The sequence below is a fragment of the Pedobacter lithocola genome (genome assembly GCF_042650845.1).
Classification (GTDB): Bacteria; Bacteroidota; Bacteroidia; order Sphingobacteriales; family Sphingobacteriaceae; genus Pedobacter; species Pedobacter lithocola.
On the sequence record NZ_JBHSBW010000007.1, the window covers coordinates 346,029 to 461,371 of the forward strand.

The 115,343-nt window shown below is 34.0% G+C and carries 107 protein-coding genes, 1 tRNA gene and 1 pseudogene (2 of these 109 cut by a window edge); 60 read left to right on the forward strand and 49 right to left on the reverse strand.

The features are described 5' to 3' along the window. Nucleotides 1-232, forward strand: partial view of a glycoside hydrolase family 97 protein gene (locus ACFOWA_RS03765; protein WP_378981930.1) — the 3' end only. Its footprint begins 1,727 nt before the window's first position; 232 of the gene's 1,959 nt are visible here — the last part of the coding sequence; its start codon lies off the left edge, out of view; its stop codon occupies nt 230-232. A gap of 12 nt (nt 233-244) precedes the next feature. Here ACFOWA_RS03765 and ACFOWA_RS03770 read toward each other — a convergent pair whose 3' ends face one another. After that, entirely contained in the window at nt 245-664 is a 420-nt protein-coding gene (locus tag ACFOWA_RS03770; RefSeq protein WP_378981932.1) for a DUF1810 domain-containing protein, read from the reverse strand. Between the two features lie 492 nt (nt 665-1,156). Beyond that, a tRNA-Ile gene (locus tag ACFOWA_RS03775) sits at nt 1,157-1,230 on the reverse strand. 300 nt (nt 1,231-1,530) lie between these two features. Here ACFOWA_RS03775 and ACFOWA_RS03780 point away from each other — a divergent pair. The 5 genes from ACFOWA_RS03780 (at nt 1,531) to ACFOWA_RS03800 (ending at nt 11,972) form a co-directional block, all read left to right on the forward strand. Then, complete coding sequence (locus tag ACFOWA_RS03780; RefSeq protein ID WP_378981934.1) at nt 1,531-2,763, forward strand: Pycsar system effector family protein; 1,233 nt, start codon at nt 1,531-1,533, stop codon at nt 2,761-2,763. Next, nucleotides 2,763-4,802, forward strand: coding sequence for a polyphosphate kinase 1 (gene ppk1 / locus ACFOWA_RS03785; RefSeq protein ID WP_378981936.1), 2,040 nt, complete (start codon nt 2,763-2,765; stop codon nt 4,800-4,802). Before ACFOWA_RS03780 ends, ppk1 begins: the two co-directional genes overlap by 1 nt. A gap of 10 nt (nt 4,803-4,812) precedes the next feature. Continuing rightward, nucleotides 4,813-5,712 (forward strand): SdiA-regulated domain-containing protein, encoded by a 900-nt coding sequence (locus tag ACFOWA_RS03790; protein ID WP_378981938.1) that lies wholly within the window; start codon nt 4,813-4,815, stop codon nt 5,710-5,712. 79 nt (nt 5,713-5,791) lie between these two features. Beyond that, the gene (locus ACFOWA_RS03795) at nt 5,792-9,397 is read left to right on the forward strand and encodes a BamA/TamA family outer membrane protein (protein ID WP_378981940.1); all 3,606 of its coding nucleotides are present in this window, start codon (nt 5,792-5,794) and stop codon (nt 9,395-9,397) included. Nucleotides 9,398-9,581: 184 nt separating this feature from the next. Further along, complete coding sequence (locus ACFOWA_RS03800; protein ID WP_378981942.1) at nt 9,582-11,972, forward strand: GAF domain-containing protein; 2,391 nt, start codon at nt 9,582-9,584, stop codon at nt 11,970-11,972. A gap of 122 nt (nt 11,973-12,094) precedes the next feature. Here ACFOWA_RS03800 and ACFOWA_RS03805 read toward each other — a convergent pair whose 3' ends face one another. Both ACFOWA_RS03805 and ACFOWA_RS03810 read right to left on the reverse strand, forming a co-directional pair. Then, on the reverse strand, nt 12,095-14,038 hold the full coding sequence (locus ACFOWA_RS03805; RefSeq protein ID WP_378981944.1) for an LTA synthase family protein: 1,944 nt from the start codon (nt 14,036-14,038) through the stop codon (nt 12,095-12,097). 130 nt (nt 14,039-14,168) lie between these two features. Further along, nucleotides 14,169-14,771 carry a GIN domain-containing protein gene (locus ACFOWA_RS03810; protein WP_378981946.1) on the reverse strand — a complete coding sequence of 201 codons (603 nt, stop codon included), beginning with the start codon at nt 14,769-14,771 and terminating at the stop codon, nt 14,169-14,171. Nucleotides 14,772-15,008: 237 nt separating this feature from the next. Here ACFOWA_RS03810 and ACFOWA_RS03815 point away from each other — a divergent pair, with 237 nt between their 5' ends. Next, nucleotides 15,009-15,365 carry a response regulator gene (locus tag ACFOWA_RS03815; protein WP_378981948.1) on the forward strand — a complete coding sequence of 119 codons (357 nt, stop codon included), beginning with the start codon at nt 15,009-15,011 and terminating at the stop codon, nt 15,363-15,365. On the opposite strand, the gene ACFOWA_RS03820 is transcribed toward ACFOWA_RS03815, so the two are convergent. Both ACFOWA_RS03820 and ACFOWA_RS03825 read right to left on the reverse strand, forming a co-directional pair. Further along, nucleotides 15,362-16,669 (reverse strand): ABC1 kinase family protein, encoded by a 1,308-nt coding sequence (locus tag ACFOWA_RS03820; protein ID WP_378981950.1) that lies wholly within the window; start codon nt 16,667-16,669, stop codon nt 15,362-15,364. The two genes, ACFOWA_RS03815 and ACFOWA_RS03820, sit on opposite strands and share 4 nt — an antisense overlap. Continuing rightward, nucleotides 16,670-17,326, reverse strand: a complete 657-nt coding sequence (locus tag ACFOWA_RS03825) for a TetR family transcriptional regulator C-terminal domain-containing protein (RefSeq protein WP_378981952.1) — start codon at nt 17,324-17,326, stop codon at nt 16,670-16,672. It abuts the gene before it with no gap. A 215-nt stretch (nt 17,327-17,541) separates the two neighbouring features. Here ACFOWA_RS03825 and ACFOWA_RS03830 point away from each other — a divergent pair, with 215 nt between their 5' ends. The 4 genes from ACFOWA_RS03830 to ACFOWA_RS03845 all read left to right on the forward strand — a co-directional run bounded on the left by ACFOWA_RS03830 (nt 17,542) and on the right by ACFOWA_RS03845 (nt 23,303). Next, nucleotides 17,542-18,396 carry an HD domain-containing protein gene (locus ACFOWA_RS03830; RefSeq protein WP_378981954.1) on the forward strand — a complete coding sequence of 285 codons (855 nt, stop codon included), beginning with the start codon at nt 17,542-17,544 and terminating at the stop codon, nt 18,394-18,396. Nucleotides 18,397-18,454: 58 nt separating this feature from the next. Then, nucleotides 18,455-18,595: a Sec-independent protein translocase subunit TatA/TatB gene (locus ACFOWA_RS03835; RefSeq protein ID WP_378981956.1), complete on the forward strand. Its 141-nt coding sequence runs from the start codon at nt 18,455-18,457 to the stop codon at nt 18,593-18,595. 233 nt (nt 18,596-18,828) lie between these two features. Continuing rightward, the gene (locus ACFOWA_RS03840; RefSeq protein ID WP_378981958.1) at nt 18,829-22,287 is read left to right on the forward strand and encodes a PKD domain-containing protein; all 3,459 of its coding nucleotides are present in this window, start codon (nt 18,829-18,831) and stop codon (nt 22,285-22,287) included. A gap of 2 nt (nt 22,288-22,289) precedes the next feature. Continuing rightward, complete coding sequence (locus ACFOWA_RS03845; protein ID WP_378981960.1) at nt 22,290-23,303, forward strand: PorP/SprF family type IX secretion system membrane protein; 1,014 nt, start codon at nt 22,290-22,292, stop codon at nt 23,301-23,303. Nucleotides 23,304-23,485: 182 nt separating this feature from the next. Here ACFOWA_RS03845 and rpoN read toward each other — a convergent pair whose 3' ends face one another. Beyond that, a complete protein-coding gene (rpoN, locus tag ACFOWA_RS03850; protein WP_378981962.1) occupies nt 23,486-24,961 on the reverse strand; it encodes an RNA polymerase factor sigma-54 in 1,476 nt (491 codons plus the stop codon). A gap of 166 nt (nt 24,962-25,127) precedes the next feature. On the opposite strand from rpoN, the gene mscL reads away from it, so the two are divergent. Then, complete coding sequence (gene mscL / locus ACFOWA_RS03855; RefSeq protein ID WP_378981964.1) at nt 25,128-25,577, forward strand: large conductance mechanosensitive channel protein MscL; 450 nt, start codon at nt 25,128-25,130, stop codon at nt 25,575-25,577. A 61-nt stretch (nt 25,578-25,638) separates the two neighbouring features. Here mscL and ACFOWA_RS03860 read toward each other — a convergent pair whose 3' ends face one another. Further along, a complete protein-coding gene (locus ACFOWA_RS03860) occupies nt 25,639-26,511 on the reverse strand; it encodes a ChaN family lipoprotein (protein WP_378981966.1) in 873 nt (290 codons plus the stop codon). Between the two features lie 130 nt (nt 26,512-26,641). Between ACFOWA_RS03860 and ACFOWA_RS03865 the strand changes: the two genes are divergently transcribed. The 7 genes from ACFOWA_RS03865 (at nt 26,642) to tsaB (ending at nt 31,250) form a co-directional block, all read left to right on the forward strand. Next, entirely contained in the window at nt 26,642-27,403 is a 762-nt protein-coding gene (locus tag ACFOWA_RS03865) for a LiaF transmembrane domain-containing protein (protein WP_378981968.1), read from the forward strand. A 162-nt stretch (nt 27,404-27,565) separates the two neighbouring features. Further along, complete coding sequence (locus ACFOWA_RS03870; RefSeq protein WP_378981970.1) at nt 27,566-28,627, forward strand: sensor histidine kinase; 1,062 nt, start codon at nt 27,566-27,568, stop codon at nt 28,625-28,627. Then, complete coding sequence (locus tag ACFOWA_RS03875; RefSeq protein ID WP_378981972.1) at nt 28,605-29,339, forward strand: LytR/AlgR family response regulator transcription factor; 735 nt, start codon at nt 28,605-28,607, stop codon at nt 29,337-29,339. The genes ACFOWA_RS03870 and ACFOWA_RS03875 overlap by 23 nt, the downstream gene beginning before the upstream one ends. 148 nt (nt 29,340-29,487) lie before the next feature. Continuing rightward, nucleotides 29,488-29,646 (forward strand): 50S ribosomal protein L34, encoded by a 159-nt coding sequence (rpmH, locus tag ACFOWA_RS03880; protein WP_010601723.1) that lies wholly within the window; start codon nt 29,488-29,490, stop codon nt 29,644-29,646. A 67-nt stretch (nt 29,647-29,713) separates the two neighbouring features. Further along, nucleotides 29,714-30,112, forward strand: a complete 399-nt coding sequence (locus tag ACFOWA_RS03885) for a ribonuclease P protein component (protein ID WP_378981974.1) — start codon at nt 29,714-29,716, stop codon at nt 30,110-30,112. After that, entirely contained in the window at nt 30,096-30,326 is a 231-nt protein-coding gene (gene yidD / locus ACFOWA_RS03890) for a membrane protein insertion efficiency factor YidD (protein ID WP_378981976.1), read from the forward strand. Before ACFOWA_RS03885 ends, yidD begins: the two co-directional genes overlap by 17 nt. A gap of 237 nt (nt 30,327-30,563) precedes the next feature. Then, a complete protein-coding gene (gene tsaB, locus ACFOWA_RS03895) occupies nt 30,564-31,250 on the forward strand; it encodes a tRNA (adenosine(37)-N6)-threonylcarbamoyltransferase complex dimerization subunit type 1 TsaB (RefSeq protein WP_378981978.1) in 687 nt (228 codons plus the stop codon). Nucleotides 31,251-31,255: 5 nt separating this feature from the next. Here the strand turns inward: tsaB and ACFOWA_RS03900 are convergent, their stop codons facing one another. Continuing rightward, entirely contained in the window at nt 31,256-32,665 is a 1,410-nt protein-coding gene (locus ACFOWA_RS03900; RefSeq protein WP_378981980.1) for a DUF5723 family protein, read from the reverse strand. Nucleotides 32,666-32,703: 38 nt separating this feature from the next. Next, on the reverse strand, nt 32,704-34,272 hold the full coding sequence (locus ACFOWA_RS03905) for a hypothetical protein (RefSeq protein ID WP_378981982.1): 1,569 nt from the start codon (nt 34,270-34,272) through the stop codon (nt 32,704-32,706). A 91-nt stretch (nt 34,273-34,363) separates the two neighbouring features. Here ACFOWA_RS03905 and ACFOWA_RS03910 point away from each other — a divergent pair, with 91 nt between their 5' ends. Together ACFOWA_RS03910 and priA are read left to right on the forward strand one after the other, a co-directional pair. Next, entirely contained in the window at nt 34,364-34,750 is a 387-nt protein-coding gene (locus ACFOWA_RS03910) for a DUF423 domain-containing protein (protein WP_378981984.1), read from the forward strand. Next, on the forward strand, nt 34,750-37,230 hold the full coding sequence (gene priA / locus ACFOWA_RS03915) for a replication restart helicase PriA (protein WP_378981986.1): 2,481 nt from the start codon (nt 34,750-34,752) through the stop codon (nt 37,228-37,230). Before ACFOWA_RS03910 ends, priA begins: the two co-directional genes overlap by 1 nt. Here priA and ACFOWA_RS03920 read toward each other — a convergent pair. Next, entirely contained in the window at nt 37,227-37,913 is a 687-nt protein-coding gene (locus tag ACFOWA_RS03920) for a hypothetical protein (protein WP_378981988.1), read from the reverse strand. The two genes, priA and ACFOWA_RS03920, sit on opposite strands and share 4 nt — an antisense overlap. A 189-nt stretch (nt 37,914-38,102) precedes the next feature. Between ACFOWA_RS03920 and ACFOWA_RS03925 the strand changes: the two genes are divergently transcribed. Continuing rightward, nucleotides 38,103-38,759: a protein-L-isoaspartate(D-aspartate) O-methyltransferase gene (locus tag ACFOWA_RS03925; RefSeq protein WP_378981990.1), complete on the forward strand. Its 657-nt coding sequence runs from the start codon at nt 38,103-38,105 to the stop codon at nt 38,757-38,759. Nucleotides 38,760-38,875: 116 nt separating this feature from the next. On the opposite strand, the gene smpB is transcribed toward ACFOWA_RS03925, so the two are convergent. Beyond that, entirely contained in the window at nt 38,876-39,325 is a 450-nt protein-coding gene (gene smpB, locus ACFOWA_RS03930) for an SsrA-binding protein SmpB (protein WP_378981992.1), read from the reverse strand. Nucleotides 39,326-39,533: 208 nt separating this feature from the next. Here smpB and ACFOWA_RS03935 point away from each other — a divergent pair, with 208 nt between their 5' ends. Then, nucleotides 39,534-40,010, forward strand: a complete 477-nt coding sequence (locus ACFOWA_RS03935; protein WP_378981994.1) for a TlpA family protein disulfide reductase — start codon at nt 39,534-39,536, stop codon at nt 40,008-40,010. On the opposite strand, the gene ACFOWA_RS03940 is transcribed toward ACFOWA_RS03935, so the two are convergent. After that, nucleotides 40,000-41,862, reverse strand: a complete 1,863-nt coding sequence (locus ACFOWA_RS03940) for an Nramp family divalent metal transporter (RefSeq protein ID WP_378981996.1) — start codon at nt 41,860-41,862, stop codon at nt 40,000-40,002. The two genes, ACFOWA_RS03935 and ACFOWA_RS03940, sit on opposite strands and share 11 nt — an antisense overlap. After that, nucleotides 41,849-42,511, reverse strand: coding sequence for a metal-dependent transcriptional regulator (locus ACFOWA_RS03945; RefSeq protein ID WP_378981998.1), 663 nt, complete (start codon nt 42,509-42,511; stop codon nt 41,849-41,851). The genes ACFOWA_RS03940 and ACFOWA_RS03945 overlap by 14 nt, the downstream gene beginning before the upstream one ends. Nucleotides 42,512-42,637: 126 nt before the next feature. On the opposite strand from ACFOWA_RS03945, the gene ACFOWA_RS03950 reads away from it, so the two are divergent. After that, nucleotides 42,638-43,108: an Lrp/AsnC family transcriptional regulator gene (locus tag ACFOWA_RS03950; protein ID WP_187072447.1), complete on the forward strand. Its 471-nt coding sequence runs from the start codon at nt 42,638-42,640 to the stop codon at nt 43,106-43,108. Nucleotides 43,109-43,162: 54 nt separating this feature from the next. Here ACFOWA_RS03950 and ung read toward each other — a convergent pair whose 3' ends face one another. Together ung and ACFOWA_RS03960 are read right to left on the reverse strand one after the other, a co-directional pair. After that, the gene (gene ung / locus ACFOWA_RS03955; RefSeq protein ID WP_378982000.1) at nt 43,163-43,840 is read right to left on the reverse strand and encodes a uracil-DNA glycosylase; all 678 of its coding nucleotides are present in this window, start codon (nt 43,838-43,840) and stop codon (nt 43,163-43,165) included. Nucleotides 43,841-43,918: 78 nt separating this feature from the next. After that, on the reverse strand, nt 43,919-44,437 hold the full coding sequence (locus ACFOWA_RS03960; protein WP_378982002.1) for a thioredoxin family protein: 519 nt from the start codon (nt 44,435-44,437) through the stop codon (nt 43,919-43,921). A 114-nt stretch (nt 44,438-44,551) separates the two neighbouring features. On the opposite strand from ACFOWA_RS03960, the gene ACFOWA_RS03965 reads away from it, so the two are divergent. Together ACFOWA_RS03965 and ACFOWA_RS03970 are read left to right on the forward strand one after the other, a co-directional pair. After that, nucleotides 44,552-45,091 (forward strand): DUF2892 domain-containing protein, encoded by a 540-nt coding sequence (locus ACFOWA_RS03965; protein ID WP_378982004.1) that lies wholly within the window; start codon nt 44,552-44,554, stop codon nt 45,089-45,091. Nucleotides 45,092-45,481: 390 nt separating this feature from the next. Further along, nucleotides 45,482-46,036 carry a pyridoxamine 5'-phosphate oxidase family protein gene (locus tag ACFOWA_RS03970; protein WP_378982006.1) on the forward strand — a complete coding sequence of 185 codons (555 nt, stop codon included), beginning with the start codon at nt 45,482-45,484 and terminating at the stop codon, nt 46,034-46,036. 101 nt (nt 46,037-46,137) lie between these two features. Here ACFOWA_RS03970 and ACFOWA_RS03975 read toward each other — a convergent pair whose 3' ends face one another. The 7 genes from ACFOWA_RS03975 to ACFOWA_RS04005 all read right to left on the reverse strand — a co-directional run bounded on the left by ACFOWA_RS03975 (nt 46,138) and on the right by ACFOWA_RS04005 (nt 53,191). After that, entirely contained in the window at nt 46,138-46,350 is a 213-nt protein-coding gene (locus ACFOWA_RS03975) for a hypothetical protein (RefSeq protein WP_378982008.1), read from the reverse strand. Between the two features lie 124 nt (nt 46,351-46,474). After that, nucleotides 46,475-48,184, reverse strand: coding sequence for a lysine--tRNA ligase (gene lysS / locus ACFOWA_RS03980; protein ID WP_378982010.1), 1,710 nt, complete (start codon nt 48,182-48,184; stop codon nt 46,475-46,477). Nucleotides 48,185-48,325: 141 nt separating this feature from the next. Next, on the reverse strand, nt 48,326-48,784 hold the full coding sequence (locus ACFOWA_RS03985; protein ID WP_378982012.1) for a MaoC family dehydratase: 459 nt from the start codon (nt 48,782-48,784) through the stop codon (nt 48,326-48,328). Nucleotides 48,785-48,919: 135 nt separating this feature from the next. Next, a complete protein-coding gene (locus tag ACFOWA_RS03990; protein ID WP_378982014.1) occupies nt 48,920-50,836 on the reverse strand; it encodes an AMP-dependent synthetase/ligase in 1,917 nt (638 codons plus the stop codon). Between the two features lie 193 nt (nt 50,837-51,029). Next, nucleotides 51,030-51,356 (reverse strand): HesB/IscA family protein, encoded by a 327-nt coding sequence (locus ACFOWA_RS03995; protein WP_123204005.1) that lies wholly within the window; start codon nt 51,354-51,356, stop codon nt 51,030-51,032. Nucleotides 51,357-51,446: 90 nt separating this feature from the next. Further along, a complete protein-coding gene (iscU, locus tag ACFOWA_RS04000; RefSeq protein ID WP_123204004.1) occupies nt 51,447-51,860 on the reverse strand; it encodes a Fe-S cluster assembly scaffold IscU in 414 nt (137 codons plus the stop codon). Between the two features lie 119 nt (nt 51,861-51,979). Next, a complete protein-coding gene (locus ACFOWA_RS04005; RefSeq protein WP_378982016.1) occupies nt 51,980-53,191 on the reverse strand; it encodes an IscS subfamily cysteine desulfurase in 1,212 nt (403 codons plus the stop codon). Nucleotides 53,192-53,308: 117 nt separating this feature from the next. Between ACFOWA_RS04005 and mce the strand changes: the two genes are divergently transcribed. Both mce and ACFOWA_RS04015 read left to right on the forward strand, forming a co-directional pair. Next, nucleotides 53,309-53,716 carry a methylmalonyl-CoA epimerase gene (gene mce, locus ACFOWA_RS04010; protein ID WP_378982018.1) on the forward strand — a complete coding sequence of 136 codons (408 nt, stop codon included), beginning with the start codon at nt 53,309-53,311 and terminating at the stop codon, nt 53,714-53,716. A 264-nt stretch (nt 53,717-53,980) separates the two neighbouring features. After that, nucleotides 53,981-54,256, forward strand: a complete 276-nt coding sequence (locus tag ACFOWA_RS04015; protein ID WP_378982020.1) for a hypothetical protein — start codon at nt 53,981-53,983, stop codon at nt 54,254-54,256. A 126-nt stretch (nt 54,257-54,382) separates the two neighbouring features. Here the strand turns inward: ACFOWA_RS04015 and ACFOWA_RS04020 are convergent, their stop codons facing one another. After that, nucleotides 54,383-56,005 (reverse strand): amidase, encoded by a 1,623-nt coding sequence (locus ACFOWA_RS04020; protein ID WP_378982022.1) that lies wholly within the window; start codon nt 56,003-56,005, stop codon nt 54,383-54,385. Nucleotides 56,006-56,312: 307 nt separating this feature from the next. Here ACFOWA_RS04020 and ACFOWA_RS04025 point away from each other — a divergent pair, with 307 nt between their 5' ends. The 6 genes from ACFOWA_RS04025 (at nt 56,313) to ACFOWA_RS04050 (ending at nt 61,317) form a co-directional block, all read left to right on the forward strand. Then, the gene (locus ACFOWA_RS04025) at nt 56,313-56,561 is read left to right on the forward strand and encodes a type B 50S ribosomal protein L31 (RefSeq protein WP_056872608.1); all 249 of its coding nucleotides are present in this window, start codon (nt 56,313-56,315) and stop codon (nt 56,559-56,561) included. A gap of 72 nt (nt 56,562-56,633) precedes the next feature. Then, entirely contained in the window at nt 56,634-57,797 is a 1,164-nt protein-coding gene (locus ACFOWA_RS04030; protein ID WP_378982024.1) for a putative sugar nucleotidyl transferase, read from the forward strand. Nucleotides 57,798-57,935: 138 nt separating this feature from the next. Continuing rightward, a complete protein-coding gene (gene tpiA, locus ACFOWA_RS04035) occupies nt 57,936-58,697 on the forward strand; it encodes a triose-phosphate isomerase (protein WP_378982026.1) in 762 nt (253 codons plus the stop codon). Next, nucleotides 58,697-59,536 carry a 50S ribosomal protein L11 methyltransferase gene (gene prmA / locus ACFOWA_RS04040; protein ID WP_378982028.1) on the forward strand — a complete coding sequence of 280 codons (840 nt, stop codon included), beginning with the start codon at nt 58,697-58,699 and terminating at the stop codon, nt 59,534-59,536. The genes tpiA and prmA overlap by 1 nt, the downstream gene beginning before the upstream one ends. A gap of 82 nt (nt 59,537-59,618) precedes the next feature. Further along, complete coding sequence (locus tag ACFOWA_RS04045; protein ID WP_378982030.1) at nt 59,619-60,971, forward strand: UDP-N-acetylmuramate--L-alanine ligase; 1,353 nt, start codon at nt 59,619-59,621, stop codon at nt 60,969-60,971. A 25-nt stretch (nt 60,972-60,996) separates the two neighbouring features. After that, nucleotides 60,997-61,317: a helix-turn-helix domain-containing protein gene (locus ACFOWA_RS04050; RefSeq protein WP_378982032.1), complete on the forward strand. Its 321-nt coding sequence runs from the start codon at nt 60,997-60,999 to the stop codon at nt 61,315-61,317. A 133-nt stretch (nt 61,318-61,450) separates the two neighbouring features. Here ACFOWA_RS04050 and ACFOWA_RS04055 read toward each other — a convergent pair whose 3' ends face one another. From ACFOWA_RS04055 to ACFOWA_RS04075, 5 genes are all read right to left on the reverse strand, one after another. Then, nucleotides 61,451-62,569, reverse strand: a complete 1,119-nt coding sequence (locus ACFOWA_RS04055) for a GNAT family N-acetyltransferase (RefSeq protein WP_378982034.1) — start codon at nt 62,567-62,569, stop codon at nt 61,451-61,453. A 71-nt stretch (nt 62,570-62,640) separates the two neighbouring features. Continuing rightward, on the reverse strand, nt 62,641-62,829 hold the full coding sequence (locus ACFOWA_RS04060; RefSeq protein WP_378982036.1) for a hypothetical protein: 189 nt from the start codon (nt 62,827-62,829) through the stop codon (nt 62,641-62,643). Between the two features lie 89 nt (nt 62,830-62,918). Then, the gene (gene scpB, locus ACFOWA_RS04065; protein WP_378982038.1) at nt 62,919-63,485 is read right to left on the reverse strand and encodes an SMC-Scp complex subunit ScpB; all 567 of its coding nucleotides are present in this window, start codon (nt 63,483-63,485) and stop codon (nt 62,919-62,921) included. A gap of 248 nt (nt 63,486-63,733) precedes the next feature. Further along, complete coding sequence (locus ACFOWA_RS04070) at nt 63,734-66,736, reverse strand: ligand-binding sensor domain-containing protein (RefSeq protein ID WP_378982040.1); 3,003 nt, start codon at nt 66,734-66,736, stop codon at nt 63,734-63,736. Next, on the reverse strand, nt 66,714-67,508 hold the full coding sequence (locus tag ACFOWA_RS04075; RefSeq protein ID WP_378982042.1) for a LytR/AlgR family response regulator transcription factor: 795 nt from the start codon (nt 67,506-67,508) through the stop codon (nt 66,714-66,716). Before ACFOWA_RS04075 ends, ACFOWA_RS04070 begins: the two co-directional genes overlap by 23 nt. Before the next feature lie 128 nt (nt 67,509-67,636). On the opposite strand from ACFOWA_RS04075, the gene ACFOWA_RS04080 reads away from it, so the two are divergent. The 4 genes from ACFOWA_RS04080 to ACFOWA_RS04095 all read left to right on the forward strand — a co-directional run bounded on the left by ACFOWA_RS04080 (nt 67,637) and on the right by ACFOWA_RS04095 (nt 71,191). Next, nucleotides 67,637-68,359, forward strand: a complete 723-nt coding sequence (locus tag ACFOWA_RS04080; RefSeq protein ID WP_378982044.1) for a ferritin-like domain-containing protein — start codon at nt 67,637-67,639, stop codon at nt 68,357-68,359. An 18-nt stretch (nt 68,360-68,377) separates the two neighbouring features. Beyond that, nucleotides 68,378-69,229, forward strand: coding sequence for a ferritin-like domain-containing protein (locus tag ACFOWA_RS04085; RefSeq protein WP_378982046.1), 852 nt, complete (start codon nt 68,378-68,380; stop codon nt 69,227-69,229). Between the two features lie 309 nt (nt 69,230-69,538). Next, nucleotides 69,539-69,730 (forward strand): hypothetical protein, encoded by a 192-nt coding sequence (locus ACFOWA_RS04090; protein WP_378982048.1) that lies wholly within the window; start codon nt 69,539-69,541, stop codon nt 69,728-69,730. Between the two features lie 39 nt (nt 69,731-69,769). Further along, nucleotides 69,770-71,191, forward strand: a complete 1,422-nt coding sequence (locus ACFOWA_RS04095; RefSeq protein WP_378982050.1) for a M57 family metalloprotease — start codon at nt 69,770-69,772, stop codon at nt 71,189-71,191. A gap of 54 nt (nt 71,192-71,245) precedes the next feature. Here the strand turns inward: ACFOWA_RS04095 and mqnC are convergent, their stop codons facing one another. Further along, entirely contained in the window at nt 71,246-72,370 is a 1,125-nt protein-coding gene (mqnC, locus tag ACFOWA_RS04100) for a cyclic dehypoxanthinyl futalosine synthase (protein WP_378982052.1), read from the reverse strand. Nucleotides 72,371-72,726: 356 nt separating this feature from the next. Here mqnC and ACFOWA_RS04105 point away from each other — a divergent pair, with 356 nt between their 5' ends. The 8 genes from ACFOWA_RS04105 (at nt 72,727) to ACFOWA_RS04140 (ending at nt 81,689) form a co-directional block, all read left to right on the forward strand. Next, complete coding sequence (locus ACFOWA_RS04105; protein ID WP_378982054.1) at nt 72,727-73,971, forward strand: M16 family metallopeptidase; 1,245 nt, start codon at nt 72,727-72,729, stop codon at nt 73,969-73,971. Beyond that, a complete protein-coding gene (locus ACFOWA_RS04110) occupies nt 73,964-75,235 on the forward strand; it encodes a M16 family metallopeptidase (protein WP_378982056.1) in 1,272 nt (423 codons plus the stop codon). Before ACFOWA_RS04105 ends, ACFOWA_RS04110 begins: the two co-directional genes overlap by 8 nt. A gap of 97 nt (nt 75,236-75,332) precedes the next feature. Beyond that, a complete protein-coding gene (locus tag ACFOWA_RS04115) occupies nt 75,333-75,575 on the forward strand; it encodes a hypothetical protein (protein ID WP_378982058.1) in 243 nt (80 codons plus the stop codon). Next, a complete protein-coding gene (locus tag ACFOWA_RS04120) occupies nt 75,565-75,897 on the forward strand; it encodes a type II toxin-antitoxin system RelE/ParE family toxin (RefSeq protein WP_378982060.1) in 333 nt (110 codons plus the stop codon). Before ACFOWA_RS04115 ends, ACFOWA_RS04120 begins: the two co-directional genes overlap by 11 nt. 125 nt (nt 75,898-76,022) lie before the next feature. Then, the gene (gene guaB / locus ACFOWA_RS04125; RefSeq protein ID WP_378982062.1) at nt 76,023-77,492 is read left to right on the forward strand and encodes an IMP dehydrogenase; all 1,470 of its coding nucleotides are present in this window, start codon (nt 76,023-76,025) and stop codon (nt 77,490-77,492) included. A gap of 247 nt (nt 77,493-77,739) precedes the next feature. After that, complete coding sequence (locus ACFOWA_RS04130; RefSeq protein ID WP_378982064.1) at nt 77,740-80,319, forward strand: TonB-dependent receptor; 2,580 nt, start codon at nt 77,740-77,742, stop codon at nt 80,317-80,319. Between the two features lie 247 nt (nt 80,320-80,566). Then, nucleotides 80,567-81,160: an LOG family protein gene (locus ACFOWA_RS04135; RefSeq protein ID WP_378982066.1), complete on the forward strand. Its 594-nt coding sequence runs from the start codon at nt 80,567-80,569 to the stop codon at nt 81,158-81,160. 64 nt (nt 81,161-81,224) lie between these two features. After that, a complete protein-coding gene (locus tag ACFOWA_RS04140; RefSeq protein ID WP_378982068.1) occupies nt 81,225-81,689 on the forward strand; it encodes a MaoC family dehydratase in 465 nt (154 codons plus the stop codon). 125 nt (nt 81,690-81,814) lie between these two features. Here the strand turns inward: ACFOWA_RS04140 and ACFOWA_RS04145 are convergent, their stop codons facing one another. Next, nucleotides 81,815-82,258, reverse strand: coding sequence for a DUF2721 domain-containing protein (locus ACFOWA_RS04145; protein WP_378982070.1), 444 nt, complete (start codon nt 82,256-82,258; stop codon nt 81,815-81,817). Between the two features lie 382 nt (nt 82,259-82,640). On the opposite strand from ACFOWA_RS04145, the gene ACFOWA_RS04150 reads away from it, so the two are divergent. From ACFOWA_RS04150 to ACFOWA_RS04170, 5 genes are all read left to right on the forward strand, one after another. Then, nucleotides 82,641-84,269 carry an acyl-CoA carboxylase subunit beta gene (locus ACFOWA_RS04150; RefSeq protein WP_378982072.1) on the forward strand — a complete coding sequence of 543 codons (1,629 nt, stop codon included), beginning with the start codon at nt 82,641-82,643 and terminating at the stop codon, nt 84,267-84,269. Nucleotides 84,270-84,608: 339 nt separating this feature from the next. After that, the gene (gene trxB / locus ACFOWA_RS04155) at nt 84,609-85,565 is read left to right on the forward strand and encodes a thioredoxin-disulfide reductase (RefSeq protein ID WP_378982074.1); all 957 of its coding nucleotides are present in this window, start codon (nt 84,609-84,611) and stop codon (nt 85,563-85,565) included. 176 nt (nt 85,566-85,741) lie between these two features. Continuing rightward, nucleotides 85,742-87,649, forward strand: a complete 1,908-nt coding sequence (locus ACFOWA_RS04160; RefSeq protein WP_378982076.1) for a beta-N-acetylhexosaminidase — start codon at nt 85,742-85,744, stop codon at nt 87,647-87,649. A gap of 67 nt (nt 87,650-87,716) precedes the next feature. Then, on the forward strand, nt 87,717-88,319 hold the full coding sequence (locus tag ACFOWA_RS04165; RefSeq protein WP_378982078.1) for a hypothetical protein: 603 nt from the start codon (nt 87,717-87,719) through the stop codon (nt 88,317-88,319). A 68-nt stretch (nt 88,320-88,387) separates the two neighbouring features. Then, the gene (locus ACFOWA_RS04170; RefSeq protein ID WP_378982080.1) at nt 88,388-88,762 is read left to right on the forward strand and encodes a diacylglycerol kinase; all 375 of its coding nucleotides are present in this window, start codon (nt 88,388-88,390) and stop codon (nt 88,760-88,762) included. On the opposite strand, the gene ACFOWA_RS04175 is transcribed toward ACFOWA_RS04170, so the two are convergent. The 3 genes from ACFOWA_RS04175 to ACFOWA_RS04185 are packed head-to-tail and all read right to left on the reverse strand — an operon-like array spanning nt 88,754 to nt 90,427. Next, nucleotides 88,754-89,311, reverse strand: coding sequence for a DUF922 domain-containing protein (locus ACFOWA_RS04175; protein ID WP_378982082.1), 558 nt, complete (start codon nt 89,309-89,311; stop codon nt 88,754-88,756). The two genes, ACFOWA_RS04170 and ACFOWA_RS04175, sit on opposite strands and share 9 nt — an antisense overlap. A gap of 32 nt (nt 89,312-89,343) precedes the next feature. Continuing rightward, nucleotides 89,344-89,943 (reverse strand): hypothetical protein, encoded by a 600-nt coding sequence (locus tag ACFOWA_RS04180; protein ID WP_378982084.1) that lies wholly within the window; start codon nt 89,941-89,943, stop codon nt 89,344-89,346. Then, a complete protein-coding gene (locus tag ACFOWA_RS04185) occupies nt 89,930-90,427 on the reverse strand; it encodes an RNA polymerase sigma factor (protein WP_378982086.1) in 498 nt (165 codons plus the stop codon). Before ACFOWA_RS04185 ends, ACFOWA_RS04180 begins: the two co-directional genes overlap by 14 nt. A gap of 159 nt (nt 90,428-90,586) precedes the next feature. Here ACFOWA_RS04185 and ACFOWA_RS04190 point away from each other — a divergent pair, with 159 nt between their 5' ends. The 4 genes from ACFOWA_RS04190 to rpmA all read left to right on the forward strand — a co-directional run bounded on the left by ACFOWA_RS04190 (nt 90,587) and on the right by rpmA (nt 93,565). Continuing rightward, complete coding sequence (locus ACFOWA_RS04190) at nt 90,587-91,963, forward strand: dicarboxylate/amino acid:cation symporter (RefSeq protein WP_378982088.1); 1,377 nt, start codon at nt 90,587-90,589, stop codon at nt 91,961-91,963. Between the two features lie 186 nt (nt 91,964-92,149). Beyond that, nucleotides 92,150-92,650, forward strand: a complete 501-nt coding sequence (locus ACFOWA_RS04195; protein ID WP_378982090.1) for a hypothetical protein — start codon at nt 92,150-92,152, stop codon at nt 92,648-92,650. A 141-nt stretch (nt 92,651-92,791) separates the two neighbouring features. Next, on the forward strand, nt 92,792-93,103 hold the full coding sequence (gene rplU / locus ACFOWA_RS04200) for a 50S ribosomal protein L21 (protein ID WP_056090270.1): 312 nt from the start codon (nt 92,792-92,794) through the stop codon (nt 93,101-93,103). A 51-nt stretch (nt 93,104-93,154) separates the two neighbouring features. Continuing rightward, the gene (gene rpmA / locus ACFOWA_RS04205) at nt 93,155-93,565 is read left to right on the forward strand and encodes a 50S ribosomal protein L27 (RefSeq protein WP_378982092.1); all 411 of its coding nucleotides are present in this window, start codon (nt 93,155-93,157) and stop codon (nt 93,563-93,565) included. A 185-nt stretch (nt 93,566-93,750) separates the two neighbouring features. On the opposite strand, the gene ACFOWA_RS04210 is transcribed toward rpmA, so the two are convergent. The 5 genes from ACFOWA_RS04210 to ACFOWA_RS04230 all read right to left on the reverse strand — a co-directional run bounded on the left by ACFOWA_RS04210 (nt 93,751) and on the right by ACFOWA_RS04230 (nt 100,659). After that, nucleotides 93,751-94,725: a polyprenyl synthetase family protein gene (locus ACFOWA_RS04210; protein WP_378982094.1), complete on the reverse strand. Its 975-nt coding sequence runs from the start codon at nt 94,723-94,725 to the stop codon at nt 93,751-93,753. An 8-nt stretch (nt 94,726-94,733) separates the two neighbouring features. Continuing rightward, nucleotides 94,734-95,933 carry a carboxypeptidase-like regulatory domain-containing protein gene (locus ACFOWA_RS04215; RefSeq protein WP_378982096.1) on the reverse strand — a complete coding sequence of 400 codons (1,200 nt, stop codon included), beginning with the start codon at nt 95,931-95,933 and terminating at the stop codon, nt 94,734-94,736. Beyond that, nucleotides 95,934-98,063, reverse strand: a complete 2,130-nt coding sequence (rnr, locus tag ACFOWA_RS04220; RefSeq protein WP_378982098.1) for a ribonuclease R — start codon at nt 98,061-98,063, stop codon at nt 95,934-95,936. It lies immediately after the preceding gene. A gap of 179 nt (nt 98,064-98,242) precedes the next feature. Then, nucleotides 98,243-99,946 carry an ABC transporter ATP-binding protein gene (locus tag ACFOWA_RS04225; RefSeq protein WP_378982100.1) on the reverse strand — a complete coding sequence of 568 codons (1,704 nt, stop codon included), beginning with the start codon at nt 99,944-99,946 and terminating at the stop codon, nt 98,243-98,245. Continuing rightward, nucleotides 99,946-100,659 carry a 3'-5' exonuclease gene (locus ACFOWA_RS04230; RefSeq protein WP_378982102.1) on the reverse strand — a complete coding sequence of 238 codons (714 nt, stop codon included), beginning with the start codon at nt 100,657-100,659 and terminating at the stop codon, nt 99,946-99,948. The genes ACFOWA_RS04225 and ACFOWA_RS04230 overlap by 1 nt, the downstream gene beginning before the upstream one ends. Before the next feature lie 81 nt (nt 100,660-100,740). Between ACFOWA_RS04230 and ACFOWA_RS04235 the strand changes: the two genes are divergently transcribed. Further along, nucleotides 100,741-101,241, forward strand: coding sequence for a DUF1579 domain-containing protein (locus tag ACFOWA_RS04235; RefSeq protein WP_378982104.1), 501 nt, complete (start codon nt 100,741-100,743; stop codon nt 101,239-101,241). A 75-nt stretch (nt 101,242-101,316) separates the two neighbouring features. Here ACFOWA_RS04235 and ACFOWA_RS04240 read toward each other — a convergent pair whose 3' ends face one another. From ACFOWA_RS04240 to ACFOWA_RS04265, 6 genes and pseudogenes are all read right to left on the reverse strand, one after another. Next, nucleotides 101,317-102,216, reverse strand: coding sequence for a DUF72 domain-containing protein (locus ACFOWA_RS04240; protein ID WP_378982106.1), 900 nt, complete (start codon nt 102,214-102,216; stop codon nt 101,317-101,319). A 1-nt stretch (nt 102,217) separates the two neighbouring features. Beyond that, nucleotides 102,218-102,460, reverse strand: a pseudogene (locus tag ACFOWA_RS04245) (DUF5615 family PIN-like protein); the annotation flags it as partial. A gap of 113 nt (nt 102,461-102,573) precedes the next feature. Then, on the reverse strand, nt 102,574-102,795 hold the full coding sequence (locus ACFOWA_RS04250) for a DUF433 domain-containing protein (RefSeq protein ID WP_378982108.1): 222 nt from the start codon (nt 102,793-102,795) through the stop codon (nt 102,574-102,576). Nucleotides 102,796-102,925: 130 nt separating this feature from the next. Then, nucleotides 102,926-104,314 carry an arginine decarboxylase gene (locus tag ACFOWA_RS04255; RefSeq protein WP_378982110.1) on the reverse strand — a complete coding sequence of 463 codons (1,389 nt, stop codon included), beginning with the start codon at nt 104,312-104,314 and terminating at the stop codon, nt 102,926-102,928. A gap of 162 nt (nt 104,315-104,476) precedes the next feature. After that, nucleotides 104,477-105,397 carry a citrulline utilization hydrolase CtlX gene (gene ctlX, locus ACFOWA_RS04260; protein WP_378982112.1) on the reverse strand — a complete coding sequence of 307 codons (921 nt, stop codon included), beginning with the start codon at nt 105,395-105,397 and terminating at the stop codon, nt 104,477-104,479. A gap of 137 nt (nt 105,398-105,534) precedes the next feature. Further along, a complete protein-coding gene (locus tag ACFOWA_RS04265) occupies nt 105,535-106,980 on the reverse strand; it encodes an arginine deiminase family protein (RefSeq protein WP_378982114.1) in 1,446 nt (481 codons plus the stop codon). A gap of 302 nt (nt 106,981-107,282) precedes the next feature. On the opposite strand from ACFOWA_RS04265, the gene argS reads away from it, so the two are divergent. Both argS and ACFOWA_RS04275 read left to right on the forward strand, forming a co-directional pair. Further along, nucleotides 107,283-109,055, forward strand: a complete 1,773-nt coding sequence (gene argS, locus ACFOWA_RS04270) for an arginine--tRNA ligase (RefSeq protein ID WP_378982116.1) — start codon at nt 107,283-107,285, stop codon at nt 109,053-109,055. Nucleotides 109,056-109,122: 67 nt separating this feature from the next. Further along, a complete protein-coding gene (locus ACFOWA_RS04275) occupies nt 109,123-109,749 on the forward strand; it encodes a DNA-3-methyladenine glycosylase family protein (protein WP_378982118.1) in 627 nt (208 codons plus the stop codon). 65 nt (nt 109,750-109,814) lie between these two features. Here the strand turns inward: ACFOWA_RS04275 and ACFOWA_RS04280 are convergent, their stop codons facing one another. Genes ACFOWA_RS04280 through ACFOWA_RS04290 form a run of 3 tightly spaced genes read right to left on the reverse strand, consistent with a single transcriptional unit; the run spans nt 109,815 to nt 111,734 of the window. After that, nucleotides 109,815-110,015, reverse strand: coding sequence for a YtxH domain-containing protein (locus ACFOWA_RS04280; protein WP_378982120.1), 201 nt, complete (start codon nt 110,013-110,015; stop codon nt 109,815-109,817). A 60-nt stretch (nt 110,016-110,075) separates the two neighbouring features. Continuing rightward, nucleotides 110,076-110,600, reverse strand: a complete 525-nt coding sequence (locus ACFOWA_RS04285) for a protease (protein WP_378982122.1) — start codon at nt 110,598-110,600, stop codon at nt 110,076-110,078. A 21-nt stretch (nt 110,601-110,621) separates the two neighbouring features. Beyond that, a complete protein-coding gene (locus ACFOWA_RS04290; RefSeq protein WP_378982123.1) occupies nt 110,622-111,734 on the reverse strand; it encodes an AI-2E family transporter in 1,113 nt (370 codons plus the stop codon). A 224-nt stretch (nt 111,735-111,958) separates the two neighbouring features. On the opposite strand from ACFOWA_RS04290, the gene mnmE reads away from it, so the two are divergent. Continuing rightward, the gene (gene mnmE / locus ACFOWA_RS04295; RefSeq protein ID WP_378982125.1) at nt 111,959-113,317 is read left to right on the forward strand and encodes a tRNA uridine-5-carboxymethylaminomethyl(34) synthesis GTPase MnmE; all 1,359 of its coding nucleotides are present in this window, start codon (nt 111,959-111,961) and stop codon (nt 113,315-113,317) included. A 165-nt stretch (nt 113,318-113,482) separates the two neighbouring features. On the opposite strand, the gene ACFOWA_RS04300 is transcribed toward mnmE, so the two are convergent. After that, complete coding sequence (locus ACFOWA_RS04300) at nt 113,483-114,274, reverse strand: hypothetical protein (protein ID WP_378982127.1); 792 nt, start codon at nt 114,272-114,274, stop codon at nt 113,483-113,485. A gap of 924 nt (nt 114,275-115,198) precedes the next feature. Between ACFOWA_RS04300 and ACFOWA_RS04305 the strand changes: the two genes are divergently transcribed. Continuing rightward, nucleotides 115,199-115,343, forward strand: the 5' end (the start) of a protein-coding gene (locus ACFOWA_RS04305) for a DUF1972 domain-containing protein (protein ID WP_378982129.1). It continues 980 nt past the right edge of the window; only the first 145 of its 1,125 coding nucleotides appear in the window; it begins with the start codon at nt 115,199-115,201; its stop codon lies off the right edge, out of view.

Below are 115,343 nucleotides of genomic sequence, written 5' to 3' on the forward strand. Positions count from 1 at the left end.
GTTTATTGGCGGCATTACAAATGGTACAGAACAAAACAGAACCTTAAACCTGAATATGGATTTTTTACCTAAAGGTAAAACCTACACCATGACTTATTTTGAAGATGGAATTAACGCTGGTCGGCAGGCAATGGATTATAGGGAAAAGACGATGCAGGTAAATAGCGATAGTAAATTAGATATCACAATGGTAAGGAATGGAGGGTATGCTGCGGTTATTACACCAAACTAATTGAGTGTTAAGTTACAAATTTAATAGAGCTATCGTACGAGCATCCTTCTGATTTTCAAAAAACTTTGCCAACACATTTTCGAAAACAGGATCTGCGTTATGTAAGCCAGCAAATAATGTCATACTCGAGCGAAGCTTTAAAGCATCAATTCCTCCAAAAATTTCTTCCGGAGCGTTGGTTTTTAATGCATTTAATATTTTTGTAATTTCTATAAGCCGGTTACCTAAAATAGGATGTTTAAGATATGCTTCAGCTTCTCCGATATTTCGAATTGCAAATTTTTTAGCCATATCGCTGTAGCCTAATCCATCAAGTTGAGGAAAAATGAACCACATCCAATGGCTTGTTTTTTTGCCGTTTTTAATTTCATTAAGCGCATTGGTATAAATATGTTGTTGCGCTTCAACAAATCTGTTTAAATTGTATTCCATTATAATTGGTTTTTTCAAAGATTTGATATTTATAAAACCTCAATTTTAATAGATAAGTTTTAATCCAATTACTGATATTTAGAAAAAAATATTTGGTATTCCTTTATTTTCAATATTCAGTAAATTGATTTAACTGAACAATAAGTAAAAAGTAAAAATATTATGAAAGTACTATTGATTGTAGTTTTTATAGTGATTATTGTGGCTTTTCTTTGTGCAGCCTATGATATGGCAAAAAATAGAAGAAAGATTCACCTAATTAATATCTTATTGTTGGTTTTTGTTCCGTACTTATGGCCATTTATTTATTTGCTTCTTACTAAGAGGCTAGTAAAATACAAATATCACTCAAGAAGTAAGGCTTTAGTTATTCAATAGTCTTGATTTTCGCTCGAATAATTTGTTGAATATTTTGTAGATAGTAATAATTATAGTTGGATAATTAACACAAAAAAAATGCCTTCTAATAAACTTAGGAGGCATTTTAATTTGTGGGCCCAGCTGGGCTCGAACCAGCGACCAAAAGATTATGAGTCTTCTACTCTAACCAACTGAGCTATAGGCCCTGAAAAAACTATTGTTTTTTGCGAGTGCAATGTTACAAATTTGCATTCAATTTCGGAAAAAGTTTTTAACTAATTTTTTTCATTCCTGCTTTTTTCATTCATTATCAGTTATTTGCTTTTTCTTAAAAACAAAAACTTCAATAATTTCTTTAAGATTACGTTATTGTAAAGCAGAATGTATTTATGTTATCAAGTTCAAGAAATCTTTTTAGCAAAAATTAACGTAATTTTATCCAACCAAACACCATATTTTAAATACTGTTGTGTTCATATTAAAAATTAAAATTTAGCAGCACGCTCATGGATTATAAGCAACTACAAATTGATGTAGAAAAGCATGTTACAAACTACTTTAAAGAAAACCACGATTCACGATTGGTTTATCATAACCTTCAACATACTAAAGATGTGGTTGAAGCCACACAGCAAATCGGAAATCATTACCAGCTTAGCGACGAAGATTTTTTTATCGTAACTACTGCGGCTTGGTTTCATGATACCGGTTACTTCGAAGATGTATTTAACCATGAAGTAAAAGGTGCAGATTTGGCTAAAAAATATTTAAAAGCTGAAGGCATAAATGAGGAAATAAGAACCAAAGTTTCTAGCGCAATTTTGAGTACTCAAATTCCTCAAAGACCAGCAAATCTGTTAGAAGACATTTTATGTGATGCCGATCTTTTTCATTTAGGTACAGAAAATTTTAGGCAAAAAGGTAAATTGATGCACAAAGAAGCCGAGCTGATTTATGAAAAAGACATTAAGAAAAATGATTGGCGGGTTAAGGATATACAGTTTTTACAGGCTCAGGAATATCATACCGATTATGTAAAACTACTACTCGGCGACCAAAAAATTAAAAACATCGAGAAGATAAAAAGTAAATTATCTGGAGAAAAGGAAATTGTTCGTTTTGATGATCAGCCAATTACAACAACCAGTTCATCAATTGTTGCCGAAGATAAAAAGAAGAAAAAAGATAAGGGTGATAAAACCGAAAAGCCTGATAAAGGGATAGAAACCATGTTTAGAATTACATCGGCCAATAATCAGCGTTTGAGCGATATGGCCGATAATAAAGCACACATTTTAATTACGGTAAATTCTATTATGCTTTCGTTAATTGTAAGTTTACTTTTAAGGAGATTAGAAGACCATAGCAACTTAATTATCCCTACGTTTATTTTACTTACTGTAAGTTTAACTTGTGTTGTCGTTTCAATTTTATCAACCAGGCCATCCATTCCGCCAGGAATTTTTACTCCACAAGATGTTGATAATAAGAAAGTTAATCTGCTTTTTTTTGGTAATTTCTACAAAATGTCGTTACCTGCATATACTGATGGTATGATAAAAGTTATGAACGATAAAGACTTTTTGTACGGAACATTAATTACCGATGTGTACTCTGGCGGTGTGGTTTTAGGAAGGAAATACAAATTAATCAGGTTGGCTTATAACATCTTTATGTTTGGCTTAATTGCTGCGGTTTTGGCATTTGTGGTCGCTTATGCAGCTTATGGTAAACTTTAATGGAAGATTTATTGAACTCCACTCTGTTTAACAGAGATTTTAGCTGGCTTAAATTTAACGAAAGAATTTTGATGGAAGCCGAACGTAAAACTGTTCCGCTTTTAGAACGTATTAAGTTTTTATCTATTTTTTCTTCCAATCTAGATGAGTTTTACCGAGTTAGAATGCCGGTTTTGCTTGCCTTAGAAAAATTAAGCAATCGCGATGATAATGACATTAAAATCGAAGCCGACCTTTTAAAATCTGCAAATAATTTAATTGTTGATCAGCAACAGCGTTATGGACAAACTTTAAAGCAAAACATCATTCCCGAACTAAAGAAGAATAATATTAGCCTAATTTATGGTGAAGAATTTCCTGAGCTAATTAATCAGCAAGTAACACGTTATTTTCTAAGTCAGGTTTTAGCTTTTATTAAGCCTGTATATATTAACGAGCAAACAAAGTTTTTTCCTTCAAATAACGAACTGTATTTTTTAATTACCTTAAATCAAGGTGATTCTATCCAATCCGTTATCATTAATATTCCTTCGAACGAGTTGCCAAGGTTTTATAAAATCGAAGCTGAAGGTGAAACTTATATTGTTTTTTTAGATGATATCATTCGTTTTCACCTCGATTTAATATTTAAAGCAGAAATTACGGGTTGCTACAGTTTTAAAATTACCCGAGATGCTGAGATTGATTTAAAGGATGAATATTCTGGTAGCCTTTCTGAACAATTAGAAGCACAACTTCAAAAAAGAGATTCGGGCTTAGCAACCAGATTTCTTCATCAGCCAGGCATTCCAAAAAATATTTTAATGCTGCTTAAAAAGCTTTTTAACTTAAAAAAGGCAAATTTAGTAGAGGGTGGGCAATATCACAATCTAAAAGATTTTATGTCTTTTCCTGTTAGTTTACCAAATTTATCCAATAAATCATGGCCAAAACTATGCAATACGGATGTGGTTGATGGAAGTTTAACGGAGGCAATTTTAAAAAAGGATATCATCATCCATACACCTTATCAAAGTTATGATAGTGTACTTCGTTTCTTTAATGAGGCTGCTGTCGACCCGAATGTAGAGGAAATTTACTTAACAATTTATCGTGTTGCAAGCGATTCTAAAATTATAAATGCACTAATTAGTGCAGCACAAAATGGCAAAAAGGTTTTAGTTTTGGTAGAGCTTAAAGCTCGATTTGATGAAGCCAACAACATTAAATGGGCAAAAAGGATGAAGGAAAAAGGGGTAGAGATTGTGTACAGCGTTACTGCCCTGAAAGTTCATGCAAAAGTAGCTTTGGTTAAAAGAAAAATTGATGGCAGAATGCTTTATACGGGTTTACTGGCTACAGGAAACTTCAATGAAAGCACTGCAGCTTTTTACACCGACCATATTTTAATGACGGCAAACAAGGATATTTTACGAGAAATAGAATTGCTTTTCATTTTTCTATCTAAACGGGTAAAACCTTCATCGGCAGATTTAATTAAGTTTAAGCACATTTTGGTTGCACAGTTTAACCTTCAGCAAACTTTTTTAAACCTAATAGATAGGGAAATTGAGTATGCTAAATTAGGTAAAGAGGCTTCTATCACCATCAAATTAAATAATCTTGAAGAAAAAGTATTGATAACAAAGCTTTATGAAGCAGCTCAGGCTGGGGTAAAAATCACAATGATTGTACGTAGCATTTGCAGGGTAATTCCGGGTGTTAAAGGCATGAGCGAAAACATTAAAGTAATTCGCATTGTAGATCGTTATTTAGAGCATGGGCGTATTTTTGTCTTTAATAATTTAGGGAAACAAGATGTTTATTTAGGCTCGGCAGATTGGATGAATAGAAATATTTATCGTAGAATAGAAGTTTGTTTTCCTATTTATGACGCCCAAATTAAAGCTGAAATTTTAGAGTTGATTAACATTCAGCTGAAAGATAATGTACAAGCTGTTTTAATTGATGAGTTGATGAATAATGTTCCGGTACAAAAGGGTGGAACACTTATTGCATCTCAGCAAAACATTTACGAATTTTTAAAAAACAAATCTTAAATTTTATCCAATGAAAAATTATAAATTATACATAGCATCGGGTTTCGCAGCATTAATGATGGCTGTTTTATGCATTTCTTGCTTTAACGAAAAACATGATGATAAGGCAAGTGATGAAGCTGCAACGACTGAAAAAACTGACTTACCTTACGATTTGAACAATCCAGTTAAATATAATATGCCTCAAAACCTATTCGAAATATCGGGTATAGCTTTCAATAATGGAGATGCTAAACAGGTTTTTGCCATACAGGATGAAGATGGAGATTTATTTTATTTAGGCATGGATGATAAGGATTCTAAATACGTAAAGTTTGGCGGTAAAGGTGATTACGAAGATGTTGCCATCCTTAAAAACAAAGTTATTGTTTTAAAAAGCAATGGCGAATTACATATTTTTCCTTTATCAGAAATAAGCAAAGACGAAGCTGAAAACGTAATTAAGGTCAAAGATTTAGTTCCAAAGGCAGAATACGAAGGTTTAGCTGCCGATGAAAAAACCGGAAAGGTTTATATTTTAACTAAGGCAAGCAAAGCTGATGATAAAAATAAAACCACAAGTATTTATGCCTTCGATTTTGATGGCAACAGTTCTTTAAAACCAGCAGGTGAATTTAGTTTGCCCTATGGAGATATAGAAAAACTTTCTGGTGAAGGTAAAGTGAAATTTAAGCCATCTGCGTTAGCTAAAAATCCGGCTACAAACGAATGGTTCATTCTCTCTTCAGTTAATAAAATGTTAGTTATTGCCAATGCCGATTTTAAAATAAAAGCAACTTATCCATTAAAAGGTGGTAATTTTAATCAGCCTGAAGGAATTGCATTTGATAAAGACAATAATCTATATATTTCAAATGAAGGTGGAACATTAGCTTCGGGAGATATATTACAATTTAAATTAAAAAAATAGAATATAATTGTTTTGCTGTTCGAATAATCGGGCAGCAAAACAATTCTATTTACACTACTACAGCACCCAAACAAACTATATGATTAAAAATTTTACTTTAACAATACTCTTCTCCCTCATTTATTTTATAGCGTTGGCGCAAAGCGATGTAAAATATAGGGTAATTTTATTTGGTGATGCTGGCGAAATGAATCCTGCACAAACGCAGGATTTAAAAAACGCTGCAAAGCAAATCATTCCAAAAAAAACTACTGTAATTTACCTTGGCGATAATATTTATCCAACCGGAATGGGTTTGCCAGGAAGTTTAGAGGAAGAGGATACTAAAAAGATTTTACAATCTCAGTTTGCACCCATGCGAGAAGAAGGTGCTGCGGTATATTTTATTCCAGGCAATCATGATTGGGACAAATCAGGACCAAAAGGCTTGGCAAAAATTAAAGCACAAGATGATTATTTAAAAGCCCAGAACGATCCGCTTTTAAAGTTAATTCCACAAAATGGGTGCCCTGATCCGGTAGCAATAAATTTAACCGATAAATTAACCATTATCGCTTACGATAGCGAATGGTGGCTTTTTCCTTATAATAAGTCAAATCCAAACGGCGAATGCGAATGCCGTACTACAGATGAGGTTTTGGTTAAAATGGAAGATTTGCTAGAGAAAAACAAAGGTAAAGTAATCCTTCTTGCATCACATCATCCATTTCAGAGTTATGGTCCGCATGGTGGTTATTTCAATTTAAGAAACCATCTTTTTCCATTAACTTCTTTAAACAAAAATTTATACGTTCCATTGCCAATTTTAGGCTCGGTATATCCGGTTTTACGTTCTACTTTATTAAGTCCTGAAGATTTAAATCACCCTGCCTATAAAGACATGATTAAATCTGTAAATGGTGTTTTTGGCGATAATCCTAATGTTACTTATGTAGCCGGTCATGAGCACGGTTTGCAGTTAATTAAGGGAGAACAACTACAAATTGTAAGTGGTTCAGGTTCAAAAGTTTCTCCAAATAAAGCAGGTAAGACATCTTTGTTTCACGAAATGCAACAAGGTTATGTAATTGCAGACCAGTTGGTTAACAACGATATGCGTTACGAATATTACATTTATGCCGATACAGGAGTTCAACGCGTTTTCAGCTACACCAAAAAATATGAAAACATAAATCAAAAGATCAAAAATAGGGATAAACCAATTACCGCCGATAGTATTTTAGTAACCATTAAACCGGAATACGATAGTGTTGGCCGCTTCCATAGATACATTTTTGGAGAAAATTACCGAAAAGAATATGCTCAAAAGACTAAAGTTCCGGTTATAAAGGTATCTCAAATTGGAGGTGGATTAAAAGCTACACAACGTGGTGGCGGGAATCAATCTCGTTCTTTAAGGTTAGAAGATAAAAACGGAAAAGAATACGTTTTAAGAAGTGTAGAGAAATTTCCAGAAGTGCTTTTGCCTGAGCAATTAAGGCAAACATTTGCAAAGGATATTATAAAAGATAACATGTCTGCTCAACATCCATTTTCTGCGCTAATTGTACCAGAATTGGCAAAGGCAGGCGGCATTCCACATAGCAATCCGATTATTGGTTGGGTTTCTCCTGACGATAATTTAGGCGAATATGAATCTGCTTTTGCAAATACATTATGCCTTTTAGAAGAACGTGAGCCACTTGGAGAATCGGATAGTTCGCCTAAAATGGATAAAAACTTAACAGATGATAACGATAACACTTTAGATGGTCCGGCTTGGGTTAAAGCCAGGGCTTTTGATGTTTTGCTTGGAGATTGGGACAGACATGAAGACCAGTGGAGATGGAAAGAAACTAAAAAAGATGGTGGTTCTCATTATACTCCGATTCCGAGAGATAGAGACCAGGTTTTCTTCAGGTCTGACGGTAAATTGCAACGTTACACCCAATCTACATCACTTTTGCCAATGATGCAGGGTTACGAACGCGATATACAAAACATCAATTGGTTTTTATGGGAAGGCAGAGAAATTAGTAGTAGGTGGACAGCCAATATTGATGAAAAGGAATGGGATAAAATAGTAAAAGACTTTTGCGCAAACTACAATGATGACGTTTTTGAGAAAGCTTTAAAAAAACTCCCTGAGCCAAGTTACTCCCTTCATCATGATGCGATTTTGGCACAAATGCGTGTAAGAATAAAGCAATTGCCAAAATTAATGAACGATTATTATCATTTCTTTAATGAAGTAGTTGACATAGAAGTAACTAATAAAAATGAACTGATTAAAATTACTGATACCGATGATAAGGGTTTAAAAGTTAAAATCAACAAAATATCAAAAGAAGGAAATATTAAAGGTGAATTATTCGACCGTGTTTTCGATCCCAAAGTAACTAAAGAAATTAGGGTTTATATGCACAATGGTAATGACAGCTTATTTTTAAATAACAAAAATTCGAAAATTAAAGTCAGAATTATTGGAGGTAAAGGCAATAAGGTTTACGATTTTGCAAATAGCAATGGCTTTGTTAAATTATATGGCAGAGAAGATAAAGCAACTTACAATGGAGATGACGTTAGTAAAATCCGCAAAGTTATTTCTAATGATACATCCAATTTCAGTTACATACCAAAAGATATGTACGATAGAAGATCGTATAATTTAAACGCCGGTTACAACAATGATGATGGTATCTTACTTGGCTTGATTTATAAACAAACTAATCCTGGGTTTAGAAAACAGCCTTACGGTAATACGCAAACAGTTTCATTTTTGCATTCATTTTCAAGTAAAGCCTTTCGTTTCAATTACAGGGGTGAATGGTTAAAAGCAATAGGGAAAGCAGATTTTATTATTAAAGCCGATGCTTATGCGCCAAACAACACACAAAACTTTTTTGGTGTTGGCAACGAAACAGCTTTTGATGAGCATGGAGATGATATAAGGTATTACCGAGCCGGATTTAATCTATATCAGGTAGAACCAACTTTAAGGTGGCGCAGACCAAAATCTACGTTTAGCTTTGGCCCGTCGTTTCAATATTATAAGCTAAATCAAGAAGATAACGAAGGTAGGTTTATAACCAGTGGTGCACCGCTTGGCTCATCTGATAGTTTAAATGTTCGTAACGAAAAAATGTTTGCTGGTGCGATAGTTAATTTCACTAATAATACCCGTGATAATGATTTGTTGCCAACACTAGGTAGTTTTGTTGATTTTAAATTTTTAGGATATAAGGGGCTTAACAAATACTCAAATTCTTTTGGGCAGTTTACCGGTAGCGTCGCCTTATACAAAAATCTTGATGGTAGAAAAGCATTCATTCTTGCAGATAGATTTGGTGGTGGTATTACAATCGGTAAACCAGCTTTCTATCAATCTCAGTTTATTGGTGGGCAGGGAAATTTATTAGGCTATCGTCAGTTTAGATTTGCCGGCGACCATAGTTTCTATAATAACTTAGAGTTAAGAGCAAAAATTGGCGATTTAGTGAGTTACATTCTACCAGGACAAATTGGTCTGTTAGGATTTTACGATGTTGGTAGGGTATGGAGCAGAAATCAAAGTTCTGATTTATGGCATCATGGCGTTGGTGGTGGTGTTTATTTTGCACCTGCATCATTAACAGTTGTACGTTTCGTAATGGGACATTCAACCGATGGATGGTACCCTTATGTATCATTAAACTTCAGATATTAAAACCTCTTTGGTTGAGGAATCTGATAATTTAGAAACTATTTACAGCAATTAAGCGTATATTATTTATTGAATTTGTAAAAATAGTATTACGTTTTGCAGACTATTTATGGCTTTGGCACTTTGTATCTTTGCCTAATTACTTTTTTTACTTATTAAATTTTACGTCTATAAAACATTTATACTCATGAATACCAATGTAATACAAATACATAAAAATGAATGTATTCATTGCCAGGTAAAATCAAATTTGTCTTTCAGACCGTTGGTAAACTATCTGAAAAATAGATTAAAAACCGAGAAAACCGTTAAATCTGAGTTTTACAGATTTCTATTGGAAAAAATAGAGAAAGAAGACGCTTTACTTGGAAATATAACTACGCAAGAATTAGCTAAACATAAAGATACGCTCGAATTAATATTCACAATTTTAACGCCTTTAATGGCCAATGAAAATGAATTGTATTGGGCATTAAGTACACCAGTTCCTGATGAAATATTCTTCAGTACAAATGCTTTCTATCAATTCTTTAAAGATCACGATCCTAAAACCAAAGTAAATAATGGTAATAATGAATCGCCAGAAATGAAGCATTTAAAATTTATCTATAATTTAATTTTAAATAGATTTTACAGCTTTACATCGGTGCTGAAAAATGATATTATTTATGCTCATGTAAATACCGAAAACAATTTAACGCAGTATTACAACATTCAAAATGATACGCAGTTTATTGATATTCAGTATAAAGGTAACCTACCCGAATTAAATTTTGAAGAACTTGCCAAGCATTTTCAAGAAGGAACAGAAATAGAATATCTAGATAAAAACCTTCCTTTAAAGAAATTTACTTTTGAAGGTTTTAGCGTAATATCTATTACTGATGTTACTTTACAACATGCTATAGAAGGAATTAGAAGCGCTTTAGTAGATCATAATTATCAAACAGAGGCTTATAATCATGTTATTCAGGCTTTAAAAACTTTAAGTGGAAATGGCGATTTAGAATTTGGTTTAATGCCGTTTTTAACGGTTAATGATAAACTGGTTTTTGACAATCAGGATTTTTCGCAAAGCATGTTGATAAATTCTGCCAAAGCATCTAATCTTGAAGAAGAAGTTTTTTACTCGTTAGTAGATAAATATAAGGAAGACCCGAGGGCAATTTTTGTTAGTGCAATTAACGATGATCAGATTGTTAAAGATCCATTTTTACGTGTTTTAAAAGCCGCAGGTGTTTGTTCTTATTCTGTATTGCCAATTTATTACAACAAACAATTAGCTGGAGTACTCGAAGTATATTCTACTAAAGAAATCGTTGTTGATGATAAATTACTGTCGAGGTTACGCCCTGCAATGCCACTTATTGGTCAGCTTTTTCAATACAGTATCGAAGAGTTTAATGCTAAAATGGACGCCGTTTTAATGGATAAATTTACTGCTTTGCAACCTTCCGTTCAATGGAAATTTAATGAGGCAGTTTGGCATTTTCTTCGACAAAATAAAGAAAGTAGAAAGCACAGACAGATCGATACAATTACCTTCAAAAATATGTATCCTTTATTTGGTGCGGTTGACATTAGGAATTCGACTAATGAGCGTAACCAAGCTTTAAAAGAGGATATGCATGTACACCTTTTAAATATCATCAAAACTTTAAAAGGTATTCGGAAGTTTGTTCCTTTAGAACTTATAGAGAAGCTTATTTTTAATTGTAATGATTGGATTGTTCGTATAAGCAACGTGGCTTCGAGCAATGAAGAAATGCTATTGAATGAGTTTTTAAGCGCTGAGGTTTATCCATTCTTTTCTGTTATTAAATTAAATCATCCGGAGGTTACTGAAATTGTAGATGATTATTTCGCGGAGATTATACCAGAAACTGGTTTAGCTTATGAGAATAGAAGAAAACTTGAGGTGTCGATGCAATCTATCAATATGGAGGTTAGTCAGTTCTTAGAAACTGCTCAGCAAAATCTACAGGCTTCATACCCTTGTTACTTTGCAAAATTTAGAACTGATGGTGTAGAATATGATATTTATATCGGTCAGGAAATTGCACCAAACAAACCTTTTGATTTGCTGTATTTGAAAAATATTCGATTATGGCAACTTACATCAATGGTAGAAATTGCAAGGCTTTCTAAAAACCTGATTGGTGAAATGCCACGACCATTACAAACCACTCAATTGGTTTTCATTCATTCAAATTCTATCGATATAAGCTTTAGAAATGATGAAAGAAGATTTGATGTAGAAGGTGCGTATAATATTAGATATGAGGTTGTTAAAAAACGAATTGACAAGGTTTTAATCAAAAATACTTCAGAACGTTTAACACAGCCAGATAAGATTGCAATGGTTTATTTCAATGCAGAAGAAGCTAAAGAATACATCGAATACATTAAATATTTGCAAGATCAAGGTTATTTAAATGATGATTTGGAGCAATTAGATTTGGAAGAACTTCAAGGCGTTTCAGGCTTAAAAGCTTTGCGTGTTGGTGTTAAATATTTAATAAAGAATAGAAAGCAAGAATTAGTGAACGCGAAAGCTGAAGATATGAGTTTAAATTAGAATTAAATAAATCGGTAGCTCCCGTTTTTATATTTTAAGTATTATTAGTTACAAGCTTTATTTGGGTTTTGTAACTAATTTTAACTTAAATTTTCTTCTTATTCTTCCATAGTTAAAGAGAATTACTCTTTTAGCCCTCCATTTTTAAAGAGTTCATAAGCGGTTTGATAATTCGCGATTGCTTTATCAGTAAACAATTTCGGAAAGTTTGCCTTTCGTTGTTCATTCTTTGCTTTATTGTATATATAACTTTCTATTTTTCGCTGCGGACTTAAAATCACCAAGCTATCGTTTTGCATATAGGCCAATTTTTGATAAGTACCTAAAACCACTCTCGATTTATAATTGCTATCTAAAACATTTTTTCCGAAGAAGTCATTGGTATAATTCCATCCTAAAAATCCCCAAAGCGTAGGGAACACATCAATTTGAGATGTCATTTTGTGGATATTGGTATTCGCGGTATTTTTCAAATTTAATATCATGCAAGGTATCTGATATTTTGATATATCTATTTCATTTTTACCAGCGCTACTGGCACAATGATCTGCCACGATTACAATTACAGTATTTTTAAACCATGGTTTGCTTTTAATGTTTTCAATAAAATTTTTGATGGCGTAATCTGTATATCTAACTGCTGCTTCTCGTGTACCCTGCGGAAGATTGATTTTGTTAGCAGGGAAAGTATAGGGGCGATGGTTTGAGGTAGTCATTATAAAGTTATTAAATAGCTGGTGATGTTTGTATTTCTCATCAGCATCTTTCACCACAACATTAAAAATATCTTCATCGCAAATGCCCCATGCGTTTTCAAAAGTTACATCTTTATTATGAATGAGGGTTCTTGTACCACCATAGGTTTCGTTTAAAAGTTTTCTACCTCTATCTACAATGTTATATTCATTGTTTCCAAAAAAGTGGTTCATGTTATCAAAATAGCCATCACCACCGTAAAAAAATGTGTTTGTATATCCTTTTTCCTTAAAAACATGACCTACCGAAAATAAATGTTCGTTATCCATTCGCCTAACAATGCTGCTGCCAGGCGTTGGCGGAATACACAATGTTAATGCTTCCATACCACGAACAGTTCTAGTTCCTGTTGCATACATATTGCTAAAAAATACGCTGTGATTTGCTATAGAATCGAGAAAGGGTGTTAGGTGTTGTGTGTTGCCATAATGCGCTAAAAAATCTGCACTTAAACTTTCAATCGTTATGGTGATTACATTTGGTTTATACGATTCTCCTTCACCCGAAACAATTCTTTTAATGGATAAGCCAGCGTTTATAAAACTAGCATTTGTTTCTTTTAATTGTTTTCGTACAAGTTCAAAAGCCTTTTTATCATCAATTTGACTGTAAAAATCCTGATAGTTTAATTCGTTATTTTTAAAAGCAGCGAAAAATGAATATGTACCCGCCTTACTTAGCTCGTTGGTATAATGATTGTTGCCATGTTCTGCCCAAGAGTTTTTTACGAATGTGATAAACAAAACTGCAAAAATGATTAGTGAGAAGGAACGTACATTTGTTGATTTTCTAGTTGATTCATCGAAAGTTTGGTTAAAAACTTTAAGTCGATATAAAATGTAAGTTATTGCAGATGCCAAAAATAATATCGCGGCAAGTAATAAAGGAATAGGGTATGATTCGTTTATGTTGTGAATTACTTCATATGTGTAAATTAAATAATCTACCGCGATAAAATTAAATCTGCTTTCAAATTCCTGCCAAAAAGTTAACTCCGCAAAAAAGGAAAAAAGTGTAATAACGATAAAGAAGAAAAAAAATATCGAAGTAAAAATTTTATTCCATTTTTTATGGTATAATTTATCTGGTAGGATTAATAAAAATAGGGCATAAGGTATCGTAATAATTAATGCTGAACCTACATCGAAAAATAATCCAAGTGAAAATATTTTGACAATTTCGAATAAAGTAAAATCGGTATGTTGGCAAGCGGAAATAAAAAGTGTGGTTCTAACGATGAAGGAGAGTGTGATGAAATAAGCTAGAAATGCAAAGTAAAGCGCAAATCTACCTGTAAATAATTTTTTCATTTAAAAGGAAATTTCACTAAAATTAACTTTCAAATCTGAAGAAATACTGAAGATGAATTTAGACCTAAAATTTAAGGCACAAAAAAAGCGATAAGGTTTGCCTCATCGCTTTCTTCCCGAAAAATAGACGCTATTTTATATTTGCAGCAATTTCAATTGCATCAGTAGATTCTACTGAACTAATGTTTGTTTTTAAGGCTGCAAATTTATCAATTGTGAGTTTTGGTGTGTTGCCCATTACTAAGGTATGATTATCTGTAGCACCACTTAATTTTAAGTCAGCGTTATCTTTAATAACTGTATATAAACCTTCTGTGCTCGAATTAATTTGTGCAAAAGCATTGTCTTTTAAAAAGATTTGTAAGAATTTGGTTTTAAGTTTACCATTTGTTTTTACAATTGCATTTTCAGAAGCTTCAATTCTGTAAAGGTCGTTAACATATACGGTAAGCTTGCTTACTTCTTTATCATTCGAACTAATTTTTAATATATTTCCTTCCTGTGTTATTCTTGCATTTCCTAAATTATCATCAGCATAGTTAATGCCTTCGTTTTGTCTTTGTACCAGCGTTACTTCTACATTGCCTTTAACAATTATTCTTCTGTAGTTGACAGATGACTCAGTCGATAACGGATGTTTTTCTGCTGCCACTACACTGGTTGCAAATGTAGCTGATGTTAGAACAAGAGCTGTTAATGATGTTGCGATTAGGGTTTTGATTGAGGTTTTCATAATGCTGTATTTTAAAGTGATTTATATTTTTAAGTTGTTTTGTAGATAAGACGCCATCAACATAAAAACGTTGCAGTCAATTACTTCATATTATACCAGCATTGGCAACTAATCGACGAACAGGTGTAAAAAACAGACGAACCAAACTTATTTTTTATACGATTGTAAAATAATTTTAAATTTATATGTAGTTATACTTTTTAGTATCTTTACAGCAAATTAAGCCAAACACCACACATGAAGAAAAAGGTTGTTCTTGTTCAGGATAACAAAGATATTTTGGACATTATGGACCAAATATTAGAGGAGGAAGGATTTGATGTAACGCCATCATTAACAACCGATCCTATAGATAAGATTGAGGAGATAAATCCGGATGTGGTAGTTATTGATGATCATATAAAAGGATCAAAAAAAGGTTCTAAAGTTGTTAAAGAACTTAAATCTGATCCTAAAACAGAAGAAGTTTCTGCTATTCTAACATCAACATCTGAGAAGCTTCCTGAAATTGCAGAAGAAAGCAAGGCTGACGATTACATTCAAAAGCCTTTTGATATAGACGATATGGTTGATGTAGTTAAGCGGAACGCTTAATTTCTATTTAATGAGGGTTTAAAGGTATCTGTTTTTACTACAGCTTTTAAATCATGCAAAATGGTGTATAAACCAAAATTGGTTCTGTTTACATAAATAAAATGCTTAACGCCGCGAGCTTGTTTAAATTCTGGCATTTTAGCTATTTTCTCTCCATATTCATAAAGTTTCTCGAAAAATTCATTCTGACTAAAATCAAAAGTGTTATTGATGTATGGTTTCGCAAAAAGCTCAATCATTTCTTTGTACGATTTATAATAAAACTCAACCTGCGATGCAGTATCATCTTTATGAATCATATCAAGCTGCCTAAATGCATCAATTGTTTTTGCTTTATCATTGATGACATCTGTTGAGATTAATGAGAAAAACGGATAGTAAAAATCATCAGGCATTTCTTTTATACAACCAAAATCTATTACACCCAATTTTTCATCAGGCGTAATCATAAAATTGCCCGGATGCGGATCTGCATGTACAGCCCTTAATTCATGCTGTTGGAAATTATAAAAATCCCAAAGTGCTTGTCCAATTTTATTTCTTAATTCTTGCGATGGATTGGTTTGCAAAAACTCTTTTAAGTGTAATCCATCAATCCAATCCATTGATATTATTCTTTTACCAGATAACCCGGGGTAATAGGTTGGGAAAACTACATTATCTAGATTTTTACAAGCTACAGAAAATTCAATAGAACGTTTAACCTCTAATTCATAATCTGTTTCTTCTAATAATCTTTCTTCAACTTCTTTAATGTAGATGTTCAATTCCTTTTCCGACATGCCCAATAAACGGAATGCGAAAGGTTTTACTAATTTTAAATCTGATGAAATACTATCGCCAACACCAGGATATTGAATTTTAACAGCAAGTTTCTTGCCTTTTAAAGTAGCTTGATGCACCTGCCCAATTGAAGCTGCATTTGTAGAGTTAATGTTAAAAGTATCGTAAATCTGCTCTGGTGTTTTGCCGAAATTCTTTGTAAAAGTTCTTACAATCAATGGTCCTGAAAGGGGTGGAGCATTATATTGCGACTGTGTAAATTTATCTACATAAGATTTTGGAAGTATGTTTTTATCCATACTTAGCATTTGTGCAATTTTTAAAGCACTACCCTTAAGCTCACTCAACGATTTGTAAATATCAGTAGCATTATCTTCATTAAGTTGTTCTCTATCCATTTCCGGATTGAACAATTTTTTAGAATAATGTTTAATGTAATTTCCACCAATTTGAATACCGGTTTTTACAAATTTTGCAGATCGTTCTACCTTTGTTACAGGAATACTATTTTGTTCTTTCATTTAATTAAAACCCATTTTACCTGCGTATTTGCCATTGCGGCTTAAAAACTTGCCATACTCAAACAAGTTATCTATTGGAGAGTGCTGAAATAAATCGAAGGTAACATTTATGCCTTTTTCAATTGCTTCATCTGTTTTTTCAAAACCGTCGCTATCATCATTTATCCAAAAATTTAAAATAAATGCAAACTGAATCCACAAAGCATCTTTATATCTTTTGCTTAAAAATCTACGTTCGGCAAGCTCACCGCTTTCCAAACCTTCAGCTATAATTTCTTCTGCAAAATTTTCGAAGATTGGCTTAACACCCGAAAGCACGTTAGGCATTTCAAATTTACCTTTTTGGTTTTTTAAACTATAAATAACAAAACTGCGTTCGTTTTTTAAATTTTCCAAATAGCTGTAAAAAAAGGAAAGTATTTTTTCACGAGATGAATATTGAAGCCAAACTTCTTGTTCTTTAATTTTTGTAATGGTTTCGAAAGTTAATTGAAACCAAAGATTTTTTTCGATGCTTTCGAATGAAGCATAAAACTGATAAAATTCAGCTTCGGTAATTTTAAGTTTTTTAACAAAAACGTAAACCGATTTTGGTTTTTCATTGTTAGTTAAAACATAATCAAGATATGCTTGTCGAATTTGTTGAGCAGTTGCCATATACCTGTTTTTTTACAAGTATAACGTTAATATGATTTCCTTGTTTTTTTACACAACATTTTCTTAATCATGTTATTGTAATAATCATTTTCAAAATAATTGAAAGTTAATTTTTAGGCTATAAAATTTAGTTAAATGTGGAATAATAATTCATCATTTAACTAAAAATATTAGTAATTTCGTTTATTGATTTTCACATTTTAAACAATATCGATATGATGCAGCTAAGTGATTTTTTGTATGGCAAAATGGAATTGCCAAATGTATTTACTGAACTTTTAGCAACTGATGCTTTAAAACGTTTGGCTGGAATTCACCAAAGTGGCGCCATTTATTTGGTAAATCCCGATATCTGTCATTCCAGATTAGAACATGCTATTGGTGTAACCATGCTAATTAGAAAACTAGGTGGATCAGAAATTGAACAAATTGCTGGTTTATTGCATGATGTATCGCACACCGCTTTCTCACATGTTGGTGACTACGTTTTTGATAATGTTGAAGAAGATTACCACGAAAAGGTATTTGCTGAGGTTTTATATAAATCTGAAATTCCTGATGTATTGATGAAATTTGGCTATAGTGTAAATCAAATTCTATTTAGCAAATTCGATATTTTAGAGCAACCTTTGCCAGCGCTTTGTGCTGATAGATTGGATTATACATTACGAGATGGCGTTTATGCAGGTATAATATCAAGACAAAGAGCTAAAGAATTTCTGCAATCAGTAATTTTAAAGGATGGAAAAATTGCAGTAAATAACGAAAGAGAAGTAATGTGGATTAACGAAACCTTTATAAAGCTTAATGAAGAAGTATTTAAACTGCCACTTTACCTTTACGCAAATGGTAAAATGGCCGAATTAATTAAAATTTTATTAAAGAAGGGGATATTAACTGAAAATGATTTATTTAAAACAGATACCATGTTACTAAATAAAATAAGAAGTTATACATTTGGTTATGAAGCTGTTAAATCTATTAAGCAATTAAAAGGATTTGCAGAATTTATGAGACATGGAGCTGTACCCAAGGTAAAAGCGAGGAGCTTAAAGGCATTATTAGTTTAAATAATAAATTATATAAAACTTAAGTGCCAATAAATCGTATATTACTGAAAACCTTATTATGTCGGTCATAGAAATAATTTTAATTTGTGCTGTAGTTCTTTTAATTTTTGGAGGTAAAAAACTACCTGAATTGATGAAAGGAATTGGAAGAAGTATTAAAGAATTTAAAGAAGGCAAAGACGAACCTCCAGTTAAGTAATCAATATTTCATTATAATTAATACTGATGTATTTATTGCATGGTGTTTAATTCGTTAGCGTTAGATTTTATACTTTATTACATCAATCATTCCCATTTTTTAAACAAAACCATAATTTAACATTTTAAAATTGTTAAATAATAGCTAAGTGCTTTTGTTGTATATTCTTAAATAGTATATTGCATTTCGATATTCAACCAAATGCAGACTATATTTCTAATAAATTAATACCGATGAAGACTGCTTTTTTAGTTTTTATCGTTTTTTTATTTTCATTTTCAGTTAAAAGTTTTGGGCAAAATGTTTCTAATGAAGGGACAGACTTTTGGGCGGTTTTTCCAACGCATGTGCCAAGCGGAAATTCTTTAGCCAATATTGCAGTATTTGTTACCTCAAAATTTAATACCGAAGTTACGGTAAGTTGTAATGGCTGGACAGAAACTCAAGTAATAAAGGCAAATACTGCCACTCAATTTAATGTGCCGAGAGTAAATGCTTATATAGATTTGGCTGAATCCAATAGTAATTTAACCAACCGAGGAATTCATATTAAGGTTAAAGATGGTCAGCCAAAAGTTTCTGCATATACGCATATATATGGTAACGCAAGATCTGCAGCATCATTAATTCTTCCCTACGAAACTTTAGGGCAGACATATTATTCCATGAATTATTTCCAAACCAACGGAGGTAATAACTATCTGGCTATTGTTGCGGCTGAAGATAATACTACAGTTTTAATACATGAAAAGAATGGTGTTTCAAAACCTATAACTTTATTGAAAGCGGGTGATGTTTATGAGTATATTTCGGGTAGTGATGATTTAACAGGGGTTTTTGTAGAAAGCGACCCAGTAACATCTCCTTGCAAAAGGTTTGCAGCTTTTTCAGGTACATCTGTAATAGCAATATCTTGTACAGCTTCACAAGATCCGCTCTACCAACAGTTATATCCAACGGTTAGCTGGGGTAAAGAATATGGTGTTGTTCCATTTATAAATAGGAAGTATATTTTAAGAATTTTAGCCCAAGAGGATAATACTAAAGTAACTTATAATGGACAAACATATACCGTAGATAAAGGTAAATTTATTGAAAGTTCGCAGTTAATAGAACCTACATTTGTTTCTGCAGATAAGTTAATTAGTGTAGCTCAATATTCTCTAACTCAGAATTGTTCATCAGCTTCTGGTGGTAGCATAATTGGAGATCCTGATATGGTAATATTAAATCCTATCGAATTTAATATTAGAGGTGTAACAGTATTTTCATCGCCTTTGCAAAACATTAATGTTAGATATTTAAATATATTAATTAATGCAAACAAGACTGGCACTTTCAAAATAAATGGTAAAGCTCCTGTAACAACATGGACACCACTTTTAGGCAATACAACGTTTTCATTTGCACAAATTCCTGTTACAGATAATAGCTTAACTTTAACGGCTGATGATGGTTTTAACGCAATTGCCTATGGTTTTGGTCAGGCAGAATCTTATGCCTATTCAGCAGGTACAAATTTAGCATCAAACAACTATTTAACTGTTGTTGATGAAGCTAAAAAGGAAGAAAGTCCGAATGGATGTGTTGGACAGGAAATCGATTTTAAAGTTAATCTGCCTTATCAACCAGATAGTATTACTTGGACTTTAGATAGTGAAACTGAAGTTACTACCACGAATTTAATCCCCGAGGTAAAAAATGTTAATGGGCAAACAATATATATATATCGTTATCCTGCAAAAAAAACCTATAGTGTTGCGGCAAATCATCAACTAAATGTTGTTGCTCATGTGCCTAATAATGCAGCCAATTGTCAGAATGGCGATTTGGAAACCAATTATATATTTACCATTTACGATCTGCCTACCGCTAAATTTACAGTCGACAGTACTTTTTGCGCTAAAACTGATGTGATATTTACTGATAAAAGTTTATCAAATTCTACAGATTTTAATATAACAAATTGGGCTTGGGATTTCGGTGACGGAAAAAAATCAGATGAACAAAATCCAAAACATCAATATGAAAAGGAGGGAACCTATATTGTAAATTTATCTGTTCGATCAGGTACTGGATGTTATTCAGATTTTGCTACAGATACAGTAAAGATATTTCCATTACCTGTTTCTAAATTTATTGCCTCTAAGAATACTTGTATCAATACAGATTACCTGGTTACGGATTCATCAACTGTAAGTTCTGCGCTGGGTCCAAATAAAATAGTTAAGTGGAGTTGGGATTTTGGAGATGGAACGAAGTTGGACAAATTAGATTCAATTCCTTTTCCTCATCAATATAAAAGTATTGGAACTTTTAAAGTTTCATTGACAACTACTTCGCAGGAAGGATGCGTTGGTAACACTATAATCCAAGACGTAGTTGTTACCGGCTTGCCTATATCAGATTTTACAACACCAGATATTTGCTTTAAAGATGGTGTTGCTATATTTAAAAATACATCTAAAAATGTTGATGGAACTATAGGTTATTTGAAATTTGAATGGGATTTTGGCGATTCTTCTCCTGCTACAAATAGCTCTAATGAGATAGATGGTAAGCATACTTATTCTATAGCCGGTGATTATACAGTAACCTTAAAAACTACCAATGAGAATGGCTGCCAGGTTATTCAACAAAAGCTTTTTACAGTAAATGGGCAAGTTGAAAAGGCAGATTTTTCTATTCAAAATGAGCTAAATTTATGTAGCAATAATGCTGTAATCATTACTAATTTATCTAAAGCGGCGACTGGAAAAATTACTAGAATTGAGATTTTTAAAGATCGGGATACCATTCCTTTAACGATTCCATATCCGGACACAACTAGTAACATCTTAATAAAATTTGACACTTTCGGGGGATTGAATGATGAACCACATACAATTAAGCTAATTGCTTATTCTGGTGAATCTTGTTTTGAGGAAGCAACGAAGACAATTATTTTAAAACCTTCTCCAATTTTAGAATTTGCAGATATACCAAGTGTTTGTACTGATAATGGTTCTGTGATTATTAATCAGGCAAAAGAAAAATTTGGTATTGTTGGTACGTATAGCGGGAAAGGCATAGATGCCGATGGAAATTTTAACCCAAGAGTTGCTGGCGTCGGTCAGCATGAAATAACATATACTGTAAATGCTGCAAATGGTTGTGCAGATAGTATAAAGAATGTGATAAATGTTTATAAATCACCAACTGCTGATATGGGAACTACGCTATATATTTTAGCTGGAGGTCAGGTAAAAATCCCTGCCTTTGCTGAAGGTTCTAACTTAACATATTCATGGAGCCCTGCATTAGGTTTAGATAATGCAAGTATTTTAAATCCAATAGCATCACCTGAGAAAGATACAGATTATACATTAACAGCAACTACTAGCGATGGCTGTACAGTAAAAGTAATTTATAAAATTATTGTGCTACAGGCTTTAGTTCCGCCAAATTCATTTACACCAAATGGCGATGGCGTTAACGATGTATGGAATATAAAATATTTAGAAAGTTACCCAAATGCTACCGTTGAGGTTTTTAATCGAAACGGAAACAGGGTATTTTTCAGCAATGCATACAAAGTGCCTTTCGATGGCAATTATCAAAACGAGCCTTTACCTGTAGGTGTTTATTACTACCTTATCAATCCACGAAACGGGAGAAAATCAATAACCGGACCTTTAACCATAATCAGATAGAATTGAAAAGGTATTTCATCATAATCGCCCTATTTATTAGTTTCAAAAGTTTTAGTCAGCAGAAACCGCAATACACGCAATATATTTTTAATCAATATTTGTTAAACCCGGCAATATCCGGAATAGAAAATTATATCGATTTTAAAGCTGGTTACCGCAAGCAATGGGCGGGAATTAACGATGCGCCACAAACTTCATTTGTTTCGGCACATTGGGCGCTTGGCGATAATCATTTGTGGAGCAATGCCTTAACTTCGTTTCCCGAGCAAAGTGGCGACCCAATGGATAGAAATTACACACAGAATTATACTTCTTCACCAGCTCATCATGGTATGGGTGTTACGGTGGTTCAAGATAAAGCCGGACCGATATCCAGAATAGATGCAAATTTAACCTATGCTTATCACTTACAATTGAGCAATAATTTCAATTTATCTGTAGGTGCAGCAGCCGGAGTTTCGAGCATTAAACTAGATGTTAACTCGCTTACTTTTCCTGATAGCCAAACCGACCCTGCATTAACAAATGCTTTTATAAGTCAGTTGAGGCCGGATTTGAGCGTTGGCGTTTGGCTTTATGGAGCAAGAATGTTTGCAGGCATTTCTGCACAACAAGTGTTATCTCAAAAATTAAGTTTTACCAATTCTGATAATTACAATACAGGCAAAGAGGTTCCTCACTATTTTGCTACCGCAGGTTATAAGTTTTTTCTTGATGATCAAATTGCTGCAATACCATCCGTAATGGTAAAATACGTTCAGCCTGCTCCTGTATCTGTAGATTTGAACATGAAAGTTGCTTTTAGAGATAAAATTTGGCTTGGAGGAAGCTATCGTAAAGATGATTCTTTCGCTGCTATGGCGGGTTTTAATATTGGTAAAATTGTAAACTTAACTTACTCATACGATTTTACAACTTCAGATTTAAACACAGTAAGCAACGGTAGCCACGAAATTGTATTAGGCTTACTGCTAAATAATATTTATAAAGTGCCTTCGTACATTAGAATGTGGTAACCTTGGTTGGTTAGGTTTTTGGTTTTTTGGTTTGTTGGGCGTAGTTTATTGGTTTGTTAGGTGGTTAGTTTTTTGGTTTTTTGAGGATGATATATTACATCGAACAGATTCACATCATAAAATTTTTATGAAACTTTGACCCCAAAAAACTAACCAACCAGAAACCCAAAAAAACAGAAAGTCTAAAGTTCTTTTCTAAGCCTTGCAACAGGAATGTTCATCTGTTCGCGGTATTTTGCAACTGTTCTTCTGGCAATATTATAACCGCGTTCTTTTAAAATATCAGTAAGTTTTTCGTCTGCCAGTGGCTTGCGTTTATCTTCGTTGCCAATACAATCTTCAAGAATTTTTTTAACCTCTTTGTTAGATACTTCTTCACCATTTTCTGTTTGGATAGCCTCAGAGAAAAATGATTTCAATAAAAATGTGCCAAATTCTGTTTGTACATATTTAGAGTTTGCAACCCTTGATACCGTAGAAATATCCATGTCAATTTTATCAGCAATATCCTTTAAAATCATAGGGCGCATTTTACGTTCATCAGCAGTTAAAAAATACTCGTACTGATAATGCATAATCGCATTCATGGTTTTTAGCAAAGTTTGTTGTCTTTGTTTAATTGCATCAATAAACCAACGAGCCGAATCTAGTTTCTGCTTAACAAATTGAACCGCTTCTTTTAGTTTTTTATCTTTTGATGAGGCTTTATCGTAATGCTCAAACATTTCCTGGTAAGAACGGCTAACCTTAAGCTCAGGAGCGTTTTTAGAGTTAAGTGTTAAAATTAAAATGCCATCATTATTGCTGATGTGAAAATCGGGAATGATTTGCATTTGCTTAGTAGTTACCTGGTTGGCATCTCCAGGTTTTGGATTTAATCGAAGAATTTCATTTACTACTTCTTTTAATTCTTCATTATCTAAAGCTAAACTTTTCTCTAGTTTATCATAATGTTTGCGGGTAAACTCATCAAGATAATTTTCCACAACGTTCATCGCTTTCACGATTATAGGGTTGCCGGCATCTTTTCTTTTCAATTGAATCAGCAAACATTCCTTTAAATCTCTTGCACCGATGCCTGGAGGGTCGAAACTTTGAATAAGTCTTAACATTTCTAACACATCTTCTTCCTCAACCATTACGTTCTGAGAAAAAGCCAAGTCATCTATCATAGAACTTAACGGACGGCGTAAATAACCATCATCATCTAAGCTGCCAATAATTTGTTTGCCAATAATAAAATCCTGATCAGATAGTGGAATTAAATCCAATTGCTCTTGTAAGCTTTCAAAAAACGTACTTTCTATTGCTATTGGGGTTTCTTTTTTCTCCTCATCATCATCGCCATTATTATAGTTTGTGCTATAATCGTTGGTGTTATCATCTTGCAGATAATCATCAACATTAAATTCATCAGTACTATTATTATCATCTGATGATTTATCATAATCATCCGGACCGTCATTTAAATCATCGTATTCGCCTTTTGGCTCATCGGCAGTCATTAAACTTGGGTCTTCAAGCGCAGGATTCTCTTCTAATTCTTCTTTTACTCGGGTATCTAAAGCAACGGTTGGTACCTGCAACAACTTTATAAATTGTATTTGCTGAGGAGATAATTTTTGTAATAATTTTTGTTGTAGGTGTTGCTTTAACATATTTTATATAAAAGAGTGTCGCAAAAATAAACAAATCATCTCAGATATTCTTTACAATTGATTCAAAGCCAAACAGATTTTCATTTGAAATATTAGTGCTGCTGAGTTTGATTATCTAAGAAACTTTTTTATTTTCGTTACAGATATTTAAAAAAACGAACTTAATATGAGCATTGTAAAAGAATTTAAAGAGTTTGCCATAAAAGGTAATGCTTTCGATTTGGCTGTTGGAGTAATTATTGGCGGGGCATTTGGTAAAATAGTTACTAGTGTAATTGATGATTTAGTGATGCCAGTTGTTGCAGCTATGGTTGGTAAACCAGATTTTAGTAGTATTTACTTTGCCATGGGTAAAGGTTCGGAGCTGATTCCGGCCGGGGCGTCATTAGCCGATGCTAAAAAAGCAGCTCCTGATGCTGCAATATTTGCGTACGGAAATTTTATTACGGTTGCCATTAACTTCCTATTATTAGCGCTAATTGTTTTCTTTATGGTAAGGGCAATTAATAAAATGAAAAAGAAAGAAGAAATAGCTGCAGTTGTTGCGCCACCTGCACCAACAAATGAAGAAACACTTCTTGCTGAAATAAGAGATTTACTTAAAACTAAAGCCTAGATTATTTTGCTGTTTCAGAAGCTATTAGATTAATCTAAAGGCTTTTGAAACAGCTTGTTGCTTAATAACTTCTTTTAACTTTTGGGTTTGTAATGATAATATAATCGCCCAAATCTTTAAATTTTTCCCATTCGGGATTATCAAAGCTTTCATCAGAAAACGATGAAACATTTAAAATGCGCAACTTAGGCGCATATGTTTGTAGTTTAGCTAATGTTCCTAATTTCTCATCGCTATGGAATCTTCCGTTCAACTGAAAAACTTTTAATCCCTTATGTTCCTTTAAAAATTTATTAATATTCCAGGCCATTGTAGCATCCCAAAAATTTTGAGTTTGATAAATTTTCATGGTTCCTGTTCCGTGTCCACCCATTGTTTCTCCAAATTTTTCATAATATCTACCAATTGCGGTGTCAATCGGTAATGGTGGAAGGAAGTTATAAGAACCCTTTGGGAAAGTTTTTAGCGTTTCCAATCCGTTTTTTGTAACTGCATTGCTATATCGTGTTGCCGCGTTAGCACCAATTACATCAATTTTATTTTCTTTAGCGTATTCAATTAATGGGCGATAATCTTTATAGTTTGGCCAAACTCGGGCTTCTTTAATAAAGTTCTTCTCCGAAATCAACCCTGACAAATATTCGTCAATTATTGGTTGCGTATCGGTATAAAACATTTCGAACGATGCGGCAATATTTTTTGGATATTTTTGATGCAGTTGTTTAAAAATTTCTGCTTCAAGATAATGTCCTATAGAATCATTATGGTCTTCACCGAAAAACAGAACGTCGGATTTTTCCATGTCAGCTACAATATCACCAACAGCAATTACTTTTTGTTTTTTAACATCGTAGATTTTATAATTATGAACAACGTTTTGAGCAAATAGGGTAGTTGAAGCAATTGCGAACAGGATAAATATTAAAAATTTCATGGCCTCAAAATACTAAAATATTTTTCACCGATGAAATAAGATAGCTCACCGCTATTTAGCCTTTTTTTGCAGTTGATGCATATACTAATTGCTGCATTGTAAATACTTTTGATTATAAATAATTGCACAAATGGAAAACTCAAATAATAATTTATCCAATAACAGTTCAAGCAGAATGTTTAGCGGCTTGATAATCGTATTAATTGGAATAGCTTTTCTTATCAATACATTAAACCTTGATTTACCACGGTGGATTTTTAGCTGGTCTAACTTATTGATTCTTGTTGGGATCTTTATCGGCTTACGAAACAATTTTAAAGGCATTGCCTGGTTAATTTTAATTTTAATTGGCGCATACAATACCATTGAAAATATGCATCTCGACTTTGATATTTCGAAATATGCGTTAGGATTTGGTTTTGTTATTCTTGGTGCTTATTTAATATTTAAGCCTAAAGGTGCTTTAAAAGTGAAACGAAAAAATCGATATGCCGACGGTTTTAATCCTGCAGCACCTAATGAAACGCTAAATATTAATGATAGTTTAAATAGTAATGATTTTGTTGAAGCAACCGCAGTTTTCGGCGGCAGCAACCAAATCGTGTATTCTAAAAATTTAAAAGGTGGTGATGTTACCGTTGTATTTGGTGGCGCTGATTTAAATTTTATTCAAGCCGATTTTACAGAGAGCATTGCGCTCGATGTTACAGCAGTTTTTGGTGGTATTAAATTGGTTGTACCGCAAAACTGGATTATAAAATCGAACGTTACGCCAATATTTGGCAGTGTAGAAGATAAACGTGGACATTTAATTCCAACAGGTGAAGTACAAAAAACTTTAGTAATTGATGGAACAGTAATGTTTGGCGGAATTGAAATTAAAAGTTTTTAAATTATGCCTATGAAGTATAGGCATAATTTAAAATATGGTGGCAATACATTTGGAGAGTTAACCATCATCAAATGACGGGTAGGGGTAAGTTTGGAAGTTAAATCAGTCAAAGCTTATCTAAAAAATTCATCCTTATAATAACTACTTCTAAACTTATAAATCTTGACAACCAGACCATTATCCGTACCGCAAATACAAAAAATTTCCATTGCTTTTGCAATAGCATGGATAATTTTATGTGCTGCAGGTTTACATTACGTAGTAAATTTTTCGTGGATGATTTCATTCACGGATAGTGTAATTACCAATTTCCTGCTCGTAGTTGCTTGCATAAGTATTAGCAATATGCTAGGCTACTATCAACCTAAAAATGAGCGCATTCTTTATGTATTAATCATTTCATTGGCGCTTACATTTGTAATCATCTATCTTGCAAAATATACCCTTCTATTCATTTTTACTGATTTTAAAAATTATCAGGATTTCTATAATTTTTCCTTTCCATTTAGAGGCTTAATTTCTTTTATGTGTTTAGGTTGGTGTGCTTTAGCAAATATTTTATGGTACAGGTTAGAAGAACAATCTGAAATGCAAGGGAGACTATTATCGACACAAAACCTAGCAAAAGAAGCCGAGCTAAATAAACTAAGACATCAATTACAACCGCATTTTTTGTTTAACAGCTTAAATTCGGTATTTGCATTAACTATGGTAAATCCAAAAGAAGCTGGTGTAATGATAACCAAATTGGCATCTTTTTTACGAGGAACATTAAAAAGAGATGATGAACTTTGGGTTTCTGTAGAAGAGGAAATGGAATACATACAACTTTACCTCGATATTGAAAAGGTGCGTTTTAGCCATAGGTTAAATATAGAAGTGAATGTTAGCGAAGATACTCTTAACCTCTGTTTGCCAGGTACCTTGCTGCAACCAATAGTAGAAAATGCAATAAAATTTGGTTTATATAATACATCTGCCGGGATTACCATTAAAATCGATGTCACGGTTGACAATGATATTTTAAATTTAAGGGTACAAAATCCTTTCGACCCGGAGATGAAAGCAACAGGTGGAACCGGTTTTGGATTAACAGCAATTAAAAGAAGGTTATACCTGTTATTTGCCAATCAGAATTTATTGCAAACCGAAATTGAGGCAAATAATTTATATATTACCACTCTTAAAATTCCTCAGAAAGATGATCAGAACCATACTAATTGATGATGAGCCTTTAGCAAGAGATATTGTAAAATATTACCTTTCAGAACATAAAGAAATAGAAATAATTGCAGAATGTTGTGATGGTTTTGAAGGATTAAAAGCAATAACCCAACATAAACCCGATTTAATTTTTCTGGATATTCAAATGCCTAAAATTAGTGGATTTGAGATGCTCGAATTGGTTGAAGATAAGCCCGCTGTAATTTTTACAACTGCTTTTGATGAATTTGCAATTAAAGCTTTCGAAGTTAATGCTGTAGATTATTTATTGAAACCAATTGATAAAAATCGCTTTGATTTGGCGATGCAGAAGCTACCAATAAGATTAAACCAGAAAGAAAATACGGAAGCAGTTTTGGATGCCGTAGCCATGAGTTCTGCTCAAAGTAATAGAGTTGTTGTAAAGAAGGATGGTATCATAAAAATTATCCCAGTTGCTGATATTAATTATTTAGAAGCAGATGATGATTATGTGAAATTAAGTACCGCTGAAGGTGCATTTTATAAAAATAAAACAATGGCCTTCTTTGAGCAAACGCTTAATCCAGGTCAGTTTATAAGAATACACCGTTCTTACATCATTAATTTGGCACAGGTAACTAAAATCGAGCTAAAAGAGAAAGATAGTTATGTAGTTTTGCTTAAATCAGGCATTTGGCTGCCGGTAAGCAAAACAGGTTATACCAAATTAAAAACAGCATTAGGATTGTAATGGCTAATACTCCAAATGCGTTTTAAAAAGATTTACTACATTTGCTTTTCAATTTTAAAAATAAAATTAATCAGGCTTGCAATTGTAGAGAAATCGCTTTATATTTGCACCTCTTAATTTTGAAATTATAATAAGATAATATACAGTCATGAAAAGAACATACCAACCTTCGCAAAGAAAGAGAAGAAACAAACACGGCTTCCGCGAAAGAATGGCAACAGCTAACGGCAGACGAGTATTAGCATCACGTCGTGCTAAAGGAAGAAAAAGATTAACAGTTTCTGACGAACGCAAGCATAAAGCATAATTTTTGATTGCTTTTCCGAGCAATCGGAACTGGCAGATCAAAATCTGCAATTATCAATCAAAAATATATGTACACATTCAGGAAAGAAGAACGGTTATGCAGCAGAAAACATTTAGATCTGCTGTTTAAAAACGGTTCTTCTTTTTTATTATACCCTTTTCGGGTTTCCTATCTTTTTATTGATGAACCCGCTGAAGTTCAGGCACAAGTGGTTATCAACGTTCCAAAAAAAAGATACAAAAGAGCGGTAGATAGAAATCTTTTGAAGCGTCGCATTCGTGAGGCTTACCGATTAAACAAACAAAATAATTTTTACACTAAACTACCAAGCGATAGGGGTTTACTTTTATTTTCGATTCAATTTATCGGAAAGGAGAAGTATGATTTTTCTTTCGTTGAAAAAAAATTAATTGCGACATTTAACCGATTTTTTAAATTAATCGAGCCGAATGAAGTTAATAAATAAAGTTTTCGGCTGGTTTTTTTTAGGGTTGATACGGATTTATCAATATGCAATTTCGCCAATGTTAGGTGCAAATTGCAGGTTTACGCCAACTTGTTCTCAATATGGAATCGAAGCTATAAGAAAGCATGGCCCATTTAAAGGCGGCTGGCTAGCTTTAAAACGTATTGGTCGCTGTCATCCTTGGGGAAATCATGGACATGATCCTATACCTTAGTATTGTTATAAACGGTTGCCTGTTGAGGGTTGTGTGTTGCGGGATTGGATGCAATTAAGAGTTACCGGCTGAGGGTTGCGAGTTGTGGAATTGTAAGCATAATAGTGTAAAGTTAAAATTTGCGAATTACTGGGCTGGTTACCAAATTACAAAATAAAAAAAATGAAAATAAATTTTCAATACATTAAACCTTCCATCAGAACAAATTCTAAACCTTAAACCTATAGCTCAAATAAAATGGCAATAATACTTCAGTTAGAAACGGCAACAGCTGTTTGTTCAGTCGCTTTATCAGTTAACGGAAAAACGGTTTTTACAAAAGAAGAAAACGGGCAGAATCTGCATGCTAGTAACTTAACCTTGTTTATCGAAGAAGTTTTAAAAACATCAGGATATGTCTTTAAAGATTTAGATGCAATAGCGATAAGTAAAGGTCCTGGTTCTTATACAGGCCTTAGGATAGGTGTTTCTACGGCTAAAGGATTGTGTTATGCCTTAGATAAACCATTAATTGCCATTGAAACTCTAACGATGATGGCTGCAGGTTTTTTAAATCAGCACCCTGATTATAAAGGCTTGGTTTGCCCAATGATTGATGCGAGAAGAATGGAAGTGTATACTGCAGTTTTTGATTCAGAATTGCAAATTGTAGAACCAACAACTGCTAAAATTATTGATGATTTAAGTTTTGCAAATCTGCTTGCTGAGCAGAAAATAACTTTTATTGGTGATGGAGCGGCGAAGTGTGCAGAAGTTTTAACAAACCCTAACGCTGCATTTAATTATGAAAATTATAACTCTGCAAGTAACCTTTCTACCCTTGCCGAAGATGCTTTTAAAATTTCTGCTTTTGAAGATGTAGCATATTTTGAACCTTTTTACTTAAAGGATTTCGTACTTACACAGCCAAAGAAAAAAGTATAACTTATTTATTTCCTTTTAAATAACGAGAACAGGTTTCTAAAAAAACTACCACCTTCATTATCATTAATTCCAGGCATTACATCGCTAAATTGTGGGTGGTTAACAACGTTTCCAAATTTAATTCCAACACCCATGTAAAACGATGCTCCATTTGGTCCGCTGCCTATGGTATAATCATTTTGTAGTATTGCTCTTGCCAAATTCGCAGATGAAATTAAATTATCTGTACCCATAAATAGCTCAAAATTTGGCGTTTGATATTTCCCCTGTAAACCAACCATAAATATATTATTCAGATTATATAATGGCGTTACACTTCCAGAAAAATCATTGTATTTAAAAGTGTTTATAAATGCTATATCGCCACCTTTGTAAAATAAGTTTTTGGAAATAGCTATCGCAGGTTTATAAAAATCAAAACTTTTTGATAGGTAAACATCAGCTTTGGCATTGGTAGCGGCTAAAAATTTTTTCGGCTGTTCTGACGATTCAAAAATATCTCTTATCTGGCGATTGGTATTGCCTTGATTGGAAATAATGTCGTCAATCGTTCTTGTAGCATTCACAGTGGTCTTAGTTGTATTATTTCTCCACCAAATAAAACCCAAATCTTTAATGTTAGCCATTAAAAACAATCCTTTTTTAGTAGTGTAATTTGTACTGAAGCCAACAGATGCACCGGGGTTTTTAAAATTAGGAATAACAGTATTTCTGTTAATCTTATTTTGATCGTTAAAATTACTAGAATAAGTTCCTGCCAAGCGTAAGTCTAAGGAGTTATTTGAGCGATCTACAAATAAATACGAATCCGAAATATTTAAATCGTTGTAAACTATTCCACTCAATACACTTGCCTTAACTCCAAAAGCTAATCTCTTATTAAAATTTTCTCTGTAGGTAAAACTAAATTGATGGTAAGATTGCTGATAACCTTTGGTATTAAAAATATTATTTAATGGTGTTTGTTCAGGAAATCTGTTGTAAGAATCAAATATAGCAAGCGATTCGTTGGTGTAATCAATTTGAGAATCTGACCTAATTTGCCATGCAAAACCCATTTCTTTCTGGTATTTATAAGAATGAAAAAGTCTTAAGGTAAGCACATAAATATTACTGTTTTGATAAAAATGATTTATCTCACCTGTTCCAATAGGTAAATCCCTTGTGTCATTAACACCGTCAACCATTAACCTGCGGATAACAGATTCGGCGCTTCCTTTATTAGCTCCGTTAACACCAAAGTATGGCAAGAAAAAGTTCGATGAAAATTTCCTGGAAGAATCTAATGTGAAAGATTTCTGTGATGGATTTTCAAAGGCATCAAACATAGTTTTCGTTCCAAACAAAGCGTATTGCTGTGCAAAACCGGTTTTGAATGATAAAAGGATGATGATAGCAAGTAGAAGTTTCTTCATTAATAGTGTATTTTGGCTTGAGTTTATTGGCTGTTGTATTAACGATTGCTTATTGAATCTGGTATTTGTGGTTTTAAATATTTGTTTAGGAGCATGTTAGTAATAAATTTGTTGTTATCAGCACTCATTTGATAATAAAAAGTATCAAAGCTTTTTAAGCCACTATCTGCCCTTAAATGTTTGTAATATGCTAGGTTAATGTTCCTTCGAAAAATATCAGCCGAATTTTTAGTGTTAATGTAATAACTAATATTTGATGTTGTCGAAAGTTGATTCAAAGCATCTTGATAGTCAGATAGCTGTATTAGCAACTTATTGTTTTTATAGCTATTTAAAAATGATTGAATTGTACTAGCATTATTAGCAAAAACTAAATTATTATCAATAATAGTATAATAAGGTCGGTTAAATTTTTTAAATGGCTCGCCAAAGAAACTAAATAAGATATCTGGAGATTTAAAAATTTTAATTTCATCGCTATAATCTGCGCTTACATCTAACAGCAATTGCTTCACTTTTTCTCCATTCGATAAGGAAATTGCTCCTAATTTTTCTGTTGTACTTAACTGGAAGCTGATAAACTGATTTTTTACATAAGGCAAAAAGACAGCTTTTAAATCAACCCTGTAATTGTTTCTAACAGCATTTATTGTGGCATCAACTTTTTTTGTCTCCTTTATTAAGCTTTGCCAGTTGCTAAGTTTTTTGTTCCAAAGTTTATAATCACTAAAAGAAAAAAGGCTATAATTTGCTGTATTATCGGGCAATAAGTTTGTAATGCTGATATTTTGAGCGGCATCATTTTCGAAAATTTTCAAATAATTTTCTGTAGCTACCAACTCTGTAGTGCCACTAAATAAAATTTTCTCTTCACTAAAATTATAAGTTAGCGATGCAAAACTGTTTTGTTTGTTAAGAAAAGAAATTTCTCCATTTAAACTGCCTGCTATTATATATTTTAATGCTTGTGGTGCATGATTGAAATTGATGTATAAATGCGCCAATACGTTTTTATTTAACAGATTATTTCTATTGATATATTCTGTAAATGGGTTATCGGTTAACCTTACAGCAGCGTCATCTATAAGTTTTAATGAAGTTGAAGCGGTAAGCACCTGATTTTGAAAGCCAATAAAAATAGACAAGCTATCGTTAAACTTAAGTTTGTAAACGTCTTTTTTAATGGTTGTTAAAGCGGTCTGCTTTTGAAGTAGTTGGTTTAATTGTTTAAAATTTTTGTCTTCTAAAATTTGTGTGGTTATTAAAAAATTTAGCTCTTTTTGCTCATCAGGTAAAATGCTTAGATAGACTTTCTCATCTGTAATAAAACCATTTAAGGCATTATTGTTAACAACGCTTTCCTTTAAATTTTTTAAAAACGATGTTTTATTTGCACCTAAAACCTGCTGCAATAACCCCTGACCTTCAATTATTTGGTAAAAACTCTTGTCATTTTGAAAAGCGAAAATAATTGCAGCATTATTTGTAGCGGATTGTAGTGCTAAATCTTTTGCATTGTTCTCATTATTTAATTTAGAAAAGTACAGGTAAGTTAGAAATGCAACGCCTGCAGTCAATGCAATTATTAGAATTAAGATTTTTCTCATCTGTTTGTGCAACAAATTTAAATTATTACATCCATTTGTACTAAGTTCTTGCCCAATTTATTAATTTAGCGATTGTTTCAAGCTAAACTTTATGAACAAACGTATAATTCTTACTGCTTCTTTCTTTGGTGCCGTTGCTGTTCTATTAGGTGCATTCGGTTCTCACGGCTTGAAATCTTTAGTCGATGCTCCATCATTAGAAATTTGGCAAAAAGGCGTTAATTATCAGTTTTACCACACACTAGCATTACTTTACCTTTCTACTTTTGCCCGCTATCGAAATAAATTAATCAATTTAGCTTATTTTTGTTTCACCTTCGGCATTGTGCTTTTCTCAGGATCGTTGTATCTGCTGGCAACAAGAAGTATTTTAAATATTGGATTTGTTGATGTTATCGGTCCGATTACCCCAATTGGAGGTTTGCTTTTTGTATTGGGCTGGATAATGCTATTTTTCGCTGCTGTTAAAGATAAATAATGAATGGATTTGAATTGGATATTTTTACAGAAAGAGAAACACTTTTTGTAGAAGTTATTTTGCCATTATCTTTGGCGAAAAACTACACTTACCGTGTGCCTTTCGAACTCAATAATCAGATTGAAATTGGTAAAAGAGTTGTTGTTCAGTTCGGGAAGCATAAAATTTATACCGCTTTAATTAGCAATATCACAACTGTACCGCCAACCGTTTATGAAGCAAAATACATTCTTGATGTAATTGACTCTGCACCATCAGTTACCGAAACCCAACTTATGTTTTGGAAGTGGATGATGGATTATTACATGTGCAACGAAGGCGATGTTATGGCTGCAGCCTTACCCGCAAGCTTAAAATTAGCAAGCGAAACCATCCTTATTCTGCGAGATAATTATGATGATAGCGTAGAGCTAACTGAGAAAGAAGCAATTATTATAACTACTCTAAAAAAGCAACAAAAGCTAACCATTAATGATGTTTCAAAGTTATTGGGGCAAAAAACCGTTTATCCGATTATTAATCATTTGTTAGATAAGGAACTCATCCTCGTTGCTGAAGAAGTTATCCAAAAATATAAGCCGCTGTTAAAATCATTCATAGTTTTAAATGAATTTTACAACGAAGAAGAAAATCTAAAACAACTTTTTGCAATTTTAGATAGAGCACCAAAACAATTAGATGCACTTTTGGCTTACTTAAAACTGAATAAAGTAGGTTTGCCAATTTCGAAGGAACAGCTCCTAGAAGAGAGTAACTGTGGCTCAGCAGCTTTAAAAGCATTAACCGATAAGGATATTTTTACAATTTTTAAACGCCCGGTTAGTCGATTAGCCGCTCACGATGATGATTTTAGTGTAAATTTCATCCTTAATGATGGTCAGCAGAAAGCACTTAATCAAATTAATACCGCTTTTAAAGAAAAAGATGTGGTTTTACTTCATGGTGTAACCGCCTCGGGTAAAACCCAGGTTTACATTAAACTTATCGAAGAAATTATAAATACAGGCGATGGGCAGGTTTTATTTTTATTACCTGAGATTGCATTAACTACACAAATTGTAGAAAGGATTAAAAAGTATTTTGGTAATTCAATCGGTGTTTATCATTCAAAATTTAATAACAGCGAAAGGGTAGAAATTTGGAATAAGGTAAAGCATGGTGCGTTTAAAGTTGTATTGGGTGCTCGATCGGCAGTATTTTTACCTTTTCAGAATTTAAAATTAATTGTTATTGATGAAGAGCATGAACCATCATACAAGCAATATGACCCGGCGCCAAGGTACCAAGCAAGAGATTCGGCCATATATCTGGCGCATTTACATAAAGCAAAAGTTATTTTAGGTTCTGCTACGCCATCGCTAGAAAGTTATCATAATGCGTTAACGGGTAAATATGGTTTGGTAGAGATGAAAGAACGTTTTGGTGGCGTTCAATTGCCAAATCAACAAGTTGTTAGCATTTCAGAAGAAACCAAAAGAAAAACAATGGTTTCCTATTTTTCAAGTGTTTTGATAAAAGACATTGATTTAGCTCTAAGTAAGAAGGAGCAAATTGTTCTGTTCCAAAACCGCAGAGGTTATGCTACTATTTTAATTTGTGCTACATGCGGTTACACACCCAAGTGCGTAAATTGCGATGTTAGTTTAACCTATCATAAAAGTAGCGGGAAGCTACATTGTCATTACTGCGGTTTCCAACAAAGCAGCGTTAATCTTTGTCCGGCTTGCGGTTCAGTACATGTAGAGCAAAAGGGCTTTGGTACAGAGCGTATTGAAGAAGAATTGAGATTGCTTTATCCGGAGGTTACTATTGCCCGTTTGGATATGGATACCACCAGAACTAAAAATGGGTTGCAGCAAATTTTAACCGATTTCCAGGATAAAAAAACCGATATTTTAATTGGTACACAGATGGTTGCCAAGGGTTTAGATTTTGATAATTTAAGTTTAATTGGCGTAATCAATGCTGATACTTTATTGGGCTACCCAGATTTTAGAGCTTATGAACGAAGCTATCAATTATTAGCTCAGGTTGCCGGTAGGGCAGGTAGGCGGGCAGACCAAGGAAATGTATGCATTCAAACTTATGATGCTGATAACCGAATTATAAAGCAGGTTGTTGACAATGATTACCTTGGGATGTATAATGATGAGATTGCAGAACGTGAAAAGTTTCTGTATCCGCCGTTTTCAAGGATGATATTTATTGCCGTAAAGCATAAAGATGCCACAGTTTTAGAAAATGCAGCTTTTTTCTTAGCTCAAACGTTAAAAGCAAAATTCGGACAACGAGTTTTAGGTCCTGAACAACCGTTGGTTAGCAGAGTAAGGAATCTATACATAAAACAAATAATAATTAAAGCTGATAAACACACAGCAATTAATAAAGTTAAATCTGTTTTAAGAGAAACCCTTACCGAATTTAATGCAATGAAAGAATTTAAAAGTGTGATAATTCAAATCGATGTTGACCCGTATTAGTTTTTACTATTAAAGTTAAACTGGATTCCCGCAGATACTGGATTTAACAAAAACTCCCATTTATTATAGGTGTTTATCGTTCTACCAGCAAGGTTTGGTTGTGTAATATCTTGCTTTTCGTAAGAGTAATTAAAATCTAAACTGCTTTCGGCAAATATTGCAAGGTTTGGAATAATGTTAATCTTAAGTCCTAAAGATGGAGTCATTACCAATCCGTTTTTGCTAGCATCGGCAGATTGACTTGTGGTAGGAACCATAGAATTAGCTGGAGCCAAGGTTCCAGTGAATCTGTTAGAGCGATATCCAATGTCAAAAGCAAAATAAGGTTGAACTCTCGAATAATTAAAGTTTTTTTCAAAACCTATTTTAAATGAATAATCAGTAACTTTTCCCTTAGCAATTTCGCATGTTTCGCAAGTGTTTTGAAATTGAACATCAGTATCTCTATAGTAATTTCCACTTATTCTATAGCTTATCTGGTTATCGTTAAATTTTAGCATTGCGCCATTTCCAACCATCTTGGTATAATCCTGCGTATTAGTTTGGTTTAATATTTTGGGCAGTTGCATCATGCTAAAGCCTCTCACAGCAAAAGAATAATTATAATCGGCGCTTGTTTGTGCAAATATGGTAGTGGTAATGGCGGTGCATAGAATAAGTATGCTAAGTAGTCTTTTTTTCATTTAAGAGGAGATAGATAATTTCATTAATATAATCAGTTTTCAAAAGTAGAAATAATTCTTAATAACGAACAAATAATATTTATTGTGCTAACACGCTAAAAAAAAATTAGTTTTGATTACCTGTAACCTACATTCAGAATAAATTTTTTACCTTGTATAAAAGCATAAATACACTACTTTTGAAACTTCATGGCCTACAAATTTGTTGATAATTACCGGGAAAGGGGAGCGAGAAAGAAGTTAGTAGAACTGCTAAAATCTCGTGGTATTGAAGATGAAAATGTACTCAAAGCTATAGGTAAAGTTCCACGCCACTTCTTTTTTGATGAAACTTTTTGGAACCAGGCTTATAAAGATATTGCTTTTCCGATTGGAGATGGGCAAACCATATCTCAACCTTATACTGTAGCTTATCAAAGCGAATTGGTACATATCAAAAAAGGTGATAAGGTTTTAGAAATTGGAACCGGTTCTGGCTATCAAACTTGTATTTTGATGGAATTGGGCGCCAAAGTGTTCACCATAGAAAGACAAGAGAATATCTTTAATCGTACCATACAGGTTTTACCGGGAATGGGTTACAAGCCAACTTTTTTTTGCGGCGATGGTTCAAAAGGAATAGCTGAACACGCACCTTATGATAAAATTATAGTTACAGCAGGAGCACCATTAGTACCAGAAATTTTATTAAAGCAACTAAAAGTGGGTGGCATTTTAGTAATCCCGGTAGGAGATGAGCGTACCCAAAAAATGGTAACCGTAATTAGGGTTAGCGAAAATGATTACGAGAAAATTGTATTGGATACTTTCAGGTTTGTGCCATTAGTTGGCGACCAAGCTTGGTAGTTTTTTCGTTATTGGCTATTTAGTTTTTTGGTTGTTGGTTATTTAGTTTGTTGATTTTTATTTGGTGATTGTTTATTTAAATATCAACACTAATAAATCGAAAATTTATCTCTAAACTATCTTTTCATTGCTCTATCCATTTCTCGCTTTACATCTTTATCTTTCAAACTATCACGTTTATCAAATTCTTTTTTTCCTTGAGCCAATGCGATTTCTATTTTAGCAAAGCCACGCTCATTTACAAAAATTCTTAACGGTACAATTGTATAACCTTTTTCTTCACCTTTCGCTTTCAGTTTCTTAATCTCTCTTTTTTGGAGTAGCAAAGCACGGTCTCTTTTAATATCATGACGAAAAAAAGAACTGTGGCTATACTCAGAAATATGAAGATTTCTAACATACAAATTTCCACCAATAAACATGCAAAATGCATCTGTCATGTTTGCCTTACCTTGTCTAATGGCTTTTATTTCTGTTCCTAAAAGTGCTATACCTGCAACATATTTATCAATTAAATTATAATCGAAGTAAGCTCTTTTGTTTTTTATATTAATATCGTTTTTCAAAATCTGTATTTGTATAAAGGCAAATCAGTTCTTGCCTATCGTTCAACCAAAAATAGTTGGGGTTGCAAATATCTTAAAAAATGCATGAATATTATCATTTTATACAAACTTGGCTGCAAAATCTAAATGTTCATTTTTTGTAAAACCTAATCTGTATTTTGCTTTGTTATCAAATTAAAAAATTAAGTTTGAATTTATTTTATTCGTTATGAAGTTTAGAAACCTGCTTTTAGTTTTGATTATATTTTTTGCTTTTTCGGCAAATGCACAACAACCAACTTATTTACCTCAATTTAAATTCTTTAAATTGGATGGAAAACCATACTCTAACGTTAATATAAATACATCAAAAAAAACACTTTTTATTCTGTTCGATTGTACCTGCGAACACTGCCAAAGAGAGGCTAAAGAGCTTAATTTAGCTTATTCTAAATTAAAAAATGTTACAATTTTAATGGTAACGCTCGATGAATCGATTTCTATCCAAAAGTTTTTCGGCTCTTTTGCGCCAGGTTTAAATTTAAAACCAAATGTTACGGTGCTTCAAGATAAAAACCGAACCTTTATTCCAACTTTTTTACCATCACAATATCCAGCCATTTATCTTTATTCTCCTGCCGGAAAATTATTGGTTTACGCTTATGGAGATGGAGGAATCAAAAAGGTTTTAAAAGCTATCGGATAATCAAAACTGGGATATTAACTTTATGCCTTACAGAATCTACTGTGGTGCCAAAGATTAAATCTTTAAGTCCTTTATGTCCATGAGCGCCCATAACTAAAAGCTCAAATTTATTTTTATTGCTGATATCTGCAATTGCTTTTGCTGTACCACCAAATCCAATATAAACTGTAGCATCATAACCTAAATCAGCTAAGTTAATTTTATATTTTTCAAGGTTATCAGCATCGCTTTGCGTTTCATGATCCATCACAATATCACCGTGATAGCGTGCTGCGGCGGTTTCTACCACATGAATTAAGTAATAATGCGCATCTTTCCCACCTTGTATTAGTGCATGTCTTATGGTGTTTCTATCATTGGTCGAAAAATCAACGGCGATACCTATTCTAGCGTAACTAATCTTATCAATTTTTCCGATATCGAGCGCATTTCCGTGTGGCACCATTTGCCTTTGAAGATTACCTTTATTTAGCAAGGGATGAAAAAATACATACAATAAAAGCAATACAACCAACACAACTGCCGGAAAAACAAATACATAAATCCACCAGGTGTTCGCATCTTTAGCCCAGCCAGAAATTTCTTCTATAACCAACTTAACATTTAAAGCAATAATAAGCAGTGCACTTCCCCAAGCCAGGACTTTTATCCATGGTTTAATGGCAAAATCTTTCATCAGCTTCTTATCTGATGTGAAATGGATGAGTGGAATTACAGCAAAACCCAATTGTAAGCTCAAAACAACCTGGCTTAATACCAACAAGCTGCCTAAAGCTCCATCACCGTAATACAGAATCGTAAAAAACGCAGGTATAATGGCCAATAATCTTGTTATTAATCTTCTTAACCAGGGCTGAATGCGCAAGTTGATATGTCCTTCCATAATAATTTGTCCGGCGAGTGTTCCCGTTACGGTAGAACTTTGTCCTGCCGCGATTAAAGCAATAGCAAATAGCGTTGGGGCTACATTTCCAAAAATGTTTGATAGTAATTTATGGGCATCTTGAATTTCTGCTACCTCGTGTAAACCATTCCTAAAAAATGCCGCTGCAGCCAAAATCAAAATGGCCGCATTTACAAAAAACGCCAAATTTAGTGCTACAGCCGTATCTATGAAATTAAATTTAATGGCTTCTTTTATGCCTTTGTTTGTTCGTTCTATTTTACGGGTTTGAACCAACGATGAATGGAGGTAAAGATTATGCGGCATCACCGTTGCACCTATAATACCGATGGCAATATACAATGCATCGCCGCTTAAAAGTGAAGGTTCAAAACCTTTAACAACTTCTTTAAGTGATGGTTCTACGATAAACATCTCAACCAGAAAAGAAATCCCGACGATAAACACCATTGAAACGATAAAGCCTTCCATAGCTCTCATTCCTCTGTTTAAGAGAAATAGCAATAATATGGTATCGAATATGGTAATTGAAATGCCCCAGATTAACGGCAGGCCGAAAAGAAGTTGTAAACCGATAGCCATTCCAATAATCTCTGCTAAATCACAGGCTACAATGGCTGTTTGCGCCAAGCCGAATAATGGAATATTTACCCACTTTGGGTATGCATGTTTGGATGCTTGAGCTAAATCCAATCCTCGTACAATACCGAGCCTGGCACTTAGCGATTGTAAAAGCAAAGCAATAAGGTTGGACATTAATAATACCCAAATTAGCTGGTACCCAAATTTACTTCCACCAGCTAAATCTGTGGCCCAATTTCCAGGGTCCATATAACCAACGCTGATTAAATATGCTGGTCCGATAAATGATAAAATTCGACGCCAGCCTTTTCTTTTATCGGTATTTACACTCTGATGAACTTCACTTAACGACTCAGTTTTTGCCATTATTGCTTATTAAAATGTGTTTTGCAACTTCTCTGCTTATGTTGATTTGTTTTTCTTCGATTAGGATTTCTACCGAACCATCGAAATCCGTAACATCAGATATTTTGATTTGTTTGCCTAGTGTTAAACCAAGCTTTTCTAAGTGTTTTAAAAACGCAGAACTGTGTTGACTAACGCCTGTAATAGTTCCGCTATCGCCAATTTTTAATTCTATAAGCTTGATGAATTGTGTTTTTGCAAACCTTCCATTTTTATCGGGAATAGGGTCGCCGTGTGGATCTGCCTTCGGAAAACCTAAAAATTCATCTAACCGTTCAATCAAATGAACAGATTTTATGTGTTCCAGTTCTTCTGCAACATCATGCACTTCATCCCATTTAAAATTAAGTTTTTCTACTAAAAAAACTTCCCAAAGTCTATGCTTTCGCACAATATCAATCGCGGCATGTCGCCCTTTATCTGTAAGGGTTACACCTTGATATTTAACGTAATCTACCAAGCCTTTTTCAGCAAGTTTCTTAATCATATCCGTTACAGAAGCTGGTTTTGTTTGTATTTGCTCTGCAATTGCATTGGTTTGAACATTGTTTGTTTGCTCGGCCAGATGATAGATAACTTTAAGATAATTTTCTTCGGTAAAACTTTGCATTTATATTTATCTAATATTATTTTTAGGTAAATCTAAAAATTATTTTTTAAAATATATATGATAAATTATGTTAAATTTTAGAATATAATTTGGTTATGTTTGTGTTCTCAATACCTTTGAATTTATATGGCATCTGAATTAGACAAAATTGATTTTAAAATTTTAAGAATCTTACAAGAGAATGGCAGAATTACCAATCTTTTACTATCTCAGGAAATAGGTTTATCTCCAGCTCCAACTTTAGAACGCGTTCGTAAATTGGAAATGGCAGGATTTATTAAAAGTTACCATGCATTAGTTGATGAAGAAAAGTTAGGCTTAGGTATTAAAACCTTCATTCAAATTCAGCTCGATTTTCATAAAAACAATACCATTCAAATCTTTTTGGATGAGGTAAACCAAATTAAAGAAATCACCGAATGCCACCACGTTACCGGACAAGCAGATTTTCTATTGAAGGTTTATGTTAAGGATATTAAAGCTTACGAGCGGTTAATTATGGATAAAATTAGTAAAATATCTGTAGTTAAAACTTTTCAAACAATGATGATAATGTCTACCACTAAAAAGGAACCTATTGTGCCTTTGGAGTATTAGTATAATTTACAAACCTAAATTAAATGTTCGCAGGTGTCTAAGGTGGTAATAAGTTTACTTAATTGTCCAATCAATCGGTGTTAAATTATTTTGCACCAACAATTGATTTGCCTTTGAAAAATGCCTTGAACCAAAAAAGCCATTATAAGCAGAAAATGGAGATGGATGGGCAGCGGTTAAAACATAGTGCTTCTTATCATCAATTAATGCAGTTTTTTGTTGAGCGTATTTCCCCCACAATAGAAATATTAAATGCTCACGCTTTTGCGATAAAGCTTTAATAATTTCATCAGTAAATATTTCCCAGCCTCTATTTTGATGAGAACCAGCTTCTGAAGCACGAACGGTTAATGTGGCATTTAAAAGCAAGACACCTTGTTCTGCCCAATGCATTAAATTGCCATGCTGTGGTGTTTTAAAACCTTCTATATCCGTTTCAAGCTCCTTATAAATATTTTTTAATGAGGGCGGAACTGTTATTCCTTTTTGCACTGAAAATGAAAGTCCGTGGGCTTGGTTAATTCCATGATAAGGATCTTGACCAAGTATAACAACCTTGACTTTATCAAATGGAGTTGTATTTAAAGCATTAAAAATATCGCTGCCTTTCGGAAAAACCTGGTGCCCTTTTTGCTTTTCTTCGGTTAGAAAGGCTTTAAGGTTTTTCATGTAATCTTTATCAAATTCTTCTTCTAAAACGGCTAACCAACCAGGCTCTAATGCAGCAGACATATTATTTTAATATTAAAAAGTGAATTGTGTAATTCAATTAATGATTTACAAATACAACCAATTTAGTATATGAAAGTTTTAAGACTTCTTTTTAAATATTGCTAATAAATCGCCTTCAAGTGTGGTTTTAGGGTGTTCAACAATTCTACCCATTTCCCTACCTTTTTTATCATATACAATAAAAGTTGGCACTCTTTGAATATCTAAGCCATCTATAAGTCCATTCTCTGCTTTCTTATGGCCATCGACAGCAATAATGCTAACATTTTTTTCTTTAAAATGTAAAGCATCTAAAACTTTAAAAAAGTTAGGAACATTTACTTTACTATCACCACACCAGGTTCCAAACACAATCTTCACTTGTTCCTTCTTTATTAATTTTTTTAGCTCAATCATCGTAGCAGCATCTGGTATGTATGCAGCATATAATGGGTCGTACATTTCTTTAAACTCTGGGAAAGTAACAACGCCATCTCTTGTACAATTGTTAATTAGAATCTCTTTATTATGAGCAGCATCGTGAATTTTTTTATTCAGTTCTTGTGCAGAAACATTCATGGCTAGGATAATTAGGGTTATAGATAATAGATATTTCATATTGATGGTTTAGTTTTTACCTCGAAATTTTTAATGAAATTATCGTTTTAAAATCTAATTTCTGTTATTTAAAAGCGATATTTGCAAAAAAAAAAAATATTTAGAATAAAATTTATGCCAAATATTATAAGATTAATTGCTGGGTTTGCATTATTGGGTGGCGCTGTAGCTTTGTTTATTTTCGGTTTTTGGCCTTGGGGTATTGTAGCTATACTATTAGGGCTAATTGTATTGGTAACTTACTTTTTTAACGAAAATATGTTACTTGCACAGTGGTTTCTTAGAAAAGATAATATGCCTAAAGCCAAGATGTATTTAGATAGAATTACTGATTATCAAAAACAATTAATTAAAGTGCAACACGGTTATTATAATCTTCTGGTTGGTTTAATTGAAAGTAGAACAGCACCTTTAAAATCAGAGAAGTATTTTAAAACTGCATTAAGTTTAGGTATGCAAATGGAACATAATATTGCACTGGCTAAATTAAGTTTAGCAGGTATTGCAATGGCGAAACGTAATAAGCGTGAAGCAACAATGTATCTTGCCGAAGCTAAAAAAGCAGATAAAAATAAATTACTTGCCGACCAGATTAAACAAATGAAAGACCAGATGAGTATGATGGATAAGCAACAACAGGTTAGATACAGGTAATCTTTATCAAAAATCTTAAAGCCATTTCTTAATTGATTTGGCTTTTTTTTTGAAAATGAAATGTAGCATTTCATAGATGTGTTACACCGGCTGTACATTCTGTCTTTTGTGAAAAACAAAAGGATGCCATTGCCATCGGGTTTAAAATTTACGGTAATTCGCCCAGATGCATGGACATAATGCTTTGAGTTTATAGCAGGGACTCAAGTTTATAAACCTGATAGAGCGATTATACTTTTTGGTGAAGAAAATTAACCCAACCTGTACCAACGATAACAAAAAGATATTAGCGATAGCAGGATTAACCTTTACTCTTATTCGGAATGTGCTTTTCTAAATCTTCAAAACCAAATCAAATTTACAATTGTAGTGTATATAAAAATTACACTTATGGCAACATCACAAGAAGGAAGTACTAACAATACTCAGGAAGAAAATAATATTAAAGATTTAGGCGGAAAAGAAGCTGTAGAAAAACTACGTGATTTAGCTGGTAAAGCTGAAAGTTGCTTCTTTTGTACTAGTATTAAAACTGGTGTACCAATGTCGGTTAGGCCAATGGCTATTCAACAAGTTGATGATGAGGGTAACATTTGGTTTATGAGTATGAAAGACAGCAACAAAAACGAGGAAATTGCTTCAGATCCTTTCACTCATCTTTTGTTTCAGGCAGGAGCACACTCAGGTTTTGTTAATATTTATGGTATATCAGAAATTATTAGGGATCAGGCCAAAATTGATGAGCTTTGGAGTCCATTTATTAAAACCTGGTTTCAGGGTGGGAAAGATGATCCTAATATTACATTAATAAAGGTTATCCCATCTGAAGGTTATTATTGGGATACGAAGCATGGAACCGCTGTGGCTTTCTTAAAAATTGCAGCGTCTGTTATAACTGGAAAAACAATGGATGATTCCGTAGAAGGTACTTTAGATATTGACTAGGGTGATGAATGAGGCTGAGGCTGAGATTAAGGCTAAGGCTAAGGCTAAGGTTTGGAAATTAGTTTAATTAATATTAGGTTATAAATATGGGGCTATTGCCCTTATTTATCACCTAAATAATCAAATCCTTCCAGCTCTTCTCTATGATTTCTTTTACTCAAAATATCACCTTCTTCGGCTTCAGCTCTTTTAAAAAAGAAAGCTTCTGCTTGTATCCGTTTAATTAGTTGGTGAACTAACGATAAATCGAAAGCGTCTTTACTTAGTTTAATGCAGTATTCTCTTTCGGTAATTTCTAAACTTGAAGTATTCATACAGTAATGATTTTAATTGTCGATTGCTGTAAATATAGAAAAGGCTTGCTAAATAATTGTTAGCAAGCCTTTTAAGTTTATGTTATGTTTACGTTAATTATGAGTTGACATCTATAATTAACAATTATTTATGTGATAAAAACAATCCTTCTTCAGTTTTACTAACTTTCAGAATTCCTTTACCGGTTAAAGCTTTTAAGGTAACATCCCATTTTTTATTACTCCAGTCTGCTAGTTTTGCTTTAACATCAGCTAAAAGAAAATTTTCCCCTTCTTTTACCAATGCGAATAATTCAGCTTCTTCGGGTGTTAATTCAATTTTCTTCTTCTCTGGACGCATTTGCGGAAAGAATAAAACTTCTTGAATGGTACTTTGATTGGTCATAAGCATAACAATCCTATCAATACCAAAGCCTAAACCCGATGTTGGCGGCATTCCGTATTCTAAAGCACGAACAAAATCATCATCCATTGCCATCGCTTCTACATCTCCGCGGTCTGCCAGTTTCAGTTGGTCTTCAAAACGCTCTTTTTGGTCAATTGGGTCATTTAATTCTGAGTATGCATTTCCAATTTCCTTACCATTAACAAATATTTCAAACCGCTCAACCAATCCTTCTACCGAGCGGTGTTTCTTAGCAAGCGGAGTCATTTCAATCGGATAATCAGTTATAAAAGTTGGTTGAATTAAATTGGCTTCAACCTTCTCGCTAAATATTTCATCAACCAATTTACCACGACCCATTGTAGAATCAGTCTCAATGCCTAACTCTTTACAGGTTTGAATCAGTTCTTCTTCATTCATTGCCGAAACATCAATTCCGGTGTATTTTTGTATCGATTCGTACATGGTTAATTTCTCGTACGGACCTTGAAAATTTATCTGATTTGCTCCAACAGTAACCAACGGAGATCCGTTTGTTGCAATAGCTACTTTTTCTAAACATTCTTCAACCATAGCCATCATCCAGATATAATCTTTATAGGCTACATAAATTTCCATTGAAGTATATTCAGGGTTATGTGTACGGTCCATTCCTTCATTACGGAACATTTTGCCGAACTCATAAACGCCATCAAAACCAGCAACAATTAATCTTTTTAAGTACAATTCATTTGCAATTCGCAAATAAAGAGGCATATCTAAAGTATTATGGTGTGTTGCGAAAGGACGAGCAGCTGCACCACCATGAATTGGTTGTAAAATAGGTGTTTCAACTTCCATCCAACCCTGTTCATCAAAATAATTACGCATTGAGTTAATAACCTTGCTGCGTTTGATGAAAATCTGTTTGAAATCTGGATTCACTGTTAAATCAACGTAACGCATTCTGTAACGTAACTCCGGATTTGTAAATCCATCATAAACATTTCCTTCATCATCTCGCTTAACAATTGGTAATGGCTTTAACGATTTTGATAGAACTGTGAAACCTGTTACGTGAACAGAAATTTCACCTGTTTGTGTAGTAAAAACGTATCCTTTTACCCCGATGAAATCGCCAATATCTAAAAGCTTTTTAAAAACAGTATTGTATAGCGTTTTATCCTCATCAGGACAAAGTTCATCTCTTTTTAAATAAATTTGAATACGACCTGAAGAATCCTGAAGTTCTGCAAAAGATGCTGCACCCATGATATTCCTACTCATAATTCGACCAGCCAAGCTAACGGTTTTATAAGCAGATTTATCCTTTTCGTAGTTTGCTAAAATATCGGCAGCGCTTACATTAATTTCATAAGATTCTGCCGGATAAGGGTTAATGCCTAATTCTCGTAGTTGTTTTAGCGACTCACGTCGTAATATTTCTTGTTCTGATAATCCTATACTCATTTCAGGTATTTTTTGCAAAAGTATGCATTACAAGATGTTTAACAAAAGTTATTTGCCGTATTAAGGTAATAATTGCCCTTTTAGTTGGATTTTATCATTCGCTTTCATAAACAAGACCAATAAAAAATATGTAAGCACCAATTATTTGAAATGATAAAGGAAAATAACATTGCCGGTATAAGCGGTTTTTGTTTGTCCTTTAATATCTAAATTAGCCTCGATAACTACTTTGGTAATTCCTCTCAAATCAGATATTGCAATAAGTTTAGCCCTTAACTGAACTTCATCATTTACCAATACTGGCTTGTTAAACTTAAAAGACTCAATGCCATAATTTACCTCCATTTTTACGTTTTGAATGTCGGCAATTTGTTTCCAAAGATATGGAATGAGCGATAATGTTAAATAACCATGAGCGATAGTTCCACCAAAAGGACTGTTTTCTTTAGCCGCTACCGGGTCGGTGTGTATCCACTGAAAATCAAGTGTTGCCTCAGCAAATTTATTGATTTGCTCCTGATCTATTCTGTGCCAATTAGATGAACCTATTGCGCAACCCAAATATGATTTATACTCTTCGAAACTGTTAATTATAACCATAAAATTGCATTGATTCCCATTTCTGAGCTTTAATTAAAACATTAAATTATTTATACTGTGTTGTGAATGAATCGCTGTTAATTATATTGAGTGAATGTATGAACCTAAAATTTTATTAGAGTGTTTTATAGTTTATTAGTTTTCAGCTTCTACGCCTTCTTCATACATTTGATCAATTGCATCAGCATACTTCTTTTCAACAATTCTACGTTTAACCTTCATGGTCGGTGTAATTTCTCCTTCGTCAATATTGAAAGGGTTTCGTTTAATTTTAAAATTTTTAATTCGTTCAAACTTGGCCAATTCGTTAGAAATCTTTTTAATGTCCTGCTCCATCCATTCAATTATATCTTTATTCTGAATAAAAGGATCTTTTTCTTCGAAAAACGAAGGTTTTAATTTAAAAGTTTCTTCTAAAGTTTCTCTGTTTGGGATGATGATAGCTGTAATAAATTCGCGTTTATCGCCAATTAAAAACAACTGTTCAATCTTCGGACTTTTTAGATAAATGTTTTCTACCGGAGTTGGATAAACGTTTTTGCCATAGGCATTAACTATCATATTTTTTAAACGATCGGTTATTTGAAGATTGCCCTTATAAAATCGACCAATATCGCCTGTATGAAACCACATAGCCGAATCTATTGCTTCGGCAGTTTCTGCAGGCTTATTAAAATAACCTTTCATAACGCAATGACCTCTTACAATTACTTCGCCTTCAGCACATTCAAAATCTTCGTTAAAAGTGTCGTGTGTTTGTATGTTAATAATTTCCTTCGATTCAACTTCCTGGATACCAATTTCAATACCAGGTATAACGCGTCCAACTGTGCCGTAAACCTGTCTGTGGTATTCTGTAACTGCCATAACAGGTGAGGTTTCTGTTAAGCCAAAACCTTCCAAAATTTTAATGCCTAAATCGCCAAAAAATTCACCAACATTTTTTGGTAATGCTGCTCCGCCCGAAATCATAAATTTCAGTCGTCCGCCGGTTTTTTCTTTAATCTTACTGAACACCAGTTTCTCGGCAATAGCTTTTTTTGCAGTTAAAACTATTCCAGGGTTTTCGCCAGCCTCTTTAGATAAACGATATTTATTTCCAGTTTCTAAAGCCCAGGTAAATATTTTGGCTTTAGTGCCACCACCAACTGTACCAGATTTTATGGCTTTATCATGAATTCGTTCCAGCAATCGGGGTACGCAGCTCATAATTGTAGGTCGAACTTCGCCCATGTTTTTAGCCAAAAGCTCTAAACTTTGCGCAAAAGCTATTTTACAACCTTGTGCACAACATACATGATAGGTTGCCGTGCGCTCGAATACGTGTGAAAGTGGTAAAAAGGATAAAAAGGTTTCAGTTTTATCAATTACAGGAATTTGTTCTAAACAAACCTCAACATTTTTAACAAAGTTATAATGCGTAAGCATAACACCTTTTGGCGTTCCAGTAGTTCCTGAAGTATAAATTAAAGATGAAACATCGCTTGGCAATACAGCATTTCTGCATTGTTCAATTTCTGCTTTTTCAGCAGCGCTAATTTGGTGTTTAAGAGCAAGAATATCCGAGAATGCAATTACTTCTAGATTTACATCCTCAGGAATTGTAACCTTTTCAAAATCTTTAAAAGCAGGAATAATGTATTTAAGTTCTTTGCATCTTCCGGCTACTTTAAGCACTTTTCGATATAGAAAATTATTACCAATCAAAATGCCCTTAATCCCAGAATCGTTAATGATATATGCAACTTCTTGCTCTGATAGTGTAGGGAAAATAGAAACGTTTATAACTCCAATTTGCTGAATTCCTTGATCGTAATAAACATATTCTGGCGAATTTTCTATCATTAAACCTAAGCGGTCGCCTTTTTTTATTCCTTTCTCTAAAAAATATGCTGAAACCGCATCAGCTCTCTTTAAAGTATCTTCAAAAGATATTTCTGCCCATTCTGCACCCTGTTTATGAATTAAAAAGGTTTGTTGTGGCTCATGAATGGTTTTTACCACATTTCTTAATAATGTAGGTACAGTTGAAAACTCGTTAATTATTGGCATTGCTTACAATTTGGTTTGCTCGTTACAATTAGCAATAATAACGCTTTTTGATTAAAAAATGCAAATTGAAGTTTCTCTTGCAGGTTTTAAGAATTTAATCTCATTTTGATGGTAGCTTGATTCAAAAATCGGGTAAAAAAAAAGAAGATTCCCTTGGTGGAATCTTCTTATATATAATTTATTAAGTGACTAATTATACTGAAAAACTTTCGCCACAACCACAAGTACGGCTAGCATTGGGATTTATAAAGTTGAAACCTTTTCCATTTAATCCATCAGTAAAATCCAATTCAGTTCCTGCTAGGTAAAGGAAAGATTTCATATCTAATGCGATTTTAATTCCTCTATCTTCAAAAAACTGGTCACCAGTTTTAGATTCGTTATCAAAATCTAAATTATATGATAAACCAGAACAACCACCGCCTTTTACAGAAACGCGTAAAAAGTAATCAGAACCCATTTCAGAATCCTGCATCAAATGGTCGATTTTTTCTTTTGCTTTATCGGTTATAGTAATCATGTTTATTTACGATTTTAGATTTACGATTTTAGATTTACGATTAGCCTGCAAAATGCAAATATACAATCGTCAATCTAAATCTAAATTTTCCTAGTGATGTGATTTTTCTAAAACAATTGCTTCTAAACCATTTTTAACGCGATAATCGTTAATGGCCGATTTAATTGCATCCTCTGCTAACACAGAGCAGTGAATTTTTACTGGAGGTAATGCTAACTCTTCAACAATATCCATATTATCGATTGTTAAAGCTTCATCAATTGTTTTACCTTTTAACCATTCTGTAGCTAAAGATGAAGAAGCAATTGCAGAACCGCAACCAAATGTTTTAAATTTAGCATCTGTAATTACGTTATCTGCGCCAACTTCAATTTGTAAACGCATTACATCGCCACACTCAGGTGCACCAACTAAGCCAGTTCCTACAAATTTACTTTCTTTATTTAATGTACCTACGTTACGTGGGTTATTGTAATGGTCAATTACTTTTTCTGAATATGCCATGATATTTTGATTTTAGATTTACGGTTTCAGATTTTCATCTGCCGTAAATTATTAAATTTTATTATTGTTTGATTGAGATTTTCGAATCGTAATTCGTTAATCTACAATCGTAGTTTAAATTAGTGTTCTGCCCATTCAATTTTACTTAAATCGATGCCTTCTTTAAACATTTCCCAAAGCGGAGAAAGTTCTCTTAAATGAAGTACAGCTTTTTGAGTAATTGCGATCGCTTGGTCTATATCATCTTCAGTAGTAAATCTTCCTAAACCATAACGGATGGAAGAGTGTGCTAAATCATCAGATAAACCTAAGCTTTTTAATACGTAAGATGGTTCTAATGATGCTGAGGTACAAGCAGAGCCAGAGGAAACCGCTAAATCACTCATCGCCATCATTAAACCTTCACCCTCAACATATTTAAATGATATGTTTGCAACATGTGGTAAACGATATTGCGTATTTCCGTTAACATAGCTTTCTTCTAATTGGCTTAATGTAGATTCTAATCTATCACGCAAACCTGATAAACGAATAGACTCGCTTTCCATTTCTAGGCGACATAGTTCGCATGCTTTACCTAAACCAACAATACCAGGAACGTTTAAAGTACCAGAACGCATTCCACGCTCGTGGCCACCACCATCCATTTGAGAAGTTACTTTAACTCTTGGGTTTTTTCTACGAACATAAAGTGCACCAACACCTTTTGGTCCATACATTTTGTGCGCTGTAAAAGCCATTAAATCTATACCGTCTGCAATTACGTCTACAGGTATCTTTCCAACTGCTTGCGTTGCATCAGTCATAAACAAAGCACCAAATCTATGTGCAATTGCAGCAATTTCTCTAACAGGTTGAATTACACCAATTTCATTGTTGCCATACATAATAGAAACTAAAATGGTTTCAGGTGTCATTGCAGCTTCAAGTTCAAGTAAATCTATCAAACCATCATCTTTCACACCTAAATAGGTAACTCTTGCACCTTGTTTTTCTAAATGCTTACAAGTATCTAAAACAGCTTTATGCTCAGTAACCGCAGTAATAATGTGGTTACCTTTTTCTTTATACATTTCAAAAACACCTTTAATACCAAGGTTATCAGCCTCTGTAGCTCCTGATGTAAAAATAATTTCTTTTTCAGTACAGCCGATTAATTTGGCTACTTGTTCACGAGCATAATCTACTCCCTCTTCTGCTACCCAACCAAAAGCGTGATTACGGCTTGCAGCATTTCCAAATTTCTCGGTAAAGTATGGTAGCATAGCTTCTAAAACTCTTGGATCAAGAGGTGTAGTTGCGTTATTATCTAAATATATCGGCTGTTTCATTTCAGTTCTGTTATTTGTAACACAAAGATACGAAAAAACTTATTTAACAATTATAATTAATAGCTATGACGGTATAGGGAAAACATGCATTTTTACATTCACATAACCTTATAAACTATGAATAAGATAGAACATATTGGCATTGCAGTAAAAGATTTAAATGCATCGATAGATATTTATCAGAAATTGCTTAATACTGATTGCTATAAAACCGAACTTGTGGCATCAGAATTTGTAAATACGGCATTTTTTAAAACCGGCGATAATAAAATTGAACTTTTGCAAGCGACTTCACCTGATAGTGCTGTTGCAAAATTTATCGAGAAAAAGGGCGAGGGGATTCATCATGTTGCTTTTCTTGTTGATGATATTCTAGCGGAAATGGAACGTTTGCATCAGGAAGGTTTTGTTTTGTTAAATGAATCTCCGAAAAAAGGCGCTGATAATAAAATGGTTTGTTTCGTACATCCCAAAGATACAAATGGTGTTTTGATAGAAATATGTCAGGAAATAAAATGGATTTAAATGTATAGATGGAAGATGGAATAATGTAAGATGGATGATGTGTTTTGCAGTAATTTTAACTAATGATTTGAAAACGTTTGGTTCCGCATTTCATCGGTTTCTGTAGCCCTGCTAACCGCTTTACTCCGCAATCAGCTGAAAAGGCTGATGCTTCGTGTTCGCTATTATCAGGTTTATTTAACTTATTTTTGTGGTTCTTAGCCTAAATCAACTGGCTTAATTATATATAATCCTGTAATCCTAAAATCCAAAAAATCCTGGTAAGTGTCACTAATAAACATTATAGATAAAGATTTCGACGTAAATGAAAACCTTTCGAAAAACCAACTGAGAGAAGTTTTGGTAGATGCCTTTGCTTATATGATAGATAATGATTTTCCAAAGCTCATTCAAATTTTATACAAAGCCGACGTTGACCAATATAAACTTAAAGAACTTTTAGAAAACACAGAAGGTAGAAGCTCAGCAGAAGTTATTGCTGATGCCTATATCGCAAGACAACAAGCTAAAATTGAAACCTGGAAAAAGTACAGCAAATAAAGCCTAAATGCTAAAGCCGAAAATCAAAGCAATATTTTTAATTTTCAATCAATATCAATACAATGCCTTTATAATAAAAACTATTTTTTTCGTGTATTCTTTATTCTGTGTTTTTGTGGCAAATGACTAAATTCCAGAAGAAAAATTAGATGATTTAATAAATTTTGGTGCTGTTCTGTGTTTCGTAGCTTGTTCGTATGAATAAGCCATTGATAGTATTTTTGGCTCTTCAAAAGCTGTTGCCATTATGGATAAACCCACAGGTAATTCATAAATTTTGCCCATTGGTACAGTTATGTGTGGGAAACCAGCCATCGCCGCCGGAGAACAGAAATAAAATCCGTTGCTGTAATCTCCATTAAACAAATCTATGGCAGCTGGTATTCCATAACTCGTTCCTGCAATTGCATCGAGTTTAAATTTTGTCATCAAATCTGTAATTATTTTTCTTGATGACAGTACTTTTTCCAAAGCATCTCTATATTCTTTAGTATCAATTTTCGGTGCTTTATCACTACTCTCTAAAGTTTCTTGTTTAAAATAGGGCATAGCCTTTTCTTCATTAGCTTTATTAAATGCAATTACATCGGTCAAAGTTTTAACCTTAGCATTTGCTTTTGATAAATAAGCATTTACGCCATCTTTAAATTCGCATTGCAATACCATAAAACTTGCAGAGCCAATAACTCTCATTTCTTTTAGAAGCTCTATTTCTACAATTTCTGCCCCTAATTCTTTTAACTTTTCTATAGCGTTTTTGTATAGCGCAACAACATCTTCATGCCCTGTTAAAAATGATTTTTCTATACCAATCCTTTTACCATTAAAGGCGTCTGTTTTTAAAAAAGAAGTGTAATCTATTGCTGTTTTACCCTCACTTTTTTTAGTAACCTCATCTTCAATATCTACTCCCGATAGTGATGAAAGTAGGATTGCAACATCAGTTACATTTCTGCCCATTGGTCCGGCGGTATCTTGAGTTTTTGAAATTGGAATAATACCACTCCGGCTTAGCAACCCAACAGTGGGTTTTAGTCCAACAATGCCGTTGTACGATGATGGAGCAATAACAGATCCGTTGGTTTCTGTACCAATAGCAATTGCACATAAATTGGCCGATACAGCAGAACCAGAACCTGAGCTAGAACCACTCGGACTTCTATCTAAAATATAAGGATTTTTTGTTTGTCCGCCTCGGCTACTCCAACCGCTGCAAGATCGCGTAGAACGGAAATTCGCCCACTCACTTAAATTTGTTTTACCAAGAATTACAGCACCTGCATCACGAAGTTTTTTAACTATAAATGCATCTTCGCTAGCTACATTTCCAGCCAAAGCCAATGAGCCGGCAGTGGTTTGCATTTTATCTGCAGTATTTATATTGTCTTTAATTAAAACAGGTATTCCATGCATCATCCCTCTGGTTTTACCTGCTCTTCTTTCATCATCCATTTTAGATGCAATTTCTAGCGCATCTGGATTGATTTCTATCACTACATTTAATTTCGGTCCATTTTTATCAATCTTTTCAATCCTTTTCAAATACATTTTTGTAATTGATTTTGAACTTGCTTTACCACTTTGCATTAGTTTTTGCAATTCGGTTATGGTTACCTCGTTTAAATTAAAATCATCTTTAAACTCGGTAATTATATCATCAGCAGTAATAATTCCTGCCGATGCAGGTAAGCCGATTGTTGTTAATAAACCTACAGCAGAGCCGTTTTTTATAAAGTTTCTTCTATTCATGAGGGATGGTTAAACTGATTGATGCAATAAATATAGTTTTTAAAATCTTTAAATTTATAGCCTGAAAATTTGTGCTACAGTTTTTTTTGAACGCTTGGAAGATTGCTATCACAAACTTTATAGATTGCAAAACTTGTTGTAATATAAAATTCTAATTTACACTTGTATTTAAGAAATAAAATTAAGATATTTGCATCCTCTAAAATAGAGATAGAAAAGACTAACAGAAAGGTCATAAGCGTTGTTGCCAGCAAATTGCAAAAATGTTCTTGATGCTTTCAACACAAATAACTAAAATAATATTCAAATGAAAAAAGATTTGCACCCTACAAGCTACAGACCAGTTGTTTTCAAAGATATGTCTAACGAATATGCTTTCTTAACAAAATCTTGTGTAGATACTAAAGAAACAATCAAATGGGAAGATGGTAACGAGTATCCTCTTTATAAATTAGAGATTTCTCACATGTCGCACCCTTTTTATACTGGTAAAATGAAATTGGTTGATACAGCAGGACGTATTGATAAATTCAAAAACCGTTACGCTAAGAAATAATTTAGCGTTAATAAAGCATTTTTTAAGGTCCCTTTGCCAAAAGCATCGGGACTTTTTTTATTTTTGTTGCTTATGACAATCAATCTTTTTGATGATTCTAGTTGGGAATCATTACGACCTCTTACTTTTACAAGGCCAGTAGCCGATTTACGGATTGGCATTTTAACCATAGCAGAAAAATGGGCGAAAAACCTTAATGCTGATTTTGGTTTCAGTGCACAAGATTATCTTTCTATAAAATATCCCTCAATTTCAGCCAACCTTTACATTAACGGTTCTGTTTGTCCTGATGAAGGCTTGCTAAATGCAATCAATAGCTTGAATAGCGACGAGGTATTAAGAACTGAAAATTTAATTATTGCCTTTAATAGTGATAAATTTGATTTAACGCATGCAAATACTTTAAAACCAATTCAATACAATCATCAATTTATCAAAATCACTTACGCTGATGATATTTTTACGCACAATGGCGTAGAATTAAAAAAGGATTTTGAATTGTTAACTAAAGGAAGAACATCATCAAGTTTAAGTTCTACCAATACCTTTTTAGGAGATAATATTTTTGTTGAAGATGGCGCAACAGCAGAGTGTTCTGTTTTTAATAGCTTGCAAGGTCCAATTTATTTAGGTAAAAACAGCCAGGTTTGGGAGAGTAGTAATATTCGGGGTTCTTTTGCCTTATGTGAGAATTCTTCGGTAAAAATGGGTTCAAAGATTTATCCTAATACAACCATTGGTCCGCATAGTAGGGTTGGTGGTGAAATTAATAATGCCGTAATTTGGGGTTATTCATCAAAAGGACACGAAGGCTATTTGGGTAATTCCGTGATGGGGCAGTGGTGTAATATCGGGGCCGACAGTAATAATTCTAACTTAAAAAATAATTATGCTGATGTTAGGCTTTGGGATTATAAAGAAGAAACTTTCCGTAAAACTGGATTGCAATTTTGTGGGTTAATAATGGCAGACCATGCTAAATGTGGTATCAACACCATGTTTAATACCGGAACTGTTGCAGGTGTGAGTGCTAATATTTTTGGGGCTGGTTTTCCTCGAAATTTTATTCCTGATTTTGCATGGGGAGGTGCTCATGGGTTTGAAGTTTACAGTATTACCAAAATGTTTGAAACTGCTGAGAAAGTTTATGCCAGAAGAGATTTGCCATTTGATGAAATTGAAAAAGACATATTAAATAAAGTTTTTGAATTAACACACGAATTTAGAAGGTTTTAAAAACTAGTTGAAATGTTGTAGAATGTTATAATGTTGAACAAAGTTAAATTTTGAACTGTTAAAGAAAGTTGTAAAGTTGGGATATTGAAGTATTTAAACATTTCAATTTTCAAACCTTACAACCTTAAATAAAAAAAAATGAGAAAAAAAATTGTTGCAGGAAACTGGAAAATGAATTTAGATTATAACGAAGGTGTTTCGTTATTTAGTGAAATTGTTAACATGGTTAAAGATGAGCGTAAAGGCGATCAAATTGCCATTATTTGTGCTCCATTTATTCATTTAAATAGTTTGGCTAAACTTGGTGGCGCTGATGTTGCTATTGGCGCACAAAATATTCATGATAAAGAAAGTGGTGCATACACTGGTGAAATTTCTGCAAAGATGATTAAATCTGTAGGTGTGGAATATGTGATTCTTGGTCACTCAGAACGCAGACAATACCAGGCAGAAAGCGATGAGTTACTAGCTGCAAAAACAAAAATTGCTTTGTCTAATAACCTAAAGCCGATTTTTTGTATTGGTGAAACTTTAGATGAACGTAATAATGGCAGTTACTATGAAGTTCTAAAAAAACAATTGGTTAATGGTATTTTTAGCTTAACAGAAGAAGATTTTAAGAAAGTTATTATCGCGTACGAACCAGTTTGGGCCATTGGAACAGGCTTAACAGCATCACCAGAACAAGCACAAGATATACACGCCTTTATTCGTAGCGAAATTGAAGCAAATTACGGCTTTAATGTTGCTGATGATACCACAATTTTATATGGTGGAAGTTGTAATCCTGGAAATGCAGCAAGTTTATTTGCACAAAAAGACATTGATGGTGGTTTAATTGGTGGCGCATCATTAAAATCACGCGACTTTACCGATATCATTAAAGCTTTAAACAGCTAATGCAGTACATAAAAGCAATTTTTAAATTTGAAGGTATTGAAGACTATCAACAAGATTTGCTTATTAGCGACCTTGCCGATTTAGGCTTCGATACTTTTGAAGATAGTGAAAATGGTTTTACAGCTTTTGTAATTAAAGAAAATTTTGATGAGCAAAGTTTGATAAAGCTACTTGAAAATAATAAGGAGGATTTTAAAACAGATTATACCTTAAGTGATGTAGCTGACGAAAATTGGAATGCCGAATGGGAGAAAAATTTTAGTCCACTTATTATAGACGACATTTGTTACGTTCGGGCTACTTTTCACCAACCTCAACCTTCCTATCCTTACGAAATTATAATCGACCCGAAAATGGCATTCGGTACTGGTCACCATCAAACCACAACAATGGTGATGCAGTACATTTTAGCCGCTGATGTTAAAGGCAAATCTATTTTGGATATGGGTTGTGGCACTGGAATTTTAGCAATTCTGGCTGTAAAACTTGGTGCCAAAAGTTTAATGGCAATCGATTATGATGATATTTGCTATGAAAGTACAATAGAAAATTCAAACCTAAATCAGGTAGAAAATTTATCAGCCTTGTGCGGAAGCAAAGAAGTTATTCCTGATGAGCTTTACGATATTATACTAGCAAACATCAATAGAAACATTTTGCTTGATCAGATTGGTAGGTACTCAGAAGTTTTAAAGCCAGGTGGAAGGATATTTTTCAGTGGTTTTTATTTAGATCCTGATTTGGGAATGATTACGGCAGAATGTGCTAAGTTTGGTATTAAATACATCGATCATAAACAAAATGGAGATTGGGTTGCGGCCCAGTTTGAAAAAAAATGATAGAATGATTGATTGAGCGGATGATAGAATGCTGATGCATACATTCTCTAATTCAATCATTCAAAAATCAATAATTAAAAATATGCGCATACATTTTATAGCGATTGGTGGCAGTGCGATGCACAATCTTGCCATTGCACTTCATAAAAAAGGTTATCAAATCTCAGGTTCTGATGATGTGATATTTGAGCCGGCAAAATCTCGTTTAGATAAATATGGCTTATTGCCAACTGAAATGGGTTGGAATGAAGGTAGGATTTCTACTGATTTAGACGCTGTAATTTTAGGGATGCATGCCAGAATTGATAACCCTGAATTATTAAAAGCACAGGAACTGGGTGTAAAAATATATTCCTATCCTGAATATATATACGAGCAAAGCAAAGATAAATCAAGGGTTGTTATTGGTGGTAGCCATGGTAAAACCACAATTACCAGCATGATTCTACACGTGCTTAATTACTATAATCGTGATTTTGATTACCTGGTTGGTGCGCAAATTGCAGGTTTTGAAACTATGGTTAAGGTTACTAAAGAAGCACCAGTTATGATTATCGAAGGGGATGAATATTTAGCATCACCAATTGATAGAAGACCAAAATTTCATCTTTACAAAGCAAATGTTGCTGTAATAAGTGGAATTGCGTGGGACCATATAAATGTATTTCCAACATATGCAGATTATACCGCTCAGTTTGATAAATTTATCGACACGATTGAAGAAGGCGGAACCCTAATTTATTGCGAAGCTGATGAAGATTTAAATGATATTGTAGAAAAATCAACAGCTAAAATTAACAAAATCGGATATTCAATTCCTGAACATGTTATTAAAAACGGAATCACTTATTTGCAGCCTGAAGATACAGAATTAAAGATTTTTGGCGACCATAATTTAATGAACCTTAATGCTGCTAAATTGGTTTGTGCAGAATTAAAAATTAATGAAACCGACTTTAATAAAGCCATTTCATCTTTTACTGGTGCTGCAAAACGTTTAGAAGTAATTTCTGCAGATGCATCGACAAATGTTTACAAAGATTTTGCGCATTCGCCATCAAAATTAAAGGCAACGATTGATGCTGTTAAAGCTCAGTTTACAAATCGAAAGTTAGTAGCCTGCATAGAATTACACACTTTTAGTAGTTTGAACAAAGATTTTTTGAAGGAATATGCAGGCTCCATGGATAAAGCCGATGATGCGATTGTTTTTATCGACTTAAAATCATTTGAACAAAAGAGGATGGAACCATTCTCCGAATTAGATGTGCAGGAAGCTTTCTCAAACAAAAATTTAAAATTTTTTAATGACGCATCTCAATTAAAAGCTTATCTGCTTAGCTTAAATTATAAAAATGCAAATTTATTAATGATGAGTTCTGGTAATTATGCCGGTTTCGATTTGCCTGAATTAGCTGGAGCATTATCAAGATAAATTTGCTTCACTTATTATAAAATAAATGAAAAGCATTGGAGAAAATATTAAGCGAAGTAGGGTAGTACTTGGTTTGAGTCAGGCTGAGGCAGCAAAAATGCTTAATATTTCTACACCTGCTTTTTGCAAAATAGAAACCGGACAAACCGATTTAAATATTTCTCGTTTGCTTCAAATTGCAAAAACATTTAAAGTTCCGGTTTATCAGCTTATTTCTGGAGATGCTGAATCTCAAAATTTTACCGATGAAATTTCTATATTGAAACAAGAAATACTTGATAAAGATGAAGAATTAACTAAGCTTCGTAAAAAAGTGATTGAGCTTTATGATAAATTGGGAATCTGAGTTGCATTGATTAAGAATAAGGAACAAAGAATAAAGATGAAGAGCAAAATGCTCTTTTACTTTTTTTATCCTTGCTCTTTGTTCCTTTCCCCTTGATCTTTGTTCCTTTATCTTTGCTCCTTTGTCCTTGCTCCTAAAAAACCTTTCTCATTGTTAAATGCTTTTTACCAAATGTTGCTCCCGTTGCTTTATGGATTGCTATCATTTGTTCGTTAAAATCGCCAACCCAGCTTAATTCCAACTCTTTATATTGATTTTTTGGCAACACATATTCGCCGAGGCTAATAAATAGTACAGATTCTAAACCATGTTTTTGAAATTTTGGTTTGGTACCCATAACTATCGCTCTCATTCGTGTAACACCCACCCAGCGGCGATAAGCAAATTTTAACTTTTCTATTAAACCAAGTTTTCCGTTAAATCCTTTAATCATTTGGTTGGCATCAGGAATAAGTACAACAAATGATGCTGGCTCACCGTTAAAATAAGCAAATTGAATCAAATGCTCATCCATTATAGGTTCCATACTTTTAAAACTCTCTTCTAAAGTTTCTTTCTTAATCGGTACGAAATTTTCAAAATCTTGCCAGCCGTCATTGTAAATTTCCATCAAATCAGCTATGTATTTTTCCGAATTTGCTTTGCTGAAATATTCAAAAGTATAGCCAGGCTTGTTTCTAACCCAATTGGCAATTTTTGTAAAACGCTCGGGGAAAGGAATGGTTAAATTTATATGGTTTGTTAGTTGTTCGTATTCTGTTGCAAAACCGTAAGCATCAAAAAGTTTTTTATAATAGGGGAAGTTGTAGTTCATGCCAAATGAAGGTGGCGTAAAACCTTCAACCAATAAACCCCAGAAACTGTCATTTTCTCCGAAATTAATCGGTCCGTCCATGGCTTTCATACCATTTTCTGTTAGCCAGATTTTTGCCGTATCAAACAATAAAAATGCAGCTTTCTCATCATCGATACATTCGAAAAAACCCATACCACCGGTCGGCTGCTCGTAGTTAAAGGCTTTTTTATCGTTTATAAAAGCAGCAACACGTCCGATTAATTTTCCAGAATCATCTTTTAAAACCCAGCGTGTACATTTACCATGATTAAAGAAATTGTTTTTCTGTGGGTCGAAAACTTTCTCTACTTCTTCATCTAAAGGACAAATAAAATTTTTATCTGTTTTGTAGAGAATTTTTGGTACCTCTAAGAAATCGTTTTTTAGTGATGTATTGTTAACTTGTATAATTTGCATGGCAGTTTTTAAAATAAAAAGCATCCTACCAAATGGTGCGGATGCTTTTCAAATATATGTATTTTTAAAAATTAATAATCTTCGTCATCATCGTCAAAAGTGTCGAAATTCTCCAAATCATCTAGTGGAATGTCAAAATCTTCATCAACATCTTGAGGTTTTTTAGCAGGTATTAAGTCTGCATCATCTTCAAAATCATCATTATCTTCTACTTCTTTTTTTGTAGTCGGCTTGGTCGGGGATTTCTTTGGAGTTTTCATACAACAAAAATAAATATTGCTTTTACAGTTTAAAAATACGAAAAAACTTTTTTTAATAACGACCTGCCTGTAAACAAATTAAAATTTATTTATTCTGCAGTTTCGCCGATGGTATTCTCTTCCTTCGCAATATCTTTCAGTTGTGGTAACTGTGAAAGATTGTTTAGACCAAAATAATCCATAAATAATCCGCTTGTGGTATATAAAATAGGTCTTCCTGGTGCTTCTGATTTTCCTTCGATGCTAATTAATTCTTTTTCCAAAAGTCTTTGCACCGAATAATCTGAATTTACGCCTCTAATTTGTTCGATTTCTAATTTTGTAATGGGTTGACGATAAGCAATAATAGCTAAGGTTTCCATCGCTGCTTGACTTAATTTCTTTTTAGAACGGTGTAACTGTAATTGATTTACCGTTTCGTGGTATTCTTTTTTAGTTAAAAATTGATAGCCATTATTCAGACTTACCAATTCTATAGCACAATTGCTATCAATATATTTCTGTTTAATTGCCGCTAAACTTTCAAAAATTTGAGTTTCGCTAAATTCTTGCTCTAATACTGCATTTAATGCTAAAACAATTTCTTGTACACTAATGCTTTGTACAGATGAGAATATTAAAGCTTCAATGTGTTTGGTTAAGTTAATTGGCGGCATAAACAAAAGTATAATTTTTGAGCAAAAAAAAACGGTCTCGTTTTTAAAAAACAAGACCGCTTTTAACACACAAATGAAACCTGAATTAAGATATAGTTTTAGGTTAGGTTATTAATATCTATATCAATTCTATAAGAACGTTTTGATAAACACTATCGTTTATTTCTAGTACAAGTTTAAGGCTAAACACGATGTGTCGTTGATTCTATTTAGTGTGTGGTATTAATAATTGAGTAAACGGTATAATTTTATTTTAATGGCGCAGAAATAGAAACTGTTGTGCCGTTTTCGGCGTTTTGATGTACGGTTAGATGTATAGGTTTTGCTTCAATTTGTCCTAAAAGGATTAATCTTTCGCGTGTAAGTTGCATTCCTTTACTTATGTGATTATCTTTTTTGCCTTTTAAAGAATTCTCGATTCCTACACCATCATCAATTATATCAATGTTAAGATAGTCATTATCGCTCAAATTAATATTTATCTGAATTTCACCCCCCGTTTCCTTTGGCATTATACCATGCCAAATTGCGTTTTCTACGTAAGGTTGTAGCAACATTGATGGTATTAATGTATCGTCTTTATCAATCTCCTCATCCACCGTTATACTATATTGAAGTTTATTACCAAAGCGGTTTTTTTCTAATTTAAGATAAAGATTTAAGTACTCTAATTCTTCTTCTAAAGTGATGTAACTCTTGGTACAAATCTCCAGATTTTTTCTAATTAGCCTCGCAAAACCAGTTAAAACCTTATTTGCCGATGCTGTATTTTGAGTATTTATGTAATGCTGAATCGAATTCATTACGTTGAAAACAAAATGTGGATTCATCATCGCTTGCAAAGCCTGCTGCTCTAGCATTAAAATTTTATTTTTTAAAAGTAACTGTTGCTGCTCTTTATCTTTTTGCCGGCGTGTAATGTAAACCGCTAGCCTGTAGAAAGCATAGCCTACTAAAACAATTAAGATAGAAAGAAACCAAAAGGTTTGCCAAAAATGTTTTTTTATGGTGAATGAAATCTTTGCAGATGGACCCCAATCATTGTTTTGGCTTTTTGCGCTAACCTCGAATAGATAATCACCAGGTTGTAGTGCAGAGAAATCTAAGCGCCTTGTTTTGGTTTCTACCCAAGTTGCATTTTCATTTAAACGATAACGAAAAGTAATGTCGCTTGTGGTAAAATCTACCGCTCCGAAAGTAAAAAGTATTGTGTTATTTCCGCTTTCAAAAACGAAATTATCTTTATTAATCGGTAAACGTTCTTTGTCTTTTATAATAGAGGTGATGTAAACTTTTGGCTGAGCTTTAGTAGCGTTTTGGTTATTGTATTTGAAAAGAATAAGCCCTCTGTTGGTAGCGAAATACGCAGTACTATCATCAATATAAAGGTTGTTTATATCTTCAGTTAATAAATCTTTACCATAATCGAAATTGGTTACGTCTGCTTTATTTGCATAGTCAGAAATCTTATTTACACCTTTGTTGGTAATTACCCAAATCTCATTGTTTTTAATAAATAGCTTTGTGCAAATATCATTTGTAAGACCCTGTTGCTGGGTAATTTGCTTTGTAATTTTGCCGTTTTTATAGAATAATAAACCATAGCCATCCGTAGCCAGAATTAAAGTTCCATCTGGCAATTGCTGTATGTCATTTATTCTTTTTGTAAGCAATTGATTTCGCTTAAAGTGTTGAACGAGTTTTCCGTTAAGAAGCTCTGATAAACCATCAACATTAGAAAACCACAATGCACCGTTCTTATCATAAAAAACGTGGTAAGCCCGATTTTTAAAAAAGTCTTCTTTTTCGCGGTATTTTGAAGCATTAAATTCTAGATTATCAATCCGGTTTGGCAAGAATACCACACCTGATGAAAGCGCTAAAGCCAGTTGATTATTATTTTCGCCGACACTAAAATGCTTAATAACAAACATAGAGTTGTGTGCTTCTTTTAAGTATTTTACGTCATCTTTAGTTTTATAAATATTATTAAAAACGCCTAAACCATAGTCAGAAGTAAAATAGATGGATTTATTTTTTGCATCGTAGGTGATTTGCTTAATTGTTTTATACTTTTTGTAATCATCTAAACCAACTTCATCAATTTCGAAATTCTTTATATTTAAAATGTCTATAACGGCATCGTCTGTTCCCAGCCAAAGTCGGTTTTGAGCATCTTTAGTTATACTTTTTATAACGTTGCTGCTTAAGCCAGATTCTGCATCGATAATCGATAACCTTGAGTTGATATTTGGCAGCATGTAAATGCCCTGATTGGTAGCAAACCACATGTTACTGCTATTATCTTTAACCGATTGATTTACCGAAATGCCCTGAAGATACATCACTGTTTTACCACTTTGGTTCATCACCAAAGCACCATTATTGCTGGCCAGCCATACTTCTTTATCTTTATCATCATAATAAAAATAACCAGCCATATTTTTAAGCAAATTATCAGGAATGGTAATTAAGTTTTTTATTGAGCCATTTTGATATTGCTTTAAACCTTCATCATCTAAATAATACAAAGAACGATTGATGGTATTGAAAGCCGTCATGTACGATAACGGATTTACCATATTATCTGCTTTAACAAAATTCTGACCGTTAAATTTTTGAGTGCTTATATCGCTGTAGGCATAAATATTTCCAAGCTCATCTTCGTGTAAGAAAGCATTTGTAAACTGATTGTTAATCTTAGATGCAATAAACTTTTTAACTGATTTTTTATCCCACTGGATGATAAGATTAGCATTTGTACCCAACCAAATTCTGCCTTTACTGTCTTCTAAAAATGAAACAATAATGGTATTAGAGTTTAGTTCCTTTAGAAGCCGGCTATTATTTCGATTGTAAAACTTACCGTCTTGTAAATAACTTAACTGACCATTTAATGCTAAAAACCAAAGTCTTCCTTCTTTATCTTCTTTAATTTGTAGGATTTGGGTATCGGGCAAACCATCCTCAATAGTAAAGTTTTGAAAATTTGTTCCATCAAACCTACTCAAGCCAGCATCGGTAGCGATCCAAATGAAACCTTTTTTATCTTGTAAAATATAAAAACAGTTATTACTTGGTAAACCATTTTTAGAAGTGTAGTGCGGTAAATACGTGCTTTGAGCTAGGCCTTGAGATGTATTACATAAGAATATAACCAATAAAACTACGCATCCAAACATAGTTTTTAAGCTAAAGTAATTCCTTAAAGCAGTTAGAAATTCTGAATTAGCTTTGCTTATGCTCCCCATTGGATTTTGTAAAATGTTTTATTTTTTCGAAAAAATCGCTTGCTCTTCTTCTTGATACATTAATGCTTTCGCCATTTTTAAGTAAAGCTTGTAAGCCGTTTTTAGAGTTATACTCTTTTAAATGGTTTAAATTTATGATGCTCGATTTATGTATTCTTACAAATTGCTCTGATGGTAAAAGTTCTTCAAACTCTCTTAACACTTTCGAAACCGTTATTTTATCGTGGTTGCTTAAATGAAAAACAGAGTAATTGCTATCAGCTTCAATATAAATAATGTCATCAACATCAATCATTTTAAATCCCTGGCCATAAGGAAGCGTTAACTTTCTAATCTCTGTTCTATTATTTAAGCTCGAAGCCAGATTGGTAATGCGTTCATCTTTTTTATCAAGGGTTTGATGCAATCTGGTATATTCCAAAACTTTATCAACCGCAATTTTTAATTCATCAATATCAATAGGTTTCAAAAGATAATCCAGCGCATTGGCTTTTATTGCTTTTAAAGCATACTGGTCAAACGCGGTGGTAAATATAACAGCAGCATTGTGTTGTTGGGCATCGGGTATTAGTTCAAAACCATTACCACCGGGCATCGCAATATCTAAAAAAATTAAATTTATAGTATGATGAGCTAAAATATCTTTCGCTTCGGCCACAGAACGGGCTATACCTGTAATTTCTATTGACGGGCAATTTTGTTGCAACAGAAAAAAAAGAGATGACCGGGCAAACTCTTCATCATCAACAATAATAGCTTTTAATATACTCATAGCAATAGGTTTGTGAATGTATTAAAAACAGCTTATAAAAAAAAATCGAAAATCAAAAAACCGCGTTTAGAATTGTCACGTATATATCAGCAAAACAGGAATAAAAACCCCTAAACATAAAAAGAATTATGAAAAACACTGAACTAAAAGTAAAAGATGAACTTCAGGAAGAAAGTTTGTTTAATGGTAGTTTAGGCCGCAGGTCTTTTCTACAGTTTGCCGGTGCAAGTGCTGCCGGATTAGCATTAGTTGCCGCAGGTTGTAAAAAAGATCGTGGTTATACTGATACTACCATGGGCGCAACTTTAGATTTTAAAGATGATTTTGGTGTATTGAATTACGCTTATGCTTTAGAGCAATTAGAGGCTGCTTTTTATATTAAAGTTGCTTCAGCACCTCCAGCAAGTTTCTCAGCAGCAGAAAAAGCATATTTCCAAGACATTCAGTTCCACGAAATTGCACACAGAGAGTTCTTTAAAAATGCATTAAGTACTGCAGCAATTGGTAGCTTAGAAGTAGATTTTTCAAGTATTAATTTTACAGACCGTACAAGTGTGTTAGGCGCTGCAAAAGCTTTTGAAGATTTAGGCGTTGCTGCTTATAATGGCGCAGGTATACGAATTAAAACTGATGCTTACTTAGTTCTAGCTGGTAAAATTGTATCTGTAGAGGCTCGTCATGCCGCTTACATTCGTGAGTTAATATCCGTAGGTTCTTTTTCTGACTTAAATGATTTAACAGGACTTGGGGCAAACGTTGCTGGTGGTTTAGACGCGTCTTTAACACCTGATAAAGTTTTAGCTGCTGCAGGTAAATTTATCAAAACAAAAATTAATGTAATTAATCTATAATCTTAATCTCCTGAAATCATGAATATCGTAAATATATTAGAAGAAATTGAAAAAGTTGACGGCGAAATCTATGAAAGATTAAGTCCGAGAAGATCAGCAATGAAAGATTTTTACTCAATGGGTAAAAAAATTGCTTTCGCTGCAGCACCACTAGCATTGGGTTCAATGTTTACAAAAGCGTATGGGCAAACCCTACCAACGGCTGTTGTAAATACATTAAACTTTGCTTTATCATTAGAATATTTAGAGTATCACTTATATAATCACGCCTTGGTTGCTGCTCCAGGTTTGATTCCCGCTGGTGCCTCTCTTTCTGCAATCACCACAATACGTGACCATGAATTAGCTCACGTAAATTTACTTAAAGGTGCATTAGGAACTTCTGCAAGAACTGAAATTACTTATGCAATGACAGATTTTACAGCAGGTGGTACGTTCGCTGATGTTTATACTAATTATTCAACATTTTTAAAAGTAGCTTTAGGCTTTGAAGATACTGGCGTTAGAGCATACAAAGGGCAGGCGACTGTACTTAAGGGACTAACTGTTTTAACTACAGCTTTGCAAATCCATTCTTTAGAAGCTCGTCATGCATCAAAAATCCGTCAAATATTAGCTGGTTTAGGTGTGGGAATTAAACCTTGGATTACAGGTTCTGCAACTGTTTCTAACGATACTGGTGTACCTCAAGTTGATGCAGTTTATGCTGGTGAAAACTTAGATGTACAAGCAGGTATTACTATTACCGGAATTAATGGTAATTCTGGTGTTACAAGAGCCGCTGCGGTAGAGTGTTTCGATGAGCCTTTAGATGGCGCAAGTGTAGCAACTATAGCAAACTTATTTATCAGAACAGGCTTTAAGCTTTAATTTTAAAACATTCACATTATTGATTAGGTAATGTTTAGTTTAAGGTAGGGAGGTAGAACTTAGGTTTTACTTCCCTTTATTTTTTAGCCAGGATTTTAATAGCGCTATAATTAAAGTACTATTTTAAAACTTACAGTTGTGATTTTTTTAAATTTGTAATTCAGCTGTTTAAAATATAATTAATAATTTAGTTACTATGATTCGTGTAATTATCTTGGAGTTATTTTTGTATTTATATTTTTCAGATCTTCACAAGATAATTAATACCGTATCTAAATCATATCATTTTAAACCTATAAAACATCTATTATGAATAGAAAAATCTTTTTAACGCTGTTAATTATCACTACTGTATTTATGTATTCTTGTAAAAAACAAAATTTAAACGAAAATATTTATAAAAATGATTTAATGAATACCTCAAAAATACCTGATAGTTTGCAATATTTAGTAAATTATCTTGTTTCAAGAGGCGAGAAGGCCTCAAATATCGGATTTTAAAGTTTAGATAGTGCTTTAATAATAGATAAAGATCTTTTTATGTTTAAAGATGATATCAAGCTTGCTATGGCAATAGAATTAGGTAGAAATAATCTAAATCAGAAGAACTTGACTGTTGAGCAATTAATATCCTTAAGAAAAAAGGCTGTAATACCAGATGTAATCGGACAGCGTCAATTGTTAAATGGAAGCGGTGGAAATCCATGGTTTGTAAATGACCAGTTCATCACAAATATAGAGGTCAAAATTAATGCAACAACACCCTCTTGGAGAAGTGCAGCTCAATTGGCTATATCTAATTTCAATATCAGTAGTTTGAAAAGTATAACTAAAATACAAATAAGAGAGGTTTCGGAGGGACAGAATGTAACTATTACCGAAACTGGTACCACCAATTCAAATCCTGAGGTAATAGCTGATGCACAAGCACCTCGCTATACTTTAATGCCCCCAGGACAATATTTAGTAGCTCCTGGTTCATTAGTTAGAATTTATAATAACCATGATTATTATACATTGGAAGGTAAAACTTTAGCAATCACGCACGAGTTAGGACATATTATTGGACTTGCTCATACTAATGGTTTTGATTCAGATGAAATACAAATTGCAGGAACAGCTATATCAGATTCCTTCTCATATATGAATAGCTCAATAAGTTTTAATTCTTCTTTTGAGGGTTTTACAAATAATGACCTTATTGCACTCAGAACAATGTATCCAAAGACAGTTGGTAATTGGGAGCGATTAACCGGCATAATTAATAATTTAGTAATATCAAGTGATAATGTCATTTACTCAACAAGCTTAGTAAATAGTAGTTTAGATAAGGATATTCAATATTGGAATGGCGGGGGATGGGATATCGTTGGTAATTCATACCCAAACTTGGCTACCAAAATAGCTCTTCTTAATGGATTTACTGCACCGTATTATATTAACAGTTTAAAAGAAGTTTACGGACCGTTCCAATATAATTATGCTTCTACAAAGAAACTTGGTATAGAAGCTGTAGATATCGCTGTTAGTGGTAGTAGTGATGTATATATTGTTTCTGAATCCGGAAATGGTAATATTATCTTACAATATAACGGATCAAATTGGGGACAAATTTATACTGCTAGTAATCCTATAAAGATTAGTGCTGGTGTGAATGGTGGCTTAGCTTATATTGATGTTAATGGTTATTTTCATATAAGAAAGGAGCAATATTCATCCTTTTTTTCATCTCAATCAATGGTAATGAAAGAAATTGCTATGAATGGTAGTGCAGGTGTTAATGGACATATATTTGCATTAGGAGGTAATGAAAATGCAAGTGGTGACTATCAATTGTTCCGTTGGACTGGTTATGATTGGTATGATATTGGTACTACCGGATATAATGTTGCTGTGGATAATCAAGGTCATCCATGGATTGCTAAGAAAAATGGTGAATTGTATAGAAATCAATCACTATAATCGCAACATACAATAACAAATCTGCGAGTTCAAATAACTTTCAGATTTGTTATCTCAATAAGTAATTACCTGCTCTTCCAAATGTTCTGGCAAATCTCTGTAGTTATATTTTTGTCCACGCAGTTGCGGTTCAAAACCTGCAGCTTTTATAGATTGCTGTATGCCGGCAGCTGTAAATCTATGTGGTGCACCAGCTGCCGAAACTACATTTTCTTCAATCATAATCGAACCAAAATCGTTAGCGCCAGCATGTAAGCACAATTGCGCAGTTGCTTTCCCAACAGTTAACCAACTTGCTTGTATATTTTTGATGTTTGGTAACATTATTCTGCTTAATGCTATCATACGGATATATTCATCAGCGGTAACATCGTTTGTTATGCCTCTTAAACGTTTCAATAAAGTTCCATCATCTTGAAAAGGCCATGGAATGAATGCCAAGAAACCGTTTGCGTCATCTGGCTTTTCGCTTTGTACTTGTCTAATCCAAACTAAATGTTCAAAACGTTCTTCAATGGTTTCAACATGTCCAAACATCATCGTTGCAGATGTAGTAATATCCAACTGGTGGCAAGCCCTCATTACATCCAACCATTCTTGTCCGCCGCATTTACCTTTTGATATTAAACGCCTAACCCGGTCGTTCAAAATTTCAGCTCCTGCACCAGGTAAGGAATCTAGACCTGCTTCTTTCAATGCTTTTAAAACTTCAGTGTGGCTTATGCCTTCTAATTTTGCAACGTGTGCAATTTCCGGCGGACCTAAAGCATGTAGCTTTAAATCAGGATATAACTCTTTTAATTTTCTAAATAAATCAGCGTAAAAACTCAAACCCAAATCTGGATGATGGCCACCTTGTAAAAGCAATTGGTCGCCACCTAAACGGAAAGTTTCCTCAATTTTAACTTTGTAAGTTTCAATATCGGTAATATAACTTTCGTCGTGACCAGGCCTCCGGAAAAAATTACAGAATTTACAGTTGGCGATACAAACATTTGTTGTATTTACATTTCTATCAATTTGCCAGGTTACCTTACCGCTCGGAACCTGAATTTTTCTCAATTCATTAGCTACAAACATTAACGATGCAGTATCTGCATTATGATATAAATAAACACCTTCTTCTTGTGTTAAAAATTCGAAATGTAATGCCCTTTTTAGTAAATCGGCTGTATTCATATGTACAAAGATAAGAATTGGTTAATTAGTTGAATGGTTTTTTGGTTTGTTAGATGTCAAATCTGCTTGGTTTATTTTTGTGGTTTTTGTGGTTAGTTGGTTTTTTGGTTAGTTAGTTGGTTTGTTAGTAGGTTAATTATTTTCTGGTAAGATAATTTCCTATCTAATTGATTAATTGTATCGAAAATCCTACTATATCGATCTCTAACCAACCACCTAAAAAACTAATCCTCTAAACACCCAATCAACTAACAACTAAACACCCAATCACCAAAAAACGAACCAACTAAACACCCAATCAACTAACCCCCCAAACAACTAAAAAAATTCTATCTTTACGCTCCTAAAATTTGATAATGGTAGATTTTAATCGCTTTACACTAGCCAATGGTTTAAAGGTTTTGGTGCATGAAGATGCTACAACGCAAATGGCAGTTTTAAATATTTTATATGATGTGGGTGCTCGCGATGAGGACCCTGAAAAAACAGGTTTTGCGCACTTATTTGAGCATTTGATGTTCGGTGGTTCGGTTAATATACCAAACTACGATGAACCTTTGCAACGTGTGGGAGGTGAAAACAATGCCTTTACCAGTAACGACATTACCAATTATTACATCACCTTACCAGCAGAAAACATAGAAACTGCGTTTTGGTTAGAAAGTGATAGAATGCTTAACCTAGCTTTTTCTGAAAAAAGTTTAGAAACACAAATCAACGTAGTTAGTGAAGAATTTAAGCAACGATATCTAAATCAGCCTTATGGTGATATTTGGTTAAAATTACGTCCACTGGCTTATAAAAAGCATGCATATCGCTGGGCAACCATTGGTAAGGAACTTTCGCATATTGAAAATGCAACAATGAGCGATGTTAAAGCTTTCTTTAATAAACACTACAATCCTCAAAATGCGATTTTAGTTGTTGGTGGAAATGTAAAAACTGAAGATGTTAAAAAGCTTGCCGAAAAATGGTTTGAACCAATTCCTTCAGGAGATAAATACAATAGAAATTTACCCCAGGAAGATAAGCAAAACGAAGCACGATTTGAAACGGTTAAAGCAAATGTGCCGTTAAATGCTATTTATGTTGCATTTAAAACTCCTGGCAGATTAAGCAATGATTATTACGCTTACGATTTACTTTCAGATATACTTTCCGGTGGAAAATCATCACGTTTGCATAACAGTTTACTTAAAGAGCAACAATTGTTTAGCGACATCAACGCATACATATCAAGCAGTTTAGATCCCGGTTTATTTATTGTTGAAGGAAAGCTTGTTGAAGGTGTGTCGATAGAAAGGGCAGAAGCAGCAATTTGGGAAGAACTCGAAAAAATAAAAACCGAATTGGTGGATGCTAATGAATTAACGAAGGTAAAAAATAAGGTTGAGTCTGTTTTAGTATTTTCTGAAATGAGTTTGTTAGATAAAGCCATGAATCTGGCTTATTACGAGCTTTTAGGAAACGCGGATATTTTAAATAACGAAGCAAGTCAGTATTTAAAGGTAGAGGCAGAGGATATCAAAAGAATATCGAACCAAACCTTCGATAAAAATTCATCATCAACATTGTATTATTTAACCGAAGAAAATGCTTAATCGTACGCAAGCACCTGATTTTAAACAGGTTTCAAACATAAAATTTATTCATCCCGAGAAAAGCATTTTAGATAATGGAGTGCCAGTTTTTACCGTATATTCTGGCGAACAGGATTTAGTAAGAATTGAATTTCTTTTCGATAATGTAAATTGGAATGCCGAGAAACCTTTGCAGGCAATAGCGGTTAACGCAATGCTTAATAATGGAACAACTAAACTTTCATCGAAAGAAATAGCTGCGCAAATTGATTTTTACGGCGCATTTTTTCAAACAGAATATGGTCAGGATCATTCGACGGTTACTCTTTACACTTTGAATAAACACCTTGCATCGGTTTTACCAATTGTAAAAGATGTACTTTCAGATAGTCAATTTCCACAAAAGGAGTTGGATATTTACATTCAAAACCAAAAGCAAAAACTACAGGTCAATCTTCAAAAAAACGATATACTTTCTCGTAAAGAGTTTTCTCATGCTCTTTTTGGTAATACGGTTTATGGTGTCGATATTCAATTAAAACATTACGATGCTGTAAAAAGAGATGATTTATTAGCTTATTTTAGTGCTGCCTATACTCCAAATAATTGTACAATTGTTGTTGCCGGAAAGTTTAGCGAGCAGAGCTTCTCATTATTAAACGAGCATTTTGGAAACAATTGGAAGCCTAGCAATTCAATTAAAAATGAATTTAACTTTGACTTATCTCAGAAGAATGAAGTGTATAAGGAAAAGACAGAATCATTGCAATCTGCCATCCGTATTGGTCGTTTAGCAATTAATCGTAAGCATTCTGATTTCGCTGGTTTACAGATTTTAAATTGTGTTTTAGGTGGTTATTTTGGCTCTCGATTGATGAATAACATTCGTGAAGATAAAGGATATACCTATGGAATTGGCTCAGGCATTGTATCGATGAAAAATGCTGGTTATTTCTTCATCGCTACGGAAGTTGGTGCTGATGTTTGTTCAGCTGCATTGACGGAGATTTACAAGGAGATTGAATTGTTAAAAAGCGAATTAGTAGAGGAAGAAGAGTTGGACTTAGTAAGAAATTATATGCTGGGCTCTATGCTTGGTAGTTTAGAAAACGTATTTTCTCACGCAGATAAATTCAAAAATATTTACTTTTCAGGATTGGATTACAGTTACTATGAAAACTACATTAATAAAGTCAAAACCATCACCACTGTTGAAATAAAAGACTTAGCGAATAAGTATTTAACAACTGAAACCTTTACCGAGGTTGTAGTAGGCAAGAAGTAAGGGGTGTGAGTGTTGATGTAAATAATTTTCTCTGATACCGAATTATATATTTGTATTAGTAAATTTGTATATTAAGACCAGAGAGAAATTAAAGTTTATGCAAACAGAAAGTATTTTTATAGCACACCCTACAACTATAGAGCAAATAAATGCTTTAAAGGCTGTAGTAAAGGCTTTCAATGTAAAATTTGAAATTAAAAAGGATTTTAATAAAAAGATAGCAAAATCTAATGATAGCAAGGTTTATGTAGATCTTAAGCAAGGGTTTAAAGAGGTAGCATTTATCCAAGAAGGAAGGATGAAAGGTACTTCTTTAGAAGATTTTTTGAATGAATTATAACATCATTCTTACTGATACCTTTAAAAAGGAAGCGAAAAAGTTGCTTAAGAAATACCCCTCATTATCCAAAGAGCTAAGCAATTTGGGGAAAGAACTTCAAGAAAATCCTACAAAAGGCGTTTCTTTAGGTAATGATGTATATAAAATTCGAATTGCCATTTCATCGAAAAATAAAGGCAAAAGCGGTGGTGCTAGAATAATCTCCTTTGTAAAGGTTGTTGAAAAGAATGTTTTTTTAGTTAATATATATAGTAAAGGTGTAAGAGATTCTATTTCTAGTAAAGAAATTGCAGAAATTCTCAAGCTAGAAAACATTATTTGAATTTTATAAAAGTTTACTGCTTTGTCAACAAACCTTAATATTTCTCTATATTAAAATTTAAGCTTTTATTTACAGCTTATTTCCTTATCTTTGCCTGGCAAATAATAAATCGTAATTTATTTGCTATGCAACTCGACTCCACAAAATTTATTGCTACAGGTTTAACTTATGACGACGTACTTTTAGTACCCGCATATTCTGAAATTCTGCCTCGCGATGTAAATACAGCCACTTTCTTAACAAAAAAAATTAAGCTCAACGTTCCATTAATTTCTGCAGCTATGGATACCGTAACGGAAGCTGAACTTGCTATTGCCATTGCACAAAATGGCGGTATTGGTATGTTGCATAAAAACATGACTATCGAAAGACAAGCAGAAGAAGTTCGTAAAGTTAAACGCTCTGAAAGTGGTATGATTCAGGATCCGGTTACTTTATTGGAAACTGCAGTTGTAGCTGATGCTTTTAAAATTATGAAAGAGCATAAAATTGGTGGTATTCCGGTTGTAAGCAGCGACAATAAATTGGTGGGCATCATTACTAATCGAGATTTACGTTTCCAGAAGGATATGAAAAGACCGATTGTTGAAGTAATGACTAAAGATAATTTAATCATTGCACCAGAAGGTACCACACTCGTTCAGGCAGAGGAAATTCTCCAAAATTATAAAATAGAAAAATTACCGGTTGTTAGTAAAGATTGCTATTTAAGTGGTTTAATCACTTTCAAAGATATTTCAAAAGTTAAAGATTATCCAGCAGCTTGTAAAGATGAACGTGGTCGTTTACGTGTTGGTGCTGCGGTTGGTGTAACAGCAGATACGCTTCAACGTGTTGATGCTTTGGTACATGCAGGGGTTGATGTAATTACAATCGATACTGCTCACGGCCATTCGAAAGGTGTTGTAGATAAACTTAAAGAAGTTAAGGCGAAATATCCTGATTTACAGGTTATTGTAGGTAATATCGCAACTGGTGCTGCAGCAAAATTTTTGGCTGATGCAGGTGCAGATGCTGTTAAAGTAGGTATTGGTCCGGGTTCGATTTGTACCACTAGAATAATCGCTGGTGTTGGGGTTCCTCAATTGTATGCGGTTTACGAATGCGCAAAAGCATTGAAAGGCACTGGTGTTCCGGTTATTGCAGATGGAGGCATTAAACACACAGGTGATATCGCTAAAGCACTTGCTTCTGGTGCTAGTACGGTGATGGCTGGTTCATTGTTTGCCGGAGTGGAAGAATCACCAGGTGAAACCATTATTTACGAAGGTCGTAAGTTTAAATCGTATCGCGGAATGGGTTCAATCGAAGCAATGGAACAAGGTTCAAAAGACCGTTATTTCCAGGATGTTGAAGATGATATCAAAAAACTAGTTCCTGAAGGAATCGTTGGTCGTGTTCCATTTAAAGGTACTTTGGCAGAAGTGATGTATCAATACATTGGTGGTTTAAGAGCCAGTATGGGTTATTGCGGTGCTGCCAACATCGAAGCTTTGCAAGGAGCTCAATTTGTTCAGATTACAGCAGCGGGTATGCGTGAAAGCCACCCACACGATATCACAATAACGAAAGAAGCTCCAAATTATACGAGATAATAAAAATTCTAAAATCAAGCAGTTTAAAAGCGGAGGACTATTACAGTCTCCGCTTTTTTTTATGAAAAATATTAGCTGAATAAAATTTAAATACATATCCGCAAAATAAAATTTGGCAAACAATTTTTTTTAATATATTTGCCTACTAAATCTATAGATTTTATATAATATTTAAAATTTAATATTCTTAACCCTTTTTAAAACTTCGTTGCACACACAATTTTTTACCCTACCCATTAAAATAATTATGAAAAAAAGCTTACTTATCATCTTTTCAATATTACTATCTACCGGAATTCTTTATGCTCAAACATCAATAAAAGGTGTAGTAAAAGGAGCAAATAATGCTATTGTACCTGGTGCTACAGTTACCGTAAGAGGAACCAATATTAGTGTTGTTGCCGATGCAGAAGGCGTTTTTAACATTGATGCAAAACAACAACCTCCATTTTATATTCGTATAAGTTCAGTTGGCTATAAACCTCAGGATTTCCAAATTTTAAAGTTTCAGGATACACCGCTGGAATTGGTTTTGGTTGAAGATACACAACTCGATGAAATTGTGGTTACTTCCAGAAGGCGTTCTGAAGTTTTGCAAGACGTACCTATTCCAATTACTGTAATTGGCGGACAAGCTGCAGAAAATGCTGGTGCCTTTAATGTTAACCGACTGAAAGAATTGGTTCCTTCTGTACAACTTTACGCATCCAATGCAAGAAATACTACACTCAATATCAGAGGTTTAGGTTCTACATTCGGTTTAACAAATGATGGTATAGACCCTGGTGTAGGTTTTTATGTAGATGGTGTTTATCATGCTCGTCCGGCAGCAACATCCACAGATTTTTTAGATATTGAAAGGATAGAGGTTATTCGTGGTCCGCAGGGTACTTTGTTTGGAAAAAATACTACCGCTGGTGCATTCAACATTACAACTACAAAGCCTACTCAAACACCTTCGGCGAAGGTAGAAATGAGTGTTGGTAATTATAATTTTCTACAGGCAAAAGCATCCGTTTCGGGTGGTTTAGCAAAAAACCTCGCCGCCAAAATTTCCTTATCAGGTACACAAAGAGATGGAACAATTTGGAATACAAGGGAGGAACGCAAATATAGTGGGCAAAATAATCTAGGATTTAAAGGTCAGCTTTATTACACACCCTCGGATAGATTACAAATTTTGTTAAGTGGTGATGTTAGCGTTCAACATCCGGCAGGTTATCCGCTGGTTATTGCCGGCGTTACTGCTACAGAACGCAGTGCTTACCGTCAATATGCTAGAATTATTTCCGATTTGGGCTATCAGCAACCTAAAATCGATCCGTTTTCAAGAGAGATAAATACAAATACTCCATGGCGTCATAACCAATCAATAGGTGGTATATCTTTAAATGTAGATTACAAAATCGGCAACGGAACCTTAACTTCAACAACAGCATGGCGGTTCTGGAACTGGGACCCGACCAACGATCGAGACTTTTCTGAATTGGCTGCACTCACTAAATCACAAGGTAATTCTCGTCACGATCAATATTCGCAAGAGATTAGATATGCAGGTAACATAACCGAAAAAATGAGTGGCGTTATTGGTTTATTTGCATTAAGTCAGGATTTGCAAGGTTTAGGCCAAACAGAAGAAGTTGGGAAAGACCAATGGAGATTTGTGCAAACCTCAAACACAGGTAGCCAGGCACTATATTCTACACCTGGTTTATTGGATGGTTTTGGTATTAAAACAAACTCAACCATAAAATCATTAAGCGCAGCAGTATTTGGACAAATAGATTGGGAAGTTTTAAAAAATTTACATGTTCTACCTGGTTTAAGATTTACTTATGATAAAAAGGATGTTAATTATGATAGAGCCACTTATGGTGGTTTGCAAACAACAGATGCAACTTTGTTAGGATTGAAAGCAGCAGTGTACAGCAACCAACAATTTAACACCAGCATAGAAAACAATAACTTATCTGGAAACATTACGGTTTCTTATCGTCCAAGCGCTAAACTAAATGCTTATGGAACTTTCTCTACCGCTTACAAACCTGTTGGTGTAAATGTAGGTGGCTTGCCTACAACTTCAACTGGGCAGGCTGATTTATCAGTAGCTGTTGTTAAGCCAGAATATGTTGAGCATTACGAGCTTGGAGTAAAAACAAGGCCATTCAAGGGTGCAATTTTAAATGTATCTGCTTTTAATACTGATATAAGAGATTACCAAACCAATGTACAATCGCCACAATTGGGCGTAAACAGAGGTTATTTAGCAAATGCTGAAAAGGTAAATGTAAAAGGCTTAGAAGTTGATGGAACATATCAATTAGAAAGATTTTTATCATTAAACGCAGCCTTGGCTTATCTTGATGGTAAATACGTGTCTTTCACAAATGCTCCTTTGCCTTTAGAAGAAACCGGAAAAACACAATTAATAAATGGAGTTGCAACTCAAGTTGCTTTTAAAGATGCATCTGGTGGTAGGTTACCGGGAATTTCTAAATGGAACATTTCTGGTGGTGCTGAGTTTAGTACTCCAGGGAATTTAGCTACAAAACCCGGGCGATATTTTATTGCAGGTGATGCAAGTTACCGTTCCGAATATTCTTCGAACGCAACACCAAGTACAGTATTGAATGTTAAGGGCTATTCATTATTTAATGCAAGATTAGGATTTAGATCAGATAAATTCTCGGCTTTTGTTTGGAGTAGAAATATTGGTAACAAAAATTATTATGAACAATTACAAGCAGCTGCAGGTAATTCAGGTTTGTACGCTGGCGTATTAGGCGACCCAAGAACATTCGGTGCTACGTTAAGATTTTCTTTTTAATACTTTCTCTTTTTATATTTGGTTAAAGAGCGTCGATTTATTCGGCGCTTTTTTATGTACCGGATGGTATGCAATGCTACTCCGCAATAATATTTCTACAAATATTAATTTAAACGAGCATGGTGATTTCCAAAATTAACTGCCGCTACAAGGTTTAAAACTATAAAATAAATAAGTTTAACAGGTTTGTGCAGAATAAAATTTACAAAAAGCCGATAAAGTATTAACTTCGCTAAATTTTATCAAAATGAATAAGCTTAAATCTGTTTGCGTGTATTGTGGCTCAAATTTTAATGGCGATATACAGTTGCGAACTGCAATAAAAAAACTTGCAGAAACGCTTGTTAAGCAGGAAATTAGGTTGGTTTATGGTGGTGGTAGTGTTGGTGTGATGGGAGTTTTAGCCAATGATGTTTTAGAGCTTGGTGGCTTGGTTACAGGAGTAGTTCCTCAATTTTTGATGGATAAAGAGGTTGGTCATAAAGCGCTTACCGAAATGCTTATTACAGAAAATATGCATCAGCGCAAGCAAAAAATGGCAGATTTAAGTGATGGCTTCGTTATTTTACCTGGTGGTTTTGGTACGCTTGAAGAATTTTTTGAAGTGCTTACCTGGTTGCAATTGGGTTTGCATAACAAACCCATTGGCGTTTTAAATGTTGGCGGCTTTTACGATCCATTATTTGCTCAAATGGAAATGATGGTGCAAAGTAAATTTCTTAAACCTGCAAACCGCGATTTAGTATTTAACGAAGCTGATGCAGAAACATTAATAAATAAAATGGATAATTTCTCTGCAATACCCGATGAGGTTTGGTTTAAAGAAAGAAATTTGATTTAGATTACTTAACAACGATAACCAATTATAAACCGCCATACTCAAGGCGATAAAAAAATACATTTCAATGCAAATTATTTCATCCCACGCAGAATTTGAACAATACCTTGGCAAGGAATTAGGCGTATCTTCATGGCACACAATAACTCAAGAACAAATTAATAAATTTGCTGACGCAACTTTAGATCATCAATGGATTCATACAGATGAGGAGATGGCCAAAAATGAAGGCCCGTTTGGAGCAACCATTGCACATGGCTATTTAACGTTATCCTTAATACCATTTTTGTGGAAACAAATTGTTGATATCCAAAACCTCAAAATGGAAATCAATTATGGTATAGAAAGCTTAAAGTTTGCTCAACCCGTAATCGTTAACAGCAATATCAGATTAAAAGCTAAACTTGCATCCATAGTAAATTTACGTGGCGTAACCAAAGTTCACATGGGTATAGAAATGGAAATTGAAGGGCAAAAGAAACCAGCTTTTACTGGCGAAGTTGTTTTCTTATATCACTTTATATTGGCATAAATTATTAAGATTTAGCTTTTAAATAGATTTAAGCTCGAATAACATCTTTACGCTAAGTCTGAGCTTATAGAAGACATAAAAATAAATCTCCTGTAAGTTGATGTAAAAAATCGTAGATAAATTGTTTAATCTTTCTTGAATTGTTTCTTTATAAATCCACTTATCGATTCATCTTCCAAGTCTTCTAAAGTACTTAATTCTAACTCTAATGCTTTGGTGCTAAGTTGAATTTCTATTAAAGAAATGATTAGGGATATTGTGAAAAAGATTAAGCTTGTTGCGAATAATACTTCGGCAATGATATTCCACTTCAGATAAATAAAAAACATACAGAAAAGGCAGGTACAAAAGCTTAGTACTCCAAAGGCCTGCATGTTTTTGACTAAACGTAGTCGGTAACGTAAATTTTTTATTTGATTTTGCAAGCCAATATTTTTCTCACCCTCTTCATATTTGGCTTTTAAACTTCGTACCAAAGCTGCTAAGGCAAGGAAGCGGTTGGTATAAGCCAACATTATCAAACTAATGGCAGGAAATAATAATGCTGGTATGTTTACTGTCAATTCCATTTAGTGGGGTTTGCTCAAAAATATTGTTTTATATTGATATCTGTTCATTTAACCGCAAAGGGCGCTAAGTTTTCGCAAAGAACGCAATGTTGGGTGATTAGCTTTAGACACAGATTCGCACTTTATTTGGAATTCAACCACGGTGAACAACAAGCTTTCACAGAGATGCACAAAGTTTATCAGAAACGCAATGAAAATCAAGCCGTTCTAACGTTGATAGGGAAGGGTTCTTAATTTAGTACAAGTCTCTTCCTTGTGTCCTCTGTGATTTTTTTCTTTGTGGTTAAAAATTTCTTGGTATTTTACTATTAATCAAAAAATGCAGACCCAAAACCATTTCAGTCACCATGAATTTTTCTAAAATAAAATATAAATTGCCCGCATGAATATCGAATTCAACAAAAATGAGGATGTAAATAAGCAACTTGTATATGAGCTTAAAACAAAACTCAAAAAAATATATTTAGGTGGTGGCGAGAAAAATGCTGCCAAGCAAAAAGAGAAAGGCAAATTATTGGCTCGCGAACGAGTATCTTATTTAATCGATAAGGATTCTGAATTCCTGGAAATCGGTGCATTTACGGCCGATGGAATGTATGCCGAACAAGGTGGATGTCCATCTGCAGGTGTAGTTTGCGGTATTGGCTATGTAAGTGGCAGGCAATGTATGATTGTAGCTAACGATGCAACAGTTAAAGCTGGTGCTTGGTTTCCTATGACTGCAAAGAAAAATCTTCGGGCACAGGAAATTGCAATGGAAAACCGATTGCCTGTAATTTATTTGGTAGATAGTGCGGGTGTGTATCTGCCCATGCAAGATGAAATTTTTCCTGATAAGGAGCATTTCGGCCGAATGTTTCGCAACAACGCAATGATGTCGGCTGACGGAATTGTTCAAATTTCGGCAATAATGGGCGCTTGTGTAGCTGGAGGCGCATATCTTCCAATTATGAGTGATGAAGCCATGATTGTTGATAAAACAGGCTCTGTTTTTTTAGCAGGCTCTTACCTGGTAAAATCGGCCATTGGCGAAGAAGTTGATAATGAGACTTTAGGTGGAGCCACAACGCATTGCGAAATATCTGGCGTAACTGATTATAAACATCCAAATGATGAGGCATGCTTAGATAGCATCAGAAATATAATGAGTATGTTGGGTTCGCCACAAAATGCTGGATTTGATAGAATAAAACCTGCTAAGCCTAAACAAAATGAAGAGGAACTGTATGGTATTTTACCCGAAAACCGAGATAAACCTTACGAAATTCTTGATATAATTCATCGCTTGGTTGATAATTCAGAATTTGAAGAATACAAACAGGGTTACGGACAAAGCATTGTTTGTGGTTTAGGTAGGGTAGATGGTTGGGCAGTTGGTATCGTTGCCAATCAGCGTAAGGTGGTAAAATCAAAAAAAGGTGAAATGCAATTCGGTGGTGTTATTTATTCAGATAGTGCCGATAAAGCAACACGTTTTATTATGAACTGCAATCAAAAGAAAATTCCTTTGGTTTTTTTACAAGATGTTACTGGCTTTATGGTTGGAAGTAGATCTGAACATGGTGGTATCATTAAAGACGGTGCAAAAATGGTTAATGCAGTTGCCAATTCAGTTGTTCCTAAATTTACAATCGTTATCGGCAATTCATACGGAGCTGGTAATTACGCAATGTGTGGCAAAGCTTACGATCCTCGATTAATTTATGCATGGCCGTCGGCGAAAATTGCTGTTATGGGTGGTTCTCAGGCGGCTAAAACTTTACTACAAATTCAGGAAGCATCACTAAAAGCTAAAGGTGAAGTCATCACTCCAGAAAAAGAAGCTGAATTACTAAAAGAAATAACCGATAAATATAACAGCCAAACTACACCATATTACGCGGCTTCCCGTCTTTGGGTAGATGGTATAATCGACCCTCTAGAAACCAGAAAGGTAATTTCAATGGGTATTGAAGCAGCAAATCAATCGCCCATTACAAGGAAATTTAATGTTGGTATTATACAAACATAGGATAATAACCATTCAGGATACATTGTACATATACTAAAAAGGCTTAGGTGTCTTAGGTGGTTGGTCAATTATATAACACAACAAACTTGATGTATGTATAATCTTGAAAAAATAATAAGCACCTAAGGCACCTTAGGCATTTTGTAAATCTAACGTGTCTTAGGTGGTAAAATTAGAAGAAAACAATGTTGATATTAATCAGTTCATCAGGTAAAGGACAGATGATGAAGCAAAATCAACCGATGTTAATAAGTAAACTATGTTGACAATGCGCACTTGCCAACAACTATTTAAAGCATTAAATTTGCTTTACAAAACGAATTTCAAACACATATTATAATGTCACAAGAAAACGAACACGTTCAGTGTTTAATTATAGGTTCGGGTCCTGCGGGTTACACAGCTGCAATCTATGCTGCAAGAGCCGATTTAAAACCAATCATGTACACAGGCATGCAGGCAGGCGGTCAGTTAACTCAAACTACTGATGTAGAAAATTTTCCGGGCTATCCACAAGGTATTATGGGTCCCGAAATGATGGAAGATTTCCGCAAGCAAGCAGAACGTTTTGGAACAGATATTCGCTTCGGTTATATAAGTTCAGTAGATTTTTCATCTACACCACACAAAATTGTTGTCGATGAAATTAAAACAATAACAGCTGATACAGTTATTATTGCTACAGGTGCAACAGCGAAATGGTTAGGCCTACCAAGCGAACAACAATATAATGGTTTTGGTGTATCGGCATGTGCCGTTTGCGATGGTTTCTTTTTTAAAGGACAAGATGTTGCAATTGTAGGCGCTGGAGATACCGCTGCTGAAGAAGCTACTTATTTAGCTAAATTGTGTAAAACGGTTCATTTATTGGTTCGTAGGGATGAATTTAGAGCTTCGAAAACAATGGTAGCACGCGTTTTAGCTACACCAAATATTATAGTTCATTACAATACCGAAACACAAGAAATTTTGGGTAACGGTAAAAATGTAACAGCAGTTAAAGTATTAAACAACAAAACTGGTTTAGAAACCGATATCGCTGTTGAAGGATTTTTCGTAGCCATAGGGCACAAACCAAATACCGATATTTTTAACGGTCAGCTTGATATGGATGAAACTGGTTATTTACTTACCAAACCAGGTTCTACCTTAACAAATGTTGAAGGTGTTTTTGCTTGTGGCGATGTTCAGGATATGTATTACCGTCAGGCAGTTACAGCCGCAGGTTCTGGTTGTATGGCCGCACTCGATGCCGAAAGATATTTAGCTGCTAAAGAACATCCTGTAGAAGCTTAAAAATCTAAAATATTTATATAATCTCTCAGATTAAGTTTTGAGGGATTTTTTTATGCCTTAATGCCACTAATCAAACGTTTGATTTAAATTGTAACAAAAATGTGGTGTTTTAATCTTTTGATAAATCTCTATCTTGGTTTAATTTAAACCTTAAGCTCCCTTAAACTAATAAAATAATGAATAAAGTATTTTCGATTTTAGTTGTTGCCTTAATAAGCACCAATGTTTTTGCACAAACCGACCCAAATCTTGGTATAATTCCTGCACCTGTATCCATTACAAGGGCTAATGGAAATTTTATTTTAGATAAAACAACGGTATTAATTAATCAGAGCATTGATGGGGCAAAATCTGCAGATTTACTAAATGCATTTATCGTAAACAAGGCTGGTTTTGCATTAAGAGAAACGAAAGTTGCTCAGCCGAACCAAAAGAGTATTGTTTTAACATCTGTAGGTGCCGATAAATTACCTGCAGAAGGTTACACCATAAAAGTTACACCAAACCAAATTGTACTAACTGGTAAAGGCGCTGGTTTATTTTATGCAGTACAATCGGCAATGCAAATGATACCGGATAAAATAGGCGATAAAATAACTGTTCCGGCTGTTGATATAAATGATTATCCGCGTTTTTCATACCGCGGAACCATGTTAGATGTTTCTCGTCATTTCTTTCCCATCTCTTTTATCAAAAAGTATATAGATCAATTAGCATTCTATAAAATCAATACTTTTCACTGGCATTTAACCGATGACCAAGGTTGGAGATTGGAGATTAAAAAATATCCGAAGTTAACTACCATTGGTTCGAGCAGAAATGGTTCTGTAATAGGAAATTATCCTGGCAAAGGAAATTATTTAACCGAAGTTAAAGGGTTTTACACTCAAGATGAAGCAAAAGAAATTGTAAGATACGCAGCAGAAAGATATGTAACAGTAATCCCAGAAATTGAATTGCCTGGTCATGCATCTGCGGCTATTGCAGCTTACCCAGAATTAAGTTCTTTTCCTGAACGAGATACATTTATTAGTGATAAAACCCCTTGGGCTGGTAATAAAAAAGGAAAACAAGTGCAACAAACCTGGGGTGTTTTTGATGATATATTTGTTCCTTCTGAAAATACGTTTACCTTTCTTAACAATATATTGGATGAAGTTATCTCAATTTTTCCATCAAAATATATTCACATAGGAGGAGATGAAGCACCTAAAACTTATTGGAAAGAATCTGCTTTTTGTCAGGCATTGATGAAAGAAAAGGGTTTAAAAGACGAACATGAATTACAAAGCTATTTTATTCAAACGATAGAAAAACACGTTAATGGAAAAGGTCGCTCGATTATTGGTTGGGATGAAATTTTAGAGGGTGGATTAGCGCCAAATGCAACTGTAATGAGTTGGCGTGGTGAAGATGGAGGTATTGCAGCTGCCCAACAAAATCACGATGTGATTATGACACCTGGTTCAATGGGTTTGTACATCGATCATAAACAGTCAAATTCTCCCGACGAACCCGTAACCATTGGTGGATTTGCTCCATATCAGAATATTTATGCTTACGATCCAATACCAAAAGTGCTTACTGCCGACCAAAGAAAATACATAAAAGGTGTACAAGCGAATTTATGGTCAGAATACATTAAAACACCTGCCAAAGCAGAAAATCATGCTTTTCCTCGATTGTTATCACTAGCTGAAATTGCCTGGAGCCCGGTTGAACGTAAAGATTTAAAAAACTTTTCTGAAGAACGTTTACCTAAACATTTGGCCAGGTTAGATAAAATGAATGTAAATTATTGGATTCCTACACCAATAAATCAAAGCGAAAAAACGCTTACTGGCAGCGAATTTACCATTGATTTAAAGGTACCGGTAGCTGGCGGAAAAATTTACTATTCTCTTGATGAATCACGTCCATCAGAGAATGCATTTTTATACACTGCACCATTTAAAGTTATTGTTCCACAAGGCGAAAAAAGAACTTTAAAAACGATTGTTATTGCCCCAAGCGGAAGAAGTAGTGTTACCTTACAAACCATATTAAATAATGGTGCAGCAGATGTTAAACCTGATGCAAAGTAGTAACAAATTACTTGCATTAAAAAGGTAAAATCATTAATTTGTGGCAAGTTAAAAGTCCCAAATAAAAATGAAAATATTTAAACTTACTTTACAGCATCTCATGTTATTAACTGGGATGCTTTTTTGTTTTTCGTGTACGGAAGAGAAACCTACTGAAATAAAAAGAGAAACTATTAAAGTTCAAAAAAATCCTTTTCGATTTTATAGAGATATTGAAGTTAAACCAGGATTAAATTTCGAGGTTTTAAGCTGGGGCAAAGGAGTAGATTCCATAGGTGGCTATCAAATTTTGATGTCTGATTCAGTTAGGAATAACTACAAATCTACAGCGGTAGAGCGCAAAGGCATTATGGCAGATGTTTGGAACATGGATTTAGACAATGATGGAAATCCTGAATTATACATTCAGTTACTAAGCAAAAAGAACGTATCTGATTTAAATGTTTTTGAATATTCTAACGGAAATTTCAATAAAATAAGTTTTCCTTCTTTAAGTTCATCGCAAAAGAAAGGGTATAATGGCGGTGATAAGTTTTTTATTAAAAACGGTGATCTGTTTAGGTCATTTCCTGTAAAAGATGAGGTAGATTCAACCAAAACTGTTACGAAAACATACCAATACAAATTAAGTGGAAATAGCTTTTCTACTAGTGAATTTAAGCCTGAATAGTTTTACTAAATTTTTAGATAAAATAATTAATTTGAAAGCTGCAACATAGGTATGATGATTCTATAAAAATGAAGAATGAAAAAGATAAATTTACAATTGCAGCCCGTATAAAAAGTTTTAAATATGCCTTTAATGGGTTATGGAAATTTTTTAAGTTCGAACATAACGCAAGGATTCATCTTGTTGCAGCTGCAATTGCAATTCTATTATCCTTTTATCTGGAGATTTCTGCAACAGAGTGGGTTGCAATCTTATCGGTAATTTGTGCTGTTTTCGTTGCAGAGATCTTTAATTCATCTATAGAAAAACTTGCTGATGTTGTTTCTCCAGAGATTAATCCGCAAATTAAAACAGTAAAAGATATGGCTGCTGCTGCGGTTTTAATAACAGCGTGTTTAGCAATATTGATTGGAGGAATCATTTTTTTACCGAAACTATTTTGAATTGCTGGCAGCTTTAGATTCTTCCATTTTATCATTAATTATCTTATCCCACCTGGCTTGCATTTTTTGATTGCTTCCATGCTCGGTTTCTTCATCATAATTTTTCTGCATCGTATCAAAATAATCACTAATCTGATTGGCCAAATCAGCAATTTGTGCTTTATAGTTTTTTACAGAATACGTTCGGTTTTTTAAAACTCTATCGGCTTCCATAAGCAATACATATTGAATGTTTACATGCCCTTGTTCATGGTGCAGAAGTTTTTCTCTAGCTTCTTCAGTTCTGATTCTATCTAGCTTCACCCACGACCTGGTTTTATCAATGGTGATTTCATTTTTCAACTTTATTTCAACCCGATTTCGATAAACTGTTGAGCCATAGCTATATTTCCAGGTCATTGCTGTTAGGGCAGAGAATGGAGATTTATTATCAGGTTTACCTTTAAAGTGAATATTCCAATCCAGTTGTTCGGGCTCAACATAATCCTGCCTGAAAGATAGGAGGGGTAATATTAGCAAAAAGGATAATATAATAGAAAGGTTTTTCATAGATTATAGCTAATGTAAAAACCGTGCCTAAATTATTCTGATGCAGAGAACTGTGCGCTTATTCGTTCGAATTTTTCTATTAGTAAAGCTATTCTTTCTTTCTCTCGTTTAATTACAGCTTTTCTTAAAATGGTTGAGCAAAAAATTATCCATATAGCTGTAAGTCCTATTGCTAAGGATTTTTGCATCATATTAAAATGTGAAAGTATTTCTACAAAATAAAATATAATACCTAATGAAAGTGCGATAACATAAAACCAATAAAGTGTATTGTAAAGCTTGTATCTATTTAATTGATAAGTTTTCAAACTACTTAAATATTCATTCGGATGCACTGTATAATCGTTTTTTGAGATTAATTTGTGGTCTCTGTATAAAAGCAATGTATAAACACCAATTGCAATTAATGTAATGCTAATTCCAACATGTGTAGTCCATGATTCAAAATGAAATAATGCCCACATTATAGCAATTGCAATAAAAGATGCAAGCATACCTAGAATATTTAAAGCAGATTTAAGCTTTAAACCATTAACTTCTTTTTTAACTTGTTGCAACATTTCATCAGCAGAAACTTTAACTTCTACCTCGTGCTTTTGCCACAACTCCTGTATTTGATCAAACGCTTGCATACTGGTTATATAGTTCTGTTAATTTTTGTTTAATGCGGTGAATTTTAACCCTCAAATTGCCTTCGCTGATACCAGAAATGTCAGCAATTTCATGGTATGGTAATTCATCCAAAACCATTGTGATAATTAAACGATCGTTTTCTTCTAGTTTAGATATGCATGTGTAGAGCAACGCTACCTGCTCATTTTTCTCAGAAAATTCTTCTATTTTATTTTCGATTATATTTTCTGTCAACTCATCTTTTGCCTGACGTTTTTCTGAGCGCAAATAAGTAAGACACGTATTTACAGCAATCCTGTATATCCAAGTAGAGATTAAAGATTTGTTTCTAAACTTATCCAGGTTTTGCCAAACTTTTAAAAACGTTTCTTGTAAAAGATCGTTAGCGGCATCGGTGTCGCCCGTATAACCATAACATAAATGGAATATTTTTTTGGAATTCGAATCGAAGATCTCTTTAAATAACTTGTCTTTTTGTTCCATTTAAGGGGTTATAATTGCTTTTTAGATGGTGCGAATAATTTTTTGTTACAGGGAAAATCAAAAATAGAATATTTTTCCTACTTAGCCGAAATCAAAATTTGTTACAAAGCGTAAATATCGTAGTTTTACCAAATTAACAGCGCCACAAAATAATTATTCATGAAGAAAAACAGACTTACTCTTTTCATTTTTATAGCGCTGATTGCAGGAATTGCTCTAGGCTACATTTTAAATGTTAACTCAATTGATGTTTACAATCAAAAAATACTTAACGCCGATGCAAAAGTTAAAAGTATTGAAGTTAGTATAGCAAAAACTACCGACACCACTTCTGCAGTTTTTACGCAATTAAAAGCAGAAAAAAAGGCTAACTCAAAAATCAAAAGAGATAATGAAGAAATCCGCGAGAAAAAGTTAGAGTATTTCACGTTATTGAGTGATATTTTTCTTCGTTTGATAAAAATGATTGTTGCGCCTTTAGTATTTACAACGCTTGTTGTTGGGGTGGCAAAGGTTGGTGATATTAAAGCCGTAGGACGAATTGGTGGAAAAACATTGGGCTGGTTTTTTGCCATGTCGTTAATGTCTTTAGTATTAGGTTTAATATTGGTGAATCTTTTTGAGCCAGGTAAACACATGAAATTAACCCTGCCAGATCAGTTGGTTAATACCGGTATACAAAAGGCATCAATGAGTGTTAAGGATTTTATAACGCATGTTTTTCCTAAAAGTATTGCCGAATCTATGGCAACTAATGAAATTCTTCAAATTGTGGTTTTCTCTTTATTCTTTGGTGTTGCTACAGCTGCAATCGGCGATTTAGGTCAGGTTGTAATTAAAACATTCGATGCAATTGCACATGTAATATTAAAGATGACTGGCTATGTAATGAATTTTGCACCATTGGCAGTTTTTGGCGCAATGACGGCTATTGTAGCGAAACAAGGCTTAAATGTTCTAAATACCTATGCTATTTTTATCGGTGAATTTTATTTCGGGCTAGCCATTTTATGGGCTTTATTGATATTTCTTGGCTTTTTGATTTTGAAAAAAAGAGTTTTCCGTTTGGTGAACGATATGAAAGAGCCCGCAATTCTAGCATTTAGTACGGCAAGTAGCGAGGCTGCTTATCCAAAAACAATGATGCTTTTAGAACGCTTTGGTTGTAAAGATAAAATTGTAAGTTTCGTTTTACCGTTGGGTTATTCTTTTAATTTAGATGGCTCGATGATGTATATGACGTTTGCGTCTTTATTTATCGCACAGGCATATGGCATACATTTAGGTTTCGAACAGCAAATATCTATGCTTTTGATCTTAATGTTAACCAGTAAAGGAATTGCAGGTGTACCAAGAGCATCATTAGTGGTAATTGCTGGAACAATTGCCAGTTTTAATATTCCAGAAGCAGGTTTAGCCTTATTAATCGGTATCGATCCGTTATTGGATATGGGCCGTTCTGCAACAAACGTTGTAGGTAATAGTATTGCTACTGCTGTAGTTAGTAAGTGGGAAGGTGAACTTAAAGATAGCTAGAGTTTATAAGATTGCAGGATTTCAAGATTATTGAGGGTAATTCAAAATTTTAATTTGATTTTATTATGTCATGATAATCAGTAAAAATTCTGAGATTTGTTTTGACTTTGAATAGGGTTTATCATTCAAAATTCATTCACTCAAAATTCAATCATTCAAAATTCACTCATTCAATAATTTACAACCGTGTCAAATAAAGGAAAAAAGATATTTTTAGCGCTTACCATCATCCTTCCGATGATAATTTATTGTTATATCTATTACAAACCCATTATACAAAATGCGCCATTTCGAAAAAACGATTTTGTTTATATGGATTATAAATGGGGAATAAAAGATACGTTGGAAAACCAGTACAATTCTAAAACCGGTGCATATCAATATGTAAATAGTCAAGATTCTATAATAACAAAGAAGGTGCTATTGAAAAGCGATGATATTTTGTACATCCACAGCAAAGCAAATGAATTAGGTTTATGGAATTTTCCTGATACAATAGGGGTGAAGAGTTCGAAATCAATGTCTGTACCACGTTATGATATGTTTTTTCAATATAAAGAAAAGGCAAAACATGTTGTTGTTTATGGAGATTTTGATGGAAATCCAAAACTTTTAGATGCTGCTATGCAAATGAGAAAAGTTATTGAGGACACGATAAACCAGGCAGAAAAAAGAAGTGGAAAATAGGTGATGAAGATTATAGCATTTTACGATTTATAACTTCGAAAATATATCTTTAAATAATTTCAATATAGGTTTGTGTGTTAATCTTATTTATTCTATATTTGCACCTCGTTAAATAAAAATTAAAAAACTAATAATTAAACAATGTACGCAATAGTAAATATAGCAGGACAGCAATTTAAGGTTGCTAAAGACCAGCACCTTTTTGTACACAGATTACAAGGAGATGAAGGCGCTAGTATTGAATTTGATAACGTATTGTTGGTTGATAATGGTGGTGCAATTACTGTAGGTGCTCCTGCGGTTAAAGGTGCTAAAGTTTCAGCTACTATCGTATCTCATTTAAAAGGTGATAAAGTAATTATTTTCCACAAAAAACGTAGAAAAGGTTACAAAAAGAAAAATGGTCACCGCCAGTTTTTCACAAAGATTCAGATTTCTGACATCACTCTATAATTAATTGTTAACCTAATTATTCGCTTTTAGCGAGTTACAAAATATAAAATCATGGCACACAAAAAAGGAGCCGGTAGTTCGAAAAACGGACGTGAATCGCATAGTAAGCGTTTAGGTATTAAAATTTTCGGTGGGCAGTTAGCTATCGCTGGTAATATTTTAGTACGTCAACGTGGTACAAAACATCACCCAGATAAAGGTGTGGGTATTGGTAGAGATCATACATTATTTGCTTTAGTTGATGGTACTGTTATCTTCAAAAAGAAACAAGACAACAAATCATACGTTTCTATACTTCCTATAACTGAAGCTGAAATTGAAGCAGCAATCGCTAAAGCTCCAAAAGTTAAGCAAGAAGCTGAAGCTAAAGAAGTTGCAGAAGCACCAGTTAAAAAAGCACCTGCTAAAAAAGCAGTAGCAAAACAAGAAGAAACTACTGAAGAAGCTGCACCTGCAGAATAATTAGTACAAAACTTATATAAAAAAAGCTTTCGAATTTTCGGAAGCTTTTTTTTTGCATTATAAAGATTGTGAATTTTATAAATCTTTAAAGAGGAAAGGACCTGTTTGGTTAAGCAATTATAAGTGCTCGATTTATAATTTGATTTATGTTGTTTTTGTACGGCAGAATATCATACTTTAGACTTTTAAAATTGCCTTGCCATTAATTGTGTAGTTAATTCTAATAGCTTCGCTTTTGCTTGGTCGCTTACATTAATTTGTGCCATTAATGCAAGTGCTTTATTCATATAAGTATTCATCGTAGTCTTTGCGATATTCTGAATATCTAATGTATCATAAATCCCCTTTACAGCTTCTATTTTTTCTTTAGGGTTGAAGTCTGTTTCATTTGTTAAGTTTTGCAGCGAAATTAAATTCTCGTTTTCTGCAAGTTCAAAAGCCTTTAAAAGTAGAAAGGTTTTTTTATTAGCAATGATATCGCCTCCAACCTGTTTACCAAATTTTTCCGGGTCTGCATAAACATCTAAAATATCATCTTGTAATTGAAAGGCGATACCAATATTTTCTCCAAAATCGTAAATTAAATTTGCATCGTTTTCTGAAGCTTCAGCTATAATTGCGCCCAATTTAAGTGCTCCACCTAATAAAATAGCTGTTTTTAGCCTTATCATATTAATGTATTCTTCAATACTTACATCATCGCGTTCTTCAAATTCCATATCCAATTGCTGACCTTCACAAACGCCTTGAGCTGTGGCATTAAATGTATCCAGCACATCTTTTAGGTATTTTGCATTTACCTTTGCCAGGTTTTTATTAGCTTCAACCATCATAACATCGCCGCTTAATATGGCAACATTGGTGCTCCATTTTTCATGAACGGTTGCTTTCCCTCTGCGTAATGGAGCATTATCCATGATATCATCATGCACTAAAGTGAAATTATGGAAAACCTCAACAGCCATTGCTGCATGAATAGAATCATTAGGGTCCTTGCCAAATAAATCTGTCGACATTAATACCAATAAAGGCCGGATTCTTTTGCCACCAAGGTTTATGATGTATGTGATTGGATCGTATAGTTGTTTTGGATTTTCAGGAAACTTTAAATTTTTAATTGCTGTTTCTAAAATTTCTTGTAACTGTATTGTGTTAAACATGCTTTATTTTAAGGATTAATCATTGTACCGAAGGCATTTTGACCTTCCATCATTTTGCTGAATTTATCTTCTAGTGATGTTTGTTTAACGATTGGGTTATCTTGCCAAAAATCGGGATTATATTTTATAGATTCTACTACATTTTTATCTTTAGTGTTTTTACTTACACTTTTATAAGTTTCATTTTGTAATGAATCGTTTTCTTGGTAAACAGTTAGTAATGAACTTACGATTGCACTTATATCTGTAGATCGCATTCTATCAATATAACTTACAGATAGGTACATTTTTGTCGATATGCTCTCTAATATGTTTATATCGCCCTTATCACTTTTAAAAGTTGAAATTGTTTTTACGATGGGTGGATATTTAAAGCCTGCGCCATTTTCCAAATCCATGGGTAGATTCAAAATGTTTTGCTCCATTCTGTAAATTTTAAAATCTTCTGTGCCAACGTAAAAAGTAGTGTTGGCATAAAATTGATTTTTGCCGGCTTTCTTAATTGTGCAGTTTATTACTGCGATATCTTGGTCGGCTTGTTCTATATATCGTTCAATTTCAATTGTGTATTTATCCAATGTTTTTTCGGTTACAAATGTCCCCGAGGTAGTTTGGGTAAGGTAACCGCTAGAGCTAAATGTAAAATAAGATTGATTGCTTAAATCGAACAGCATTTGGCTTTTACTCTCTGCAAAACGGGTTTGCTTTGCTATCCAGCCATTGGTTCGTGTAACATTCCATCTTAAATCATAAAAAATTTCATGGATTTTGGTTGGATTGTTATTTACAGATGTTAACTGCCTGTAAAAAGCTTTTAAATAGTGATTTTCGTCATTGTATTTTAAAGCTTTTTCAAATGCACTTTTTAATAATATCTTGCCTCGATAGGGTGAGATATTTATTTCAGACAAATTTATGGCTGCCTGTTTTAATTTAAAAATAAGATTTTCAGCGTTACTTTTTACATCAAATTCGCTGTTTAAATAACTAACGTGGCTGAACTTAAGTTTGACAGGAAACCCTGCTGATTTAATAACAAAGTCTCCATTTTCATTGGTTATAGATGTTATTGATGTGCCAACAATCATTAAAGATGCAAATGGAATTGGCGTACCTGTAACCTCATCAATAACTTTACCCTGAATATTTTGTGTATAGCCTTTAATTGATACAATAAAAAGCAGGATGAACAGGATGTTTTTAATCATTTATAAAACTAACGAAAAATCTATTTGTCGCTTAGCCAGATCTACTTTTTTAACTTTAATTATCACTTCATCGCCCAATTGGTATTTTTTCTTTTTACGTTGACCAACGATGCAATAATTCTTTTCGTCTAACACATAAAAATCATCAGATATTTCGCGTAAACGAACCATGCCTTCGCATTTATTTTCTTCAATTTCTACATACATTCCCCATTCGGTAACACCTGTAATTATACCTTGGTAAACATTACCAACATTTCCTTCCAGGTATTCTGCCTGTTTGTATTTAATAGATGCACGTTCGGCTTCTGCAGCTCTTTTTTCCATTGCAGATGAATGTACGCTTGCAACTTCATAAAATTCTTCATCGGCTGATTTTCCATTTGCCAAATAATCTTCTAACAGTCGGTGTACCATTACATCGGGGTATCTACGAATTGGAGAAGTAAAATGTGTATAATAATCAAATGCTAAACCATAATGGCTGGTTTTTTTTGTTGTGTAAATTGCTTTTGCCATAGAGCGAATAGCCAATGAGGTTAACACATTTTGTTCTTTCTTACCTTCAACATCAGCCATTAGGTGATTTAATGATTTGGCAATTTCTTTATCTGATTTTGTATTTATTTTATATCCAAAACGAGAAGCAAAGTTGGCGAATGTATTTAAGGTTTCCATATTTGGAGAATCGTGAACACGATAAACGAAGGTAAGCTTGTTTTTACCTTTTACTTTGGTGGCAATAAATTCTGCTACTTTTCTATTCGCCAATAGCATGTAATCTTCTATTAATTTGTGTGCATCTTTACGTTCTTTTACATAAACACCAATTGGTTTGCCAGTTTCATCAAGTTTAAATTTCACTTCTGTGCTTTCAAAACTAATAGCACCATTTTTAAATTTTCTATCGCGAAGAATGTAAGCAAGTTCATTAAGTTTTAATAATTCAGTTGCATAATCGCCTTCCTTATTTTCTAAAACTTCTTGTGCTTCTTCATAACTAAATCGTCTATCTGAATGTATGACTGTTTTACCATACCATTCTGCTTTAATGTTTGCCTCATTATCCAATTCAAAAACAGCTGCAAAACACAATTTATCTTCATGCGGGCGTAAAGAGCAAACACCGTTACTCAACCTTTCTGGTAACATTGGGATCACTCTATCAACTAAATAAACCGAAGTCGCACGACTGTAAGCCTCTTTATCTAATTCAGTTCCTTGGATTACATAGTGCGATACATCGGCAATATGTACACCAATTTCATGATTTCCATTAGGTAATTTTTGGTAGGAGATGGCATCATCAAAATCTTTCGCATCAGCCGGATCGATGGTAAAAGTTAACATATTTCTAAAATCTTTACGCTTTGCAATTTCCGATTCAGGTATTTCTTCGGGGATGGCATTGGCTTCTTTTTCTACCGCTGGAGGAAATGATAAAGGGAAACCATACTGAGCCAAAATTGCATTCATTTCGGTATTGTTCTCACCTTGATCTCCTAAAACATGTTTAACCGCTCCAATAGGATTTTTTGCACCCTCAGGCCAATCGGTTAAATTAACCAAAACCCTTTGTCCGTTTTTCGCACCTAAAGTATCAGATAATGGTACAAAAATATCGTGCATCATCTTTTTATCATCTGCAATAACGAAAGCAAAACGCTCAGATATTTTGATAACACCAGTAAAATCAGATTTTGCTCTTTTGATAATTTCTACAACTTCGCCATCATTTTTGCGTCCATTCTTTTTTGCAAAAACATAAACTTTTACCAAATCACCATGAAGCGCATTTTTTAATTTGCGAGGTGCAACGAATACATCTTTTTCCAATTCATCATCTGGTACAATATAGGCCGAACCATCAGCAGTCATATCTACGCGACCAGTAATAAAGTTTTGAAGTTCTTTTAGTTTGAATTTTCCTTTTTCAGGTTCAAGAAATATTCCGGCGTTTTTCCCTTCTTTTAAAATCTCAAGAATGGTTTCTCTCGATTCCTGATCATCAAGATTTAGTTTGGCAGAAACCTGTTTGTAATTAAGTGGCTGATTACTGTTTTTCTCGAAGACATCACTAACAAGTTGATTCAGAACCAATTTTATATTTGCAGATTTTTTCTTTGCCATATTGATAAAAGTATTTTATCGAAGATACAGAAAAGATGGAAATGATGTGGGATGTAAGATGGAAAATGGATGAGGAATGACCAAAATTGATAGAAGATGTGAAATGGAAGATGTGAAATGGATGATGGGAAATGAATGATCGTATAACATCATCCATCTTACATCATCCATCTTCCATATTATGTGCCTGGAATTGCATCGATTAGTTTTTTAGTATATGCAGCTTTTGGGGCATTAAATATATCATCAGGGAAGCCTTCTTCTTCGATTCTGCCTTTGTTCATTACTAAAATTCTGTCAGAAATGTGCTTAATTACCGCTAAATCATGAGAAATAAAAATATATGTCAATCCGAATTCCCGTTGTAAATCTTTAATCAAGTTTAATACCTGAGCCTGTACCGATACATCTAGTGCAGAAACAGATTCATCACAAATGATAAATTTTGGTTCTAATGCTAAAGCTCTGGCAATAACTACGCGTTGCCTTTGTCCGCCGCTAAATTCATGTGGATATCGGTTATAATGTTCTTTTTTTAAATCTACTTTATCTAACAACTCAAATACTTTTGCCTTTCGTTCTGCATCACTAGCAAATAGATTATGAACGGTTAATGGTTCTAAAATTGATTGCCCAATTGTTAATTTTGGATTGAGCGAGGCATAAGGATCTTGAAAGATGATTTGCATATCTTTCCTCAAACGCCTCATTTCTGCTTTATTTACGTTTGTAATGTCTTTACCTTCAAATATAATGCTTCCCGAAGTTGGCTGTATTAAACGTAAAATACTTCTACCAAGGGTTGTTTTACCACAGCCAGATTCACCTACCAAGCCTAAAGTCTCGCCTGGGAAAACATTGAAATTTATCTTATCTACCGCTTTAACGTAATCTTTGTTTTTGTTAAAAAAACCATTATTCACCAGGTACCATGTTGATAGATCTTTAATTTCTAAAATGGGTTTTTTGGAATAAAGTTCTGTGCGCCTTTTTTCTTTTTCTTTTGATGTGATTTGATTATTTGAATTCAAATGTGCTGATGCATCTTCAATTTTGCCAGTTAGAAAGTCGGCCACGATAGGCAATTTTTTTAATTGTAATGCAGGTGTGGGTCTGCAAGCCAGTAAGCCTTTAGTGTAAGGATGTTTTGGATGATGGAATATCTCATTCGATGTTCCTTGCTCCACAATTTCGCCTTTATACATAACGGCAACTTCATCTGCAATTTCGTGTACTACGCCTAAATCATGTGAAATGAAAATCATTGCCATTTGACGTTCTTCTTTCAATTTTAGGAGTAATTGTAGGATGGTTTTTTGTACGGTTACATCTAAAGCGGTTGTAGGTTCATCGGCGATTAATAGTTTGGGATTACAGCTTAACGCCATTGCAATCATTACACGTTGTTTTTGTCCGCCAGATATTTGATGTGGATAACTATCAAATATTTTTTCAGGTCGTGGCAGTTGCACTTCTTCAAATAGCGCAATGGTTTGCTTTTTAGCTTCAGCTTTGCTAACGTTTTGATGTAGGATTATGGCTTCGGCAACTTGGTAACCGCAAGTAAATACCGGGTTTAGCGAGGTCATTGGTTCCTGAAAAATCATCGAAATTTGATTGCCGCGAAACTGCCTAATTTCATTTGAATCAAGGCTTAGCAAACTAATATTTTCAAATTCTATATCTCCGGTAATCTTTGCTAAACGTTCATCATGCAATCGCATTATTGAAAAAGAAGTTACTGATTTACCAGAGCCAGATTCCCCAACAATACCAAGCACAGTACCTTTTCTAACATTAAAATTTATTTCTTTAACGGCTTTAAACCAGGTTTTTTCATCCTGATTAAAAAAATCGATGCTTAAATTTTCTACGTTTAACATTAGGTTACAATGGTAATGTTTTCTGGTTGAATTATCTCCATACCTTTAAATTTTAGCAATACTTGTGCGGTAGTAATTACATCTTTCTGGCAATAAGTAACAATGCGAGGCAAGTTTTTCTCTTCATAATACACCTGCCGAACCATGCTTCCGTCAATATCATCTTTTGGTGTTGGAACATTTAATATTGCAGCCAATAAATTTAAAGAGGTGTAATTTTTGTAATCACCAAATTTCCAAAGCTCCATGGTATCAACATGGTTTACTTCCCAAGGTTTTTTGCCGGCAATTTGTAACTGACCAGGAATTTCTATTCCGTTTACTAATAATCTTCTGCATAGATATGGATAGTCGAATTCTTTTCCATTATGCGCACAAAACATTAATGTTGGTAATTGCATTTTTAGCAAGTCAGCAAATGCTGTTAATAATTCCAGTTCATTAGTATTAGAGATTGATTTTATGCGAAGGTGTTGTGTTTTATTTTGGGTGTAAAATATACCTAAGCTGATGCATACAATTTTGCCAAACTCAGCAAATATTCCTGCATTATCATAAAAGCTTTCTGGCGTTTGTTCTGGTTTGCGTTGATACTGAGTTTTTTGCTCCCATAAATCCTGTAGGTTTGGAGGAACATCATCGTACGAGGCATATTGAGGTACAGTTTCTATATCAATAACCATAACCGGATTAAGATCTAACGTTTTCAGCATGAAACAAGATACTTAATAAATATCCAGTTTGCAAAATCAGAAATATCAAATTAACAGAACTATTTTTTATAAATTTGGTATATGGCAAAAAGTAAATTTGAAATATCATTAGAAGAAGGTGCTCATAAAATTTTAGCTAATTTGATTGGCGAATGGAAAGGAGTAACCAAAACATGGTTTGAAAAGGATGTTTTAGCTGATGAGTCTGAAACTCAGGGAAAAATCACTTCACTTTTGGAGTATAGATTTATTTCTTACGATTATCAAGGAAGCTTGGACAATAAGCCTTTGGAAGGAAAAATGATTATTGGTTTTGATATTCCGTACCAGAAGTTTAGCAGCAGTTGGGTGGATAGCTTCCATATGGGAACACAAATTATGTTATCAAGCGGAGCAAAAAAAGCGGATGGCTTTTCTGTTTTCGGACAATATGGAAGTCCGGAATATGGAGAACAACTTTGGGGTTGGCGAACCGAATTTACGATTTTAAATAATGATGAAATTATAATTTCGGCTTACAATATTTCTCCTGACGGTGAAGAAGCAAAAGCTACCGAAACAGTTCTTAAACGTATCTCGTAGCAGTTCTACTTTCATGTTGTGCTTATCGAAACATCTTGTTTGAGATCTTCGACAAGCTCAGAATGACATCTGTTATTAAAAGAGTAATTGATCTGGCGACGAACCATTTGCCATTACAGGAATTTTCAAATCCGTTCCAATGGCTTTGTTTAGTTTTTCAATAAAATAGGCAGATAAAAGGGGAGAAGCCAATTCTACATTTTGGTGAACAAAAAAATACAAATTTTGTAACCCTTGTTTTTTCCAATCTACAATTCTCTCAATCCATTCATCTAAACGGGTGTAGTCGCTTTCATGGTTTGCACCAACATAGCGAACAAAAGCGGTAGGTGTTGTTAATCGCATATGGAGCATATCTCTTCTTCCAGCTGTATCAACAATAATGTTTGTGATTCCATTTTCTTCGAACAATTGTGTAAATTCATCTGCAACTTTAGCATTTGCAAACCATTCTCCATTTCTAACTTCAACGCCTAAAGGTATTACTTTTGGAAATTCCTCGATTACAGTTTTAAGTCTATCAAAATCTTTTGGTTTAAAATTATCATGAAGTTGAAGAAATGCCATGCCGAGTTTATCCTCAAAATTACTTATCGCATCGCAGTATTGTTCTACTGGTTCTTTAACGTTGATTAGTCTTTTGAAATGGCTTATCGTGTTTGTGAGCTTCGGAAAAAATTTAAAATCAGCAGGCGATTTTTGCGTCCACGTAATAACTTGTTCGCTGCTTGGCATGCCATAAAAAGTTGCATTCAATTCAATAGAATTAAATTGAGTAGAGTAGTAGGTTAGCTCATCTTTCGTTCCTTTAGGGTAAAAGCCTTTCAAATCGGCCTTATTCCATTTTGCACAACCAACGAAAGCTTCAAATTTTTGCTTAGGCTTGTTGGCTTTTAAAATAGCTGCTGTTTGTGGAGCATCTGCAGGAAGTGTGAAATCTATTATTGATGGGTCGTCTACTTTACCGAATTGCATGTTAGTCTTTATTTATTTCAAATATATCCAAATCTCCATAGATAAGTTCCTCCGTAGCATCATAAATTTTACTTTTTAATTTTTCGTAAAACTGTTCGTTTGAGCAATTACCAAATTTGAGGTAAATTAATTTCGGCGGAGTTCCTTTCCATGCAACAAGTTCAGATAAGTCAGAATCTTTCGATATGACAATGACCTTTTCTTTGCTTCGGGCAAGATTGTAAACTTCGATATCTGATGTTCTATTTAATTTAAGGAAATGAAATGCATTTTATATTGATTTCTTCCATAAACCATTTGGCTATAATTGGAGAGATATTTTCATCTAACCAAAATTCCCAATCATTCGTAAATGTATTAATCCCCTATGGTTTTAGCACTAAATAATAACGCTGCTGTTATATCTTCGCTTTCGAGGATGGGATGTTCCTCTAAAATTTCATCATTCGTCATTCCAGATGACAAGAGTTCAATAATATCAATTACTGTAAATCGATTGCCTCTTATTGTGGGCTTTCCGCCCATTAAACCAGGGATGATAGTTATTCGTTCTAGTAATAGAGTTTCATGACATTTCATACTCTAAATTTAGTAAAATTTATATCAAACTCAATAGCATTATATTTTTAACGATAAGGCATAAAAAAAGCGCTAAGTAATACTCAGCGCTCTTTGCAATAAACTTTATGTTCTATGCGGCTAATATAAATTAATAACCTAAAATCTTCAAAACCTGTTTACTATTTTGTTCTTCACCAAACACTTCAAAATTGAAACTTTCGTCTCGGTTTCTGCGTATTAATACGTGCTTCGGACTTGGCAATAAACAGTGATGTATACCACCATAACCACTTAATACTTCTTGATAGGCACCTGTGTGGAAAAATCCTAAATATTGCACTTTACGTGTCTTTGGCATAAACACACTATTCATATGTGCTTCCTGATTGTAGTAGTCTTGTCCGTCGCAAGTAATACCACCTAGGTTTACACGCTCATATTCGGCATCCCAGTTGTTAATCGGCAATAAAATATACTTTTGATTTAAAGCCCAAACATCTGGTAGGTTGGTGATAAACGAACCATCTAACATTAACCAACGCTCGCGGTCGTTTTGTTGTTTACGACCTAATACTTTATATAAAATACCCGAAGCTTCTGCAACGGTATATTTACCAAATTCTGTAATGATATCAGGTTCCATTACGTCATGAATGGCACAAATTTCTTTAATCCTTTTAACAATTTCGTTTACCATGTATTCGTAATCGAAATCAAAAACCAACGAATCTTTAAATGGCATACCACCGCCAATATCCAAAGTATCTAAATCGGGATTTATCTTTTTAAACTTGCAGTAAAGTGTAACGTATTTTTCTAACTCGTTCCAGTAATAAGGAGAATCTGTAATACCAGAATTGATAAAAAAGTGCAATAGCTTAACTCTAAAATTTGGGTTATGAACGATTTTATTATTGTAAAAATCAATAATATCTTCCATGCGAACACCCAATCGAGAAGTGTAAAATTGCGAATCAGGTTGTTCTTCAGCAGCAATACGAATTCCTAAATTACAAGGCGTATCGATATCAACTTCATCATCAAAAAGATTAAATTCCTCTTTGTTATCTAATACAGGAATAATATTAGTGTAGCCGTCATGCAACATATCAATAATATACTGTTTGTATTGATAGGTTTTAAAACCGTTACAAATAATGGTGGTATCTTTTGTTAAAACACCTTTCTTCTCCAAAGCTTCAATCATTGGCATATCAAATGCCGAAGAAGTTTCGAGGTGGATATTGTTTTTTAGCGCTTCCTCAACAATATGTCTGAAGTGAGAGCTTTTTGTACAATAGCAATATTTATAATCGCCACGATAATTGTTCTTTAAGATGGCAGTTTGAAAAAGAATTTTAGCTTGCTGAATCTTTTTACTCACCATAGGTAAGTACGTGAAACGTAAGGGTGTACCATAAGTTTCAATCATTTCCATCAGGTTTAAATCCTGAAAATATAATTCATCATCTATAACGTCAAAACCTTCCTGTGGAAAGCCAACACTCAGATCAAGAAATTCTGAATAACTCTGCATTTAATTTCAAATAATTTTTGCAAAAATGTAATTTTAAATCGAGAATAAATCTTTATTGAAAATATTTTTACTGTAGAGAAACGGTTGGGCTGATTAAAATTTTATAGAGGAGTTTTGACAACTCTTCAAGAGTTGTCAAAACTGAAATTCAAAAATGCTCTTCTAATCATTAATAATTGAAGGCAAATGAATTTCTGCCAGCATACACCTTGCACTACCACCACCATTTTTTTCTATCGTATAGATAGGTGCGTAAATTATGCGGCAATATTGCTCTAAGGTTTCTATTTGTTTTTTACTTAGTGATAAATAGGCCTGCTCAGACATCACAAGGAGTTTTTCATTATCCTGATTGGTTACTTGCAACATATTCCCTGCAAACTGATTCATTTGCGCTAAAGTTATTTCAATAACATGTTTACCACTATTATTTAGGCTCAATGCAACAACAAGCTTTTCTTGCTCATTTGGGATGGAATCTAAACAAATTACAGCAAATTCATCACCAATACACATCATCACATTGGTGTGATAAATTGGAAATCTACTGCTATCTACCGCCTGAAAGGCAATTGGCTGATAACCTGTAAGCATGCAGAAGTTGTTCAATACTTCTTCATCGGTTCGAACACTTAAACAAGCATAAGCTATCTTATTGGTTCTATCTAAAACCATGCTGCCTGTACCTTCTAAAAATGCATACTGTTTTTCGTAAAAACTAATATCACTAATATGATTTACTTCAAATTTTTCTTTTAATTTTTCGATGATATCGTTTCTTCGTTCTAGTCTGCGGTTTTCAGAGAACATTGGGTATAGAAAAACCGAACCATCTTCGTGGAAGGAAACCCAGTTATTTGGGAAGATAGAATCTGGCGTTTCGGGTTGATATGTATCATCAATAACTGTTACATCAATACCATTAACCCTTAACAGATTTACAAAGCCATCAAATTCTTTCAAAGCCTGCACTTGTACATCATTTTCATCAGATGCAACCTGAAACATGTTATTAGCTGCTGTTTGCTCATTGAATTTGAAATCAACAGGGCGAATCATTAATATTTGGTTGGTGCTTTGCATTTGGGAGTTAGTTTTTAGTATCAAGTATTTAGTATCAAGTAGCGAGTATCAGGTATCAAGTATTTAGTATCAAGTATCAAGATGAAGGAGTTAACCAGACATCATCCATTATCCATCATCCATCTAACATTTTACATCTATAAATCGTCTCTTAAAATTGGTAAGCTCATACAATGAAAACCACCGCGGGCTCTAGATAATTCAGCCGATGGCATCAAAATTAATGTATCTGTTATGATTTCAGCATCGGCTTTTCCACTTTCCAAATCCTGGATTAAGTCTTTCACATTAACAACATCAAATCCGGCTGCTTTAAAGGCATCAACAGTTTTATCATTTCTATCATAACCTAAAACTACACCTTCTTTAATGGCTAAAAGGTTGCAAGAATCTGTCCACTGTTCTCTAGAATCATATGGAAATTGATTATTACCGCTATAAATTATTTTGGTAGGTTCGGTGCTTTTTAAATCATTCTGGCTTATATCATTAAGCAAAGCTTCTACATGTTCGAAGTATTTAGGTTCGCCTGGGTTAGCTTTTGTAAATTGAATTGCAGTTGTAGCCTCCAGCTGCTCAGGTTCTTTTAAAAAGTTAATTGGCTCGTGTGGATTATATTTAGGCGAATGCGCAATTGAATTTAAGATTACCCAGGTGTTGCGTTTAACATGTGTGAATACTGTATCTAAGTGCATGTAATCCCTCTTGCTCGGTATTTTAACAACGGTTACTTTTTCTACAACATTATTGTCGAACAATAATTTTATAGCCTCATTAGCGCCATGTTCTGATGTCCTTTCGCTACAGCCAATTAACACATGCGTTGGGCTTACCATCATCACATCGCCGCCTTCTAAAGTAGTGCTAAATGCAGGTTCATCGCCGGGACGTAAAAAGTGCATGGTAACATCAGGAATTTCTAGAATGTTGTTTTGGTATGCTTCGAAAAGTGGATGGTTGAAGAAAATATAGCGCATTAAAAGCGTTTCGCGAACACGGGCTTTTTTAGCAGGTTTGTTTAACAGAATATGATTGTTAATGGTTGTACCCACATCCCTGGTAAAAATTAAATTGGGGATGGGTGCAAAAATCATGGTATCGTTGGCGAGCGTTCCTGAAATCAGAATTTCTGCCAGCTGCTTTGGGTTGGTATTTGTTAATTCAAGCTGAACTTTATAGGTACAGCCTTCAATTGCGCAAACAGCAGCAACTAATTTCTTACGTATAGATTCATTTTCGAGCATCTCGCTCAGCAAATTCTGAATCTCAATGACCGATTCTGAGTTGTGAAAATCGGGATGATTGGGTTTGTAAAAATTGCGGTTGTCTTCTTCCGAATCTATTTTGGCTAACTTTCCTTTAATCTTGGCTGGGTCCATAAAATACATCAGCAATTTGATGTAATAGTCGTACTCGCCTTTACGGATGGTATCTAAATGCACAATATCTTCAAAAAGCCAATCTTGTGCTTTTGATGGAACCACTTTGCCTAAACCACTATCAGGACTATGAATTAATAATTTGCGTAATCGACCGATTTCGGTTTGTACGTTTACTTTAAAATTTTGATTTGCTTCGCTCATATATCAGTTAGTATTACAAAGCTATTAGAAAAATTTAGATATGAGAATTGAGATGATAGATTTGAGAATGACCTGCATAAAGAAGGTTGTTAGTTTGCAATAATGTAACGACTTAAACCTCATTGCAGCGGCAGCTCCCGATTTTCGATTTTTCATCGAAATCAATCGGGACTACAGCGGAAAGGAGGACTACAGGAACCGATTAGCACAAGAGTACCTTTTCAAATTACCTAAAATTTAACCGGAATTTGAACTTAGGACTTCTGACATCCGACTTCGGACTTTTTTCCTATTTTTACACCATGAATTTTATTATTGCCGCAACGCTTGAAGCCATTAAACAACTTTATAATGAAGAAGTAGCTGAAAGTTTAATTAATATACAAGAAACACGTAAAGAATTTGACGGACAGGTAACGATTGTTGTCTTCCCGATTACCAAGATTTCCAAAAAATCGCCAGAACAAACCGCACAAGCCATTGGCGAATATTTAGTTGCAAATGTAACAGATGTTACTGCCTTTAATGTTGTTAAGGGTTTTTTAAACCTAAGCATTGCCGAAAGTTATTTTTTACAACAATTTAATGAAGAGATTTTAACCGATAGCTTTGGTTATTATGCTCCAAACGGTAAGAAGGTGATGGTGGAATATTCATCGCCAAACACTAATAAACCGCTTCATTTAGGGCATGTTCGTAATAATTTATTGGGCTATTCTGTTGCCGAACTACTAAAGGCCTATGGTTATGAGGTAACTAAAGTGAACTTGGTTAATGATAGGGGTATTCATATTTGCAAATCGATGCTGGCCTGGCAAAAATGGGGCAATGGCGAAACACCTGAAAGTTCTGGTTTAAAAGGCGATCACCTGGTTGGAAAATACTATGTGATTTTTGATAAGGAATATAAGAAAGAAATTGAAGCCTTAAAAGCCGAAGGGCAAACTGAAGAAGAGGCGAAGAAAAATGCACCTCTGATTAAAGCAGCGCAAACCATGTTGCAACAATGGGAAGCGGGAGATGAAGAAGTTGTTTCGTTATGGAAAACCATGAATGAGTGGGTTTATGCTGGCTTTAATGTAACGTATAATAGCCTGGGTGTAGATTTTGATAAATTTTATTACGAAAGCAATACCTATTTATTAGGAAAAGATACCGTTGATGAAGGTTTGGATAAAGGCGTTTTCTTTAAGAAAGATGATGGTTCTGTTTGGATTGATTTAACTGCTGATGGTTTAGATCAAAAGCTTGTGCTGCGTGCCGATGGAACTTCTGTTTACATTACGCAAGATTTAGGTACCGCAAAAATGAAGTTTGATGATTTCGGGATGGATGAGTCTATTTACGTAGTTGGAAATGAGCAAGATTATCACTTTAAAGTTTTGTTTTTAATTCTTGAGAAATTAGGCAAAAGCTGGGCTAAAGGTCTTTATCACTTATCGTATGGTATGGTAGACTTGCCTAATGGAAAAATGAAAAGCAGAGAAGGAACTGTAGTGGACGCGGATGAATTGATTGCGGATATGATAGCTACTGCCCAAGAAAAAACCGAAGATTTAGGGAAGATTAATGATTTTACGGAGGATGAAAAATCTGAATTGTATAAAAACATTGGATTGGGTGCTTTGAAATATTTCTTATTAAAAGTAGAACCCAAAAAACGTTTGTTATTCGACCCGAATGAAAGCATCGATTTTCAAGGAAATACTGGGCCTTTTATTCAATATACGCATGCCAGGATAAAGTCATTGTTGACCAAGGCTAGATACAAGGCAAGTGTTGGAAAACCAAAACCAGAAGATGTATTGCCTGTAGAACTTGATATGATTATGCTGTTAGCAAAATACCCTGCAGAAATTGAAATTGCAGCGAAAGCGCATAGTCCGGCAAGTTTGGCTAATTATTTATATGAATTGGCGAAGTTGTTTAATAAGTTTTACCACGAAGTGCCACCAATTGTTAAAACCGAAGCTGGTGAAGCGAAACAATTCCGTTTAAATTTAAGCAAGAAAACTGCTGATATCATTAAAGCAGGGATGTTGATTTTAGGAATTACTTCGCCAGAGCGGATGTAGGGTTGGCTAGACTTACGAAGTTTAATAGGTGTTGAGCAGAGAAACTTCGTAAGTCTTCTAAGAAAACATGATACAAACTTTTAATCAGCATAATTTTCATCAGCTTTGCGATGTAGTTGCTACGAAAGATGCTGATTTAAAAGAAATTATAGAGCGATTTGGTTATCCACCATACTGGTCGCGACCAAATACTTTCGAATCTATCGTACACATCATTTTAGAGCAACAAGTATCTTTGGCTTCAGCGATGGCTACCTTAAATAAACTGAAGGATAGAATAGCAACCATTACACCCGGAAACTTTTTACCCTTAACAGATATAGAATTAAAGGATTGTTATTTTAGCCGGCAAAAAATCAGTTATGTTAGAGATTTGGCCGAGCAGATTATCAATAAAAAACTTAATTTGGACGATTTAGTTGATAAAACTGATAGCGAAATAAAAACCGCTCTTACAAAAATAAAGGGCATAGGCAACTGGACGGTAGATATCTACCTGATTTTCATTCTGCATCGTTTGGATGTATTTCCGATAGGAGATTTAGCTGCGGTTAATGCCCTTAAAAAAGTAAAAGGTTTGGATAAGACATCCAGCACCGAAGATATAATTTCGACAACATTAAGTTGGAAACCCTATTCCTCTTTGGCGACCATGCTATTGTGGCACTTTTATTTGGAGGAAAGGAAGCGTTAAAATTTTATCATAAAAAAAATGCATCAAACTAAGATTGATGCATTTTAATTTAAAAGAATTATTACTTACATGCCTAAATCATCTTGAGCATAAGTTGTTTTAGGTTCAAATTCCTTTTTATAGTCTTTTGCTTTTTCCATCCACTCCGGAGCTTTATCTTTAATATCATCTACTACAGATCTGCCTGTGATTGAATCTTTCTTGGTAAGGTATTTAACGCCTGCATAAATCGCGGCGCCTATTACTGCTGTTCTTAATAGTCCCATTTTATATCGATTTTGTATAGTATAATAACAGTAAAGAACTACGATGGTTTTAAATTAATGTTATTTGCTCACTGTAATTTTTAAACTGTCTGTAACCACAATTCCGCTTATTGTTGTTGCGTTGTATTTAAGCGTATAACTTCCGGCTTTTGTAATGGCATGTCCTTCATTCAAATCAAAATTGGTACTTGTACTATCGCCCTTTTTTAATATGGTATAGCTATCGGCAGGTGGCGGCATTACCCTTTTAGCCATTGGGCCTGTGTAGAAAACATCTACATGATCTTCCATAGCCACATCTAAGTATTTGCTCATCAGCTTTTCGAAAGGGGTGTGCCATTTACAAAACTTTGCAACGGTATCTGTATTATTGTACACTGAGAATTTGATGTTAATGGGTTGGCCAAGTTTAGCTTCTCCGAGTAAGGTCATTTTCCCGGTTATGGGATCGGTTACTTTTGTAGCTTTAGATTCGGTAAGTAAAGTGGTATCGCTGGCTGCATTGTTATCTTTTTTATCTTCTGATGAACCACAGGCTGCAAATACTATTGCGCAAAGACCGAGAATGGGGATTAATTTTTTCATTGAGGGTTTAGATTTAATATGTTATTCTGATTTAGTTACAATTGCTTTTCTTCTTCTGAAGATGGGAAAACTCATCGGGCTTCGGGCAGGTTTTTCATCGCCCAATAAAACACCCCATTGTTTAAACATTTCGGTACGATCGAAAATCACTTTTAATACTGCTACTATCGGCAAGGCGAGAAACATTCCGGATATACCGGCGATACTTCCACCAATAAATACCCCGAGGATGGCAAATAATGCATTAATTTTTACTTTAGAGCCTACTATACGAGGCATCAGAATGTTGTTATCTAAAAACTGAACGAAAGCGATGACACAAAGAACCGTAATTACCGGCCACAGTTCTTGAGATGAAGTTAGGGTTAAAAGCACACCAATTAAATTACCCATTAAGGCTCCTACATAAGGTATCAAGTTTAATATGGCAAAGATTACTCCGATTAATAAAGCGTGTTTAATGCCAATAAGCATTAAAATTCCACCTAAAAGGATTGTCATGTATGTGATTTGAATTAATAAACCTATCAAATAACTTTTAATGATGGATTCGGTTTCGTAGATGGCTTCTTTCACTTTAGGATGGTCGTCTGTTTTGAACCACATGAAAATAAATTTCAATAGAATGTCTTTGTAGAAGAGCATCAGGTAAATGTAGATGGGAAGCAAGCCGATAAATACAAAAATACCGCTCAGTGTTACTGCTGCACCACCTGCCATAGAGGTTCCCATATTCATTAAATCATCGCTCTTGCCTTGAATAAAGGCTTTTTGCTGTCTGTCATCGTAGTGGGTGATGCGGCTAATCCAATCGCTCAAAGAATTTATGTGTTGGGTTACATTGCTTTTTATGCGGGGAAAATCGTTAACCAAGAGGCCAATCTGATGGGAGAAAAACCATACAACAAGACCAACAAAAAGTGCTACTACAAGTATTGGGAGGATGATTGCCAAACTTTCAGGAACTTTTCTCTTAATCAAAAAGCGGTACAAAGGCAGCAGCATAATGCTGATGAAAAAGGCCATTAAAATTGGCATAATGATATCCCTTCCTATTACCATTACGGCTACTAGGCAAATCAAGCCTAATAGTTCGATGGATCTTTTCGCGGTGAGTGGTAAATTATTCGTCATAGTTTTACGGTTTGGTGATTAAACATGATTGCACTAGAAATGTTTGAAGATAGGAAGAAAATGTGAGGTTGAGGTTGAGGTCGAGACTGAGACTGAGGTTGAGGCTGAGACTGAGGCTGAGGTTGAGGCTGAGGTTGAGATTGATTGATGTGAATTGAAATAAAATGTAACATATACTAATATAGCGGCAGATTAGCCTTATTTTTGCGTTTTCACAATACTATATGAATCATCAAGATACCATCATCGCATTATCTACTCCGCAGGGTTCGGGGGCTATTGGCGTTATTCGTTTATCGGGCCCTGATGCTATAAGCTTAGCGAATTCGGTTTTTAGTGGGAAGGATTTGGAAAAGCAGGATAGCCATACTTTACATTTTGGTTTGATTAAGGATGGGGAACAGCTGGTTGATGAGGTGGTTGCCGGTTTATTTGTGGCGCCAAAATCATACACTAAGGAAAATGTTGTGGAAATATCTTGTCATGGGTCTAATTATATTATTCAGCAAATTATCAATTTATTGATAAGCAAAGGTGCGCGAGCAGCAAAACCGGGGGAATTTACCTTACGTGCTTTTTTGAACGGCGCTTTTGATTTGAGCCAGGCAGAAGCTGTTGCCGATTTAATTGCTTCGAATAGTAAGGCATCTCATGATGTGGCGATGCAGCAAATGCGTGGCGGTTTTGCCCATGAACTGAAAGCATTACGCGAGCAATTGATTCAATTTGCGTCGATGATAGAACTGGAACTGGATTTTGCCGAAGAGGATGTTGAATTTGCTAACCGTGAACAATTGCGTAACCTGGTAACCAAAATAAACCATGTTTTAAACCGATTGATTTCGTCGTTCGAGATGGGGAATGTGATAAAGAATGGTGTACCGATTGTTATTGCCGGAAGACCCAATGTGGGTAAATCGACTTTGCTGAATGCTTTATTGAATGAAGAACGGGCGATAGTTTCGGACATTGCCGGAACCACAAGGGATACGATTGAAGATGAGTTGACCATTGGTGGGATTGTTTTTAGGTTTATTGATACGGCAGGCATACGTGACACGGCAGACATCATTGAAGCCCTGGGCGTGGAGCGTACGCTAGAGAAAATGAAGCAAGCCAAACTGATTATTTATATGGCTGATGCTGCCCAGACGGTTGCCGAAATTGAAGAACAAGTAAGAGGCTTGCAGCAATTGGCTATACCGTATTTAATTTTAATTAATAAAGCTGATTTACTCTCCCCGGCACAACGAGAAGCCTTAATGAAACTGGATGTGGTATTCATATCTGCAAAAGATAAATTGGGGATTGATGAATTGAAGGAAACCTTATTGGCGCAAGTGAACCTGCATCACATTAATACGAGTGAAACTTTGGTTACCAATATCAGGCATGTTGAGGCTCTAAAGCAAACAGAAAATGCCTTGCAAAGGGTATTGGCCAATGTTGATAACCCGGTAACATCAGACTTTTTAGCGATGGATATTAAACAAGCTTTACATTATTTGGGCGAAATTACCGGAACCGTTACGACAGACGATTTACTGGAAAATATATTTACCAAGTTTTGCATCGGAAAGTAATTAATCATCTGTTTTATCCTATAGTTTAATTCTTTATCGGCTCTATATCCTTCTGCAAATATTATTATGTTTCTGATATAAATACGAGCAATTGCATATCATAAACATTTAGCTAAGTTTACTTTTCAGAGCATTTGCTAATCAAAATTGATTAACTACCGTACATCACATACTATTAATCGAATTTTTTCGGTTTTTTAAACCACTGGTGATAATAAAACCAAGGATAATAACACTAACAGCATAGCAGGTGTAAACAATACTCACCTGAGCAGGATCATTATTGTTCGAAACAGATATGGCTATCAATGCCCAGATGCCAACTACTGCAAATTCGCGAAGATTTCTAGTATAAACCATAATAACATTAACAAGTCCAGCTGCACAGATCATAATTATTGCCCAGGTGATACTTGAAATGCCCCATCCTTGCCAGCCTATTTTAGTTAGATATGCAGAAATGTTTGCTATAAAAGCCACGGTAATCCATCCCGAATACAATGCAAAAGGCCAGTATATGAAGAGATATTCTTTTAAAGGATGGGCATCCAGTTCCATTCGGGTGTTGATAATAATCTTGAGCAGAGAAAAAAGGATAACACTCATGACCACAACTGAAATACCTGTATAATCATATAACCAGGCGACTACCCAAAGGCAATTTGCTAAGCATGAGAGCACAAACCACCAACCTATTTTTGAGACCACATTAGATTTAAACGGGTCTTTTTTACTGTTGATACCAGTATATAAAACAAAAGCCAGTAGCCCAAGATAAATAATGCCCCAGATGGAAAAGGCATAGCCTGCGGGCGTAAAATAATTGAAATACCTATCGGATACTGTTTTCATGGTATTGCCGTTCAACAGCCCTGCATTGGAAAGGTAGTTAACCAAAATCGTTAGGGCCAGAGCAAGTCCGTTGGCAAAAGGCAGAATTTTTTTTGAGCTGTCCATTTTAATCTTTGAATATACATTAGCCAGTCAAGATAAGGAAATTTACAGCAAAGCATGATGATTAATGTTTAATGCCTGTGATAAAACCTGAGTTTGATTCTTAAACTTAATATTTTGCTTTTTTATTGCCCTATTTCTTATTAATACGTTTTGCTGAATTTATTTCAGCATCTTTCTTGTAAAAGAGGAGTGTGTCTCATAAATCGATTTATCCTTGAATCTTGTCATATTGAACTTGCGAGACGCCTCAAGGGCAGTTTTTGCAAAGTCCTTCGACAGGCTCCGGATGACATTTCCTATTTATGAGACAGCCTCGAAGTAAACAGAAAAAAGCAGCTTATCAATTATGTGAAAGAAAATTATTATTCGAAGTCAGGTTAAAAAGACTGTTTGTAAAATAGATAATCCTCTAAAGAATAACAGATTTTATAGCCAATAGCTTAATTGTATGAGGTACATGAAATCACAACAAAAAATGAAAGGAAAAAAAAATCAGAGTGGCGAAATACAATAAATATCAAGCCCAATTACTCTTTTACAAGCCTTAAACCATAAATCGGACCAGCATTGTTCTTTGCTTTCGGTAACAGTTTTACTGTTACTTTATTTTTGCCTTTGGTTAGTTCTGTAGGGATTTTGTAGGAAACATCATAGAAACGGCTTTCTTTATAAGTTCTAATGATTTGTTTGTTTTATCAAATATCTAAATCTTTACTCGATATAAATGTTCGAAGAAGCAGAATTCAATTTTATTAATAATTTAAATCTCAATTAATTATTTACCCAATTGCGTGCTCCATGTAGTATTTAAGGGCTATTGTACATCCTTCTGGTTGTTGATAATTTAGCGACTGTTTTATAAATTTCATTTAGTCTATTTTATTTGAAAGTAAAATTTATATAGACAGATACTTTAAGAATTTAATGCGCATAGCAATTTTAGGAACGAGAGGAATCCCAAGTCAATACGGTGGTTTTGAAAAATGTGCAGAGCATATCGCAGTAAGTTTGGCGGAAAGAGGGCATGAAGTTATAGTATATAACTCTCATAATCATGCAAATCAAAAAG

Bases quoted from the DNA above. Each gene is read 5' to 3' on its own strand.
- ACFOWA_RS04120 (WP_378982060.1), top strand. From the start codon at position 75,565: ATGAATTATAACATCATTCTTACTGATACCTTTAAAAAGGAAGCGAAA.
- ACFOWA_RS04105 (WP_378982054.1), top strand. From the start codon at position 72,727: ATGGTAGATTTTAATCGCTTTACACTAGCCAATGGTTTAAAGGTTTTG.
- ACFOWA_RS03945 (WP_378981998.1), bottom strand. From the start codon at position 42,511: ATGCAAAGTTTTACCGAAGAAAATTATCTTAAAGTTATCTATCATCTG.
- ACFOWA_RS04055 (WP_378982034.1), bottom strand. From the start codon at position 62,569: ATGCAAATTATACAAGTTAACAATACATCACTAAAAAACGATTTCTTA.
- ACFOWA_RS03815 (WP_378981948.1), top strand. From the start codon at position 15,009: ATGAAGAAAAAGGTTGTTCTTGTTCAGGATAACAAAGATATTTTGGAC.
- ACFOWA_RS04130 (WP_378982064.1), top strand. From the start codon at position 77,740: ATGAAAAAAAGCTTACTTATCATCTTTTCAATATTACTATCTACCGGA.
- rplU (WP_056090270.1), top strand. From the start codon at position 92,792: ATGTACGCAATAGTAAATATAGCAGGACAGCAATTTAAGGTTGCTAAA.
- ACFOWA_RS04180 (WP_378982084.1), bottom strand. From the start codon at position 89,943: ATGCAAGCGTTTGATCAAATACAGGAGTTGTGGCAAAAGCACGAGGTA.
- guaB (WP_378982062.1), top strand. From the start codon at position 76,023: ATGCAACTCGACTCCACAAAATTTATTGCTACAGGTTTAACTTATGAC.
- ACFOWA_RS04190 (WP_378982088.1), top strand. From the start codon at position 90,587: ATGAAGAAAAACAGACTTACTCTTTTCATTTTTATAGCGCTGATTGCA.
- ACFOWA_RS03975 (WP_378982008.1), bottom strand. From the start codon at position 46,350: ATGAATACTTCAAGTTTAGAAATTACCGAAAGAGAATACTGCATTAAA.
- priA (WP_378981986.1), top strand. From the start codon at position 34,750: ATGAATGGATTTGAATTGGATATTTTTACAGAAAGAGAAACACTTTTT.
- ACFOWA_RS04275 (WP_378982118.1), top strand. From the start codon at position 109,123: ATGATACAAACTTTTAATCAGCATAATTTTCATCAGCTTTGCGATGTA.
- ACFOWA_RS03970 (WP_378982006.1), top strand. From the start codon at position 45,482: ATGGCAACATCACAAGAAGGAAGTACTAACAATACTCAGGAAGAAAAT.
- lysS (WP_378982010.1), bottom strand. From the start codon at position 48,184: ATGAGTATAGGATTATCAGAACAAGAAATATTACGACGTGAGTCGCTA.
- ACFOWA_RS03900 (WP_378981980.1), bottom strand. From the start codon at position 32,665: ATGAAGAAACTTCTACTTGCTATCATCATCCTTTTATCATTCAAAACC.
- ACFOWA_RS04300 (WP_378982127.1), bottom strand. From the start codon at position 114,274: ATGGACAGCTCAAAAAAAATTCTGCCTTTTGCCAACGGACTTGCTCTG.
- mce (WP_378982018.1), top strand. From the start codon at position 53,309: ATGAATAAGATAGAACATATTGGCATTGCAGTAAAAGATTTAAATGCA.
- ACFOWA_RS04025 (WP_056872608.1), top strand. From the start codon at position 56,313: ATGAAAAAAGATTTGCACCCTACAAGCTACAGACCAGTTGTTTTCAAA.
- ACFOWA_RS04050 (WP_378982032.1), top strand. From the start codon at position 60,997: ATGAAAAGCATTGGAGAAAATATTAAGCGAAGTAGGGTAGTACTTGGT.
- ACFOWA_RS03910 (WP_378981984.1), top strand. From the start codon at position 34,364: ATGAACAAACGTATAATTCTTACTGCTTCTTTCTTTGGTGCCGTTGCT.
- ACFOWA_RS04150 (WP_378982072.1), top strand. From the start codon at position 82,641: ATGAATATCGAATTCAACAAAAATGAGGATGTAAATAAGCAACTTGTA.
- ACFOWA_RS04285 (WP_378982122.1), bottom strand. From the start codon at position 110,600: ATGAAAAAATTAATCCCCATTCTCGGTCTTTGCGCAATAGTATTTGCA.
- yidD (WP_378981976.1), top strand. From the start codon at position 30,096: ATGAAGTTAATAAATAAAGTTTTCGGCTGGTTTTTTTTAGGGTTGATA.
- mqnC (WP_378982052.1), bottom strand. From the start codon at position 72,370: ATGAATACAGCCGATTTACTAAAAAGGGCATTACATTTCGAATTTTTA.
- ACFOWA_RS04185 (WP_378982086.1), bottom strand. From the start codon at position 90,427: ATGGAACAAAAAGACAAGTTATTTAAAGAGATCTTCGATTCGAATTCC.
- ACFOWA_RS04290 (WP_378982123.1), bottom strand. From the start codon at position 111,734: ATGACGAATAATTTACCACTCACCGCGAAAAGATCCATCGAACTATTA.
- rpmA (WP_378982092.1), top strand. From the start codon at position 93,155: ATGGCACACAAAAAAGGAGCCGGTAGTTCGAAAAACGGACGTGAATCG.
- ACFOWA_RS04045 (WP_378982030.1), top strand. From the start codon at position 59,619: ATGCGCATACATTTTATAGCGATTGGTGGCAGTGCGATGCACAATCTT.
- ACFOWA_RS03800 (WP_378981942.1), top strand. From the start codon at position 9,582: ATGAATACCAATGTAATACAAATACATAAAAATGAATGTATTCATTGC.
- ACFOWA_RS04085 (WP_378982046.1), top strand. From the start codon at position 68,378: ATGAATATCGTAAATATATTAGAAGAAATTGAAAAAGTTGACGGCGAA.
- ACFOWA_RS03875 (WP_378981972.1), top strand. From the start codon at position 28,605: ATGATCAGAACCATACTAATTGATGATGAGCCTTTAGCAAGAGATATT.
- ACFOWA_RS03840 (WP_378981958.1), top strand. From the start codon at position 18,829: ATGAAGACTGCTTTTTTAGTTTTTATCGTTTTTTTATTTTCATTTTCA.
- ACFOWA_RS04215 (WP_378982096.1), bottom strand. From the start codon at position 95,933: ATGATTAAAAACATCCTGTTCATCCTGCTTTTTATTGTATCAATTAAA.
- rpoN (WP_378981962.1), bottom strand. From the start codon at position 24,961: ATGTTAAAGCAACACCTACAACAAAAATTATTACAAAAATTATCTCCT.
- ACFOWA_RS03990 (WP_378982014.1), bottom strand. From the start codon at position 50,836: ATGCCAATAATTAACGAGTTTTCAACTGTACCTACATTATTAAGAAAT.
- ACFOWA_RS03965 (WP_378982004.1), top strand. From the start codon at position 44,552: ATGCCAAATATTATAAGATTAATTGCTGGGTTTGCATTATTGGGTGGC.
- ACFOWA_RS04280 (WP_378982120.1), bottom strand. From the start codon at position 110,015: ATGGGACTATTAAGAACAGCAGTAATAGGCGCCGCGATTTATGCAGGC.
- ppk1 (WP_378981936.1), top strand. From the start codon at position 2,763: ATGGAAGATTTATTGAACTCCACTCTGTTTAACAGAGATTTTAGCTGG.
- ACFOWA_RS04005 (WP_378982016.1), bottom strand. From the start codon at position 53,191: ATGAAACAGCCGATATATTTAGATAATAACGCAACTACACCTCTTGAT.
- ACFOWA_RS03805 (WP_378981944.1), bottom strand. From the start codon at position 14,038: ATGAAAAAATTATTTACAGGTAGATTTGCGCTTTACTTTGCATTTCTA.
- ACFOWA_RS04235 (WP_378982104.1), top strand. From the start codon at position 100,741: ATGGCAAAAAGTAAATTTGAAATATCATTAGAAGAAGGTGCTCATAAA.
- ACFOWA_RS03795 (WP_378981940.1), top strand. From the start codon at position 5,792: ATGATTAAAAATTTTACTTTAACAATACTCTTCTCCCTCATTTATTTT.
- rpmH (WP_010601723.1), top strand. From the start codon at position 29,488: ATGAAAAGAACATACCAACCTTCGCAAAGAAAGAGAAGAAACAAACAC.
- ACFOWA_RS04020 (WP_378982022.1), bottom strand. From the start codon at position 56,005: ATGAATAGAAGAAACTTTATAAAAAACGGCTCTGCTGTAGGTTTATTA.
- trxB (WP_378982074.1), top strand. From the start codon at position 84,609: ATGTCACAAGAAAACGAACACGTTCAGTGTTTAATTATAGGTTCGGGT.
- ACFOWA_RS04095 (WP_378982050.1), top strand. From the start codon at position 69,770: ATGTTTAAAGATGATATCAAGCTTGCTATGGCAATAGAATTAGGTAGA.
- scpB (WP_378982038.1), bottom strand. From the start codon at position 63,485: ATGCCGCCAATTAACTTAACCAAACACATTGAAGCTTTAATATTCTCA.
- tsaB (WP_378981978.1), top strand. From the start codon at position 30,564: ATGGCAATAATACTTCAGTTAGAAACGGCAACAGCTGTTTGTTCAGTC.
- ACFOWA_RS04165 (WP_378982078.1), top strand. From the start codon at position 87,717: ATGAAAATATTTAAACTTACTTTACAGCATCTCATGTTATTAACTGGG.
- ACFOWA_RS03825 (WP_378981952.1), bottom strand. From the start codon at position 17,326: ATGGCAACTGCTCAACAAATTCGACAAGCATATCTTGATTATGTTTTA.
- mscL (WP_378981964.1), top strand. From the start codon at position 25,128: ATGAGCATTGTAAAAGAATTTAAAGAGTTTGCCATAAAAGGTAATGCT.
- ACFOWA_RS03835 (WP_378981956.1), top strand. From the start codon at position 18,455: ATGTCGGTCATAGAAATAATTTTAATTTGTGCTGTAGTTCTTTTAATT.
- argS (WP_378982116.1), top strand. From the start codon at position 107,283: ATGAATTTTATTATTGCCGCAACGCTTGAAGCCATTAAACAACTTTAT.
- ACFOWA_RS04240 (WP_378982106.1), bottom strand. From the start codon at position 102,216: ATGCAATTCGGTAAAGTAGACGACCCATCAATAATAGATTTCACACTT.
- ACFOWA_RS03950 (WP_187072447.1), top strand. From the start codon at position 42,638: ATGGCATCTGAATTAGACAAAATTGATTTTAAAATTTTAAGAATCTTA.
- ACFOWA_RS03905 (WP_378981982.1), bottom strand. From the start codon at position 34,272: ATGAGAAAAATCTTAATTCTAATAATTGCATTGACTGCAGGCGTTGCA.
- ACFOWA_RS03885 (WP_378981974.1), top strand. From the start codon at position 29,714: ATGTACACATTCAGGAAAGAAGAACGGTTATGCAGCAGAAAACATTTA.
- ACFOWA_RS04255 (WP_378982110.1), bottom strand. From the start codon at position 104,314: ATGCAGAGTTATTCAGAATTTCTTGATCTGAGTGTTGGCTTTCCACAG.
- ACFOWA_RS04145 (WP_378982070.1), bottom strand. From the start codon at position 82,258: ATGGAATTGACAGTAAACATACCAGCATTATTATTTCCTGCCATTAGT.
- ACFOWA_RS04265 (WP_378982114.1), bottom strand. From the start codon at position 106,980: ATGAGCGAAGCAAATCAAAATTTTAAAGTAAACGTACAAACCGAAATC.
- ACFOWA_RS04225 (WP_378982100.1), bottom strand. From the start codon at position 99,946: ATGTTAAACGTAGAAAATTTAAGCATCGATTTTTTTAATCAGGATGAA.
- ACFOWA_RS04030 (WP_378982024.1), top strand. From the start codon at position 56,634: ATGACAATCAATCTTTTTGATGATTCTAGTTGGGAATCATTACGACCT.
- ACFOWA_RS03940 (WP_378981996.1), bottom strand. From the start codon at position 41,862: ATGGCAAAAACTGAGTCGTTAAGTGAAGTTCATCAGAGTGTAAATACC.
- ACFOWA_RS04230 (WP_378982102.1), bottom strand. From the start codon at position 100,659: ATGCTGAAAACGTTAGATCTTAATCCGGTTATGGTTATTGATATAGAA.
- iscU (WP_123204004.1), bottom strand. From the start codon at position 51,860: ATGGCATATTCAGAAAAAGTAATTGACCATTACAATAACCCACGTAAC.
- ACFOWA_RS03820 (WP_378981950.1), bottom strand. From the start codon at position 16,669: ATGAAAGAACAAAATAGTATTCCTGTAACAAAGGTAGAACGATCTGCA.
- tpiA (WP_378982026.1), top strand. From the start codon at position 57,936: ATGAGAAAAAAAATTGTTGCAGGAAACTGGAAAATGAATTTAGATTAT.
- ACFOWA_RS04175 (WP_378982082.1), bottom strand. From the start codon at position 89,311: ATGAAAAACCTTTCTATTATATTATCCTTTTTGCTAATATTACCCCTC.
- ACFOWA_RS04070 (WP_378982040.1), bottom strand. From the start codon at position 66,736: ATGGGGAGCATAAGCAAAGCTAATTCAGAATTTCTAACTGCTTTAAGG.
- ACFOWA_RS03865 (WP_378981968.1), top strand. From the start codon at position 26,642: ATGGAAAACTCAAATAATAATTTATCCAATAACAGTTCAAGCAGAATG.
- ACFOWA_RS03985 (WP_378982012.1), bottom strand. From the start codon at position 48,784: ATGGTTATAATTAACAGTTTCGAAGAGTATAAATCATATTTGGGTTGC.
- ACFOWA_RS04160 (WP_378982076.1), top strand. From the start codon at position 85,742: ATGAATAAAGTATTTTCGATTTTAGTTGTTGCCTTAATAAGCACCAAT.
- prmA (WP_378982028.1), top strand. From the start codon at position 58,697: ATGCAGTACATAAAAGCAATTTTTAAATTTGAAGGTATTGAAGACTAT.
- ACFOWA_RS03780 (WP_378981934.1), top strand. From the start codon at position 1,531: ATGGATTATAAGCAACTACAAATTGATGTAGAAAAGCATGTTACAAAC.
- ACFOWA_RS04110 (WP_378982056.1), top strand. From the start codon at position 73,964: ATGCTTAATCGTACGCAAGCACCTGATTTTAAACAGGTTTCAAACATA.
- ACFOWA_RS03935 (WP_378981994.1), top strand. From the start codon at position 39,534: ATGAAGTTTAGAAACCTGCTTTTAGTTTTGATTATATTTTTTGCTTTT.
- ACFOWA_RS04060 (WP_378982036.1), bottom strand. From the start codon at position 62,829: ATGAAAACTCCAAAGAAATCCCCGACCAAGCCGACTACAAAAAAAGAA.
- rnr (WP_378982098.1), bottom strand. From the start codon at position 98,063: ATGGCAAAGAAAAAATCTGCAAATATAAAATTGGTTCTGAATCAACTT.
- ung (WP_378982000.1), bottom strand. From the start codon at position 43,840: ATGTCTGCTGCATTAGAGCCTGGTTGGTTAGCCGTTTTAGAAGAAGAA.
- ACFOWA_RS04090 (WP_378982048.1), top strand. From the start codon at position 69,539: ATGAATAGAAAAATCTTTTTAACGCTGTTAATTATCACTACTGTATTT.
- ACFOWA_RS03960 (WP_378982002.1), bottom strand. From the start codon at position 44,437: ATGAAATATCTATTATCTATAACCCTAATTATCCTAGCCATGAATGTT.
- mnmE (WP_378982125.1), top strand. From the start codon at position 111,959: ATGAATCATCAAGATACCATCATCGCATTATCTACTCCGCAGGGTTCG.
- ACFOWA_RS03860 (WP_378981966.1), bottom strand. From the start codon at position 26,511: ATGAAATTTTTAATATTTATCCTGTTCGCAATTGCTTCAACTACCCTA.
- ACFOWA_RS04210 (WP_378982094.1), bottom strand. From the start codon at position 94,725: ATGTTTAACACAATACAGTTACAAGAAATTTTAGAAACAGCAATTAAA.
- ACFOWA_RS03925 (WP_378981990.1), top strand. From the start codon at position 38,103: ATGGCCTACAAATTTGTTGATAATTACCGGGAAAGGGGAGCGAGAAAG.
- ctlX (WP_378982112.1), bottom strand. From the start codon at position 105,397: ATGCAAAGCACCAACCAAATATTAATGATTCGCCCTGTTGATTTCAAA.
- ACFOWA_RS03810 (WP_378981946.1), bottom strand. From the start codon at position 14,771: ATGAAAACCTCAATCAAAACCCTAATCGCAACATCATTAACAGCTCTT.
- ACFOWA_RS04115 (WP_378982058.1), top strand. From the start codon at position 75,333: ATGCAAACAGAAAGTATTTTTATAGCACACCCTACAACTATAGAGCAA.
- ACFOWA_RS04170 (WP_378982080.1), top strand. From the start codon at position 88,388: ATGAAGAATGAAAAAGATAAATTTACAATTGCAGCCCGTATAAAAAGT.
- ACFOWA_RS04075 (WP_378982042.1), bottom strand. From the start codon at position 67,508: ATGAGTATATTAAAAGCTATTATTGTTGATGATGAAGAGTTTGCCCGG.
- ACFOWA_RS03790 (WP_378981938.1), top strand. From the start codon at position 4,813: ATGAAAAATTATAAATTATACATAGCATCGGGTTTCGCAGCATTAATG.
- ACFOWA_RS03995 (WP_123204005.1), bottom strand. From the start codon at position 51,356: ATGATTACTATAACCGATAAAGCAAAAGAAAAAATCGACCATTTGATG.
- ACFOWA_RS04080 (WP_378982044.1), top strand. From the start codon at position 67,637: ATGAAAAACACTGAACTAAAAGTAAAAGATGAACTTCAGGAAGAAAGT.
- ACFOWA_RS03830 (WP_378981954.1), top strand. From the start codon at position 17,542: ATGATGCAGCTAAGTGATTTTTTGTATGGCAAAATGGAATTGCCAAAT.
- ACFOWA_RS04250 (WP_378982108.1), bottom strand. From the start codon at position 102,795: ATGAAATGTCATGAAACTCTATTACTAGAACGAATAACTATCATCCCT.
- ACFOWA_RS03920 (WP_378981988.1), bottom strand. From the start codon at position 37,913: ATGAAAAAAAGACTACTTAGCATACTTATTCTATGCACCGCCATTACC.
- ACFOWA_RS04135 (WP_378982066.1), top strand. From the start codon at position 80,567: ATGAATAAGCTTAAATCTGTTTGCGTGTATTGTGGCTCAAATTTTAAT.
- ACFOWA_RS04140 (WP_378982068.1), top strand. From the start codon at position 81,225: ATGCAAATTATTTCATCCCACGCAGAATTTGAACAATACCTTGGCAAG.
- ACFOWA_RS03770 (WP_378981932.1), bottom strand. From the start codon at position 664: ATGGAATACAATTTAAACAGATTTGTTGAAGCGCAACAACATATTTAT.